Origin of the sequence: Paenibacillus sp. Y5S-9 (genome assembly GCF_036894235.1) — a bacterium.
GTDB lineage: Bacteria > Bacillota > Bacilli > Paenibacillales > Paenibacillaceae > Paenibacillus.
Map to the genome: position 1 here is coordinate 4,094,673 of NZ_CP145887.1, position 115,343 is coordinate 4,210,015.

Annotated in this window: 86 protein-coding genes and 1 pseudogene (2 of these 87 cut by a window edge); 16 read left to right on the forward strand and 71 right to left on the reverse strand. The window is 43.2% G+C overall.

Annotated features, from left to right (window positions below; all coding sequences use genetic code 11):
• The 3 genes from V6669_RS18025 to V6669_RS18035 all read left to right on the forward strand — a co-directional run.
• Positions 1-778, forward strand: partial view of an aspartate aminotransferase family protein gene (locus tag V6669_RS18025; RefSeq protein ID WP_338587335.1) — the 3' portion only. Its footprint begins 461 nt before the window's first position; the window shows 778 of its 1,239 coding nt (coding positions 462-1,239); its start codon lies off the left edge, out of view; its stop codon occupies positions 776-778.
• Between the two features lie 200 nt (positions 779-978).
• Positions 979-2,028 (forward strand): alcohol dehydrogenase catalytic domain-containing protein, encoded by a 1,050-nt coding sequence (locus tag V6669_RS18030; RefSeq protein WP_091020561.1) that lies wholly within the window; start codon positions 979-981, stop codon positions 2,026-2,028.
• Positions 2,029-2,099: 71 nt separating this feature from the next.
• Positions 2,100-2,837, forward strand: coding sequence for an HAD family hydrolase (locus V6669_RS18035; RefSeq protein ID WP_338587337.1), 738 nt, complete (start codon positions 2,100-2,102; stop codon positions 2,835-2,837).
• A 146-nt stretch (positions 2,838-2,983) separates the two neighbouring features.
• On the opposite strand, the gene V6669_RS18040 is transcribed toward V6669_RS18035, so the two are convergent.
• The 8 genes from V6669_RS18040 to V6669_RS18075 all read right to left on the reverse strand — a co-directional run bounded on the left by V6669_RS18040 (position 2,984) and on the right by V6669_RS18075 (position 30,463).
• Complete coding sequence (locus V6669_RS18040) at positions 2,984-3,166, reverse strand: YjfB family protein (protein ID WP_091029218.1); 183 nt, start codon at positions 3,164-3,166, stop codon at positions 2,984-2,986.
• Between the two features lie 473 nt (positions 3,167-3,639).
• Positions 3,640-13,458 carry an amino acid adenylation domain-containing protein gene (locus V6669_RS18045; protein WP_338587338.1) on the reverse strand — a complete coding sequence of 3,273 codons (9,819 nt, stop codon included), beginning with the start codon at positions 13,456-13,458 and terminating at the stop codon, positions 3,640-3,642.
• 35 nt (positions 13,459-13,493) lie between these two features.
• Positions 13,494-25,394 (reverse strand): amino acid adenylation domain-containing protein, encoded by an 11,901-nt coding sequence (locus V6669_RS18050; protein WP_338587339.1) that lies wholly within the window; start codon positions 25,392-25,394, stop codon positions 13,494-13,496.
• Between the two features lie 272 nt (positions 25,395-25,666).
• Positions 25,667-26,872, reverse strand: coding sequence for an ACP S-malonyltransferase (fabD, locus tag V6669_RS18055; RefSeq protein WP_338587340.1), 1,206 nt, complete (start codon positions 26,870-26,872; stop codon positions 25,667-25,669).
• Between the two features lie 324 nt (positions 26,873-27,196).
• Positions 27,197-27,418 (reverse strand): hypothetical protein, encoded by a 222-nt coding sequence (locus V6669_RS18060; RefSeq protein WP_338587341.1) that lies wholly within the window; start codon positions 27,416-27,418, stop codon positions 27,197-27,199.
• A gap of 18 nt (positions 27,419-27,436) precedes the next feature.
• The gene (locus V6669_RS18065; RefSeq protein ID WP_338587344.1) at positions 27,437-28,702 is read right to left on the reverse strand and encodes a YncE family protein; all 1,266 of its coding nucleotides are present in this window, start codon (positions 28,700-28,702) and stop codon (positions 27,437-27,439) included.
• A gap of 175 nt (positions 28,703-28,877) precedes the next feature.
• Positions 28,878-29,738, reverse strand: a complete 861-nt coding sequence (locus V6669_RS18070; RefSeq protein WP_338587345.1) for a Cof-type HAD-IIB family hydrolase — start codon at positions 29,736-29,738, stop codon at positions 28,878-28,880.
• Between the two features lie 194 nt (positions 29,739-29,932).
• On the reverse strand, positions 29,933-30,463 hold the full coding sequence (locus V6669_RS18075) for a GNAT family N-acetyltransferase (protein ID WP_338587346.1): 531 nt from the start codon (positions 30,461-30,463) through the stop codon (positions 29,933-29,935).
• Positions 30,464-30,674: 211 nt separating this feature from the next.
• Between V6669_RS18075 and V6669_RS18080 the strand changes: the two genes are divergently transcribed.
• Positions 30,675-31,835 carry a S8 family peptidase gene (locus V6669_RS18080; protein ID WP_338587348.1) on the forward strand — a complete coding sequence of 387 codons (1,161 nt, stop codon included), beginning with the start codon at positions 30,675-30,677 and terminating at the stop codon, positions 31,833-31,835.
• A 122-nt stretch (positions 31,836-31,957) separates the two neighbouring features.
• On the opposite strand, the gene V6669_RS18085 is transcribed toward V6669_RS18080, so the two are convergent.
• From V6669_RS18085 to V6669_RS18110, 6 genes are all read right to left on the reverse strand, one after another.
• A complete protein-coding gene (locus V6669_RS18085) occupies positions 31,958-32,356 on the reverse strand; it encodes a RidA family protein (protein ID WP_127547577.1) in 399 nt (132 codons plus the stop codon).
• 314 nt (positions 32,357-32,670) lie between these two features.
• Complete coding sequence (locus V6669_RS18090; protein WP_338587350.1) at positions 32,671-34,113, reverse strand: 6-phospho-beta-glucosidase; 1,443 nt, start codon at positions 34,111-34,113, stop codon at positions 32,671-32,673.
• Between the two features lie 34 nt (positions 34,114-34,147).
• Positions 34,148-36,061, reverse strand: coding sequence for a beta-glucoside-specific PTS transporter subunit IIABC (locus V6669_RS18095; RefSeq protein ID WP_338587352.1), 1,914 nt, complete (start codon positions 36,059-36,061; stop codon positions 34,148-34,150).
• Positions 36,062-36,506: 445 nt separating this feature from the next.
• Positions 36,507-38,444, reverse strand: coding sequence for a beta-glucoside-specific PTS transporter subunit IIABC (locus V6669_RS18100; protein WP_091029189.1), 1,938 nt, complete (start codon positions 38,442-38,444; stop codon positions 36,507-36,509).
• Positions 38,445-38,611: 167 nt separating this feature from the next.
• Positions 38,612-39,451, reverse strand: a complete 840-nt coding sequence (locus tag V6669_RS18105; protein ID WP_091034839.1) for a PRD domain-containing protein — start codon at positions 39,449-39,451, stop codon at positions 38,612-38,614.
• 231 nt (positions 39,452-39,682) lie between these two features.
• On the reverse strand, positions 39,683-39,982 hold the full coding sequence (locus V6669_RS18110) for a hypothetical protein (RefSeq protein ID WP_338587357.1): 300 nt from the start codon (positions 39,980-39,982) through the stop codon (positions 39,683-39,685).
• Positions 39,983-40,988: 1,006 nt separating this feature from the next.
• Between V6669_RS18110 and V6669_RS18115 the strand changes: the two genes are divergently transcribed.
• Positions 40,989-42,050 carry a hypothetical protein gene (locus tag V6669_RS18115; protein WP_338587359.1) on the forward strand — a complete coding sequence of 354 codons (1,062 nt, stop codon included), beginning with the start codon at positions 40,989-40,991 and terminating at the stop codon, positions 42,048-42,050.
• Here V6669_RS18115 and V6669_RS18120 read toward each other — a convergent pair.
• The 25 genes from V6669_RS18120 to V6669_RS18240 form a co-directional block, all read right to left on the reverse strand.
• Entirely contained in the window at positions 42,036-43,820 is a 1,785-nt protein-coding gene (locus V6669_RS18120) for an ABC transporter ATP-binding protein (protein WP_338594989.1), read from the reverse strand. The genes V6669_RS18115 and V6669_RS18120 overlap by 15 nt on opposite strands.
• A gap of 8 nt (positions 43,821-43,828) precedes the next feature.
• Positions 43,829-45,517: an ABC transporter ATP-binding protein gene (locus V6669_RS18125; protein WP_249912356.1), complete on the reverse strand. Its 1,689-nt coding sequence runs from the start codon at positions 45,515-45,517 to the stop codon at positions 43,829-43,831.
• A gap of 120 nt (positions 45,518-45,637) precedes the next feature.
• The gene (locus tag V6669_RS18130; protein ID WP_338587360.1) at positions 45,638-46,837 is read right to left on the reverse strand and encodes an acyl-CoA dehydrogenase family protein; all 1,200 of its coding nucleotides are present in this window, start codon (positions 46,835-46,837) and stop codon (positions 45,638-45,640) included.
• Between the two features lie 42 nt (positions 46,838-46,879).
• Positions 46,880-48,034, reverse strand: coding sequence for a nucleotidyltransferase family protein (locus tag V6669_RS18135; protein ID WP_338587362.1), 1,155 nt, complete (start codon positions 48,032-48,034; stop codon positions 46,880-46,882).
• A gap of 31 nt (positions 48,035-48,065) precedes the next feature.
• Positions 48,066-48,899 (reverse strand): methyltransferase domain-containing protein, encoded by an 834-nt coding sequence (locus V6669_RS18140; RefSeq protein WP_338587363.1) that lies wholly within the window; start codon positions 48,897-48,899, stop codon positions 48,066-48,068.
• On the reverse strand, positions 48,896-49,408 hold the full coding sequence (locus tag V6669_RS18145; protein WP_338587365.1) for an NUDIX domain-containing protein: 513 nt from the start codon (positions 49,406-49,408) through the stop codon (positions 48,896-48,898). Before V6669_RS18145 ends, V6669_RS18140 begins: the two co-directional genes overlap by 4 nt.
• Positions 49,398-50,363 carry a hypothetical protein gene (locus tag V6669_RS18150; RefSeq protein WP_338587368.1) on the reverse strand — a complete coding sequence of 322 codons (966 nt, stop codon included), beginning with the start codon at positions 50,361-50,363 and terminating at the stop codon, positions 49,398-49,400. The genes V6669_RS18145 and V6669_RS18150 overlap by 11 nt, the downstream gene beginning before the upstream one ends.
• Entirely contained in the window at positions 50,314-51,780 is a 1,467-nt protein-coding gene (locus tag V6669_RS18155; RefSeq protein ID WP_338587370.1) for a class I adenylate-forming enzyme family protein, read from the reverse strand. Before V6669_RS18155 ends, V6669_RS18150 begins: the two co-directional genes overlap by 50 nt.
• 28 nt (positions 51,781-51,808) lie before the next feature.
• On the reverse strand, positions 51,809-52,540 hold the full coding sequence (locus V6669_RS18160; protein ID WP_338587371.1) for an SDR family NAD(P)-dependent oxidoreductase: 732 nt from the start codon (positions 52,538-52,540) through the stop codon (positions 51,809-51,811).
• 13 nt (positions 52,541-52,553) lie between these two features.
• Entirely contained in the window at positions 52,554-52,802 is a 249-nt protein-coding gene (locus V6669_RS18165) for a phosphopantetheine-binding protein (protein ID WP_338587372.1), read from the reverse strand.
• Between the two features lie 44 nt (positions 52,803-52,846).
• Positions 52,847-54,064 (reverse strand): hypothetical protein, encoded by a 1,218-nt coding sequence (locus tag V6669_RS18170; RefSeq protein ID WP_338587373.1) that lies wholly within the window; start codon positions 54,062-54,064, stop codon positions 52,847-52,849.
• Positions 54,065-54,079: 15 nt separating this feature from the next.
• Complete coding sequence (locus tag V6669_RS18175) at positions 54,080-55,213, reverse strand: amino acid--tRNA ligase-related protein (protein WP_338587375.1); 1,134 nt, start codon at positions 55,211-55,213, stop codon at positions 54,080-54,082.
• Between the two features lie 43 nt (positions 55,214-55,256).
• Positions 55,257-56,102, reverse strand: coding sequence for a phytanoyl-CoA dioxygenase family protein (locus V6669_RS18180; RefSeq protein WP_338587377.1), 846 nt, complete (start codon positions 56,100-56,102; stop codon positions 55,257-55,259).
• A gap of 34 nt (positions 56,103-56,136) precedes the next feature.
• Positions 56,137-57,093, reverse strand: coding sequence for an aldo/keto reductase (locus V6669_RS18185; RefSeq protein ID WP_338587378.1), 957 nt, complete (start codon positions 57,091-57,093; stop codon positions 56,137-56,139).
• Between the two features lie 25 nt (positions 57,094-57,118).
• The gene (locus tag V6669_RS18190; protein WP_338587379.1) at positions 57,119-58,198 is read right to left on the reverse strand and encodes a phosphotransferase; all 1,080 of its coding nucleotides are present in this window, start codon (positions 58,196-58,198) and stop codon (positions 57,119-57,121) included.
• A 32-nt stretch (positions 58,199-58,230) separates the two neighbouring features.
• Positions 58,231-58,992 carry a P-loop NTPase gene (locus V6669_RS18195; protein ID WP_338587382.1) on the reverse strand — a complete coding sequence of 254 codons (762 nt, stop codon included), beginning with the start codon at positions 58,990-58,992 and terminating at the stop codon, positions 58,231-58,233.
• 29 nt (positions 58,993-59,021) lie between these two features.
• The gene (locus V6669_RS18200; protein WP_338587383.1) at positions 59,022-59,264 is read right to left on the reverse strand and encodes a phosphopantetheine-binding protein; all 243 of its coding nucleotides are present in this window, start codon (positions 59,262-59,264) and stop codon (positions 59,022-59,024) included.
• Positions 59,254-60,513 (reverse strand): decarboxylase, encoded by a 1,260-nt coding sequence (locus V6669_RS18205; protein WP_338587385.1) that lies wholly within the window; start codon positions 60,511-60,513, stop codon positions 59,254-59,256. Before V6669_RS18205 ends, V6669_RS18200 begins: the two co-directional genes overlap by 11 nt.
• A 5-nt stretch (positions 60,514-60,518) precedes the next feature.
• On the reverse strand, positions 60,519-62,009 hold the full coding sequence (locus V6669_RS18210; protein ID WP_338587387.1) for an AMP-binding protein: 1,491 nt from the start codon (positions 62,007-62,009) through the stop codon (positions 60,519-60,521).
• Positions 62,010-62,164: 155 nt separating this feature from the next.
• The gene (locus tag V6669_RS18215) at positions 62,165-62,422 is read right to left on the reverse strand and encodes an acyl carrier protein (protein ID WP_249912338.1); all 258 of its coding nucleotides are present in this window, start codon (positions 62,420-62,422) and stop codon (positions 62,165-62,167) included.
• Entirely contained in the window at positions 62,406-62,966 is a 561-nt protein-coding gene (locus tag V6669_RS18220) for an AraC family transcriptional regulator (RefSeq protein ID WP_338587390.1), read from the reverse strand. The genes V6669_RS18215 and V6669_RS18220 overlap by 17 nt, the downstream gene beginning before the upstream one ends.
• A 517-nt stretch (positions 62,967-63,483) precedes the next feature.
• Positions 63,484-64,572, reverse strand: a complete 1,089-nt coding sequence (locus tag V6669_RS18225) for an acyltransferase (RefSeq protein WP_338587393.1) — start codon at positions 64,570-64,572, stop codon at positions 63,484-63,486.
• Positions 64,573-64,712: 140 nt separating this feature from the next.
• Complete coding sequence (locus V6669_RS18230) at positions 64,713-65,246, reverse strand: GNAT family N-acetyltransferase (protein WP_338587394.1); 534 nt, start codon at positions 65,244-65,246, stop codon at positions 64,713-64,715.
• Complete coding sequence (locus tag V6669_RS18235) at positions 65,227-65,703, reverse strand: putative immunity protein (protein WP_338587395.1); 477 nt, start codon at positions 65,701-65,703, stop codon at positions 65,227-65,229. The genes V6669_RS18230 and V6669_RS18235 overlap by 20 nt, the downstream gene beginning before the upstream one ends.
• Before the next feature lie 115 nt (positions 65,704-65,818).
• Complete coding sequence (locus V6669_RS18240) at positions 65,819-68,539, reverse strand: family 78 glycoside hydrolase catalytic domain (RefSeq protein WP_338587397.1); 2,721 nt, start codon at positions 68,537-68,539, stop codon at positions 65,819-65,821.
• Between the two features lie 134 nt (positions 68,540-68,673).
• Here V6669_RS18240 and V6669_RS18245 point away from each other — a divergent pair, with 134 nt between their 5' ends.
• On the forward strand, positions 68,674-69,558 hold the full coding sequence (locus V6669_RS18245) for an AraC family transcriptional regulator (RefSeq protein ID WP_338587399.1): 885 nt from the start codon (positions 68,674-68,676) through the stop codon (positions 69,556-69,558).
• A 12-nt stretch (positions 69,559-69,570) separates the two neighbouring features.
• Here the strand turns inward: V6669_RS18245 and V6669_RS18250 are convergent, their stop codons facing one another.
• The 4 genes from V6669_RS18250 to V6669_RS18265 form a co-directional block, all read right to left on the reverse strand.
• The gene (locus V6669_RS18250) at positions 69,571-70,137 is read right to left on the reverse strand and encodes a hypothetical protein (protein ID WP_133385244.1); all 567 of its coding nucleotides are present in this window, start codon (positions 70,135-70,137) and stop codon (positions 69,571-69,573) included.
• 168 nt (positions 70,138-70,305) lie between these two features.
• Positions 70,306-71,769 (reverse strand): 6-phospho-beta-glucosidase, encoded by a 1,464-nt coding sequence (ascB, locus tag V6669_RS18255; RefSeq protein WP_338587402.1) that lies wholly within the window; start codon positions 71,767-71,769, stop codon positions 70,306-70,308.
• A gap of 49 nt (positions 71,770-71,818) precedes the next feature.
• The gene (locus V6669_RS18260) at positions 71,819-73,738 is read right to left on the reverse strand and encodes a beta-glucoside-specific PTS transporter subunit IIABC (RefSeq protein ID WP_338587403.1); all 1,920 of its coding nucleotides are present in this window, start codon (positions 73,736-73,738) and stop codon (positions 71,819-71,821) included.
• Between the two features lie 132 nt (positions 73,739-73,870).
• Positions 73,871-74,725 carry a PRD domain-containing protein gene (locus V6669_RS18265; protein WP_036613466.1) on the reverse strand — a complete coding sequence of 285 codons (855 nt, stop codon included), beginning with the start codon at positions 74,723-74,725 and terminating at the stop codon, positions 73,871-73,873.
• Between the two features lie 272 nt (positions 74,726-74,997).
• Here V6669_RS18265 and V6669_RS18270 point away from each other — a divergent pair, with 272 nt between their 5' ends.
• The gene (locus V6669_RS18270) at positions 74,998-76,020 is read left to right on the forward strand and encodes a hypothetical protein (RefSeq protein ID WP_338587405.1); all 1,023 of its coding nucleotides are present in this window, start codon (positions 74,998-75,000) and stop codon (positions 76,018-76,020) included.
• 171 nt (positions 76,021-76,191) lie between these two features.
• Here the strand turns inward: V6669_RS18270 and V6669_RS18275 are convergent, their stop codons facing one another.
• The 4 genes from V6669_RS18275 to zwf form a co-directional block, all read right to left on the reverse strand.
• Positions 76,192-77,295 (reverse strand): metallophosphoesterase, encoded by a 1,104-nt coding sequence (locus V6669_RS18275; protein WP_338587406.1) that lies wholly within the window; start codon positions 77,293-77,295, stop codon positions 76,192-76,194.
• 244 nt (positions 77,296-77,539) lie between these two features.
• Positions 77,540-78,958 carry an NADP-dependent phosphogluconate dehydrogenase gene (gndA, locus tag V6669_RS18280; protein ID WP_091029159.1) on the reverse strand — a complete coding sequence of 473 codons (1,419 nt, stop codon included), beginning with the start codon at positions 78,956-78,958 and terminating at the stop codon, positions 77,540-77,542.
• A 68-nt stretch (positions 78,959-79,026) separates the two neighbouring features.
• Complete coding sequence (fsa, locus tag V6669_RS18285) at positions 79,027-79,692, reverse strand: fructose-6-phosphate aldolase (protein ID WP_062835043.1); 666 nt, start codon at positions 79,690-79,692, stop codon at positions 79,027-79,029.
• 37 nt (positions 79,693-79,729) lie between these two features.
• Positions 79,730-81,253, reverse strand: coding sequence for a glucose-6-phosphate dehydrogenase (gene zwf / locus V6669_RS18290; RefSeq protein ID WP_338587408.1), 1,524 nt, complete (start codon positions 81,251-81,253; stop codon positions 79,730-79,732).
• 112 nt (positions 81,254-81,365) lie between these two features.
• On the opposite strand from zwf, the gene V6669_RS18295 reads away from it, so the two are divergent.
• Positions 81,366-82,250, forward strand: a complete 885-nt coding sequence (locus V6669_RS18295; protein ID WP_338587410.1) for a LysR family transcriptional regulator — start codon at positions 81,366-81,368, stop codon at positions 82,248-82,250.
• Positions 82,251-82,347: 97 nt separating this feature from the next.
• Here the strand turns inward: V6669_RS18295 and V6669_RS18300 are convergent, their stop codons facing one another.
• From V6669_RS18300 to V6669_RS18325, 6 genes and pseudogenes are all read right to left on the reverse strand, one after another.
• A complete protein-coding gene (locus V6669_RS18300; RefSeq protein ID WP_338587411.1) occupies positions 82,348-84,363 on the reverse strand; it encodes a chemotaxis protein CheA in 2,016 nt (671 codons plus the stop codon).
• A gap of 14 nt (positions 84,364-84,377) precedes the next feature.
• A complete protein-coding gene (locus V6669_RS18305) occupies positions 84,378-84,803 on the reverse strand; it encodes a chemotaxis protein CheW (protein WP_017687852.1) in 426 nt (141 codons plus the stop codon).
• 24 nt (positions 84,804-84,827) lie between these two features.
• On the reverse strand, positions 84,828-86,417 hold the full coding sequence (locus tag V6669_RS18310) for a methyl-accepting chemotaxis protein (RefSeq protein WP_338587413.1): 1,590 nt from the start codon (positions 86,415-86,417) through the stop codon (positions 84,828-84,830).
• A gap of 548 nt (positions 86,418-86,965) precedes the next feature.
• On the reverse strand, positions 86,966-87,646 hold the full coding sequence (locus V6669_RS18315) for a hypothetical protein (RefSeq protein ID WP_338587414.1): 681 nt from the start codon (positions 87,644-87,646) through the stop codon (positions 86,966-86,968).
• A gap of 177 nt (positions 87,647-87,823) precedes the next feature.
• A complete protein-coding gene (locus V6669_RS18320; RefSeq protein ID WP_338587415.1) occupies positions 87,824-88,420 on the reverse strand; it encodes a cupin domain-containing protein in 597 nt (198 codons plus the stop codon).
• A 144-nt stretch (positions 88,421-88,564) separates the two neighbouring features.
• A pseudogene (locus V6669_RS18325) lies at positions 88,565-88,738 on the reverse strand (XRE family transcriptional regulator); the annotation flags it as partial.
• 162 nt (positions 88,739-88,900) lie between these two features.
• Here V6669_RS18325 and V6669_RS18330 point away from each other — a divergent pair.
• Complete coding sequence (locus V6669_RS18330) at positions 88,901-90,439, forward strand: hypothetical protein (protein ID WP_338587417.1); 1,539 nt, start codon at positions 88,901-88,903, stop codon at positions 90,437-90,439.
• Positions 90,440-90,559: 120 nt separating this feature from the next.
• Here the strand turns inward: V6669_RS18330 and V6669_RS18335 are convergent, their stop codons facing one another.
• On the reverse strand, positions 90,560-92,122 hold the full coding sequence (locus V6669_RS18335) for an FAD-dependent monooxygenase (RefSeq protein WP_338587419.1): 1,563 nt from the start codon (positions 92,120-92,122) through the stop codon (positions 90,560-90,562).
• A gap of 126 nt (positions 92,123-92,248) precedes the next feature.
• On the opposite strand from V6669_RS18335, the gene V6669_RS18340 reads away from it, so the two are divergent.
• The gene (locus V6669_RS18340; RefSeq protein ID WP_338587420.1) at positions 92,249-92,887 is read left to right on the forward strand and encodes a TetR/AcrR family transcriptional regulator; all 639 of its coding nucleotides are present in this window, start codon (positions 92,249-92,251) and stop codon (positions 92,885-92,887) included.
• 183 nt (positions 92,888-93,070) lie between these two features.
• Here the strand turns inward: V6669_RS18340 and V6669_RS18345 are convergent, their stop codons facing one another.
• The 7 genes from V6669_RS18345 to V6669_RS18375 all read right to left on the reverse strand — a co-directional run bounded on the left by V6669_RS18345 (position 93,071) and on the right by V6669_RS18375 (position 98,701).
• A complete protein-coding gene (locus V6669_RS18345; protein ID WP_338587422.1) occupies positions 93,071-94,423 on the reverse strand; it encodes a glucoamylase family protein in 1,353 nt (450 codons plus the stop codon).
• Positions 94,424-94,712: 289 nt separating this feature from the next.
• Positions 94,713-95,204 carry a hypothetical protein gene (locus V6669_RS18350; RefSeq protein ID WP_338587423.1) on the reverse strand — a complete coding sequence of 164 codons (492 nt, stop codon included), beginning with the start codon at positions 95,202-95,204 and terminating at the stop codon, positions 94,713-94,715.
• A 477-nt stretch (positions 95,205-95,681) separates the two neighbouring features.
• Positions 95,682-96,062 (reverse strand): hypothetical protein, encoded by a 381-nt coding sequence (locus V6669_RS18355; protein ID WP_338587425.1) that lies wholly within the window; start codon positions 96,060-96,062, stop codon positions 95,682-95,684.
• A gap of 18 nt (positions 96,063-96,080) precedes the next feature.
• On the reverse strand, positions 96,081-96,824 hold the full coding sequence (locus tag V6669_RS18360; RefSeq protein WP_338587426.1) for a hypothetical protein: 744 nt from the start codon (positions 96,822-96,824) through the stop codon (positions 96,081-96,083).
• Entirely contained in the window at positions 96,824-97,360 is a 537-nt protein-coding gene (locus tag V6669_RS18365) for a zinc ribbon domain-containing protein (RefSeq protein WP_338587427.1), read from the reverse strand. The genes V6669_RS18360 and V6669_RS18365 overlap by 1 nt, the downstream gene beginning before the upstream one ends.
• A gap of 7 nt (positions 97,361-97,367) precedes the next feature.
• A complete protein-coding gene (locus V6669_RS18370; RefSeq protein WP_338587429.1) occupies positions 97,368-98,138 on the reverse strand; it encodes an SPFH domain-containing protein in 771 nt (256 codons plus the stop codon).
• 293 nt (positions 98,139-98,431) lie between these two features.
• A complete protein-coding gene (locus tag V6669_RS18375; protein ID WP_338587430.1) occupies positions 98,432-98,701 on the reverse strand; it encodes a DUF6809 family protein in 270 nt (89 codons plus the stop codon).
• Positions 98,702-98,954: 253 nt separating this feature from the next.
• On the opposite strand from V6669_RS18375, the gene V6669_RS18380 reads away from it, so the two are divergent.
• Positions 98,955-99,935 (forward strand): serine hydrolase, encoded by a 981-nt coding sequence (locus V6669_RS18380; protein WP_338587432.1) that lies wholly within the window; start codon positions 98,955-98,957, stop codon positions 99,933-99,935.
• An 86-nt stretch (positions 99,936-100,021) separates the two neighbouring features.
• Here V6669_RS18380 and V6669_RS18385 read toward each other — a convergent pair whose 3' ends face one another.
• Both V6669_RS18385 and V6669_RS18390 read right to left on the reverse strand, forming a co-directional pair.
• Positions 100,022-101,044, reverse strand: coding sequence for a serine hydrolase (locus V6669_RS18385; RefSeq protein WP_338587433.1), 1,023 nt, complete (start codon positions 101,042-101,044; stop codon positions 100,022-100,024).
• A gap of 143 nt (positions 101,045-101,187) precedes the next feature.
• Positions 101,188-101,781 (reverse strand): TetR/AcrR family transcriptional regulator, encoded by a 594-nt coding sequence (locus V6669_RS18390; protein WP_338587435.1) that lies wholly within the window; start codon positions 101,779-101,781, stop codon positions 101,188-101,190.
• Positions 101,782-101,965: 184 nt separating this feature from the next.
• On the opposite strand from V6669_RS18390, the gene V6669_RS18395 reads away from it, so the two are divergent.
• Positions 101,966-102,904, forward strand: coding sequence for an alpha/beta hydrolase (locus V6669_RS18395; RefSeq protein ID WP_338587437.1), 939 nt, complete (start codon positions 101,966-101,968; stop codon positions 102,902-102,904).
• A gap of 141 nt (positions 102,905-103,045) precedes the next feature.
• Here the strand turns inward: V6669_RS18395 and V6669_RS18400 are convergent, their stop codons facing one another.
• Positions 103,046-103,774, reverse strand: coding sequence for a DUF1361 domain-containing protein (locus V6669_RS18400; RefSeq protein WP_338587439.1), 729 nt, complete (start codon positions 103,772-103,774; stop codon positions 103,046-103,048).
• 29 nt (positions 103,775-103,803) lie between these two features.
• Entirely contained in the window at positions 103,804-104,208 is a 405-nt protein-coding gene (locus tag V6669_RS18405) for a hypothetical protein (RefSeq protein ID WP_338587440.1), read from the reverse strand.
• Between the two features lie 550 nt (positions 104,209-104,758).
• Here V6669_RS18405 and V6669_RS18410 point away from each other — a divergent pair.
• Both V6669_RS18410 and V6669_RS18415 read left to right on the forward strand, forming a co-directional pair.
• Positions 104,759-105,340, forward strand: a complete 582-nt coding sequence (locus V6669_RS18410; protein WP_260986591.1) for a spore coat protein — start codon at positions 104,759-104,761, stop codon at positions 105,338-105,340.
• 239 nt (positions 105,341-105,579) lie between these two features.
• Positions 105,580-106,536 carry a hypothetical protein gene (locus V6669_RS18415; protein WP_338587441.1) on the forward strand — a complete coding sequence of 319 codons (957 nt, stop codon included), beginning with the start codon at positions 105,580-105,582 and terminating at the stop codon, positions 106,534-106,536.
• A 99-nt stretch (positions 106,537-106,635) separates the two neighbouring features.
• Here the strand turns inward: V6669_RS18415 and V6669_RS18420 are convergent, their stop codons facing one another.
• Together V6669_RS18420 and V6669_RS18425 are read right to left on the reverse strand one after the other, a co-directional pair.
• Positions 106,636-107,571 carry a sigma-70 family RNA polymerase sigma factor gene (locus V6669_RS18420; protein ID WP_338587443.1) on the reverse strand — a complete coding sequence of 312 codons (936 nt, stop codon included), beginning with the start codon at positions 107,569-107,571 and terminating at the stop codon, positions 106,636-106,638.
• Between the two features lie 34 nt (positions 107,572-107,605).
• Positions 107,606-108,052, reverse strand: coding sequence for a carboxymuconolactone decarboxylase family protein (locus V6669_RS18425; protein ID WP_338587445.1), 447 nt, complete (start codon positions 108,050-108,052; stop codon positions 107,606-107,608).
• A 407-nt stretch (positions 108,053-108,459) separates the two neighbouring features.
• On the opposite strand from V6669_RS18425, the gene V6669_RS18430 reads away from it, so the two are divergent.
• The gene (locus V6669_RS18430) at positions 108,460-109,506 is read left to right on the forward strand and encodes an aromatic ring-hydroxylating dioxygenase subunit alpha (protein ID WP_047843487.1); all 1,047 of its coding nucleotides are present in this window, start codon (positions 108,460-108,462) and stop codon (positions 109,504-109,506) included.
• Positions 109,507-109,597: 91 nt separating this feature from the next.
• Here V6669_RS18430 and V6669_RS18435 read toward each other — a convergent pair whose 3' ends face one another.
• The 3 genes from V6669_RS18435 to V6669_RS18445 form a co-directional block, all read right to left on the reverse strand.
• A complete protein-coding gene (locus V6669_RS18435) occupies positions 109,598-109,831 on the reverse strand; it encodes a hypothetical protein (RefSeq protein WP_338587447.1) in 234 nt (77 codons plus the stop codon).
• A gap of 25 nt (positions 109,832-109,856) precedes the next feature.
• Positions 109,857-111,833 (reverse strand): beta-L-arabinofuranosidase domain-containing protein, encoded by a 1,977-nt coding sequence (locus V6669_RS18440; protein WP_338587449.1) that lies wholly within the window; start codon positions 111,831-111,833, stop codon positions 109,857-109,859.
• A 65-nt stretch (positions 111,834-111,898) separates the two neighbouring features.
• Positions 111,899-113,275, reverse strand: coding sequence for an MFS transporter (locus V6669_RS18445; protein ID WP_338587450.1), 1,377 nt, complete (start codon positions 113,273-113,275; stop codon positions 111,899-111,901).
• Between the two features lie 269 nt (positions 113,276-113,544).
• Here V6669_RS18445 and V6669_RS18450 point away from each other — a divergent pair, with 269 nt between their 5' ends.
• Complete coding sequence (locus V6669_RS18450; RefSeq protein WP_338587451.1) at positions 113,545-114,498, forward strand: AraC family transcriptional regulator; 954 nt, start codon at positions 113,545-113,547, stop codon at positions 114,496-114,498.
• A 120-nt stretch (positions 114,499-114,618) separates the two neighbouring features.
• Here V6669_RS18450 and V6669_RS18455 read toward each other — a convergent pair whose 3' ends face one another.
• Positions 114,619-115,343, reverse strand: the final stretch of a protein-coding gene (locus tag V6669_RS18455; protein WP_338587452.1) for a CBM35 domain-containing protein. It continues 1,390 nt past the right edge of the window; only the last 725 of its 2,115 coding nucleotides appear in the window; its start codon lies off the right edge, out of view; the stop codon is at positions 114,619-114,621.

A 115,343-nucleotide genomic window follows, 5' to 3' on the forward strand; every position in this document is an offset into this window, starting at 1 on the left:
CTGTTATCGCTGCCCATTCAAATCCTCAAATATAGACTGCGGCTATCAATGCGTTGAAGCTATATCTGATGCGATAGAATATGCAAGTTCCGGCTCAGTCGCATGCATGATTATCGAACCCATTCTTGGAAATGGCGGCAACATCATCCCTCCCGCCGGATATTTCAAACGTCTGCGTAAACTGTGTGATGAGTACAATATTATTCTTATTGCTGACGAAGTGCAGACAGGCATCGGTCGTACCGGAACCATGTTCGCCAGCGAACTGTTTGATATCCAGCCTGATATGATTACCCTTGCAAAAGGTCTTGGCGGGATCGGTGTACCTGTTGCTGCGGTATTAATGCAATCCCGGCTGAATGTGCTCGAAAAGCACGAACACTCCTTCACCTCTGGAAGCAATCTGATCTCCGTAACCGCTGCCAAATCCACCTTGGAAGTGGTATCCGAACCCGGGTTTCTGGATGCCGTAAAACGCAAAGGTGAAATTCTGGGTGAATTGCTGCATGAATTGGCTACGAAATACCCAAGTATCGGGGAAGCTCGTGGTGTCGGGTTAATGTGGGGGTTAGAGATCGTAGGTGACGGTAATGAACCCGATACGCTCAAAACCAATGCCATCGTTGACCGTGCTTTTACAGATGAGCATCTAATCTTGAGAAGTTCAAGATATGGCTTCGGTAACGTTGTTAAGGTCCGGCCTTCCCTTACGACAACCGAAGACGAGCTGGTTGAGATTGTAGAGCGGCTGGATTCGGTGCTTGCCAGCGTTCATTAGTGAGTAATTCATATTACACTCGAACACTACGCAAACAGAACAACCTTTCGATCGCTGTTATCCCCGGATTTTTTGATTCCCCTTTTCCCAAGGGAAAAATCCGTTGATAAAGGCGAACGCTCACGCTTCTACATGTTTGTTCTGTTCTCTTCGTTATCGTGTAATCTGAATTATAATTTTTATTATTAGGAGGTTATATCATGCTTGCATTGGTATACAAATCGGCTTGGGATGTGGCGCTTGAGGAACGGCCTGTCCCGGAAATTACAAGAGATAATCAGGTGTTGGTTCGTATTCGAGCAACCGGCGTATGTGGTACCGATCTAGGCATCGTCAGCGGTAAATATCATGCGGTTCCTTCTGTCATTCTCGGTCATGAGTCTGCCGGGGAAGTCATTGATGTTGGCTCTGCGGTAACGACATTACAACCGGGCGACCGTGTTGTGATCGATCCTACCTACTATTGCGGACAATGTGACATGTGCAGAACAGGCAGACAAAATCATTGCACACATAAGTCTGTTACCGAGACAGGTGTGAGTGCTGACGGAACATTTACAGATTATTATGTGACCGAAGATCGCTTTTTGTACAAATTGAAGGATCATGTGAGCTATGAAGAAGCAACTTTGACGGAACCGCTCAGCTGTATGCTGACGGGGATTAATCAGATTCATCTACTGCCGAATTTCAGAACAATCATCCTCGGTGCAGGCCCGATTGGCATTCTGTACAGCTACGCGCTCGCTTCCAAAGGGGTTACCGGCTGTCTGGTCGACATCTCCGAAGAACGCTTAGCCATTGCTGGTTCTATTGCACCAGATCGTTGGGAAGTTCATTCATCCTTCGAAAATGCAATAGAATCACTGTCACCCGCAACCCATCAGGTCGATATGATTGTTGATACAACGGGCGTTGTGGGCACACAAGTGCTCTCCCAGCTCGCCAGCGGCGGTTATCTGATGCTGGTAGGTCTAAGAGATGGAAATACGTCCTTTAATCCAAAAGAAGTCGTGGACCGCAGTCTGAAAATTATTGGTTCCATTGATTCTCTGGGCACATTTGCAACCGCACATTATATGATTGAACAAGGGATTATTCCGGCAAAAAAAATCATCACCCACTCCTTCCCATTGGAGGATTACGAAGAGGCATTCCGCACACTTGGCTGCGATATTCAGGGACGCACACTTCAAGCCTCTTCACATGCCATTAAAGTTGTGCTGCAATCCAGCGGTTCCAGTTTCTAAAGTGGAACGTTAACCATGAATGGGTTAGATTAGAGATATATGTTTACACAATCCTGGAGGAGGAATACAGCATGGCAGCAAACAAAGAGTCTGACGGACTGGGAACGCCCAATGATGACATCATCCAAGCAGTCATTTTTGACATGGATGGTGTACTGATTGACAGCGAACCGATTTATTTCGAGATTGAGCGCAGCTCTTTTACCCATTTTGGAGCAAGGGTGACTGATGAAGAACATCATACCTATGTTGGAGTTACGCTGGAATCCATGTGGCAGCAAGTATTGGACAAACATCAACTGACAGCTACGCTGGAAGAAATATTTGCTTATCATCAGCATAATGTGATGCAAACGATGCTTGCCCATCCGAATCTCACAGCAATGCCTTCCGTGGAACGCTGGTTAAGCTGGCTGCATGAGCAACACGTACCCATAGCGGTTGCTTCTTCCTCTCCACGTGCACTGATTGATCTGATCATGGACAAAACCGGACTTGGACAATACTTTGAGGTGCGAATGACAGGTGAGGAAGTTACAAACGGCAAGCCAGCACCAGATATTTTCCTGACCACCGCTGAGATGATTGGTGCATCCCCTTCGAATTGTCTGGTGATCGAGGACTCGCGCAATGGTGTTCAGGCCGCCAAAAGTGCAGGCATGCGCTGTATCGGATATCGTAATCCGGGATCAGGCAATCAGGACTTGTCCAAAGCCGATCTTCAGATTTCCAGTTACGATGAGTTATGGACATTGAAGGACACACTGCCCTTTGAAGGCAGATTGCCAAGTTTGTCAAAGTTTCGCTGAGAAGATCGTAATAAAAGGATCGTAATTTCGGGAATGAGTATTTAGAAAAAAAACAACCCAAACGGCTTCAATTCATTCGAATTGGAGCTGTTTGGGTTTTGCTTGCTGCAATGGGTGTTACATGAGGACACATGCTGTAATTTCAACTAAACCGAAAGATCGAGACTTCCACCCAGATTGGGATGAGGAGCAGGCACTGACTTCAACATTTCCGCCATCTGCTGGCCTTGCTGCTGTGCGATGTCTTTTGTAATCGACATCACTTGCAAGCTTGCCGACTGCACTACTGAAGCTTGGCTCATCGCCATTGATAATGCTGCAATATCCATGTTCTGCACTCCTTTCACTTTCTGATTACATAGATGTACTTATTATATATCGGTCAGTAGAGAGGAATTGTTAAAAGGTCGATCAAAATGTATACGGAAATCCATTCCATTCAATCATAACCATCCTCAGCTTCGGGTAGTTCCTTGCATCATTAACGGAGCATAAAAAGGGGATGCCATAAGTCATGAGCATGACTGAGGACATCCCTTATAAAAGTTATTTTATTCTAATGAACCTGGCACACGCTATTCGCTCTGATTTGCACAAGTCTATGGTGTAACGAATCACAGAGACGTTATTTCGTCGATTGGGTCGTTTTTTAGGTTCTGACACCCTGATATGATGAAATAACGTTACTGAGGTTCGTTTAAGTTTGCCGTTCACATCGAATCTACCTCTTAAGACGCGTCAGATTCGTTAGCGCTTTGAGTGAGGAGGAAACTCACTTTTGGAGAGGCCCATTATTTTTCCATTAATAAATGTTCGACGTACTCAACGCAAGTTCGTTTATTTTAACTTCCGGGTTACTTACCACCTGTTGAATCATGGAAATAAAGTGTTTTTGAATCTGTTCAACGGTAGATAGGTCATACACATTGGCATTATACATCAATATGATCTTCATGTTCTCATGGGGCTTGACGATCAAAGTAAAATCAAAACTATTGTGTTCTGTACCCCCAACATTCATAATTTCAAGCGGTATTTCGCCTTTTTGACCCAAACTCTCCATTCGATGCTCTACCGGGAAGTTCTGATATACAACAACATGGTTAATCAGAGATTGTTTTTGCTTGGTCAGATTTTGAATATCATATAACGAATACGTGTCATATGCATGTGACTCCACAGCTTGTGCCTGATTCCTTTTCATTAAAGATATAAATGACTCATCGGCCTGAGCCTGGATACGAACAGGAATCGCATTAATAAATAATCCAATCATACTTTCGATCCCAGGAATAACAGGCGGTCTGCCCGATACAACACTTCCGAATACAACATCATTGCTTTCATTGTATTGCTGCAACAATACACCCCAAGCAGTCTGAACTAACGTATGGAGCGTTACATGCTGCTGTTCCGCAATCTGTTTCATTTGCTCAATTAGTACATCATCCAAATAACAGTTTAGCGTTCTGGAATCCTGTCTTTCATGTTTCAGTTTGATTTTTTCTCCAGGCAATTTCGTTTGCCCTTCATAACCTTCCAGGTAATGACTCCAATAGTTTATTGCACCTTGATGATCTTGCTGTTCCAGCCATTCAATGAATTGACTATACGGTGTTAATAGAGTCACTTGAGGCTTTCTATTTTCCCGAATCGCAAAATAATTTTCAAATATCTCTTTGCTTACAAGAGACATACACCAGCCGTCCATCAAAATATGGTGAAAACTCCATATGACGCGGTATTCCTCAGGCTTTATTCGTAAAACAGACATGCGTATTAGCGAATCTCGTTGTAAGTCAAATCCTCTTGCCTTGTCCTGCTCAATATACTCGTCAACATACGTTTTACCTTGCAGCTCACTTTTGCCAGCTACATCTTCATAGTTAAATTCAAATTTCTTCTCTTGATACACGATTTGAAGAGGGATGTCCACGAAATCACTGTAAAAATTAGTTCTTAATATCGCATGCCTTTGCATTAGTTGATCCAAACTTTGCGCAAAAGAGGCAACATCCAAATCTCCACGCATATCAAACATGATTTGTACAAAGTAAGCGCCCGAAATTGGATTCCGTTCACTTTCGTACAACATTTCCTTCTGTAATGGTGTAAGTGGGTACACATTTTCGATTCGACCGATGTGCCCAGTTTGTTCCACGATTTGATCCAATTGATCAATGGTTAATGACTTGCATGAAATATCACTTGGCGTAAGCTCGGTTTGTTCCTTCGTTACACAATGTTCAACGACTCTATTAAGATCTTCCTTATAGATACAAGCCAATTGCTCCATCGTTTCCCGGCGATATTGTTTTTGACTATAGTTAATGGACAGCGACAACCGACCCTCTGTAACAATGCCATTGATATTCAGCACAAAAGGTCTCTTGTTGTTTTCACTTACGGATGGCCCGCTGGAATAATGCGAGAATTTAATGCCATCTTGGCCCGAATCCTGATTCACCTGTCCCATATAGTTGAAACTAATTTCGGGATTTTTCTCTAACTTGAATCCTTCATTTCCATGTGACAAATACCTTGAAATCCCGTAACCAATGCCTTTAGTTGGGATCTGACGCAGTCTTTCCTTGACGGTCTTAATCCTCCTTGATAAGTCAGCCCCGGACTCCATCGTAATCATAACGGGGTACATGCTCGTAAACCATCCCACTGTACGCGTAATGTCCAGCTCTGGCAGGATGTCTTCTCTACCGTGCCCTTCCAGATTTACAAGAATTTCTCCCATGCCTGTCCAATCATGAACTGCCATTCCCAATGCCGTTAGCAATATATCATTAATTTCCGTATGGTACGCATGATGTGTCTGTTTTAATAATTGCTCCGTTTCCGCTGCTGTCCAATGAATGGTGATCGTTTCACTATCTTTGCCAATCGTCTCATCACAATCCATATCTTTAGGCAGCGGGCTTAGCTGGGCCTGCTCCACACGACTCCAGTATGGATTCTCTTGCTTCATCGCCGCACTGTCTGCAAACGTAGACAATTGTTCTGCCCATTGTTTAAACGAGGTCGTTTTTTGAGGAAGCTGGATTTCTTGGCCTCTCAAGAACTGATCATGTCCTGTCTGAATATCTTCATATAAAATACGCCATGAAACCCCGTCTACCAACAAATGATGGATGGCAATAAGCAGGTGATCCCCTTCAGCACATTGGAACAACCCAAGTTTGATCAAAGGCCCGTGAGACAGATCCATACCACTCTGAATTTCTTTTGCTTTATTTTCAATGAACGATGCAGGATCTGCTTCTGTTTTGAGGTCAACGATTTCAAGGCTGTATAATCCATCTTCGTCTGCCCCTCGATTCCACGCTTCATATCCACCTTCAGTCGCTTGACGATAAAGGATGCGGAGAGCATCATGCTGTTTAACGATCTTATCCATGATGCTGTGAATAAAGCGGACATCAAACCCTTTTTCACGAAAGAACATCATTTCCTGATTGTAATGATGTGCGTCCACCATATTTTGATCAAAGAACCAGCGCTGAACAGGTGTCAGCATCACTTGTCCCGTAACTTCCCCTTGGTCAGAAATAGTACTCACAGATGTAACGTGTTCACTCAACTCTGCTACTGTCGGATAGGTGAAGAAATGCTTCATTTCCAATTTATACCCTGCTTGAAGCAGTCGTGAGGAAACTTGAATACATTTAATCGAATCGCCCCCGAGTTCAAAGAAATGATCTGATGTGCTAACCTTTTGAACACCAAGCACAGCTTCCCAGGCAGAGACGATCGCTTGTTCTACAGCGTTTTGTGGCGCCATATACTCGGTGCCTTTTTGCATATGCTCTTGTGGAGTTGGTAATGCCTTTCGGTCAACCTTTCCATTGGAAGTTATCGGTATATGCTCTAATTGAACAAAATAAGACGGGATCATATAATCCGGAATTTCATGAGATAATGCCATTCTGATTTTCTTCGCTGTCAGTGAGCCGTCGCCTTTCCAGTACGCACACAACTGCTTCGAACCATCCTCATGCTCACGGGCAATAACGACCGCTTCCTGAATGGAGTCTATTTGCAAAAGCGCAGTTTCCACTTCGCCAAGCTCAATTCGGTAACCGCGAATTTTCACTTGATGATCGATTCGTCCCAGATATTCAATATTTCCATCCGGCAGCCATCTTGCGGCATCTCCTGTGCGATACATTTTCCCTTCTGTAATCCAGGGGTGATCAACAAATTTCTCCGCGGTTAAATCAGGCCGGTTCAGATAACCTCTGGCAAGGCCCTCACCTGCTACAACTAATTCTCCCTGAACACCGATCGGTTGAATGCGTTGATGTTTATCCAGAATATAGGTCTGCAACGTCGGGATTGGTTTTCCAATATTGCTCTTTCCAGCATGTATTTCAATGTCGGTTATTTCCTTATAAGTTACATGAACCGTTGTTTCGGTTATCCCATACATATTAATTAACTGGATAAATGGATATTTCAGCTTCCATTCCTTCAATAACACGGGATTGAGGGCTTCTCCTCCAAAAATCACTTTTCTTAATTTCAGATCTGCTGCATGACCTGCCAGTTCTTCCTGAAGAAGATGATAGAAATACGTTGGCGTTTGATTCAATATCGTCACTTGCTCGTCTTTTAACAATTGTAGAAATTGTTCCGGACTTTTTGCCGTCATTTGAGGTACGATAACCAGTTTTCCGCCATAGAGCAATGCCCCATACATTTCCCATACCGAAAAATCAAAACAAAAAGAATGGAATAATGTCCATGTATCTGATGCATTAAAATCAAACAAATTTTTACTATTGAACAACAATCGCACCACATTTTTATGTTCAATACATGTCCCTTTTGGTTTACCTGTTGTTCCTGAGGTATAAATTACATATGCCAGGCCTGTTGGTGCAGCAGTCACTCCCAAGTTGGAATGATCTTCATGATAGGACTCAGATAGATCCAGGCAAACGACCTTTCCTGCAAAAGAGATGCGTTCTTGCAAATGACTTTGCAGCAATAATACATGTACACCCGAATCCTCAAGCATGTAGTTTACACGATCCTCTGGATATTCGGGATCAATCGGCACGTATGCACCACCCGCTTTCAAAATCGCAAGGATTCCTACAACCATGTCTAGCGAACGATCAGCGATGATCCCGACTAACTGATCATTTTGAATGCCTTTAGCCTTCAGCGTTCTTGCCAATTGGTTGGCTTTCTCGTTCAGCCCTTGATAGTTCAAATGTTGATCCTCAAATACAACCGCAACGTGTGCAGGAGTCCTTGCCGCCTGTTCCTCAAACAGTCCATGAATTGTCTTGTCCATTGGATATTCAGCCATTGAATCATTAAACTGTTCCAAAATTTGTGTTTTCTCCTGTGTTGTCGTCAAGTCAATGTCATGGATCGGAATATTCGGATTGTTGACCACTTGCTTCAACATCTGAATCAAATGACCTTGAATGCGTTCTACGCTTGCCCGATCATAGACGTTAGCATTGTAATAGAACATACATTTCATGGATTGGCCTGGTTTAATAATCAGGTTAAAGTCATAATTCGTTTGTTCATCTGCTTCTACATTCGTAATCCGAAGAGTTGTCTCCTCCTGATCCCCAAACTGTTCCATAATGCCCTGTACAGGATAATTCTCGAATATCAGGATATGATCAATCAAATTTTGCTTTTGCGATGTTTCCGCTTGAATCTCGTATAACGGATACGTGTCATGTGGATGCGAAGCCACAGCTTGTTCCTGATTCCGTTTCATAACCGCTGCAAATGTCTCGTTACCTTTAGTCTGAACGCGTACAGGAATGGTATTGATGAATAAACCAATGATTCGCTCAACTCCGACAATCGCCGCAGGTCTGCCCGACACCACGCTTCCGAATACAACATCCTCACTGCCGTTATATATCTGTAGCAACATTCCCCAGGCTGTCTGCATGAACGTATTCAGCGTCACCTGATTCTGACTGGCGACTTGTGCGATTTGTCCGGTTAATTCCCGACTAAGTGTACAAATCATATGCTCTGAATGATATTCATCACTCTTCGTAATTGCATGTTCTTTTGGCAAAGTCGTCTGCTCATCATAACCTTGCAAATAGTCACTCCAGTATTTCAGGGATTCTTCATGATCTTGGTTGTCCAGCCATTCAATATAGTGTTTGTATGGAATCGTACTCTTTGCCTCCAGTTTTCGTTGTTCCTGGACAAAGTATCCATCAAACAACTCCTGGATTACAAGAGACAGGCACCAGCCATCCATCAAAATATGATGATAATTCCAAATGAAACGATAGGTTTGGTCATCCGTTCGCAAGATCGAAATACGCATTAACACATCCTGAGACAGGTCGAAACCTTTCATTTTATCTGCTCTTGTATATTCTGCCACGTATGCTTCACGATCTTCTTCATTCATCTCACGCAAATCTTCGTATATTAGCCCATTCCGTTTATGACGGTATACCACTTGCAGAGGTCCATTCTTCCATTTGCTATGAAAATTTGTTCTGAGAATCGAATTACGCTGCATCAACTGATCCAGACTCTTCGTAAAAGCTTCCACGTCTAACGAACCATGAAGATCCAGCGTGGTTTGAAGGAAATACGCTTCAGACTTTGAATGAAGCAAATGATGAAAGAACATCCCATTTTGCATCGGTGACAAAGCATATATATCTTCGATTTCACCAATGTGTTCCGATTCTTGAACAAATCCTTCTAATTCTTCAATCGTAATTCCTTTTAACGTTAGATCACTTGGTGTACATTCCGGCTTCTCTTTTGTCACACAATGCATCACTATTTCTTGCAGATGATCTCTAAAATATGTTACCACTCGCTCCATCGTTTCTTTTTGATATTGGGTGCGACTATACCGAAGTGACAACGTCAATTTGCCTTCCACAATTAAGGCATTCATATTGATAAGAACATTTCTTCTGTGATTGTCGCTTGCTGTTGCTCCGCCTGGATAGGGAGAGATCTGCATCCCACTATTCTGAAGATCCTGATCAAATTGTCCTAAATAGTTAAAACTAATTTCAGGATTCAAGGTAAAGGGCATTTCTTGCTGATGTGCACTTAAATATCGTAAAATACCATAACCAATCCCTTTTTTAGGGATTTGACGAATCATTTCTTTGTTTGTTTTGATGAAAAGAGACATATTTGAACTTGCTTCCATATCAAGTACAACCGGATACTGGCTTGTAAACCATCCGATCGTTCGTGTAATATCGAGATCCGGTATAATTTGTTCTCTTCCATGTCCCTCCAGATTGACCAACACTTTATCCATGCCTGTCCATTGGTGAATAGACATGCCTAGTGCATTGAGCAGCAAATCGCTAATCTCCGTTTTATAAGCACGATTCGCTTGTTTTAATAATTGCTCCGTTTCTGCCGATGACCATTCCATCGTGATTTCTTCACTGTCTTTTTCCAGTGCATGATCCGCTTTAAAATCTGTAGGTAAGGGCTTATATTTTGCTTGTTCAATTTCATTCCAATATGCAATCTCTTGCGTTATCGCATCACTGTTCGCATACAACTGGAGCTGTTCTGCCCATAATTGAAAGGAAGCCGTTTTTTGCGGTAGTTGAATGGGTTCTCCCTCACTTAATTGTTCATAACCCCTCGATAGGTCTTCGATCAAAATTCGCCACGAAACCCCGTCGATGACTAGATGATGAATAACGATTAGTAAATGATCTCCATCTCCACATTGAAACACGCCCAGCTTCATCAAAGGTCCACGTTCCAAGGTAAACGTGCTTTGCATTTCATTTGCCTTCTTCTCGATTTCTTGAGACGGATCTGCTAATGACTTAAAGTCCATCACTTCAAGTGTATATAAGGGTTCCCTTGCCAACCCTTCATTCCACGCTTCATACCCCCGCTCCGTATGGCGATATACCATACGAAGTGCATCATGATGCTCACTCAGTTTATCGAATACATGGCGAAGTGTGGCTTCATGAAAACCTTCTTTCCGATACAACATCACGGACTGATTATAATGATGGGCGTCCACCTTGTATTGCTCAAAAAACCAATGCTGGATTGGAGTCAGCATCACTTTTCCAGTGATGATTCCCTGTTCTGACATGGTACTTATGGGTTGGACATAGGGAATTAAGCTTGCTATGGTTGGATTTTTAAACAGATGATCCATCTGCACCTGGTAACCTGCTTGATATAACCTCGAAGAAACTTGAATGGATTTAATCGAATCTCCTCCAAGCTCGAAGAAATTATCCAAAATCCCGATGTTCTCTACCCCAAGTACCTCTTCCCAGATCGATACAAGTTGTTGTTCCACCATCGTTCGGGGTGCTTCGTACTCCATGCCCTTCAACATATGTTCTTTGGGAGCAGGCAAAGCTTTGCGATCGATTTTCCCGTTAGACGTGAGCGGCATCTGATCCAGCTGTACAAAATAGGACGGAATCATGTAGTTTGGCAGCTGCTGGGACAGCGCCTCCCGCAGTTCCCCGATCGTGATTGCATTCTCTCCTACCAGGTACGCACATAATTGTTTCGTTCCCGTTTCATCTTCTCTGGCTATGACGATGGCCTCTTTTATCTGGGTACTATTTAGAAGAGCCGTCTCCACTTCACCAAGTTCAATCCGGTGTCCACGAATTTTCTCTTGATGATCTACCCTTCCTATATACTCTATGTTCCCATCGGGCAGCCATCTTGCGAAGTCACCTGTCTTGTACATTTTCGCTCCCGAAACAAATGGATCATCTACGAATTTCTCCGCAGTCAGATCTGGACGGTTCAAATAACCTTTGGAGAGCCCTGCTCCTGCTATACATAATTCTCCCTGAACTCCAATAGGCTGCAATTCATTCCGTTCTCCTAAAATATAGACTCTATTGTTCGCAATAGGCTTCCCGATTGAGATATTTTGATCTGCCGACTTGATCGACAGAACTGTGGATACAACACTATTTTCGGTTGGACCGTATTCATTACACACTTCAATCAGTGGATTGATGCGCTGTAATTTGTGTATTAAGGCAGGAACAATCTTCTCTCCCGCAGCCACCACATTTTTCATGGATCTCCAATCTTCCGCGCTTACTTGTTCCAACAGTGTCATCAAGAAACTGGGTGGACTTTGAATGTGCGTGATCTCCTGTTTTTTGATCATCGTATTGATGGCTACAGCATCTTTACACTGTTGCTGGTTTAACAAGTACACTGTCGAGCCAGATATCATCGGACCAAAGAAATGAGTAATAAATGAATCAAAAACGAAAGGATTCAGCATTAATACCCGATCATCTCCGGTAAAATGATAAAAATCCGATTTCCATTGCAGGGAATTCACAATGCTGGCATGTTCAATCATTACGCCTTTGGGATGACCTGTTGTTCCAGACGTGTAGATCATGTATGCCAAATCACTGGAGATCGCTCCATCTTCCAAACTTAAATGATGATCATGGTGATTTATTTCAGAATCCAGAATGACAAATGTCCCTGCATAATGTTCAGGTTTCTGTATATGACTTTGATGCAGCAACCAAGCCACTTTTGAATCCTCAAGGATATAATGAATACGATCTGGCGGATATTCCGGATCGATTGGGACATATGCCCCGCCAGCTTTTAGAATACCGAATAAACCTATGATCATCTCAAGTGAGCGCTCTGCCATAATGCCAACGAACTGACCCGCCTGCACCCCCTTAGCTTGAAGCAATCGGGCCAATTGGTTGGATTTTTGATTTAACTCTCTGTACGTTAACTGTCTATTCTCAAATACGACTGCCGGATGGTCCGGTGTTCGTTCCACCTGTTCTTCAAATAATTGATGCATCGTCTTGTTCTGTGGATACCCCACCCTTGTATCGTTAAAGTCAAATAACAGCTTGTTTCGATGAAACTCCGATAACATATCGACATGACTTAACTCCAGATCAGGTTGGTTCAGCACAACGGATAACAATTGGTCAAGATGTTCTACAACTTGGACCATATACTCTCGATCATAACGATCATCATCATAAACTAATCTTAACTGAATGGAGTCGTTCTCTAGATCAAAGTGGAACATTGTCGCCGCTTTTACGTTATTTTCATCAAGGGCAGGATGAATTTCATTCAACGAAACCAAGGTATGAATTAGAGGTACATGGTTCGAATCATACTGAACATTTAAACGTTCAACCATTTTTCTGAAAGGGATTCGTTGATGCTGAATGGCTTCGGTTAAACTGGTCTTCACTTGATTAAATAAGGATTTGAATGACATCACATGATTGATATTATTTTTTAAGACAAGAACCTTATTCGAAAGCGATAGATCATTGTTCTTTTCTTCCATCGTTGGTATGCCAATAATCATCTTGGTTTCATTCGAGTATTTATATAACAGACACTGAACTCCCGTTAATAAGATCGTATATATCGCCATAGGAGCATTGCGCGACATGGACTTGATTTTATATGAGACATCGGCTGATAAAGACTTATATATATCATTCTGGTGCTGCGTATCGTCTGGGTGTTTGGAGGTTGTCTTGCAATAAGGCAAATGAACAAGATGATCATCATCTTCAAATCGGCTTGCCCAATACGATTCCTGTTTCTTAAAAATAGACATACGGCACCCCGATCACATTTATATTTTTAGTTATTTTAGAAATCTACTTCAATTAGATCAGCCAGCGTATCCCCATCTAATAATTCTTCAACCAATTGAATCTTGTTGATTTCAATATGAGGGTCGTTGGCAATGGTTGTTAATATGACCAACAGATTTTGTGACATCGCTTCAATCGTTGTTTTCTCAAATAAAATCGTACTGTATTCAAAGGCCACTTCTAACTTGTGTTGCAATTCGGTAACATACAGCGTTAAATCGAATTTGGATACTCTCGTATTTGGAGCATAAGGCTTACAGGTTACTCCATCCATCTGAATCTCTGAAGCATCTGTATTCTGCAATACAAACATGGTGTCAAACAACGGATTCCTCCGAGCATCTTTGGTTACATTTACTTTCTCAATCAATTCTTCAAACGGATAATCCTGATTCTCATATGCGTTCAACATATTTTCTTTGACTTCCAGCAGATACTCCGTAAAAGTTTTATCCCCTGCAGGATAATTTCGAATAGCCAGTGTGTTCACGAACATCCCCATGACCGGCTCCAGCTCAGCATGTGTCCTGCCTGCAATCGGCGTGCCCACGATGATATCTTCTTGTCCGCTGTATTTAGACAACAGAATGGTATAGGCGGCTAATAGAATCATGTATAGCGTTGTTCCTGTCAAAGCTTCCATTTTTCTCAAGCCTGGAAGGAGGTCTTCCTCCAAAACAATGTCCAATACATCTCCCGCATAGCTTAGGGTTTCAGGTCTTTCATAGTCTGTTGGCAGATCCAATAGTGGGATACTTTCACCAAACACAGTAAGCCAATACTTCTCCTGCTTTTTCATCCACTCACTATGAAGCTGTATTTGCTGCCATTCAGCATAGTCCTTATATTGAATTCGAAGAGGAGATAGCTCCTCTCCCTTATAGAACTGGCTAAGTTCAGTCATTAGAAGCTGTACAGATAGTCCGTCTGCAATGATATGGTGGAGATCTACCAGCAATACATGACGCTCCTGCTGAAGTTCAATCAGCCTCACTCTCATAAGAGGTGCTTGCCCGAGATCAAATGATCGAACAAATTGTTCAATCTGGTCTTCGATCTCTTCTTCCGTTGACTTGATCGATTCAATCCCAAAATTCACTTCAGAATATACGATCTGTTTCGGTTCTCCGTGTATGACTTTGAATGCGGTCCGAAGCGATTCATGACGATGAATCAATTGTTGGAATGCTTCTTCCAATCTGATCCGATCAAGCGATCCTTCCAACATAAACATACCTGACATGTTGTACATGAGTTCCTTGCCGGCTTTGATGCTCATAATGTACATTCTCATTTGCGCCGAAGAAATAGGATAATATTCTTTTTCCTCTACCTGAGGAATGGACACTAATACATCCTGTTCCATTTGTTCAATAGATTGAGCCATCTGTTCGATGGTCTGCCATTCAAAGACGTTTCTTACCGATATGCGGATATTCAGCTTTTGATTGATTTTGGCGGCCAGCTTGGTCGCACGTAAAGAGTTGCCTCCTACATCAAAAAAAAGATCTTTTACACTGATTTTTTTCACCGCAAGCACATCCTGCCAAATAGGCAGCAACTGTTTTTCCACCCCCGTTTGGGGTTCTATATATTCACTTCCCGTTTGTATGTTTTCTTCTGGACTCGGAAGCGATTTGCGATCGATTTTCCCGTTCGATGTCAAAGGCATGTGATACAATTGTATAAAGTAGGCTGGAACCATGTAATTCGGCAACACCTTAGAGAGGCTTTGTTTTAACTCTCCCACCGTCAGCGTGGAATCCGCTGTAAAGTATGCACATAACGATTTGTCCCCGTGATCATCCTCATGTGCCATAACGATAACTTCTTTCACACACTCTATTTTTAACAGTGCTGCTTCGACTTCCCCTACTTCGATCCGGTATCCGCGAATTTTAATCTGGTGATCCATTCTTCCCAAATACTCGATATGGCCATCGGGAAGCCATTTCACCAAATCTCCCGTTTTGTACATTGTCGCTCCCTGGACATACGGATCACGTACAAATTTTTCTGCTGTCAGCTCAGGTAAATTCAAGTATCCTCTACCAACCCCATCGCCAGAGATACATAATTCCCCTACGACGCCTACAGGCTGAACTTTGCCATGTTTGTTCAATACATACAGACGATTATTTCCTAATGTTCGACCAATCGGTAGGTGAGCTCGTTGATTCGCTGTATCCAGGTATTCTGGAAGTACACGGTATGTCGCAACATCCACACAACATTCTGTTGGACCGTACACATTAATTATGGTTGGAGGCGTTATATGATTGAGAGCAAATAATGATGTGATTTGATTTACACTTTGCAGAGAAAGAGCTTCACCGCCAATGAGCATATATTTTAGCGATATGCCTTGAACGTTTTTTGCCTTCGAAAGCAATTTCAGGTGTGCAGGTGTTCCGTCCGTCAAATCAATTTGGTGGTGCTGATAATAATTCATCAAATCTTGTCCATCCAGTACCGTGTCCTTGTCTACAATAAACAAGGCATGTCCTGACAGTAGTGCACCAAAAATCTGCTTCACAGATGCATCGAAATAGTAAGGCGCAAGTAAAGCGACATGCAACCCGCTATGCTGATCATCTATAACTTGACTGTACAACGCTTTAACCAAATGATGAACCTGACGATGTTCGATCATCACACCTTTTGGCATGCCTGTTGTGCCTGAAGTATAGATCACATAAGCCAACTGCTCGGAATTCCCTGCCGGTTCCAGATTCGACAGATTAGCTGCATAGGTTTCTTCATCGTCCAAATCAATCATTTTTCCATTAAACGATACCAACTGCTTCAAATGCTTTTGCGTAACTAACAACGTTGCCCCGGAATCATGCAGGATATAGCGGATACGCTCTTCAGGAGAATCCGGATCAATCGGTACATACGCCCCGCCTGCTTTTAGAATGCCAAAGATGCCAACGATCATATCAATCGAACGATCTGTCAGAATACCTACAAATTGATCCTGCTGCACTCCCTCAGCTCTAAGCGTATATGCCAACTGATTCGCCCGTTCATTCAATTGATGATACGTCCATTGCTCATCTCCAAAAGCGACGGCTAATTGATCGGGTGTCCGTTCCACCTGTGCTTCGAATAATTCCTGGATGGCCTGATCCCGGGAATATTCTATGTTGGCATCATTAAAGTCATATAAAAGAACGTTCTGCTCATGTTCAGACAGCATTTGAATATCGGATAAGGCAATATCAGGTTCGATCACAATGTCTCTGAGGATGTTAAACAGATGTGTTTTCATTCTGTCGATGGTATCCCTTTCAAACAGCTCCGTCTTGTAATTAAAGTGCATTTCCAGACACTCGTTATCATCCTCAACGATGAACATCAGATCATACAACGATACACCGACATTTAATTCTCTAACTTTAAAGCTGCAATCCTGTTCTTGCCGTTGATTCAACGCGGTATTTAAGAAGATATACATCGTATTAAAAAGTGCTGTCCCAGTGGTATCACGATGTGTGTTTAATTTCTCTACAAGATTGTCAAAAAGATAGTCCTGGTTATCCAATGCATCCAGGGATTGTTTTTTTATTTCCTCGAGATAGGATCGAAATGACTTATTCCCCACTGGCTGTGATCGAATCGCTACCGTCTGGATAAAGACACCTATCATATTCTCGACATCCCGATGGTTTCTTCCTGATGTTGGTGTACCTACAATCAAGTCTTCTTGATCCGTATATTGATGAAGCAGCACATTATACGCTGCCAATAACACCATAAACATCGTAGTTCCCGTTTGTTTCGCAAGCTTCTCCAGCGACTGCTTCAAGTGTGCGTCCAACACAAATGACAATCTTGAACCTGCCGAAGTCAAAAGAGGTGTCCGAACAAAATCAGTAGGCAGATTAAGGTTCGGGAGTTCTCCTTTGAATTGATCCAGCCAATATTTTTCTTGCTGCTTATAAGACTCCCCCGCCAGAAATTCTTTCTGCCAAGCTGCAAAGTCTTTGTATTCAATCTCAATTTCCGGCATGTTTCTTCCGTCATACACATCGATCAGTTCATTCGCAAGAATGCCAACGGAATATCCGTCCGATATAATATGATGCATCTCGATGAGAATCTCTGCATGATCATCGTTTATACGAATAAATTCGGCACGTATTAATGGCGCTTTGGAGCAATCAAATGGTTTTGCAAACGCCTTAACATGTTGTTCGAATGAAGCAGAGCTTTCCTGAGATTGTTTTACTTCAAAATCAATCGTTGGAGCAATACGCTGGTAAAGCTCTCCATCCATCAGATGGAAACTGGTGCGAAAAGCTTCGTGACGGTGCACGATTTGTTCCAATGACGAAATTAGTTTAGCTTCATCGATATTTCCTGTGACCGTGATATGGCCGCACATGTTCTGAAACACACTATTAGGCTCAAATTGATCCAGAAAGTAGATTCGCTGTTGTGCAGCTGACGTCTCATAGAACTCCTTCACGTCCAATGCCTTGATTGGAATGAATGTTTCCTCGTTCTCGCCTGTAATCAGACTGGCAAGCTCTTTCAGACGTTGGTTTTGGAAGAATTGAACGATTGAAATTTTATGTTGAAACTGCTCATGTACCTTGGATAGCATTACAGTCGCCTTGAGCGAGTTTCCTCCGAGATCAAAAAAGTGATCATGTCTCCCCACTTGATCGAGGGATAATACGTCTACCCAGATCAAAGCCAGCTTTTTCTCCACTACATTGACTGGAGGCTCGAATATGGCTGCATGATTAACGTGAGGAAGACGCTCCGTAACAAATCGATTGTACATCTCTTGTAATTGATCCTGTTGCTCGGATGAGAACAACGTCAAAGACGAAATTTCAGCCTCTGGATGACTCACCATATTTTGCAGTAAACCCTTAAATCCTTCGGACCACAATTTCATCATCTCAGGTCCAATGAGATCGGTATTGTAATCAAAATCCAGATACAATTCATGGCTAACATCCGTAATATTAAGAAATAAATCGTAAGAAATATGTTTGATCGGATACGACATGAATTCAGTCTTGATATTTTCAAATTGAAGATGATGAATCGTTCTGTCCATATTGAATAAAATCCGGGTATCCGGTGCAGTCATATGAGCAAGCTGTTCGGATACGAGAGTCAGTGGGACATGCTGATGCTTCATGACAAGAGCCAGCGTTTCCTTGAGCTGAAGAACATGCTCTACGACGGACTGCTTCGTTAACAAGGCATGATGAACAGGTACAATGTTGACACAGTTGCCAATCAGCGCATTTTTTCCCATATGAGACTGACCCGCTGTAGGGACGCCGATGACAAGGTGAGACTGCCCTGTTAGTTGATGCAAATATAAATGAAACGCTGCAAACATCGTTACAAACAAACTGCTCTTATTATTTATACTTAACGTTCGCAAAGACTCTGTTAATTGATGATCCAGCTGGATGGAATACCTTTCACCAGAATATCCCCTGGGCACATCATCGGACTGTACCGTTGGAAGTGAAATGTTGGGATAGGATAAGGAAAATTGTTCTTTCCAGAACTGGACTCCTTCGGTAAATGAGCCTTTTTCATGTTCAAGGCGTTGCCATCTTAAATACTCATTGAATGGAGTGGCTTCAGGTAATTGAATCGGAACTCCTCGGACCAGAGCAGAATAGGTATGTTCCAACTCTTGAATGAATACAGCAATCGACCAGCCATCTACAATAATATGATGAAATGTCAGCACCATAAGGTATTGATCGGCTGCCTTTTTAAGCAAGGTGATTCTAAATAGAGGTTCCCCAGACTGTAAATCGAAGGCTTCATTTGCATCGGCAGATAACCAATTGGAAATTTCCCGTTCTTGATCCTCACCTGCATATGCCGAGAAATCCAACCATGTACATTGAAATTCCATTACGGATCTGATTTGTTGTGTTTCACGATCGGCATGAATGACTGTTCTCAGGGCTTCATGACGCTGTGCGATCTGATTCACGGCCTCATCCAGTGTGGAAGGCTTTATTCCACCTGTCATTTTTAAAATAACACTCTGATTTAATGCAGCATTCGCATCTTCCCCATGTAATGAAGTTAACAATAATTGTTTTTGCTCTAAAGAGAGCGGATATTCCGAAACAGGCGATTCACCAGGGATAAACCCCCACTCGCGTAGTTCATGGATCGTCTCTTTCACGATTCTGATTATCGTATCCATGTCACCCATGGAATGAACAGTCGATATAAAACAGTTACGGCCTTCCCAAATATATAAACCTTTATAAATTAAATGGTAGAAGAATAATTCCATATCTCCAAATGATATAAATCGAAATAAAGATCCATAGTTCACCATTTGCATCGGTACATTCGCTGTTTTGAAAAACGCATTTAATTCTTTAACAAGATAATCTGTTTTTTCATTTAATTCCTTATATAAAGTTCCTGCTTCGGATTGAAGATACTGCAGTACCGTTAACGTCACTCTCATCGTAAGAGGGTGTGTACAGAAGGTTCCACCGACAAACGTTTTCTTATCTGCATCGGAAGGGTAAGAATCATCACCAAAGTTCCAGGTTCCACCATCTACCGGATTCATAAATTCAGCTTTACCCGCGACTATGCCAATAGGCAGCCCGCCACCGACCACTTTCCCATACGTAACCAAATCGGCTTGAACCCCAAACCAATCCTGTGCTCCACCCAGACCGATTCTGAATCCAGTGATGACCTCATCGAAAATAAGTGCAATACCAAACTGTTTCGTGATCTCTCTAAGTTCCCGCAAGAATTGTGTTGGCTGCAGATCAGGTCTTCGACTTTGCACCGGCTCTACAAGCACAGCAGCCAATTCATCACCCAGGTTCTGAATCATTTCCAGGGATTGTGGATGGTTATAATTAAGAATAATCAAATCTTCCATAGCGCTTTGTACAATACCAGGAGCCATAGGCAGCGCAGACGATAAAGCATCCCCAGGATTCGCTATACCCAACACGCCGTCATGTGTACCGTGATAAGATCCTGAAAATAATACAACTTTGGAACGCCCCGTTGCTGCCCTCGCTAAACGAAGTGCAACCATGACAGCTTCTGTTCCTGAATTATAAAATGCGACACGCTCTACACCCGTTAGCTCGGAAATTTTAGCTGCGACATCTCCTGCCAAGTCTGACATAGGGCCCAATGGAGGCAACTGTTCCTGGAGGCTGTCTGCTATTACATTTTGAATAAATGCTGGATTATGGCCAAATAGATTCACACCAAATCCCATCGTCAGATCCAAATACTCGTTCCCGTCCATATCCCATATCTTAGATCCCTCTGCACGAGTTGAAATGATAGGATACACCATTTCCTTCCAATACGAACGGAATCCGGACACATTGCGATTATTCGCATGGGCATAACGAGTTTGGCTCGTTTTATATTTGGAGCTTTTTGTCTTTGCGGTATACTTGGCTATAAATTGTTCAACATACTGGTTCTGAAGCGCTGAGAATCCACTCTCTTCATGAATTTTCAACGATTGATACGGTATAAAAGGTTTGGCTTCCTTCGATTCCGAATTGGGTTGGATCTCTTTGGTTGGTTTGGTTTCATGATGTTTGGTTTCATGCTGTTTCATCTCCAAAAGAGGCGATTGAACAGCAGTCATTTGCTCGCCTAACAGCACATTCAAACTTTTTAATTGGGATTCCATGAGCTGAATGGCAGACATCACAATTTGTTCCGACACATTCCCTGATGATTTTGCCGTGTTTATATTGTTCACAGATGCCAGATTTTGTTGTTCAGTATGCTCCTGAACTGTTTGATTGTTTATATTTTCAGATACATCATTATGCTTTATATTCTCTGACACATATTTAACTAAGGAATTAATATTTGTAAGGGTTTCAAAAAACATTTCCATCGGGATATTCAAACGGAACAGCTCTGAGATCTCCTTTTGAATTTGCACAAGAATGATGGAATCCAATCCCATTTGGAGAAAATGAGCTTGATGATCCAGCTCTTCCAACTTCAAACCAGATGCACGACTGATGCTTGTTTTAATCTTTAATTCAATATCGTTTGTATTCATCTCCATTTGAACCTCATTCCTCTCTGACCTATGTCCCGCTGGTATCGTATGTTTGACTTCAATCCAACACCGCTTCTGCTCAAATGGATATAGAGGCAATGGAATTTTCCGAATGACTTCATGATTATAAAACCTTTCCCAATCAATCACTGCCCCCAGTGTAAATAGCTGACCGAGTTCATTTAAAGATTCTGCCTTTCCCCCAGCATAGAGATGATCGCTAACAAGCGTTTTGTCTTTTTTGGCATAACCAAAATAAACATTTGGCAGTTTACCCTCTCCGCTTGCAATTCGTTGCAATTTTTCATGTAATTCTTGTGTACTCGTGACTACGATGGCAAGCCGATAATCCAGATTAGCCCTTCCCGTACTGGCTGTATAACAGATTTGTTGTATGGAAACATCCGTGTGATCAGTTAGATATTCATGATACGTTCTGACCAATTCATCCAGCGCCCGTTCCGTGGCAGCAGACAGAACAAATAAATTAGGCTCTTGGGACATTCTTTTATCTACGGTTGGGGAAGGAACATATTCTTCGAGAACCACATGCGCATTGGTACCACTGAAACCAAAAGAACTAACCCCGCATCGTAATGGACCCTCTACTTCACCAAAAGCCATTAATTCCTGATTCACATAAAAAGGTGAAGCTTCAAACTTAAGCAGGGGATTAGGCTTGTCAAAGTGAACCAATGGTGGAATCTTTCTATGTTGAAACATAAGAATAGATTTAATTAATCCAGCGATCCCCGCCGCTTCAAAGCCATGTCCAATGTTAGCTTTGGCAGATCCGATTGCACAAAATTGTTTCCGATCCGTATATTTCTCAAAAGCTTTACGCAAAGCATTGAATTCAACCGGATCACCTAATTTTGTCCCTGTTCCATGTGCTTCAATAAAGTTAAGCGTATCAGGAGAAATACCGGCTTCCTTCCAAGCCTGTTCGATCACATTGGTTTGTGACTCCGGGTTAGGTGCTGTGATTCCTACCGTCTTGCCATCCTGATTAATCGCACTTCCCTTAATCACACCATAGATATGATCCCCGTCCTTAATCGCTTGCTGCATTGGCTTCAACATGACCGACCCAACACCTTCGCCAAATCCCGTGCCGTTGGCATCTTCGCTAAACGTTCTCGTCAATGCATCTGGAGATTCCATATCCAGTCCGATACTTATCGGTAATAATGCCGTTCGAATGCCTCCTGCGATTGCCATTTCACAGTCTCCAGCGACCAATCCTTTACATGCCATGTGAACAGCAACAAGTGAGGAGGAACAAGCGGTATCAATCGTTAAGGCCGGGCCTTTTAAATTCAAGAAATATGCAATTCTGCTCGCCAGTACAGATGGTAAATTTCCAATGATATAATTTTTGAGTTCTGCAGGGTAACTCGCCGTCACGAGCCGTTCGTAATCATACCCAACTTTGGAATATCCCACGTACACGCCCACATTTCTTCCATTGATTCCTTCCCCTGCATACCCGGCATCTTCAATCGTATGCCATGCCGTTTGCAAGAACATCCTTTGATTCGGGTCCATAAATTGTGCAGTTTTTGGGGTTATGCCAAAGAAAGAATAGTCGAATTGATCAATTTGATCCAAGTAACCACCCTTGATCCATTGAATTTCGCTCATTTCGGTTCGCATGGATTGTATATAATCCGCTGCGTCTTTTATCCGACTTTCCGGGTAGTCCCAAATGTTATGCGTTCCATTTTCCAAAACACGCCAAAAATCGCTTGCATTTGATGCACCAGGGAGATTCAAAGACATACCGATAATAGCAATATCTTTGGATGGCGTATGATCCTCTTGAGTTTTGTTGACTTGCATGGTCTCACTGTATCCTCTAGCCAGATATGCTGCCAATTCAGTTATCGAGGGATAGGTAAAGAGGTCCGTAACAGCAAGCTCTTCTCCGTATTTTTGTTCTATACGTTCAGCGATTTGGGCCAGCTGTAATGAAGTTGCACCCATATCAAAATAGCTATCCTCAAGTTCTACCTTCTTCCCAACCAGCACTTCAGAAAATAGTGAAGTTAATTCACGTTCTATGACTCGAACCGAAACAGCAGCCTTTTCTTTTGCCTTGTCATTGTCATTCTTGATCCAGTCATGGATGAATGCAGATTCTGTTGAGAATTTGCCTGCTTCATACTGCTTGGCTAACTGATACCGCTGGATTTTCCCACTTGTTGTTTTGGGTAATTTTTTGATGGGCAGTACCTCTTTGACACTCCATCCCCCATGTTTGTATAGATGTCTTTTGATTTCTTTAACATGCGGCAAGAAGTGTTCAATCTTTTTTTTGTACACGACAAACACAATAATTTCTTCACTTTGACTATTCGAATCATACACACCACAAGCAGCAACTCTTCCGAGTTCAATATCATCTAATTGTATGGCGACACGTTCAATGTCATGGGGATAAACATTTTTACCATTGATAAAGATAATGTCTTTTTCCCGCCCTGTTACAACCAGTTTTCCGTTCATGATAAAACCCAGATCTCCTGTATTCACCCACCCGTCGTGCGTTAATAACTTCTCCGTTGCAAGTGAATTATTATAATAACCTTGGGTGACGTTATCCCCCTTGATTTGAATTTTTCCAATAACCAAATCGGGAACACTGTTCATTTCCTCATCGCAAATTCTAACATGGCAATAATCAATTGCTTCGCCAACGGCAACAAATGATGCTACATGTTCAGCATGTTTCTCGACTTCGATGACACGCTCCCCCAAGTTCAGATGATCCCGGTGAACGTACACCGCAGTAAATTCTTCATCTACCTTGGGAAAGGAGACAGCAACAGAGGCCTCTGCTAATCCATATACGGTAAACATGGCTGTTTTCTTTAAGTGATATGCTGACAATACATTTAGGAATTCATCACACACTTCGGGTAATATAGGTTCCGCCCCATTATAAATGACTCTGACAGATGACAGATCCCATCCCTCCGCTTTGTCTTCGCGAAAGAAATTCAGGAAGTATTTATAACCAAAGTTAGGAGAAGACAGTATGGTTGCTTTGTGTTCATTTACTTTTTTCATCCATAGAATCGGTTTGCGAATAAATAATTCCGTTGGGAGCAAGTACTGATGAATTCCTGCCACGAGGGGTACGAGATGAAATCCAATCAAACCCATATCATGGGTAAGGGGCATCCAGGAGAGAAAACTATCGTTTGAGCTAATTTGTGTGCCATTAATAGCAGCACAAGTATTATAAATCAGGTTTCGATGGGTGAGCATTACGCCTTTGGGATCACCGGTTGATCCAGAAGAGAATTGAATAAATGCCAAGTCATCAGACTGAGGTTCAACTATATTATTAATAGATTCATAATGATATATGGTGTCTTGGATCATATCCGTTCTGACTTCTAATTGATGATGGAAATCAAGCATGTCATGTTCCAAAACAAATCTCTTCATTTTATCCAGCACATTCTCAGATGCAATCATGAAAGGGTTATTTAGCAAATTCCAAATACGGCATACTTTCAAGTTTTGTTCTTCATCTTCACCAATACTTACAGGGATAGGGATCATTCCACCGAGTATACAAGCCCAGAATGCGACTAAAAACCGTTTGTTTTCTTGAATCTGAAAAATAATCTCTTGTTTAGGTTTAATTCCGATGGCTTGTAGATAACCTAAATACCCTTGTGCCTCAGTAAATAATTGATGATAAGATATAAAAGTTTCACGTTTGTCCGCATCGATAAAACGAATACCGCGGTCCGTTATTTTACCTCTGTCGCGGATAACATCCACTAGTGTTTGAAACTGATTAGTATACATATCTCTCCTCCAAATGAATCATCTCTAACATGCTTATCTAATTATTTACACATATTTTCAAGAAAATTTTACCATAGAAATATATGTAAAATCAATCAATTTATTGTTACTATATGGTAAAATATAGAGATTGAATAGCTCATTTTTTTACATATTGATGACAAAACGTCTGAATATTCAACAACTTCAGAGCGTATCCAACGACAAACAGACCACCTCATAATGAGACAGCCTGGAATGTTCTAGAGGTCTTGTGAGCAAACAAAATCGTACTAAATTGCATTAATTAACGCAGTTTCATCTATTGAAATTTGTTTCGCTGTAAGAATCGAATGACATACCTGTAGAGCATCATTTATCTCTTCTTCGCTGAGTTCGTATCCATTCTTGTGTATTTGTTCCTTTACCCGTTGTAATTGATGAAATAACGGCTCAACCGTTTGGGTATATGCTATCGAATCTTGGTTATAATTCCGTGAAATGAGTGCGGTTACCATTAGTTCTGATAACAACTTTTTACGAATCGTTAACCGCTTATTTTTCCTTTCTTGTGTATTTGTAAGCATTAGTAAATCGGAAGGCTGACCAAGGGAATAAGGTACAGTACGCTTCGTTATTTTACTCATAAGACTAACTAACACATGTTTAGAACCCAACTCTATAACTTCAGTAACCCCATTTTCAACCAGATAAAGCATGGACTCTGACCATCTTACAGGCATCGTCATCTGCATGTTTAAGTAATCCACGACAGATCGATCACACTCATAGGGTGCTGCTGTAACATTTGAAATAATCGGGTATTTTGCATGGGCATATTGATATCGATCCAATTCAACTTTGAATTGTTCTGCTGCGGTTTGCATCATGGGAGAATGATAGGGACCACTTACATTGATATAAGAATGTTTCGTTCCCAGGGATTCTGTCCTTTTAATAATTTCTTGTATAGAGTGCCGATGTCCCGAAATGACAAACTGTTGGTCAGCGTTCATACAAGCCACACAGGCAGGGTGTTTTTTTGTTGAAACTTCTTCGCATATGTTTTGAAGTGTGTCTAATTGAATGTGTGAAATGGCCACCATGGTCCCTTGCTGATGCGGGTCTGCATTGTGCATAATGATCCCTCGTTGTCTCACAAGTTTAATAGCGTCATGAAAAGATAGAACACCAGCGCATACCAAAGCCGAATATTCTCCCAAACTATGCCCAGCCAAATAAGTGGGTCCCATCCCTATTTCTTGCATATAAACTTGATAAGCAATGACACTTACAGTCAAAAGTGCAGGCTGCGCGTTCATCGTCATTGTCAAATCATTTAGACTGCCTTCAAAACAAAGTTTTCTTAAATCGAAAGAAATAGCATCACTGGCTTCTTCAAATAGCTTTTTAGCTACATCGAAGTTATTCCAAAAGTCTCTACCCATCCCAACCACCTGAGAACCTTGTCCAGGAAACAACAGAGCTACATTACTCATCCAGCATCCTCCAGTATCAACTTTATATTTCATGCACTCCGACAACTTAAAACCAATAAATTCCTTGTTTGCAAAATTTATAGTAAACTTTCATTGGGAGTTATGCAATAATAAAGTCAAAAGGAGGGTCATCTAAATCTATGAACGGAAAAAAATTCGTGATTCTTTTTGGGCTCCTCGTTGGCCTCTGTGTTGGAACATTTAGTGTTGTTCTTTACTGGATCTTGTCTGTAGCCTGAGTACTAATGCAAATAGACACCTCCATTGAGGAGATGCCTGTTCCATTCTGATCTGATCATTCAAGACTCACGATTTGCCTTTTCCTCAGAGAAACGGATTCCTCTTTATTTCAGATCCGATTTTCCCGCTCACTTCGTTCTCTGTACCACTCAACATTTGATCTAAAGATAGTACGGTTGAATAGTCGTCCTGTAATACAATTACATACAGCCCCTTACCTGGAATCCTAACTTGACATACAGAATTTTCTTTGTTCATGTTGATCAGCTGCTCCATTAAGTCTGAAGCCGTTATAACTTCTTTCATCCGAATCCCCTCACCTTTCTACGGATTTATACCTACTGCGAACGGACGTGCCCCCACCGGAATGGTAGCAATCACCGTATTCGTTTCGCCATCGATCACAGAAATGGTATTGTCATCTTGATTGCTTATATAAACTCGATTGGTTAACGGATTGGCGCCCGCTCCGTTTGGATTAATCCCGACCGGAACAGTAGCAATCACGGTATAGGTCAATCCGCTAATTACTGATACATTATCTGTATCTCGATTTGGTACGTAAATGGCGTTTGTTGATGTATTAACTGCTACTTCAGCTGGCGAAACGCCGACCGGAATTGTATCAATCACCGTATTGGTTAAACCATCAATAACGGAAACCGTATTACTGGTTAAATTCGATACATAAATACGGTTTGTGGCTGGATTAACACCTACACGAAATGGATTGACCTGAACAGGTACCGTAGCAATCACCGTATTCGTTACTCCATCAATCACAGACACAGCATCAGAATTAAAATTTACTGCATAGATCCGATTGGTTAAGGAATTGACGCCTATACCCGTTAAAAAATTGAGTCCCGGAATAGTGATAGTATCAATCACCGTGTTGGTCAATCCATCTATAACGGTTACATCTTCAGTTGTATCCAATGAATTAAAATTTGCCGTATAAATAGCATTGGTCGATGTATTGACCCCTACGTCACTTGGCTCACTCCCAACCGGAACAGAAGCAATCACTGCGTTGGTTACACTATTAATGACGGAAATGGTATTGCTGCCTCTGTTTGAGACATAAATACGACTCGTTAATGGATTAACATCAATCCCTGCAGGATTCGTTCCCACAGGAATCGTAGCAATCACCGTATTGGTTTCGCCATTAATGACGGAGACATCGTTACTATTAAAATTCGCAACATAAATGCGGTTGACTGGTGTGTTATCTCCCTCCATTTCAAGTTCAGAAGAGACTAATCGATGTGCGGCAACTAGCTGACCAGTTTCATTTTTGCCCCACACGGAAATCTCCGTCTGCTCCATAGCTACACCTTCAACTGTAAAGACAAATTCAAACGCATCAAGATTGGCAAAATAAGTTCTTGTCACTACCTGATCCGGAGCAAGTGAAATCTGCTCGCTGACATATAAAGTCCTCGTAGCGGTCAAATTATACCCTTGTATCAAAACAATGGATTCATCCAGAGAATTCCTGTTATCAATTTTAACGGTAACTTGTTGTGTTGGCCGTACATCACTGACGGCATTATTCTCAATAGGTCCGGTTGATAGAATGGCCATTTCGATTCTCTCCTTCACTTAGATGTTATGGTTTGATTAGAACCCTTTTGTAAAAATATAAATTGATCTGTTTAAACCAAAATAAAGACCCTGCAATAATATATGCAGGGTCTTAAATAAGGTTTGGGACAAAGGATATACGTATTACCCGTTTTTATCTCTCACCTTGTTTTCTTTAACAAGTGATCAATCCATACTTCACAAAACTATGATACAATCCATCTTCCTCTACTGTTCCAGTAATATCATCTGCAATGGCTTTCAGTCCAGGCTTTGCATTACCCATGGCAATTCCGACGTTACAAAATTCCAACATTTCGGCATCATTCATGCCATCACCAATGGCGAATGTATCTTCTTGGGACATGCCCAGATGCTCCAACAAATCGGCGATCGCAATCGCTTTGTGAATGCCAGGGATCATCAGTTCACCACTTCCTTCACCAAAGATCGGCACAGTGCACTGAATGACTTCGAATTTCCCTTCAAACTCTTGCTTGATCCGCTCAAACGGGATGGCCGAGCTCTCCAAGAAACATACTTTGTTCACATCATCCTTATACAGGTCGGCCTCTCCATACGTTAATCCGGCAATAAACGGGTGCGGTTTCAGCTCCTTCTTCTCTCTGGCTACAGGGTCATTCTCCACATCACCATAGATGCGGCGTTCCAGGTGAGGTTGAAGATTGCTACTCGCATACAATGCCGAATTGGATTCAAGGTAGAAGTCAATGCCGTTTTCATTGAAAAAATCGACCATATGTCGAACATCTTCCGCTGTTACCCTTTTGTGATATAACACGTCCTTGCCAAACTCCACATAACCCCCACCTGCACCAATCAGACCATCGAATCCGACATCCCAGATGGAATCATAAATTTCTGCTTTGGATCGGCCTGTACATAAATAGAGCAGATGCCCATTCTCACCAGCCTGTTTGCAAGCCTTCTGTGCTGACAACGGAATACTTCCATCATCGTCAACCAATGTGCCATCAATATCAATAAAAACAATTTTCCGCTTCGTTTCGTTCATCTGCTTAGCCCCCATCATGTATGTTGTCTATGTCTAACCGAGCGAGTGCCGACAGGCATTTTCCTTATACAAAATTACCTATTCCGTGGTGTTCGCTGATCGATCAACTTCTCCAAAAATCCGGCAAAAGAATCCGCGTATACTTCTCCCCCATTACCATCACAATGTCATTTTCCTTCAATAAATTCCAATGGTCACTTACGTGCGAACTTGTCCATATGTACGGTTTGCCAGTCATCATCCTGCTCAGCAATAACCGTAAACCCTTGGCGTTTCCAGAAATCTACAGCTCCTGGCAAGAAGCGATGTGTATGCAAATACAGCGTCGTATAGTGCATATCCTTCACCACATTCTCCAGTTCCTTTAACATCATCGAACCAATGCCGTATCTGCGATACGCAGGATCTACATAACATTTCACAATTTCGGCTGCAGACTGAGCTTCATATCGTCCTTCCACGGCTTCAATTCGCCCATCATATGGCAAAATCCCAATAGAACCAACGATGCCCGCATCCCCCATCATTGCAACAAGAAAGATCGCATCGTTGGAGTCCAGATAATGTTCTCTGAACTGCTCGAAGTCCACAGGTAATCTCGTATGATCCAGCATCGGAAACACTTCTCTGCGTACACGCATGGCAAAATCAATGGCATCATGAATCTGGTGTGCCTGAACTGGTGTGACTGTCGGTATACTCTGAAGTTGTGTCAATAAATCCACATTCCTTATCCTCTGTATTAGGAGCTACTTCTTGGCCCTTCCTTGAATCTTGTTCATGCCAGATCGGCTCTCTTCATCTCATCTTACCGAATTTATCCCTTCCTATCAATCTATCTACACTACTAACCAAATTGAAAGAGTGCCCACGCAGTCTGATAGAGTTCGCATACGATAAGGCGTGTCACAATCCATATTGGAGGGAGAAACGCTCATGTGGTTATGGTTAGGTGTTTTTGGTTTCATTTTGCTAGCAATAATCGTGTTCGTGTATCGTTATCTGGACCGACGTGCCGAGAGCAAGTTTCACCCTCATGCTCCCAAGCAGCTCTTAGTCAAATTCAAGGAAGGTACAACGGAGGATGAGATGCACACCCTTCACAAAAAAGGGAGATGTAAGGTCGCTGAGACCTATGAAGATTTAGGATGGTACCGTGTGGAATCCCGCAAAAAAATGCACCGGATGCTTAAACATTACAAAGATCATGAGTTTATTGAACATGCAGAGCCGAATTACCTCGTTGAGGCTTCCTTCACTCCTAATGACCCTTTCTTTCCTTATCAGTATAACCTGTCCAAAATCAATGCACCCGCTGCATGGGACATTACTCAGAGTAACAGCTCTGTCAAAATCGCCATTATTGATACCGGTGTACAGCTGAATCATCCAGAATTGGCCTCCAAGCTCCTTCCCGGTTATGATTATGTTGATTATGATAACATCCCTGAGGACGGGAACGGTCACGGCACCCATGTAGCTGGGATCGCTGCCTCCGTTACCAACAATGGTGTGGGTATTGCAGGCGCTGCACCACTCGCATCCATCGTTCCGCTCCGAGTACTGGATAACAACGGGCAAGGAACGATAGGTAATGTCGGTAACGGGCTTGTCTATGCTGCCAATAACGGTGTACAGGTTGTTAACCTGAGCCTTGGTGGTCCGATGGGAGACGCTTTCCTTCAAGCTGCCGTACAATATGCTTGGGATCGAGGAGCTGTGATTATTGCTGCAGCCGGTAACGACAACACTTCATTCCCAATCGTACCCGCCTCGTATCCCAACGTGATTGCCGTTGCTTCAACCAACCCCTCCGATCTCAAATCCAATTTCTCCAACTATGGTTCCTGGGTGGATATGGCTGCCCCGGGTGATACCATACTATCCACATACCTGGGTGGTTCCTATGCCTACCTGAGCGGGACATCCATGGCTGCTCCTCATGTGGCTGGAGTAGCTGCACTTCTTGCTGCACAAGGAAAAACAAATGCTCAGATTCGGGATGCGCTGTGTTTCGCTTCTGATCCGGTATCAGGCTCCGGGATCTACTGGACATATGGTCGACTGAATGCTTATCAGAGCTTGCAGGTGCCATAATACACCTACTATCGCTCATGATTGCACACATGGCATATCCTTTCCATTTTTACACAAATAAAAAAAACGAAGGGGCATCTGTAAGTGAGATGCTCCTTCGTTTGGTTAGAAAGTATTGGATGTTATACTTTTGCTGCCCAAAGCTCTATTTCAATTTTAATCTCTGGTAGACCTAATGCCGTAATATATCCAATCGTCATTGCAGGATAATCCGTACTAAATAATTGTCCCCACTCGGCATATAAGAAATCCCAATCGATTTCCTCGGTTGCCCATACGTTCACTTTGATAATATGTTCAGCATCTAAGCGCTCAGATTCGAGCACTGTTTTAATATTATTAAATGTATTAGTGACTTGCTCATTCAGACTCTCTGGAAAGAGTCCATTATGATCTGCTCCAATTTGACCCGAAGTCACAAATAATTCTGCATTCCTCGGGATTCTTGTAATATGCGTGTACTGACCTACAGGAGCTGGCATATTTTCTGGATTTGTTCTAGTAATTTTGTCAATATTCATTTGGATTACCTCATCATTCTTAAGATTTTTCTGCGTTATTTCCTAGTTTTCTTCCGATTTTGGGCAGACTTCACCCTTGGAATAGATTCTAGAAAAAGACAGCAGTGGAGTATCCATATCCCGAAGATATAAACGCAAGTGATTTTTTCTTCATGAGCGGATGCTCCTCCCTTCTTAAGTGACAAGATTCTCTTCATTTCTTTATTATATCTGAAAGCCGCATCAAGGGTCAAATTCATCCCCTCATAAACAAAGAGCAATCCCATAATAACGAGACTGCTCTTTGTTTATTCTATAGCGTCGGACATCTTGTATCAGAAATATTGTGCGCCATTACTCGCAATGACATCTTTGTACCAGTGAAAACTCTTCTTTTTCACTCTGCGAAGTGTGCCCGTACCATCATTATTTCGGTCTACATAGATATAGCCATAACGTTTCTTCATCTCTCCGGTACCCGCACTGACCAGGTCAATCGGTCCCCAGCTTGTGTAACCTATGAGCTCTACACCGTCTTGAATCGCTTCAGCCATCTCGGCAAAATGACTATTCAAATATTCGATGCGATAGTCATCTTCAACGGAGTCATTGTCTAACAACACATCGGTTGCCCCAAGTCCATTTTCTACGATAAACAACGGTTTGCCATAGCGGTCATGCAGTTGATTAAGCGTAATTCGAAGCCCCTTAGGATCAATGGTCCATCCCCACTCAGATGCTTGAAGATATGGATTCTTCACCGAACCAAATACATTGCCTTCTGTCGAATCTTTCAAAATCTCAGGGTCCGTACTTGTACACCGGCTTGCATAGTAGCTAAAACCGATATAGTCGACCGTGTTCTGCATCAATATATCTGCATCTTCCGGTTGCATGTCAATCTGAATGTCATTTTCTCTGAAAAATCTTTTTGTATAACCCGGATATGCTCCCTTCGACTGCACGTCGATGAAGAAGAACGATTCACGATCTTTCTCCATGGCTTTCCATACATCATCCGGATTAGAGCTGTATGGATACACCATTCCAGCGGCCAACATACAACCAATCTGTGCACCAGGAATGATATCATGACAAGCCTTAACAGCAAGTGCACTCGCTACCAATTCATGATGTGCTGCCTGATATAGGACCTGATCTTTGTTTTCACCTTCCTGCAGAACAATACCCGCTCCAATGTACGGGAGATGCAGCAACATATTGATTTCATTAAACGTCATCCAGTATTTCACTTTATTCTTGTATCGATTGAACAATGTCGTCGCATATTTCTCAAAAAAATCGACCATTTTGCGATTCTTCCAACCGCCGTAAGTCTTGACCAGATGTACAGGTACATCGAAATGGCAGATCGTCACGACAGGTTCAATATTGTATTTCAATAACTCATCAAAGACATCATCATAAAATTGCAAGCCTGCTTCGTTTGGCTCCGCTTCATCGCCATTAGGGAAAATCCGTGCCCAGGCTATGGAAAGCCTGAGGCACTTAAATCCCATTTCTGCAAATAACGCAATATCTTCCTTATATCGATGATAGAAGTCGATGGCTTCATGTGAAGGATAAAATTCCCCTGCTTTTGGCTCATACGAATCCAGGTTACCCAGAGCAATATTCCATCGATTGGCACCAATCGGAATCAGATCTACTGTTGTTAAACCTTTGCCACCTTCCAGATAAGCACCTTCCAATTGATTCGCTGCGGTTGCTCCTCCCCAGAGAAAATTCTCCGGGAAGGCTGTAAATTTTTCATTCATTGAGACGTTCCTCCTATACCATCTGTGATTCCAATTAGCTTAATACCGTGATCAATTTATCTTTCTCATGAACGGATGCCTCTTTTGTTCCTACAACGTCCAGATAACTTGAAGTATTAGTGACAATGATCGGTGTAACTGTCTCATATCCTGCATCCTTAATCGCTTGTAGATCAAACTCAACAATCAGGTCACCAGCGTTAACACGGTCTCCATCTTTCACATGAGTTGTAAAATGTTGACCTTTCAGCTTTACCGTATCCTGTCCAATATGGATCAGCATCTCTACACCATCATCGCTTACAAGACCAATAGCGTGTTTGGTACGATATACGGTTTGAACAACACCTGTAATTGGAGATACCACTCTGCCACTGGTTGGACGGATTGCAATCCCTTTACCCATGTGCTCTCCTGCAAACGTTATGTCATTAATTTCGTTCAATGCAACAACTTCACCAGCCATTGGGCTTACAATTTCGTATCTGCTGTTCGGATTTGGATCAAGTACAGGTGCTGGAGCTGGTGCAGCTTCCACTTTGTCTTTGAACCCAACCACGTACGTCAGAATAAAACCAAGGACAAATGCGATACCACATGCAACCAGAGCCATATAGAAACCAGAATCAACACCTGTTGCTTTATTAATGAAACTTGGGAATCCGAATACTCCCAGTCCACCAAAGATGTATAATTTCGAACCGGCCAGTCCCAAGATACCACCACCGATACCACCAGCAATACAGCTCATGATAAATGGTTTTTTCAGTGGAAGTGTCAGACCGTAGATAGCTGGCTCGGTTACACCGAAGATCCCAGAGATGAAGGCCGGAATACCTAAAGATTTCAATTTGGTATTTTTGGTTTTCAGTATAACGGCAAGTACAGCACCGATTTGAGCAAAGGAGGCAGCAAAAGACATGGCAATTACCGGATCAGCCCCAGAAGTACTCAAGTTAAGAAGCATGACTGGCACGAGTCCCCAGTGGAGTCCAAACAGTACAAACACTTGCCACAATCCACCGATAAGCAAACCTGTAACCACTGGACTTAAATCGTAGATGCCGGTTGCTCCTGCACCAATCAACTGGCCTGCCCAAGTGGATACTGGACCAATCAGTATGAACGTTGCCGGAACGATAACGAGCAATGTAAAGAATGGAACAAGGAACGTGCTAACAACTTTAGGAATAATATTTTTAAAGAATCTTTCAATTTTAACAGCGAAGAATGTAGCAATAATGATTGGAATAACCGATGTTGAATAACTCATAAGAATAACTGGAATACCCAGGAACGTGATGTGAATCGGTGATTCAATTAACGTACCTGCAAACAGGGTGTACAATGGATCTCCAGCAGTCAAACCAGACAGCGAAGGATAAACTAACGAAGCACCTATCGCCATTCCCAGGAACGGTGAACCGCCAAATTTCTTAATTGCCGTATAACCAAGGAAGATTGGGAAGAAGTAGAACAGACAGTCACCCGTTGCATTTAACAGTTGGTACGTTCCAGAAGTTTCCGTAATCCATCCAAAGGATAAAAACATGGCTGTAAAACCTTTGATCATACCTGTTGCAGCCAGCAAACCGAGTAACGGTGTGAACACACCGGAGATCATGTCGATAAATCGACTGAACAATCCAACTTTCTTGCCTGAGTTGTCTGCTTCCTCTTCAAATTGACCTTCGCTTGGGAAATTCCCCGCTTTAACCACTGCTTTATATACATCCGGCACTTCATTGCCGATAACGACCTGATATTGTCCACCACTTTGCATGACGGTAATAACACCTGGCAGATTTTTAAGTTCTTCCGTTTTGGCTACGCTTTCATTTTTTAGTTTAAACCGCAGTCTTGTTACGCAATGGAATACACTGTTTACGTTCTCGCGACCACCTACACGTGACAGAATGTCCTTAGCTAATTGATCGTAGTTGCTCATTGTAATTCTCCCTCTCTAAGTAGACTCCCCATGACTTTTGAAACAAATAAAACCTGAACCACTGAACATACACAACATACCGGATCGTCCGGAAATCAGTCGTGTTATTCAGCAATTCAGGTTTTGCCCTTAACGGTTGCAACCCTGTAAGGCTGTACACATTGGTATTTAATTATTTGGATAACGAAAGTAAGTTACATTCCATACCCTCTGAACTGAGGATGGTCGGCATTGCCTGATTGAACAGTTACAACCCGATTGATGTATGCGCTTACTTCTTGAACTCATCATAGTACATCTGAACTACGTTTGCAACACTTATTTTTATTAAATTCATAAATGCATTTAAGTGATCTAAAATACTAAAAAGAGACGCTTTCGAAAGCATCGAAAGCGTCCCTTTTTAGCATAATATCCACATTTATAAATACGCACTGAAGCAGAATTAACCAATAACAGTAACCAATTTATCCTTTTCTTGCACTTCCCGATTCGTTGTAGCAACCACGTCCAAATAATCTGCCGTATTGGTCACAATAATCGGTGTTACGGTCTCATATCCCGCCTCAATAATAGCTTGAATATCAAATTCAACGATCAGATCACCAACACTCACACGATCTCCGTCTTTCACATGTGCAGTGAAATGTTGACCTTTGAGCTGTACCGTATCCTGACCGATATGGATCAAAATCTCTACACCTTGATCATCTACAAGTCCGATTGCATGTTTGGTACGGTAAATCGTCTGTACCACACCATTAATCGGAGATACAACTCTCCCACTGGTTGGACGAATAGCAATCCCTTTACCCATATGTTCACCAGCAAATGTAGCATCGTTAATTTCTTGCAAAGGAACCACCTCACCCGTCATTGGGCTGGCAATTTCGTAACGATTGTTTGGATTAGGCTCAAGTGCAGCCTTCTCTTCTTTTACTGGCTCTGGAGCCTGTTTGGCAGCCTCCGGATTAGCAGGATCTTTGAATCCTACAAAATAAACGAGAACAAAGCTTAGTACAAAAGCAATAACTGTGGCAATCATAGCCATCCAGAATTCATAGTTAATCCCTGCTGTCGGACTAATAAGCGCTGGAACACCAAAGATGCCTGATGCAAATACAAACATTTTGGAACCTGCGAATCCAATAATACCACCAGCTACTGCAGAAGAAATACAACTCATAATAAATGGTTTTTTCAGTGGCAAAGTAAGACCATAGATAGCAGGCTCAGTTACACCAAAAATCCCGGACACAAAGGCAGGAACCCCTAGTGATTTGAGTTTGGTATTTTTCGTTTTAAGCATAACGCCAAGAACGGCACCAATCTGAGCAAAAGAAGCAGCAAACATCATCGCCAGAATCGGATCTGCTTTCAGAGTGGACAGATTCAGCAACATGATGGGTACGATACCCCAGTGTAACCCGAAGATCACCAATACTTGCCACAATCCACCAACAACAATACCGGTTACTAACGGACTCAAGTCATAAATGCCCGATACCCCGGCACCAATCAGCTGACTTGCCCATGTTGCGATTGGACCAATCAAGAGGAATGTTACAGGTACAACAATCAGAATTGTAAAGAATGGCGTGAGGAACGTTCTCACAACAGAAGGAATGATCTTTTTGAAGAACGCTTCTACCTTTGCTCCAAAATAAGCAGCAATAATAATCGGAATGACGGATGAGGAATAACTCATCAAGATAACGGGAATACCCAGGAACGTGATATGAATCGGTGATTCAAACAATGTGCCTGCAAACAGCGTATAAAGCGGTTCCCCACCACTAAGACCGGATAAGGTCGGATATACAAGTGATGCTCCGATGGCCATCCCGAGGAATGGTGATCCTCCGAATTTTTTCATTGCTGTGTAACCCAGGAAGATTGGGAAGAAGTAGAACAGACAGTCACCAGCAGCATTCAACAATTGATATGTGCCTGAAGCCGGGTCCAACCATTCGAGAGAAGTAAACATGGACAGGAAACCTTTGATCATCCCTGTTGCAGCTAGCAAGCCGAGAATTGGTGTAAATACACCCGAGATCAAGTCGATAAACTGACCCAAGAGACTCTCTTTTTTACCGGAAGATTCTGACTCATCACTTGAGACCGGTTCATCCGCATTCATATTACCCACCTGTAACAAAGCTTTATACACATCAGACACTTCGTTACCCACAACGACCTGGTATTGTCCACCACTTTGCATTACCGTTATGACTCCAGGCAAATTTTTGAGTTCGTCTGTTTTGGCATTATTGTCATTTTTTAATTTGAAACGAAGTCTGGTCGCGCAGTGCACCACGCTGTTAATGTTCTGTTTACCGCCAACGCCAGACAGAATGTCTTTGGCTAATTGCTCGTGTTTCATGAAGTCTTTTCTTCCTTTCTGGCTAGACACGGATTCGAAGCATATTGGAGAGAATAAAAAAACCTGAACATCTGAATGTACGGAACATCCGGTTAACGGTATGTTCTGTCATTCAAGCGTTCAGGTTTTGCCCTAGTGGTTGCAACCCTGCAAGCTGATCTATGGGATTATTCAGAAGTTGCATTCACAACTCTCTCAATATGAATCGTTAAGTACATCATTTCTTCGTCAGTTAGTTGATACGTGTAGTTGCTTTCAATGAATTTCTTGATTTTCTCCGAGCACTTGTGCGCTGCTGGATACTTTTTCTGAATCATCAGAAACAGTTCGTCATCGTTGTTGCTCTTGTAATGTTTTCCCTTCACCAAACGTTGGGCGAAAAACTTCAAATGCGTCACAAAGCGATAAAATGTCAGTGAGTTCTCATCAAAATCAATCTTGAAATGATACTTGATGATTGTCAAAATTTCCTGCATGACCTGGGTCATACTCTTGATGTTGGGCATTTCCTCATTCAAAGCTGCATTGACAAAGTGAAGTGCCATAAAACCGGCTTCGTCCTCGGGCAAGATCACACCAAACTGATCACAGATCATATTGAGCGCTTCCATTCCGACTTCATATTCCTCTTTGTATAACTGCTTTGTCTCCCAGATTAAGCCGTTGCGTATGGGCAGATTCTTGCGATACCGCTCAATGGCAAAGTGAATATGGTCTGTGAGATGTAAGTAAATGCTCTCATTTAATTTCTTTCCAAGTTTTAGCTTGGCGTAAGCGATGATTTCCTCGGATACTTTCATGTATTCCAGAGGAATGCTTGAGATTAATGCCTTGAAGTTTTCCTGAATATCTTCATTCTGTAAAGTAAATATCTTGTCGATATGCTGCTCGGAAACCATATCACCCGCCCGCTTCTGATAAGCAATCCCCCGGCCAATGATAATAACTTCCTGTTCGTCATTCATCGCAACTACAGCATTATTGTTCAGCACCTTCTCGATTTTCACTTTATCACTCCAATATACAGAAAAAGACAAACCAATCCCTTTTCTCAAGGTATACGGCTTTGCCTGATTCAACAGTTACAACCCGATATGTTGTACGCGCTTCCCTCATAATATTACAAATTTCTACACAGTGCAACAAAAAGTTAATATCGAATTAGCATGACTCCCGATCTAGGTAAATATACTCACAGGAGTGTGCAAAACATGAATTATTTTACAAGGATTTATGGTTTATTGTTTTTTGCTTTCTTTCTCCAGTTCCGCTTCAATTCTCCGATTAATCATGTCCATTTCTTCTGGATCCAAACGATCGACTTGAGTGTATTCTTTATCCATCTCGTACTCTTTCGCCTCGCCTTTGTTCATTAGCCCCAGATGATTCTTGATGTCTCGGATATCTTCACGCATATGCATCGTCTGACGGTATTGGTCTATCACAAGTGCGAAAACAATGCCCCCAGCCAAAATCGGACCGAATGGGATCAGATAACATAAAACAAGTCCTATGAGCAAAAATATAAAAAAATACATATATAGTGCCCCTCTCATATAAAAAGTCTACTCTGCTAAGATAGATGTTTCTCAGATGGGTGACTCTAATCTAGCTTTAAAAAATTGGAGTTTTTCACTTGGATATTAGCTTTATCATTTCATTCAAAACAAGCTTTTCTTCATTCAAGCCATCTGATATCTGATTTCTGAGCCTAGATAAAGAATTCTGGTCTTTTGTTATATTATATTTTAAAGTCATGTTTTGAATAATTTCAAATCTTCTTACTATGTTTTTATAACTCTCTGAGACATGTTCATACTTTAGTCTATTTTCATGGATTAAGTAATTAATTCGGCTCAACATTAGTTTCTTGTGTTCCAAAAATAAGTGAAAAGCTCTTTTGTCCAATAGTTTGGTTTCGTCCTCTATCATTATGTATCCCAATCATGCACATATCGAATTTGAATAAAATTATTGTAAAACCAGGGTAAGCACTTTTTATTGTTAGATAAAATAGATGAAATACTACCATATACATTAAATGTGTTGATAATAGTATCTTGAATTGGTAATTCAATTTTCACCATAATAACGTCTCTCCCTAGACATTGTTGTTAAACTTTCAGCATTATTTTATCCGAGATTATCTATCCTAAAATAAATACCTGAATTTCTTTCAGTCTGAAAGTCAGAAATTCCATAAATTACGAAATTCTATTTTTAATGAGAGATTCTATTCTACTCCATATTTGACAAAAGGAGAAATAGGCAGTTGCACGAACAAGTTTATTCATCCTCCATTTAATAATCCTCTAATTTCAAAATAATGTACATATGCAATAATTTAAAGGCTGAACTCATTTGTTTATGTTAAAAAGTAGAAATATATTGGAAAAGTGCTATTTTAACAAGGATGGATCACCTGTGATTCATTTAAATATTTGAATTTTTAGCAAATATATACTAAAATACAAATAACGAGCATTATCCTCCCATAATTAAGGTAGATGAGTAAAAAATTTATTAGTGAAGGGAGCACCACTGATGAAAACATTGCCTCTTTGTGATCCTCTCATTGCAAACTATCCTCAGCATGCCTTTTATCTTTCCATTATTTCTGACCATCAGGAGTGTCAACCTTGGATTTACTCGAATTATACGAATCTATTTCTATCCGATTGGAAAAATGATGAGATTTTCCTGGACTTCTACGTACAGACACCGGAACATCACTTTAATCCCTGGTTCAAAGACTCACAGCGACTGCACCGTGAACTTATCCTGGGGTCTATTCCCGATTTTATCTCGTTTATTAAGGATCAGATCGACTCCGGGCATTACGTATGGACCCACGTGGATGAATATTATATTCCTGATACGCCTTCGTATCGCAATTATCGTTTCGCACATGCGGTTATGATCTATGGATATGATGACACCGCACGGGAGTTTAAGCTTGCTGGATTCTTCAAGTACCGGATTTATTCTCGAACAACCGTCTCTTATGATGATCTGAAGACGGCGTTCGAGCATTGTCATATCTATGATGATTATCTTAATTTCACACATCTGTTAAAGATTAACCCGGAGTACCACAACGGCAAAATTTATGAATTTTCCCTCTCCTACTTTGCCGAATGTATGGAAAACTACTATACCTCTCGTAATGAAACGGAAAACTTCCAGAGCTTTTATACGCCAACGCTTTATTCGGATCGCACCTTCGGCCTGGATATCTATAATAAACTAATCATGTTTTTTGAGATGATGCTTTCCAAGCAGCGAACCATTGATACACGTTTGTTGTATACGCTGAAAGAACACAAAAAATTTATGAATCTCAAAATTAAATATATAGAGCAGGAAGGCCACTATGTTTTTCCCGCAAAGTTCAAAGATAACTATATTCAAGTTGAACAAGAAACAACAATTATCCTCAATCAGTTTTTGAAATACAGCATAACCCAACGTGAGGATAATATCATCAGCTTGATGGGCAGATTAGGTGCTCTGTATCACCTGGAGAAAGAATCACTTGAGTTGTTATTAGAAGATTTCAACAGACAGGGTGTTCGTAGCAGCAAACCGATATTAAGCCAGAGCTGACGGTCCGCTTTGGTTCAAACTCTGGAGAAGGTCCGATTGCTGTCCTTCTCCATTTAAGTCCTGAAGACTGACCATTTCCCGGTATAACCCCTCTCGATTCAACAGTTGATCATGCGTTCCTGATTCAACCATCTCGCCTTTGTGCATGACAAAAATCAGATCAGCATTTTGAATCGTTGATAGACGATGAGCAATAACGATGGTTGTTTTTCCTTCACGGTAACGGTCAATGGCTTGCTGTAAACGTCTTTCTGTTGTCAAGTCCAGCGCCGAGGTCGCTTCATCCAATATCAGGATGTCTCTGTTCTGAATCAAGGCTCTGGCGATGGCGAGACGCTGGCGCTGGCCTCCAGACAATGTGATCCCCCGATCACCAATAAAAGTATCGTATCCCTCCGGCAGACTTCGGATATATTCATCGATTTGTGCCGCCTCGCATGCTGATCTCATCAAGTTCGCAGACTGCTCCTCTTCTGTTCCCATTAACAGATTGTTTTGAATGGTATCCGGAAAAAGATAAGGTTCCTGAAATACAATGCCTATACGCTCGGTCCAGTCTGAACGGTACAATTGGTTGAGTGGCATACCATTCACCAGTATACGACCTGCATCCGGATCGAAATAACGGATGAGGAGATGGGCAATGGTTGACTTTCCGGAACCGCTGGTTCCAACAATGGCAATTTTAAGTCCCATAGGAATGTCGAAGGTTAAATTATTTAATATAACATTCCGCCCTGGCTCGTAGCTGAAGTCAACATGGTTAAAAGATAAAATTTGCAACGGCAAAGGTACAGGGGTGTTGCCTTCATCCATTTGCTCACCCTCCATCACGTCGAGCAGTCTTTCCACGCTGGCACCCCCTGCGGACCAGTCCATAAATGAATTGAACAGATCCTGTAAGTATTGGATAAACTGGAATCCTAGCTGGAACAGGACCACAAACATGCCGATGGATAATTCACCTTGTAGGACCAGCCAACCTCCATATCCAAGAATGAGCACTCTTACCCCCCAATTCAGGGGTTCGCTGGTGATCATTTTGAGATTCACTTGTTTACCCTCATGCATCACTTTCTCGTAATACGTATTGTACAGCTTGTCATATCTCTCTTTCTCCCAGGCCAGTCTGTGATAAGCCAGCACTTCTCGGGTGGACGAGATCCCTTGCTCAATATGAACGAGCACACCGGATTTCGCCTTCTGAACATGGCCGGCTGCCTTCTTCAGTTTAACTCCGAAGACTCTGCCGAGACTCACGTATGCCGTACCCAGAATAAAGCAGGCAATCAGCATGACTGGACTAACCATTCCAATCATGACGGCTACAAACAGAACAACAAATAGCTGCTGAATACCGCGAGGAATCTGATTTCCGATCATATCGGCAACCCTGTCCAGGTCCTGGGTAATGTAATGCACATATGTAGCTATGCGTTCTTTTTGCAATTGACGTATCGAGATTCTGTATACATAGGACATAAAGTCATCAGCCATATGGGATTGAATAACGGACTGATTTCGATGCATCATATGCGGAGCATAGGTGAACAGCACGGCATAAAGAAGGAAAGCCAGCACAAAAAGACTGACTATCTCTGGCACAAGCTCATATTGTCCTTGTAATAAAATATCGTCAATGAGACGCTGCTGGAGGCCAATGATACTCAGGAAAGACAAAGACTCCAGGCACATCAGAATGACAGAGATGAGCAGTAATGAGGGACGCGACATAATATATTTTTTCAGAAAATGAATATGCTGTTTCATTGACAAGCTCACCCCTCCTCTCCCAAATTCAGCTGATAATAAGCTCCCTGTCTTCTCATCAATTCCTCATGACTTCCCATTTCCCTGATTTGTCCATGTTGAAGCACGACAATCACATCATAATCCTTAATGGTAGATAACCGATGAGCAACGGCAATGGTTGTCCTTCCTAACAGGAGACGTTCCAGTGCTTGCTGTACTTCTTGTTCACTCGCTGTATCAAGCGCGGACGTTGCCTCATCAAGCAATAAAATCGAAGGTTTCTTGATAAACATACGTGCAATGGATATACGCTGCTTCTGACCTCCGGACAAGTTAACGCCTCTTTCCCCGAGCAGCGTGTCATATCCATCCGGCTGAGCCAAGATGAAATCATGTGCATATGCGGCCTTGGCAGCCTGGATCATGTCTTCCTCTGTCGCGTCCGGATGACCAAAAAGAATGTTATTGCGAATGGTATCGCCAAAAAGATACGTTTCCTGGGATACATATCCTATACTTTCTCGCAATTGTGCAAATGAAAGCTTTCGTATTGGTACACTGTCCAATAGAATTTCGCCCTGCTGCGGATCGTAAAAACGAACCAGAAGCTGAAGCAGGGTAGATTTTCCGTGGCCACTTGGACCTACAATGGCCACTCGTTGACCGGACTTAATCATCAAATTAAAATCCGAGAGCACTTCCGGACCATTTTTGTATCGATATGTGACGTGTTTGAACCGAATCTCTCCGCTAATTTCCTTTAACGAGATAGGTGTGGCCACTTCAACAACTTGGGGTTCTGTTTGCATGAAGCGATGGATTTTGGAAGCTTGATGCATCAGAACTTTTTGTTCCGTAATAACCGTAATGACCAGGGTTACCGTTTGCATGACCTGAAAATAGTAAAGCAAATACGCAGACATCTCTCCTACGCTCAACGCCTGTTCCTTGACCAAGTGAATGCCGTACAGGATGACTGCAACTCCACCGACGTAATAGGATAATCGGCGTATCGTGCCCCTCCAGAAAGCCATCCATAACATACGAACCCGTCCATCCAGAAAAGGCTGCAAGTGTCCCTTGAACCGTTTCCAATCCCAGTCCTCGGCTCCGTGGGCACGCATTTCGGTCAGAGCTGACACGCTTTCGTATACCTTTTGATTATAGGCTATGCGCTGTTCAGTATTCTGCTTGGCCAAGATGGTAGCCTTTCTTTCGATGGATGGTCCAACCAGATAATAGAGAAGCAGGCACGGCACCATGATCAGTGTTAAAGGAATGCTAATGGCACACATCACTGTGATGGATACAATAGAGACTACAATGTTTTGAATCGTATGCGGAAGAAGAAACCGGTAGAAGTCCTGCAGGATACTCACTTCCGTATTCATGAACGACAAGCTTTCACCAACAGGACGTTGCTGGAAATAAGAATACCCCAGCTTTCTCATATGACTAAAAATGTCGTATTGCAAATCTCGTGCTGCTTTCTCCTGAATGGACCTCTGCAACAGATTTTGCCATGCCATCAGACCAAACATCAGAAACATGCCGGCAACCAACAGAATAATGAGCCACCGGAATCGGATCACATCAGCGGATGGAACGATGATATCGATGAAATACTGAACGCCCTTGGGAATGGAAACCTGAATGCACGTGACTCCAATACCACAACACACCAGCAGCCAAAACATGCCATAGTATTTTTGCACATATGACAAAACCCATCGATATGTTTGAAATAGTGAGTCTTGCGGAGGTACCGATTGTTTAGCGTGTATTGATGCTGAGACATTATCCTTCATATGTCACCCTCAAACTTTGCTCCCTTATCAAGGCAGCAACCTGTGATCTATTAAATTCAGCTTTCCATTCGCCAGTAACAGCCGATCATTGTGATACATCAGACTTGCAGAACGCAAATCCCGAAAAGCCCTTTCCAGGGGAAGCCGATCATTAGCGGTATAACCGTAGGATAGTCCTGCAATGTCTATCATTTGATCCGTTGCCTGAAAAAGAGTCTCTGACGCCAAAATTTTAAGATTATTGATGTGAATATTGAACCGTGGGGCTTCAAGCAGTTTCATATTCCCCTGGAAGGAATGATCTTCGTACTGTTTGATCATCTCGTTCAGGTATATGTTGACCGTGTCTAACTGCAATCGAACCCTGGCAAGCCTTGCATAGAGCAAATCAGACTGCAAATTGAAGCGGGAACGATTTTGCGGATTACGGATGAGTTGTATTAACCCTTCGTATACTCCCTTAGCCGCTCCAAGCCAACAGGCAGACCATAAAATATGTCCCATGGGAATCATCGTCTGTACAGCCAACTGCTTGAAGTCTGTCGCTGCACCGATCATCTGCTCTTCCCCAATTGAGCCACGAATGTGCATGCCCACACTGCCGGTACCTCTCATCCCCATGGCATGCCAATCGGAGACACTTTCCAGCTCCAGTTGATGTCGTTCGGCAAAAACCAGTTGGACATCACTGTCGGGACTTTGATCAAAAGGTTTCATTGTGATGAGAAACCAGTCGGCATGCTCACCGCCGGTTACGACTGGAGCATCTCGGTCAATATAGAGCGAGTTTCCATTGGTTTCCATCGGACTTTGAGACGAGAGCAAGTGCCCCCCTTTTCCCTTTTCAGTTGTGACCGAAGCGATTAAAGGCTGTTCCTTCTGCAGCCTGGACAGAAGATGATCTGAAAAATCATTCTGATCTTGACGGATCAATACCTCCACCTGCTGTATGTGCATGGCCCATATCATTCCTGTGGATAAGCACCCGCTTGCCAAAAGTTCTGCCATAGAGGACAAGGAACGGAGCGAAGGCCGTTCACCGCCTGACAGGCTAGGGATTGATGCTGACATCAGGCTTGCAGACTTCAAGTCAGCTATATTTTCTTTTGGAAAGGACCCCTCACGGTCATGGTCTCCGGCTCTTTCAGCAAAGCGTTTTGCCGCCATTCTTACCTGGGACAATGTGTCGGTGTCGGTGACTTCGGATACTTCATACGAATAACGCATATCAAAATCCCTTTCACTTAAATGGATTTGGTCAGAAATGCTTCATCTTTTCCCTGGAACGATTGGATTGCTCTTCTGAAGTTTGGATGGTCGATTCGTATCAAATAATCGTTCCTCAAAGGAATTCTGCCAACGGATAGCAATATCTTCACTGTTGTACGGATACACCTGATAGAGGAATTCCCGATCTTCAATCTTCAGCTTGTCCAGTAATCCTTCCTGTCCTGCCTCGCCATACAGGGTCTGCGTGTAATGTAAGGCATAGAATACTTCCTTTTGGAAATTCAAATCCTGAGCCCGCTGCAGAACCTTATCCCAATCCACAATCACTTGAGGGCTGCCCAAGAATCGGTGAATGTCCATAAATTTATAGAGCAGGATATCCTTGTACGCCATAACATCCAGTTCACTTGTTGCTTCGCGGGTAAGATGGATAAGCATAAATAACAGCAGATCTTCCCATTCCAGGGTACGAACAGGATGTCCTGCAACATCAATAAGCTGACTTCTCTCCAACATTTGCTGCACTGCCGTATCTGTTCGGCGGCTGGTCATGAGATCAAGCGAAAATTGCAAGTCCAGAGCATGATACTCGAGAAACGGACTATTTTCTATATATTTAATCAAAGGGATGACTTCATGGGACACCATCGATCGGATCATAATTTCCCTGCGAGGCAAAGGGATAACCGAATTCGTTTTATAGTTGATCATCCCCTGAACGTATCCCATTTCCTTCATAACCGCTATCGCTTCATCGATCTGACTTGAATGTATAAGCATATCATTATCTTTGAAATCCCGGCTTCCCAGATCCCCATAGGCGACTTGGGAAAGTACGATGCCTTTCAGCAAACTGTATTGAATACCTCGTTTGTCCAGTTCACGGCAAATATCAAGGGTAAATCTGCACTGTTGTTCGCCTCGCATTTTTTGCATATGATACATTTGCTTGACCGAACTAACGAATTTGCCGTAGATCGCCTTCTCCGTGCCTTTCACCAAAAAGTAACGCTCGATATTCTGCCATGCGGTTCCCATCACACCATGGGTGTGCAGCATGCCGAATACCCGGCTCCAATCCATGTGAGCAGTCATTAACTGACGAAAATCTTCAACCTCCACATTCTGAAGATCAGGTTTTGAACACAATAAAACCAATCTTTCTTCATCGGTTAGGGTAGAATCTAATGACATGGCAAACAGCTCCTTTCGTCTTGGAAGAAAATCACTTCTGCCCGACAATAAAAATATTGTTTCCACGCGATACTAGTTCTTCTACGTCAAGATACTGGGATTCAATCTCTAAAATACTCTCGAACACAGCTGGATCAGACAAAATCTCGCTCAGGGTTTGGGTGTTACCCTCAATCTGCGTCTCCAGAAATCCCGGATAAATGAAGGCAGGAAAGCCTTTAAGATTTAATACCTTCAGCCCGCATTCAAGGTAATATTCTTGAAGCTGCTTGGGAGTAAACATATAAATATCGGGCATTTCGAGCGTGAAGCGCCCCTTGCCGCCCGTTAACTTTCGTGCCTCTTCAATTCTGCCCAGGGAAATATTAAAGTACAGGGCATGGTACAGATTAGGTGTAAACGATACCAAGTAACCCTTGGGCTTAAGCAACTTTACGACTTCATGCAGCATTTTAAGTGGCTCTTCCACAAATCCCAATACGTTATGAAAGTTAAAGCAGACATCCACGGATGCAGGCTGTACGCCTTCAATAGCATGAAGGTCACCTTGCCTGATCGTCCATCTGTCCTGAAGATCATTCGCTTCGCGTTTGGCCATCGCTTGTCTCAACATGTCTTCCGACAGATCATACGTATATCCGGTGCTCTCCGGATATTCTTGAAGGACTTTAAGCGACCAGCGGCCAGTCCCTCCACCCGCATCAAAAAACGTGAACTCGGCGGGTAATCGATCCAAGACCTCTTTTTTGAAAACTTTCCATAACAGCTGGTCGGAGAGCTGCCAATATGCCTGTTCCTCTACCAAGTCGTACTTGTCCGCTTTATTTTTGAAATACGCAATGGTGTCGTGTGTTGTTTTGCTCATCTTAAATCCCCCTTCTCCAATTGTTGAACAGGTTTAACATCTTCCGATTGCAGATACAACTGAATACCCACGGAATCAATCCAGCTGAACGATTCCAAATCCTGCTCTGCCATTTGCTTCAATTCTTTGACAGGTACCCAACGTCCGTCACGAGCCTGATCGCCGGACTGCAAGGCTGTGCCTTTAGCTTCGCAGCGAAAATATACGCCCATCGAATCGACGGGTCCCTCCAGTGTCTGGTAGACAGCAAAAGGTTGAATGCCCTCCAGTAAACCTGTGTTTGTTCTTACCTGCAGATACGTATCATTACCTGCAATGCGAGTCAGTTCAAGGCCTGTTTCTTCTCTAACCTCCCGTTTCAGTCCATCAATCATGGACTCGTACTCTTCGAGTTGCCCTCCGGGTAGTTCCCATGCTTTGGGTTGATTGGGCTTGTCCCGAATCTGTAAATACAGTTGAAGATCACCGTTCACCACTCTTTCGATCATAGCGCGCACGTTAACGTACATGTTGCCCCTCCCCAGACAGGAATTCACCCATCACGTCATCCAGCTTCAACTGAAGATTGAATTGGAGATGATACGCCTTGAACTGCCTCGTAATTTTACGTGTGTATCCCAGCAATCGTTTGGCGATGTCGCCGCCCAGTCCGCCACTGGAAAATGAAAAGATATGAGTGAGATACTGTGTCTCAAAAATTCGTTCCTGCAGGGACTGTACAAACGGTTGTCTGCTAGCCGGCATGACAGTATTAACAGTATCCTTACCCAGCAGAACAAACGCGCCGACCGTCCAGCATCCATGCCGTCCAATAAGACCGGATCGGGAGATATACGGAGTCGCATGTACCATCAATTCATCTTCGACAAACATCAATAACGCCGTGTCATCGGTAATGACGGAGTACCCTGCATCCATCGCTTTTTGGGCAATCGTCGATTTACCGGCTCCGCTTGCTCCCAGAAAAATAATTGCTTTTCCGTCTTCGCCTACAACGCACACCGAATGCAAGAGAAATGCGTTCATGTCCATCAATTTGGGAAAAAGAGAAATCCGTTGAGAAAATTCCCATGACCGATCTTCATATTCGTCATACCCCGTCCGCTGAACGAAATGCAATCTGCTGTTCCAACCGGTATCCCAGTCGATGTTATAATTGAATTGAAGGCTGGAACGGATATTCACCCGGTCTAGGGCCCAGATTACTTCGTCTAGTTCCGTGTTGTTAATCCAAGGACTTGTGTCCCAAGCTTCAATCCTGCAGTGATGATCAATCTTTTCCGGCTGATCATCTATCAAGACGTGTGAGTACCATTGTCTGGTACGTTCCTCAAGCGCATGAAGACGAGATGCAAAATCCACCTGTACATGAAAGGGACCGTAACGATAAATATACAGAAGAGTTCCTCCTTCCTTAATCTCTTCGGATCTTGCCGGTAGCGGTTCTCGGAAGGGTTTGCACAATTTCCACCCTTTTAGGCACCTTGTAAGCGGATAACTTGGAGCGGCACAAACGCAAAATGTCTGTAGCTTCAACAGGTGTATCCGATTTGCGAGGAATGATGTAAGCCACCAGTGCTTCGCCGAGCCAGGGGTCGGTCTCTCCTTTGACAACGGCTTGCTCCAGCGGAAAGTGCTCCATGATCAGTCGCTCGATCTCCTCCGGATGCACTTGTTTACCTCCTGTTTTGATCAACAGTTTAGTTCTTCCCAGTATCCACAGATTATTTCGTTCGTCCAAGTAACCGCGATCTCCTGTACGAAGCCATCCGTTTTGCAGAACTTTATCCGTCTCTGTTGGATTAAGGTAATATCCCTTCATGATACTGGGACTGTGAACCCATACATCACCTGGTTCATGAAAACCTAAGCGATTCCCTTCTTCATCCCTTATAGAGATTTCAACCCCGCGTATGGCTTGTCCTACATTAGATGGTTCGTATACTTCAGGTATAATCCTGGTTGTAATCCGCGGACCGGCCTCCGTTTGGCCGTACGTTTGAACCATTTTGACATGGGCGGGCATTTTCTTGCGGACGGATTCTAGTATGTTAGGTGTGACTTGTCCTCCACCAAAGCAGATATAACGCAGATGGGGCAGCGATTTATAGTCGGATTTCAGCAGGCTCAACGCTTGCAACATTGTTGGTACTGCAGTAACTACGGTTATGTCCTGCTCTCGCATCGTTTTCATGAATGAAGAGGGTAGAAAAAGACCTGTCATAATGACTAATTCTCCACCCAGATACAGGTGGCTCAAGAATTGAGAGGTATTGCAATAGCCGAAAGGCATAGGCAGCGTAATCAGCACTTTATCTTTCTCCGTCAGTGACAGAGATTCGCAATGAGCCTTCACATTGGTAATCAGGTTATGGTGAGTGTGCTGCACAATTTTGGGATTTCCGGTCGTTCCCGACGTTTGCAGCATTAAGGCAACTTCGTTTGCAAGACAAGGCCTGTATATGGGCTTTGTCTCCTCATCCGTTGCCTGCCAATCTTCCAGGCTCAGGACTGACAAGTTCTGATTACTTAGCTTGGATTTCATCTCGTGAGTAGTGATACAGAGAGCAGCGTCTACCGTACGGTACGCCAGACTGATTTCTGCCTCGGAACTGCCGGAATAAAGTGGCATGATTACCGCTCCCAGTAAGGTAACAGCAAAGTAAGCATGGATATAGGCAGGAGAGTTGGGCAGGCAGATCACCACCACTTCCCCTTCCCTAACACGTTCCTCAATCTTTAACTGCAAGGCCGCGGTTGTGGACAAAAGCTGCTTATACGTCCAGTTCTCCTCGCCGAATGTTACGGCAATCCGATCCGGACTCCGCTCTGCCTGATGTAACAGTATTTCACCGATACACTGGGGCTCCATATCCTTCATTCACTCGCCTCCTTCGCGTACATCTCGTCTAGCCTCTGCTGTCCATTTGAAAGATTTGCCCGCTGACGTTGGCAACGTGTTCGGACAACAGGTAGAGAATAAAATTTGCTGTCTCCTCCGGTGTGGAAATGCGGGACAAAAGACTCTCATCGAGAGCCTTTTGATATTTTCCAGCATGATGCCGGTTCAGATTGGTTCGCATAAATCCCGGACAGATTGCATTAACAGCAATGCCGAATGAACCCAACTCACGTGCCATTGATTTGGTCAAAGCATTAAGTCCGGCCTTGGAAGCTGCATAATTGCTTTGCTGTGAGCTTCCTACAATCCCCCGGTAAGAGGACACGTGAATGATTTTCCCCCTGCCTCGAGCCTTCATCAGCTGGCTGACCTTCTGAGAGACGAGAAATGCGCCGTCCAGGTTAACCTGCATAACATCGCGCCATTGAGCATAACTCATCTCGTCAAAAGACGCATCGTTGATAATTCCGGCATTATATATCAGCCCATCCACCCATTCCAGTCGATCCATCAGTACTTGTAAGGATTCATCCAGAAGTTCTGTATTCGTGACATCCAGATGACCGACATGCAGACGATCCTGTATACCCGTATGATTTTCGGTAATATGAATAGGGGTTTGGTTATAGGTGGCAGCGACAATCGCCCCTTCTTGCAGCATTTTTTCAAGAAGACACCCTCCAAGCGTTCCCGAACCCCCAACAAGAAGCAATCGAAGTCCTTGAAGAGAAATGTGCACGAATATTCATCCTTTACGCTGTCTTGGTATCAACGAAGGCCGTCAACACTTCAACATTCTCAAATAGTTGCGGTGTAAGTTCATCATCCTCAATCGTAATTTGAAACTCATCCTCGATCTTGATGATCAACTGAAGAATCATAATGGAGTCCAACTGCAGATCAGAAACCAGATTCTCTTTTCCCGAAAAAACATAGTTTTTCTCAATTCGATCCTCAAGCTCTTCTTTCACTAGCCTGCACACCGTTTCATAATGTGACATACGCTCACCCTCAGATATAGAATGATTTGGAAATATTGCTGATATCATGTATTCGCCTGGCGATAAGGAATGAAATAATCGAACTTGGGACCATCCATATTCAGTCTGTCCTGATGAACAATCGTCAGGTTAACATCGTCAGGCAGTTTGTGCAGAAGTTCTTGCTGTAATAGGAACTCGGCTGCATCCTGAAATCCCTTGCCAGGTACAAGGTAAAACATAAATTGCTTTTCCTGCACCTGCATTACACGGAATTGTCGAACGGCATCCGGGAAATTCCGGTTGACCTTAGTTACCGCATAATGAAACAGAATCGGATTGGCGATCCAATCATCTGATCGAATATATTGGGTCGCCCGCCCACCGGTCACTTCGATGACGGGATAAGGTGATCCGCAGTCACATTTCTGTTCAGACAGCCTGCCAATATCTCCCGTGTCATAACGGATCAACGGCCAGATTCGATTGGTCAAGTCGGTAATCACTACGTTTCCATAACCATCTTTGTCCGAATTCGCAATTTCCACATACAATTGATCGCTAGACAAGTGCAGATTACCGCTTTTGCAGCTCATGCCAATACACCAAAATTCGCGGGAACCATAATGGTTATAAACAATGGAACCGAAGGCCTCTTCAATAGTCTTGCGCTGATAGTCAAATAACATCTCCCCGTTAATTTCGATATATTTAAACGGAAGTTTGCTCCGATCCAGCTTTCGCTCCAGCAGATGATTCGCGAATAGATAGAGTGCGGTAGATACGGACAGCATCCATTGCGGACGATACTTCAGCAAAGCTTCATAATAGTCGTCCAGTCGTTCCGGGGACAGATCAAGCATGGACAGATACATGACCTCATGGTAAATGGATATGGGATCGGTTGACAGATCATCTTCATTGAATGCATAAAACATGGCATAAGGATCTTTAGGTCCAATACCTCCATTGGTGTTTCGAAGGCCCCATAAGAGGCGTGCTTTTTTCCATTTTTCTTCAACTGATTTATAACATCTGAGCGGTTGTCCCGTGGAACCACTGGTATATTCGACATAGAGTTTGGCCTCAGCGTCCGTAAGCAGCGATTCTTCTCTGCCGGTCAATTCAGATTTCTCCAATATGGGTATCTGCTCAAACCTGGCTTGACTCCAACCGGCATTGGTAACGCCATGTAACCTTTGTTTGTAGAATGAAGATTTTGCTGTTGCGTGTTCGATTAAACCTAATAGCTTGTCCTGAAAATGGTCCCACTTGGTTATCATAAATGGTTTCCCACCTTATGGTTTCAAAGTCACATTGGTTCTCGGGAACTGAACGGCACTCCATATATATGGCATCTCCAGCAAACCATGGATCAAACGCTCCCATCCGACGCCAAAGCCCGATGTTTCTCTGTAGTTGTCAAGCGTTCTGGACTGGAGATAACATGCGTAATCTTCTTCAGGCAGGTTAAACACTTCTGCTTTTTCTTTCAATTGGTCAAGGGTACCCACACGCTGACCGCTACCGATCGTTTCCCGATATCCCGGCCAGATATAATCCGTGTTGTTTGCAACGCGTCTATCCCGCCCCTTCATTTCGGCGTGGTAGAAAGGTACTTCAAGCAAAGGAAACTCGCTAATTGCCAAGAATCCGCCATAAATCTCGGTGAGTCGGACTTCTTCCCATGAACCGAAGTGTTCAAGTGTGAATTTGTTGTAGATTTCATCTTTTGTATCTTCGTAGAGTGCGGCTAAAGCTTCATCAAAGGTTAATTCTGTAATTTTTTGACTGCGACTGACTTCGTCAAGCTGATTCAGACGATCCTGGGAAAGGAAAACACTCAGATCCGCTTCATTATGTTTGAGCAAATCCTGAATGACTCTAAACAACAATTGACGGATTATCTCCTTATTGGCTGCTTGATCAACCGCGCCTTCATATTCGATATGGTGAAACTCGGACAGATGGGATGCATCCACATTTTCCTTGCGGAATGAGTTATACACGGAATATACATGATCTACCTGGTGCTGGAGCACCGACAATTCCAGATAAATTTGTGAGGACTCTGATAAAAATGCCTTGTTCGGCAGGTCAAACCACTCCAAAGAAATAGGGCATACATCGGTTGTATAACTGATGGCCTCGCGACCATATACGGCACCTGGGGAAGAAATCATTCGAGTAGTCAAAGGCAGCAGTGTAAACAGTGCATTCATTTCTCCAAAAAACAGATTGCTTGACATATTGATTTGATGATTAATTCTGGCGATAGCGCCCCAATACTTCTGTTCGCTGAAGCTCGTGACCCGATTCTCAGCTTCTGCCAGCGTATACTGCCCTGCAAGTACGTTGTCCAGTGCATCATATATGTTGTTCCCGCGATATCCCAACTTTTTGTCTTTCTTTGTGTAATAAGGTCCTAACATAAGCTCATCTCTCCTCATATGGATATTATTTTGGGTTAATCAATCAAACCTGGCCGGCGATATAATTTTGTCGTTCGTTCCTGCTTCTTACCTTGCGTAACAACTCCACTGAAGACAGGGGGTGAGATTCATCCCATAGGACAGAATTAATCATCAGTTGCTGAACCGTGGGGTGCATCTGATCCAGATATCCCTTTTCCTTCATCTCCGGATAGGAGGTATGTCCTCCATACGCTTCCTCTTTACCTTGCACGCTGTAATGCAGCGTTCTCCTGTAGTCTTGAGACGTACATGCTCCGCGATGAAGTGTATGCGCATTCATAAATAGAACGTCTCCAGGTTGACATGTGATTTGAACTTCGCTAGGTAATGGATTAGCCTCGTTATTGTTCACTTTCCATCTCTCCTGATCGGAAAGTGCACGCCTGTGCGAACCGGGAATCGCGATAAAACAAGAGTCTGGGTATAAGGGAATATTGAACTGCACATGATTTGGAATGCCTTCCGGATGATATAACTCGTTATCCCCGTAATCCCGGTGCCAACGCAATCTATAATTGATCTTCTCCGGTGACCACAGCGCATGGGCTCCCCAAAATCGCAATTCTTCTCCCAATATCTCGTGGAGTATATCCATTAGACGCTCATTCCCAAAAACGTCTCCGAAGGCGGGCTCGTACAAGTCCAATTTGAAAATATTATTTACACCCCAAGTGTCGTAATCAGACTCTTGCTTTAAGGTGTAACGAGTCGTATACCGGAGTGGTTCCTGCTTCACCTTGGTGATCAATTTTTCCATCGCAATTTTTAGCTGATTCACCTCATCTGATGGAAAGATTCCTGTAACGACTGCATAACCATCGTTTAGAAAACGCGATTTCAGACTCATGATCAAGTAAGTAACTCCTTTCTTTCTATTGATGTTAAGGAACCGCGAACCATTCCTTGTCCATCCGTTCCTTCCAGCGCTCTCGAATGGCCTTATATTGTTCGGAAGCAAGATTACCTTTGCTTGCCAAGGCATAATTTTCAAGCCAACGATCTGGCTTCGTCGTGCCTACCATGACTGTGTGCACACCGGGAATCGACAGTGCAAACCTCAGTGCCAGTTCTGTCGTAAGCAAAGGATCCTCTTGAAAGGAGTACCCCAGCTTGAGCAAGCGCTCCTCATAGGTTACTTTTGCTGGCTTGACCATAGATTCCGGCGTTTTGCCCATTCTTTTCCACATAGCGAGCTGGCGTTCATAACGTTTCTTATGATCCCCTAGATTAACCCAGGCAGCATTGGCGATCGGACGCTTAACAATGACGCCAAGTTGATGCTGCTGAGCTAAGGGAATGACTTCCTCTAAGGAGGTTTGATCGGCAATATTAAGGGTCACCTGCAGCGTATCAAAACATTGCATATTGATCGCATATTTAGCTTGTTCCCCGTCCCCACTGTAACCCAAATATCTCGCTTTTCCCGCAGCCTGAATCTTTTTTAGCGTCTGAATGACTTCACCACGTTGTAAAATCTCTTCAGTGCAGCCATGCAGCTGCAAAACATCGATATAATCTGTGCCCAGTCGCCTCAGGCTCCGGTCTACACTCAGCTCCAGCCAGTCAGGGTCCCAATCGTGAAACTTGTCCTCGTCCGAATGACCGCATTTGGTGAATACATAGAATTCTGCACGCCTTCCCGAAACGGCCTGACCAATCAGTTCCTCGCTGTTCGGGTAACATTCAGCTGTATCGATAGCATTAAGTCCATGATCCAGAGCAAGATTCAACAGGTGGTTCACTGTTTCCTGGCTGGTTTGTTCATAACCGATCTGGGAGCTGCCAAACCCCATGACGCCTACATGCATATCTGTCTTTCCGAGCATTCTCTTCTCCATGCCAAACCTCCCTTCCCTTGTGCGTTCAGTAATTTTCACTCAAATACGCTTGTGAGGTCTTCATGACATTACGAATATTATCGATGTGAATACTCGCCGAGGAAACAGGCCAATCCCCTCGAATGAGACCGAGACTTGCCAGCCTGATGCACGTTGTGCCCATTAACAGAGGTAGTACCGTGATTTCTTCGGCCAGCAGGGAATGATGTTCTTGATAGCCTTCAAGAAATTGCTGGAACGGCTGAGGTTCCAATTCATGGACGGCTTCAAAACGCGAGCTGCCGGTTCGATAGGTTATGCCGGAAAAAGTGAGCAATCCTTCAGCCAGATCCACAAGGGAATTGTTGAAGCATGCATTGTCAAAATCAATCAGTGCCGATACCGAACCATCGGATGAGAAAATGAAATTCATCGGATTCAAGTCTCCGTGCGCAATCGATGTCACCGCTTCTGCTCTGTCAACGTGCTGAACAGACCACTCGTCTACAAGTTTCTTGCAAACCTGGACAAAACGCTGCACATCCTTCTGCTCCTCTTTACTCATTTCATTGCGTTTCTGCATGTACTTTTTAAGCAAAAGTACAAGTACATCCTTTGTAGAAGCATACGGAGATTGCTCAGGCAACTTCAGGCCCTGAAGTGCATATACCGACGCAGCTTTTGTCCGAAATTCACCCAATACCGCCCCGGCAGCACGTATCTGTTGAGGCTGGGCATTATACATCGAACCGTTTGGTATATACGATTGAAGGTACAATGTACTTTGATTACCTGCATGTACAATTAGCTCCCTGGATCTAGTTAACTGAACGGCAGGGACCCGAACCGCTTTCAGAGCCAGTTCATGCTGGAGCTGAATTATGCTTACGGCGTGCTCAATGGATCGGATATACCAAGGGATTTCTTTCAAAAAGTAGAGGTTTCCCTCCCGATCTTCAACGAGGGCTTTTCTGGATGTCTCTGAAACCCGGTTTATCGGAACGACAGTACCATTCATATTGAGATAAGGGTACGTTGTGTATTCCATGATGCCGTACTGCTCTAACGCTTGCGATAGCATATCCTCCGGGATAAGTCCTCTGCTGAGTTCTAACGGTTTTAGCAACGGCATCCTCCCCTTTGATTAAAGTAAGACTCTTAATGAACACTCCATGTGTTGAACTTTTGTGTGAGCAAAATAACTAATTGTTGTCCAAGTCCGGCCATTCGTGTACTAACAGGATGTTCTGGATTTGCAAGTACAAATGGAATGCCTTCGTTCCCCTTCGCGCTAATTTCAGGTATTATAGGAAACGTGTCGAGCACTTGCAGACCGTTCGGAACAGCCAGCATGCCATGGGTATCCCCCGAAAAGATCGCAGTGGAATGCCCGCAGCATTCGCACTGGAACTGAGACATATTTTCCACGATACCAAGCAGCGGAACCTCCATCCGTCGTATCAAGTCGATTCCTTTCTGAGTATCTGCAAAGCTTACCGTCTGAGGCGTTGTAATCAGAAGACAGCGTCCTTGCAACAGACGAAGCAGTTGATGGTGAATCTCAGAAGTCCCTGGAGGCATATCGACAATTAATAGATCTACATCCCAACGGGCTTTTATCAATAACTGATCCAGCGCGCCTTCCAGGTATTTGCCTGAAAGAGATCTGCTGAGGCCGTTGTTTTCAATCAGTCCGGAGGAAGAGATGCGGATCCCTGCGTAGGTTCCCGGGTGGATTCCCAGTCCTTCTGCTACCATAGTCTTTTCTTCAACTCCGGACACCATGGTAGGTATACTTGGCCCTTCAAAATCTGCATCAAACAGTCCTACTCTTAACCCTGGTAATGAATATGCTAAATTTACGGCGAAAGTGGATTTTCCGACTCCGCCCTTTCCGCTATAAATGAAAAGTACGTCCATGGCATCCTCCCTCGCCCCTAGTAGAAAAGCTACGCATTTTGCTGCAAAGTATGGATCATGTTCACAATGTTAGCCATGGAAGAAAACGTATCATTAATCATGTACTCGTCGGGAATAGTCATTTCAAACTTCTCTTCCAGTTCCAGCAGCAAATCAATCGCTTTCATAGAATCGAGACCTGCACTTTTCAGATCGTCCGTCATCTCCAGATCACGATGAATTTTCTGCTTTACTAGCGCAGCGACTTCATATTCAATTTGTTCAATGCTCATGAATAGTTCTCCCTTCATGCATTTCATTCAGATGCGTTCTTCGTGTCAGAGCAAGCTGTGATACATGCTTCACGTTACCCTCATCCACCACTATTTCAACGGGGATTTCCCTGCTCAGAAATCCCAATAAACTGGCCGTGATCCCATAAGCCCCAACATTCGGAATGTAGACCTGCTCTTCCAATTGTAAGGAAGGCATGATTGCTTTTTTGTTAAAAAAATCAAGGGGCGTGCACAGCGGTCCTACAATGTGGGTCGACTCCGGATGAGGGTCGGTCTTCTCTGTGACGGGCATGATGTCATACTGGACACGTGGAATGCGTCCAAGTCCCGCCATTCCGCCTAGATGGTGAATGCCGCTGTCCAGAACGATAAAACAGCTTCCCTTGCTTTCCTTGATATCCACAACGGAGCTAACCAGAACACCGCATGCGGCCGAAAGATATCGTCCGGACTCATAGGCTATAACAGGCTCTCCGGTTCTCCATCCCGGCATATGCTCGTCGAGAGCAGTCTCCAGTTGGACCTTGATTTCACTGAAATCAGGGGAGGTGCCTGACACCGCATAGGGATGTCCAAATCCGCCTCCTAAATCCACGAATTGGAGTGGTATTCCGGTCTCCTTGGATATTCTCGCAATCACCTGGATGGACGAGATAAAGGATTCCTCAAGTCTCTCTGCATTCGCAGTATTAGTGCCATTAAAAATATGAAAACCGGCAATACGAATTTCGTCGCATTCCTGGACTTCCCTCAGTTCTCGCAAAAGCTTCTGCTCATCCGTTCCAAATTGAGAGGGTGTGCCCGTCATGGCCAGTCCAGCATCAGCCAAGCCCTGATCGGGATTGATTCGCATAATGACTTGAATTGGAGGTGTACCAGAAGGCACTACCGACCTTAATCTTTCCAGCTCTTTCATTGATTCTACCGAGAACCATTGTACTCCCTGTGCAACAGCCATCTTCAATTCCAATTCGCTCTTCCCGGGACCAGTGTACAACACATCTCGGGGAAATCCTCCGGCTTCTAACACGGAATTCAGCTCACCCAGCGATGAAACTTCAGCCCTACACCCCATATCTAACAACTGCTTAACGATTGCAGGGTGAGGATTCGCCTTTAGAGAGTAATACAACATCGAAGGCTCGGGTAATGCGTCTCTCAACCTGTTACAGGATTGGCGAAGAATATCCAAGTCGTATATATATAGCGGACTGCCGTATTTCGATCGCAAATCTCCATAGTTCAAACGCTTCACTCCTTTCCCAAGTCTGTTTTCAGCTTGTTTTTATCAATTTTACCGTTGGAAGTTAGAGGTAACTGGTCTGTGACATAGATTTGAGTGGGCATCTTATAATCTTCCAGCCGCATTCGTAATTCGTCGAGGATGCTTTCCGCAGTCCGTGTAGAACTTACTGCAAGAATAGGCACAGCAGCGTCTCCGGTCAGTACCAGCGCGGCTTGTTCGACGCCATCGATGTCGACTGCTGCCAGTTCGATCTCCGTAGGACTTATACGAAAGCCGTTCTGTTTGTACATATCATCCTTACGAGCGTAGAAATACAAGAAACCTTCATCGTCCATCCAGAAGTAATCTCCCGTATGCAAGCTCCGCTCAGGCGAAGCCATATTTCGAAAAACGTGCTGTGTTCGCTGCGGATCATTCCAGTAACCCATCATGACATGTGGACCATGCACAACCAGTTCACCCACCTTATATGGTGGCAGTTGCAAGCCTCTCGCATCGATCACGGTGCAACTTGTACCCGGAAGAGATGTTCCGACAGAACCCGGTTTATCAGCGAGAAATTCCGGCTGGAGGATGGACACCCGTTTACACTCCGTTAGTCCGTACATCAGATGTAGCCGGGCATTCGGGAAAAATGTATTGAATTCGTTCACATAAGTTTGGGGCAGTGCAGCCCCTGTATTGGTAATGAAACGAATCTCCGGTAATTGTGTCATCTGTCTGCGCATAAGCTTGATCAGCGCTTCTCCCATGCTTGGTACAATCGGTAACCCGGTAATACCCCATTCCCTAATTTTTTGGATGAGTGCCGGACCCACATCAGATCGCTGACCCAAGGCTATCGTTGCATTTTGATTAAAAGCTAGAAAAACCTGATACATCCCGTAATCAAAAGACAACGGAAGAAAATTGCCGATTACGTCATCTGTTTCTATATTCAGGCAAGACTGAATGCTCTCCAGCACAAAAAGCATGCTGGAATGGTGTGATACCACGGCCTTGGGCCGCCCTGTACTTCCCGATGTATACAACAAACAGGCAACTTCATTACCAGAGTTATCTTCGTACCCCGGGTTATCTAATCTGCTTTCCTCCATTGCATGTGCGGTCACTTCATTTTCTGATATGACCTTAATCCCTATATACGAGGACATCGCCAACTTTTCAACAAAAGCATCGGTCGTTAGAAGATAGGAAGCTTGCGAATCTTTAACAATGTAGTCCAATTGATATCTCGTTGTACTCTCATGCAGGAGAATATATGTTGCTCCAAGCCTGGAGGCGGCAAAAATGGATGAGACGATAAATTTGCCATGAGGCAAAAGCAGTATGATTCGGTCTCCTGTTTTTACACCGCAGGATTGCAGATAAACGGATATACGATCCCTCTCCTGACTTAATTGACTATAAGTAAAATGGCCTTCGTCTGTGATCAAAGCTGCTTTATGCGGATATCGTTGTTCTGATTGATCTAACAACTCACATAATCGTTTCAATTCAGACCCTCATTCCATGAATTCGCAGTGTTTATTTTGCACGATTTCTGTGATACAGTTACTTGCACAATGTGTCGTTAATATGTTGTTTGGTGAATATTAGTTAATTATACAGCCTTGAACATAAGTCGCTGTTCATATTTTTCCTGTTATTTCTATAAAGAAGATACCATACCCGATATTCTCCACTCGATCTGTTCCACTGTAGCAAAACACTCATACAACAGGTCCTCGTCGCGGAATATAATATCAAACTCTTCTTCTAAAGCAACAATTAGTGAAATATACTTTATTGAGTTAAATCCGAGATTTTCTAATCGCTCATCCAGAGGAATGTCCAAGTGATATCCAAGTATATTGTGAATAATCTGAATGATCTTTGCTTCAATCATTGAGTTAGATACTTGTTCCATCACTGATTTCCTCCCCGCTCTTATTGCACAGATGTTTGCGATGTTCACTTGGAGAGCGCCCGTAATATTTTTTATAGTAACCGGAGAACTGTGAACTAGAGATATAACCGACAGACTTCGTAATTTCATTGATCGTCAGATCGGTATGCTTAAGCAGTTCGCGTCCTTTTTGTACCCTAATTTTCTGAAGAGATTTAATGGGTGAACATCCGAACACTTTCTTGTATGTGTTACTTAAATATACCGGATTACAGCCAATTCGTGCTGCCATGTCTTCAAGAGTAAGCGGCTCTGAATATTGACTTCGTATCATGCGATGAATGATAATTAATCGGTTGTCAATTTTACCTTTTAAATTATCGGTGCTCTGGTTCATCATCCGGTACATATTAAAAAATTCTGTGAATTTAAGGGACAGTTGTTTGCTGCACTCAGGTTTGTAAGTGCTCTGTTCGAACATCTCGATTACGAATTTCACAAACAACTTGACTCCGTCGTCTTGTCTGGACAATACCATTGGAAAACCAAAGCGCATTTTAGCCATGTTCTCCAAGGTCAGAACGCTGATTACGACAGGTACTGATAATCGGTTTAAAAGGATTATATCGTTGCCCACGAACAAGTCCCTGGAGGAAATATAGTACAAGGTATCACGATACCTCGTTTCAAAGGAATGTTCGGTAAACGCTACCATTATTCTATTTGGCTCCATACATACTGTTTCCGAATAGCCGGGGGCCATTATCATTTTGGGCATCATACTGTACAAATTCCATGTCATCAAAAGTCGCCCTCCCATTTGAAGAAATTGGAATGTTTTATTAAATGTTAGTTGATTTTCAGACTGAAATCAACAATATTATACATAAATGTGAAATTGATCATAATCTGTAGAAGTAAACAATACGATGTCGAGGTATTGCTTGTCACCAAAATTCGCAAAAATAAAGGTACCCATATACTACACACTTCTATTTAAACGTGTGTAGTGTATGGGTACCAGATTATAACGCGTGAGGGCTTGAAATCTCTTATCTTAAATGAAATATGTTTATTTTAACTTAACGTCCAATCAGTACCCATCCCCACTTCATCCGGCGCAATCCCATCGCGCAGATCCATGAGATCAGGAGCGCGACAATATAAGATAGAATGATACCCAGGCTGAAATGCCGAGCCAGTTCATCTGTGAATTCACGTCTCCAGAAGAGCAGCACAAGTGGGTGCATTAAAAACACACCGAACGCAACTGTACCCAAAGAGTCCAGAACATGCGTAGCTTTACGAACTTCAGTATGTTTTCCTGTGCCGATTCGTTCACTAATGATCAGTAGGAGCAAGCAGGCTGACAATGTAAATAGATTTCGGAACAGGAACAGCACGGTATAGGTTACCACCGGGTATGCAGCAAAAGCGGTTTTGATATAAGCATTACCATATATAAAAATGGCACCTCCGCTCAACAACGCAGCTATAAGCACGTAACGGTGAGTATACAGTTTATTCAATGCCCACTCAAAGTTCAGCCCAACCCATGCGCCAAATCCAATCACGATCAGATAACTGGGTAACAAACTTCCTGTCCGTTCGAAGTGAAACTGCAAATGTAGTGCATAGAAGATCGCTTGACCCGCAATAAAGAATAATGGCAAATAACGATTAAAAAAACGATAGCGAGTCAGAGACAGAAGCCATGGAAAAACGATATAGAATTGAAGAATAATCAGAAAAAAGTACAAGTGTGTATGAGCGGTTCCCATCACTAATTGTTTGGCAAATTGAACACCATGAGTCAAAGGTTCTTTGCCCGCAAGCAGCTGTTTAATGGCAAAATAGATAAGGGACCACACTACATAGGGTACAAATACATTAAATAAACGCTTCTTATAAAAAGCGAGCATCCAACCCTTCTCATTCACCTTGGAGCTGTAGTTGTAGAATAAGACCAGGGATGACAGGAACAGAAACGCTGGAACGGCAAATTGCAGGAACGTGTTCCAGAAGTAATACACATCATGATCTAACGTGTGTTTGGGGTAATGCGCAACTGCTGTTGAAGTCGCATGGATGGCTACCACTGCCATGATGGCAAAAGCACGATAGAGATCCAGATACTCAATACGCCGGGGCCGATTAACCGGTTGATTCATAAAGATAACCTCACTTGTGCCTGATATGGGATGATAGTTTCCGGCCGCAATCCAGATTCTATGCTTCATTTTAATCAGCACACGAGGGTAATACAATCATAATCCATATTATTTTCGTTATATTACATCATTATTCTTCATTATTCGACATTTTCTATCCAGAATCGTTCAACAACGTTGCCATCGGACTCCACATAGTCTTCATCCCGAATGCCACCATTTCGAAGGATAACCCTTCTGGAAGGCTCATTAATCGCATCACATACGACCAATACTTTGGTGATTCCAAGCTCTCTCGTTTTCTCTAAAGAAAGCCTGAGAATTTCTGAACCATAGCCATTGTGCCGTTCTCCTGGACAAATACCATATCCAATATGTCCTCCACTGTTGAACAATTTGTCGTTAAGCTCATGCCTTATATTCACGGCACCCACAATTTGTTGACTCTCCGTGACCAGCCAGTATGTACTGTCTTTGACCCAGCCTTCCGGGATGTCAATCCCTTGTTCATTGCGCTGCAAAAACGCCAACATCTCATCGAACGCATAAGGATCTTTGGAAATGACCCAAGGTACCATCAATTCTCCACTTTTGACCCAGTCTTCATAAAATGCCAAATACGCATCCTTGTATGCTCGTGATGGTTTAATTAATCTAACGTGTTCTTTCCCCATGATCACTACATCCCCCCAACAGATATCGATATTGCCACGTTCTTTCTTCCAGGACACGACGTTCTTGTTCTTCCATTAAACTGTCATAAAAGATAGCTTTCACTGCATACGTTGCGGCATGCACCGCATGGCCTTTCACATGGGCCGTTGCAGCTGCGTGCCCCGCCGCACGAGATGCAGCAGAGACAGCAACATTATCCGATTCTCGTGCAGCAGCATGAGCTGCAAAAGCCGCCTTTCGAGCATCAACCATGCTAATCTCTCCACGGATCCAACCTCTTCCTGCATCAATGGCATCACGAGCGCGGAGGTCCTCCGTCTTCTTCTCCTCAAATATATGCAAGACACGTGCCGCACACTCCGCAGCCCAACAGGCCAATGTATGGTGATCCTGTTGCTTAGCCAGATTCTCTATTTCGCGGCGCAAAGGCGCATCTTTGAATGCAGGTTTTGCCACGGTCATGCTCCTTTCATTGTTCAAAAACTACAAAATTACTCTCAGACAAGTTCGAAAAAGGACCTGCGTATGTGCAGATCCTCTTCAAGTGTACATCTTACCGCTTATTCTATTATTATACGGACTCTGTCAATGTAGCCCCCTGAACATCTTGTTCCCTCTTCGCATCCGTGTCTTTGTACGTAAATTGGTAACTTCCCGATCCCAGTGTGACTTCAACATCGTCTCCAATGTTTTGAATATCCTGAACTCCACTTATCTGATCCAACGGTTTCCCTTGCTCCAGAACGATCTGTGCACCTGCTCCAGGAAGACGTACCATACCTCTCGTGTTGGCGGGAATATGCACCCGAATCTCCATTTCACCCTCCGCCAGCCGGTGCCAGCTTGAAGCAACTTGACCATACATCGTCTCCAGACTCGCTTCTACCCAATCCAGTCCAGGTCCGGGTTGCGGCTCGATATGTACCACCCGGAATCCTGGCTGATGTTCATCGGACCGAATGCCGGCAACATAACGATACAACCATTCCCCAATCGCACCGTAAGCATAGTGGTTAAATGAGTTCATGTCAGCACTCCAGAGACTTCCATCCTCTTTGATCCCATCCCAATGTTCCCAGACAGTCGTTGCGCCTTGAGTCACCTGATATAACCAGGACGGATAATCTTCTTGAAAAAGTAATGTATAAGCCAGGTCGTGAAGTCCCGCATCACTCAGTACCGGATTCAGATAAGGTGTGCCCACGAAGCCTGTAGTAAGATGATTCCCTGCCTCTCTCACAAGTTTCTCCAATTGTTCAACTGCACGAGTTCGGGCAGTGGCGTCCAGCAGGTCAAACTGGAGTGCAAGAACATGCGCTGTTTGCGTTGGAACAGCGATTTTCCCAGCTGGAGTCACGAATTCATTTCGAAACGCATGAACAATGTTGGTATGCAACTGCTTGTAATATTCAGCATCGTCTGTCTTTCCAAGTACCTCAGCCGCTTTTTGAGTTAACGCAACCGAATAGGCATAGAATGCAGTCGCCACATAGTCCGTGTCCGTTGCGCCGACATAACTATCGGGCTTGGAGTCCAGTCCCAGCCAATCGCCAAAGTGAAATCCCGTGTTCCACAGATACGGATTGTCACCCTGCACGTGAATGTATTCGACCCACCGCTTCATACTCTCATATTGCTCGGCCAGTAATCTGGCATCCCCATACATCTCATAGATGGTCCATGGACAGATGACGGCTGCATCACCCCAAGCGGCGGAGGAATGACTGGTGTCTCCCCATCCTTCTGACGTGGAACTTCTCAGATCCGGAACGAAGAAAGGAATACCGCCATCTTCTCCCTGATCCGCTTCCATATCCCGTAGCCATTTGGTGAAGAAGGGAACCGTATTCATCAGGTAGGAAGATGTGCGGACAAACATCTGTGCATCACCCGTCCATCCGAGCCGTTCATCCCTCTGTGGACAGTCTGTCGGCACATCCAGGAAATTCCCCTTTTGCCCCCACAATATATTGTGATGCAGTTGGTTCACCAGTGGACTGGAGCATGAGAACTGACCTGTTTGCTCCATATTTGAGTGCAGCACTATTCCGGTGAATTCATCCAGACGAACGTGTTCCGGGAAGCCAACCAGCTTCACATAGCGAAAGCCTTGGAATGTAAAATGCGGTTCAAATGTTTCCACGCCATCCCCCTTGCAGGTGTAGCGAATACACTGCTTGGCGGCGCGAAGATTATCGGTGTAAAAGTTGCCTTCATGATCCAATATCTCAGCATGGTGCAGCTCAACCGTCTGACCCGCCTTACCTTGAATGCTGAATCTCACCCATCCCACCATATTCTGCCCCATGTCTATTACACGATCTCCCTGTGGAGTTGTCAGCAAAGCAATTGGCTGTAACTGTTCGACTTGGGTGACGGGTACGTTCTCCTGCGCAACGATGATACCTTTCGGGTGCTCCAATACGTTTACGGGTAACCAATTCACTTCAGATGAATCCGACCAATCGGACTCCATTCGTGCATCATACGTCTCCCCCATATAGATGTCCGACATACGAATGGCACTTGGAGCCGCCGTCCAATCCCCGTTAGATAAAATAGATTCCTCCGAACCATCTGCGTATTTTATGTGCAATTCCAGCAGCAATGCGGATGTTGAACCGAATATCTCCCTTTCTTTATTCCAGCCAAGATACCCTCGGTACCAGCCATCTCCCAGATTAGCACCTAATGTATTCTGTCCATCCTGAAGCAGGTGGGTAACATCATAAGTTTGATATTGTAATCGCTTACGATAAGAGGTCCAGCCAGGTGTAAAATAATCTTCTCCTACTCTTGTGTTGTTCATATGCAACTCGTATAATCCAAGTGCTGTTACATATATTCTGGCAGACGTAACAGGTTGTTTCACATTAAACTGCTTGCGCATACGCGGGCATGACGTATCTCCATCATCTGATGGTTGAGCTGTGATCCATTCTGCTTGCCACTTGTTATGACTATCCATAAGTCCCATCTCGAAAAAGGTCGTTTCGGACCAACCGGAATCACTTCCTGCATCATCCCATGCCCGAATCCGGTAGTAGTATCGCGTTCGCGGAGAAGGCTGAAAATGTTTTAATTCCACATGTATGGATTGATCCGTGCTAATCTTGCCTGAATCCCATACAATCCCATCAAAACCTTCCTTCAATGACAGCTGAATCTGGTATGCGGATTGCATGCAGTTCCGACGATCAGACTGCAACTGCCAGCTTAATCTCGGTGATTTTACATCAAGGCCTATCGGATTGATTCTATACTCACAGCGAAGGTGCCTCACGTTGAACATTAGCAGATCGTCCTTTCCATCTTGGCTTCCCATTCGGGGTTACGATATAATTATATCGATCCTGTTACCCTAAATACCCGGTAATCAGGACTATTTCATCCGGTGATTCAGCCATTTGTGTGAGGAGGTTGCTTGTGAATTCATCTGTACAACTCATGAAAAGTGAATACTTTCTGCATAATCATCTGCAACTTTTTGTCAATCGTTGCTCTGAAGATTTTGTACTCCCTTTTCACGCACATGATTTTATTGAGTATAGTTATGTTGCCGAAGGAAAGGGCTTTCATCATATCGGTGAAGATGTCCTTCCGGTGACAAAGGGGATGCTGTTTGTTATTCCTGTCGGCGTTCCTCATGTCTTTCGTCCTGTGAGTACAAACGTAACCGAGCATCCGTTAATTCTATATAATTGCTTATTTAATGCTGAATTGATCAACACCCTGACATCCGTCATTCAGGAAAAAGAAATCATTCAACATCTGATGGATCTGGCACAAAATCAGGTTCCTTATATATCTGTTGTGGATCACAACGACCGGATTGAAGAACTAATGGTGAAGCTGTACCGTGAATCCTCTGTTCCGGGAATCGGTTCGTCTACCATGTTATACACCCTGGTGAGCCAGTTGGTATTGATGACCTACAGGCAACTTTGTCAAAAGGATCATGATGAAGAGAATCATTCCACCGGTTTTGATTACATTCTTCACTATATCAAGGAACACGTAAGCAATCGTATTCGGATGTCTGATCTGGTCCGTATATCAGGCTGGAGCGAAAAACAGATTGGGCGAATGTTTCTGCGGCATACCGGACAGACCTTTAGCAGCCACCTGCAACACCTGCGTATACAAAAAAGCTGCGAACTTCTAAAGAGTTCACAGCACAAAGTCAGCCTGATTGCAGAGCTGGTCGGATATCGGGATATGGATTCATTCTATGGTGCATTCAAAAAAATAACAGGCGAAACACCTCTCGCCTATCGCAAAAAATCCAGAGCACAGCACTCTGGACAATAAGATTGGTAACTTTCAGACACCAACAACCTGTAACACTTCATCTATGTATGCCTTGGCCTCTTTCCATGAAGACATCAACGGAAAGTTGTATCGCTCACGCTCCTGTATATTCCACGGATGCGGGATACAGATGACCTTTTTGCCGTCCTCATGCGCGGGAATCAGATTATGTGCTCCATCATCAATGAGCAGATCGAATCCGAGCAAGTTTTTTCTTTTACATGTAATAAACTGTTCAGCCGTTATAAAAGGCATGTGCTGCTGAAGCCAGTTCCACTTCTCAACAACTGTTTTTGGTTCTGCTGCCGTCACAACAATGACATCATAAGCATCGTTCAGCTTTCGCATCTCATCTACAACATACTCATCATATAACTCCAGTTCCTCGAACAGACCCGGCCGACCATAAAATACATCGTGCGTGCTCTCTGGATGACGCAAATGGGATGTATCCCAATGAATCATATCCTCATAACGCAACGGATGGGTCGGGAAGTTGAGATTGTTGTGATATATAGCCCGCTTGACCAAATGACATATCGTGTCATCCATATCTACAGCAATAATAGGCTTCTTCATGGTTATCCCTCCCCCAATACGATCACAGTATACCATCCAGAATGTTATGTAGTCATCTTTTTTACCTTAAAATTCCAATAGCGTTGATGAGAATTCCACCTGATTATATTAAAAAGGCGCCCCGGCGCCGTAATACCAGCTACGCCCGGGGTGCCTGTATAGGTTGATCTATTCCAAGTTCTCACCATTCGAGGCAATGACTTTTTGGTACCAGCCAAAGCTCTTTTTCTTATACCGATTCAATGTGCCTTGTCCGTTGTCATCCTGATCCACGTAGATTACGCCATAACGCTTGGACATTTCCGAAGTCGATGCACTGATGATATCAATCGCTCCCCAGTTGGTATATCCCATCAGGTCCACACCATCCATAACGGCTTCTTTCATTTGTGTAATATGTTTTCTCAGATAATCAATACGGTAATCATCGTTGATGGAACCATCTGCCTCAACCGTGTCTTTCGCGCCAAGGCCGTTCTCTACCACAAACAATGGCAGTTGATAACGGTCATACAGCTCTTTCAATGCAACGCGCAGACCGATCGGATCAAGCTGCCAACCCCATTCCGTACGCTCCAGATTCGGGTTCTTAATCGTACTGTACAGGTTACCTCCAGTTACTCCATATTCCTCTGGGTTCACTGCGGACACCAAGGATGTGTAATAACTGAATGAGATGAAATCAACCGTGTGCTCACGAAGGATCTGCTCATCTCCTGGTTCCATGGCAATGGTAATCCCGTTCTCTGCCCAGTACCGAGCCATAAACGTTGGATAACTACCACGAACTTGTACATCCGTATGCAGCAGGTTCAGCTGATTATCGATCTGAGCTTGCAACACATCCTCTGGCTTCGATGTCGCCGGGTAGTGAATCATACGCGCAAGCATACATCCGATCTGGAAGTTCGGGTTAATCTGACGTGCCTTTTCTGTTACCAGGCTGCTGGCTACAAATTGATGATGAAGTGCCTGATAAGAAGCCTGCATCGTGTTTTCAACCCGATCTTCAATAATACCGCCACCTGTGAACGGTTCAATAATGGTTGTGTTAATCTCATTAAACGTCAACCAGTATTTGACTTTGTCCTTGTATCGGGTCATCACGGTTTCCGCATATCTTACAAAATGTCCAATCACTTCGCGGCCAGCCCAGCCATTATATTTCAAAACAAGTGCCATAGGCATCTCGTAATGCGAGAGGGTTACCAGTGGTTCGATATCGTATTTCCGGAGTTCATCGAACACTTCGTCATAGAAACGCAGTCCCTCTTCATTTGGCTCGGCATCATAACCATTTGGGAAAATACGCGGCCAGTTGATGGACAGACGGAATGTCTTGAAGCCCAGCTCGGCGAAGAGTGCAATATCTTCTTTGAAACGATGGTAAAAATCAATCCCGTAACGCTTCGGATAACCTTCTGCACTATGATGTGACATTGCTTTCTCAACCGTTGCACTGGTAACATGCATCAGTTCTCTAAGGTTGGTGTAGTCCTTTTTCTCAAAATAAGGAACCATGTCGGCTGTCGACCATCCTTTGCCACCAGCGTCAAATCCACCTTCAGCCTGGTTAGCGGCAATAGCGCCGCCCCATAGAAAACCTTCCGGGAACCCTTGTCGATTAATCATTCGAATCTCTCCTTCTTTTGTTGATATTGTTAGCCCTAAGACGGACCGTTTAGATCTCAGCTTTCAATACGTTTTCACCCATCGTGATTTCGCCCAATTTCACAGGTACAACTTCTTTATAATCAGCCGTATTGGTAACAACCATAGCGGTTGTGATGTCGTATTCTTTTGCAATCTCGGCCAGTTCAAATGTGAGTAACTTGTCTCCAGCCTGTACACGTGCTCCTGTAGCAACATGTGCATCAAAATACTGTCCACGCAGCTTCACCGTGTTAATTCCAACATGAATCAACAATTCCATTCCGTTATCACTGCGGACAACGATCGCATGTTTCGTTTTGAAGACATTCATGATGGTACCTGTCACTGGAGAAACCAATTCGCCCACCGTTGGAACAAATGCCACACCTTTACCCATCAATTCATCACCAAATGTTGGATCGTTGACTTCTTTGAGCGGGATGGATTTACCTGTCATCGGTGCAACAGCTACTGCATCACTCGTTGGTGTTGGATCGCCCATGTCGTCCACATTTACGGTTGCAGCTTCGTTGGAAACAACTTTCGCTGGTGCTGTAGAAGCACCCGGTGAGAATTGAGCTAACGCCTCAGCGTCTCCTTCTTCTTCTTTGATACCAAATATCGTAGACATGATTGCACCCACGATAAAGGCCAAAATCATGCCCCCAAAGGAGTACCAGAAGGTCTGTCCGATTAGGGAAGGAAGTCCTGGGAGACCACCGTTACCCGCAAGTACATATGCTTTCGCGCCAAAAGCAAGGGCGAATCCGCCACCCACTGCACTACCAATCATCGCTGCGGCAAATGGTTTTTTATACTTCATGTTAACCCCGTACATAGCCGGCTCCGTTACACCCATGAGTGCGGTGAAGCTCGTTGACAATGCCACGGTTTTAAGTTTTTTATCTTTTGCCCGGAAGAATACGCCGAGTGTTGCACCAGCCTGACCCATATTGGAGATAAAGGTCAATGGCAAGAATTTATCAAAGCCCAGTGTAGCGATATTACTCAGAATGATCGGCACAAGTGCATAGTGCATTCCTGTCATAATAATGAGCGCCATCGCGCCGCCAAGAACAATACCTGCAATCAATCCGCCTTCATTCAGCAGCCAGTTGATGCCACCAGACAATCCGCTACCTACAAATGTACCCAATGGACCAATTGCAATCAGCGTCACTGGAACCATAACAAGCAAAGTAATCAGCGGCACAAGCAATAGCTTGAGTGCAGCAGGGATAACACGGTCAACCCATTTCTCAACATAAGACATCAACCATACTGCAAGAAGAATCGGGATAACCGATGAAGCATAACTTACTGCTGTAACCGGGATTCCCAAAAATCCAACCGATTCACCGCTAGATAACAATGCTGTCATGTCTGGATACATGAGTGCCGTACCTAGTGCAATCGCAACAAACGGGTTACTGCCGAATTTACGAGCAGCGCTGACTGCAATCAGTAAAGGCAGGTAGTGGAATACGCCGTCACCGATGGCTGAAAGAATACGATACGTATCCGTTCCGGCAGACATCCAACCTACGGACACGAATAGTGCAAGTAATCCTTTGAGCATACCTGCCGCAGTAATCGCTGGAAGCATTGGAGCAAAGACACCTGCGATTGTTTCAAAAATTTTCAGCACGACATTTTGTTTTTTATCCGACTTTGGCTCTTTGTTTTCTGTAGTTTGCTGGATTGCCGGATTTTCCTTCACCATAGCGTCGAATACTTTCGACACGTCATTACCGATAATGACCTGGAATTGATCACCGGAAACATTCGTTCCCATGACCTTATCCAATTTCTTGAGTGAGCCGTTATCAACTTTCTCGTTGTCTTTCAGATCAAAGCGCAAACGTGTGACGCAGTGATAAACTGAGTTAATATTGTTTGTTCCCCCAACGGCTTTAATGATTTCCTGCGCCGTTTCCTGATGTTTCATGATGTTTTCCTCCTCATTTTTCCAATAAAAAATACCCGAATGAATCTAGCGCATATTGATGGCGCCATCTCATTCGGGTATTGCCTGATTGAACAGTAACAAGCCCATAGGATATCCAGTTGTGATTTGATTCTATTGCGTGGACTTTTCGTCCCGCTTGGTTTTCATCAAACGTTCCAGATGGAGCGTTAGATATAACTGCTCAGAGTGAGTCATGTCATACTGATAGTTCTTATGGATAAAAGTCTCGATCTTGCCAATACATTTGAATGTCTCCGGATAGTTTTTCCGAACCACTTCATATAAATACTCCTCAGCATCATCATGTGAAGAATGGGTAATGACACGCTGACAGAAATATTTCAAATGGGTGATGAAGCGGAAATAGTTGACGCTATCTTCATCCAATTCGACGTTGAAGTGATATTTGATGATATTCATGATCTCCTGCAACAGCTGCATCAGATGAGTGACATCGTTCATGGAATCATTCACTTCCGCATTGATGAAATGTAAGGCAATATTACAGATTTCATCTTTGGGAAACTCAATATCCAGTCTTTCCTTCAGCAAGGTCAGTGCTTCTCTGGCCACATCATACTCCGCCTTATAGAAGTGCTGAACTTCCCAAGAAAGTGGATTACGAGTAATCATTCCTTTTTCCAAGCGTTGAACAGCAAAGTGAATGTGATCAGACAGCGAGACATAGATCCCGTCACTGATGGTTTTGTTCAATTGCGTTCGTGCCAGTGTCACAATATCATCTGTTGCCTGCAGAATCTCAATCGGCACTTCAGCTACGATGGATTTGAATTTCTCATAAATTGATGCATCCTGAAGACGAAATACCTTCTCAATCCGCTCTTCATCAATCTCATCGCCTGCTTTGAACTTAAATCCGATACCCCGGCCGAGGATCAGTAGTTCCTGATTTTTGTCATCCACGGTACTGACAATATTGTTATTAAATATCTGTTTAATAATCATTATGGACCCACCTGGTTTTTTTTGAGGAATAAAAAAGGGCAAAACCAAAACAGAAATAATAAAATCATTTCCATAGTGGTTTTGCCCGCATTACCGGTAACAAGCCTCGGATCTAATTTATCATAACCTGAAAACGGTGTCAACCCAAAAATACTACCGCTCTATTCCACTTTTTTAGGTCATATGAAACATTTACCTTTTATGTTATTTTGAAATGAGATATAACCTTTGATATTTAATAATATGACCCAAACTAATCAGGAGGATTCACTTTGAAAAAAATCACTTCGTTTACCGCCGTCATTGCTGCCATCTCGCTATTGTTATCAGCGCCGCCCACCTTGGCCGCAAAATCCAATGAACTCTCGTTAATAGAGAATTACATGTCCGCTGACCAGCTGGATCGGAAGACACAACAACTTTTGAATGATGAAATAGTTAAACTCGTGGGGAAACAGAACATTCAATTCATCAAAATAGACACATCATTTGATCCGTGGGTCATTAACGGAACTATAGATGGAACTGGATTCGCAGATTTCACACAAAGATACGATCCTGATACAAATCATGTCGCGTCCACCCTTATCATGTATGATACCGCTGATCTCAATAAAGTCATGGATAATGCGCTGCGCCTGAAGCTTGATGCCTTCTTAAAAACATTTGAGGATGAAGATATCTTCATTAAAAGTGGTTTTTTGCGTTTCAAAGCCAATGATCAGGACCATGGACATTTACTCCAAAACTACTGGGTCATCTTTGGACCAAGTCAACAACTTTACATCGATGTGGACAAAGATAATCAAATGTCGGCAATTCTGCAATATAAAATCGATGATTCCTATGCCTGGATGACAAACATAGCACGAAATTCACTCAAAACACTTGGAATCCCCTCAGTAAAAGCTTTTGATTACACCTTATTTACCGTAGAAGGAAAAGATATGTTATGGCAGTATCGGGATGATGACAATCTAAATTACGTGCATATCGGCAGCAAGACCGGAAAGGTATGGAAAGTCACGAACGAACTAGGTGTTAACTGGAAAAATGATGCTGATTTCAAAAAGTCTTTTGCCAAGCCCAAGCTCAGCAAAAACAAAGCACTATCCATCGCTATACCTACAGTCAGATCTATATTTGGTATTGAGCTAAAAGGTTATTCCGTTCGTATCCAAGAAAACGAATACACCTTTACGAAAAAAGGAGCCACGACGCTTATCGGTAAAATCAATACAAAAGGCGCATTTTATTCGTTTGAAGCCATTCCTTCAAAAGGGGTAAGAAACTAACTTACATAATAAAAAAACAGGCGGCTTGAAGCGCCGATTTAAAATTGCATAAGAAATACTCCGCTTTATGACGACAGTAGATTTAATCTTGTCATCATAAAAGCGGAGCCGGTATCATCAATCTACGCTTGACGTGCTTATTAGGCAGCCCTTCTTTCGAAGGGCCTTTCATCATTGCTGGAACGTCACATTAATCTGCACAATCTCCGAACGACTGCTTGTGCGAATCGGAGGTCCCCAGAATCCAAATCCTGACGTTACGATGGAGTGCATGGAGCCTTTTTGCAGATAACCCCAATCATTCTCGTAGATCGCTTTTGTGATGAACTGAGCAGGCGCAATCTGACCACGATGAGTGTGACCGGATACGACCAGATCTACATTGTTTTGTTCCGCAATATCCAGATCATACGGCTGGTGATCCATCATAAGTACCGGTTGGCTCAAGTCTGTATCTTGCATTAATGTGGCTACCTCTGAACGATCCTTCTCTGTCCGGTCTTTCCGTCCTATGAGAGTGATCTTGTCATCCAGAACAATCTTGTCATCATACAGAACTTGCATGTTGCTCTTCTCCAGCGCAGCAATCAGATCTTCAATCGGACCATCGAACTTATCGTGATTCCCGAGTGAAGCATAGACGCCGTATGGAGCCTGAATGTCACTGATAATATCAGCAATTCCGCTATTGAGGTACATATCCAGATTGTCATCAATAATATCTCCGGGGTACAGCACCAGATCCGGCTTCAGAGCATTAATCTCTTCCACCATGCGTTTGGCATGTGCAGGGCCAGACAGAAGTCCGAAGTGCATATCGGCAGCCATGACAATGTTGAGCTTGTCTACACCTTCTACTTTTTTATCAATCTGGATATTATATGTTTTCACTACCGGGCTGTAAGCGTTGAAAATTCCATAACTCATTGTAGACACTAACAATACCAGTGTAACAACACCTGCCCATTTCTGAGTGTGATGTCTCGGAATACGGGTTAATCTCAGCAACCACATCGTCAGGTGAACGACTGGCAGGATTAGCAATAACAACGAGAAGATCGCCAGCCAGTAAGAACCGATGATACTGAGAAACGAGATACTTCCAAACATACGTGCCAAAATGAAGGAAACAGCAAGGAATACAAGCGCTATAATATAAAACCATCGAAATCTGGCGGACACGACTGGTTTCATCCAACTCCAACCACTCCAGCCTATGTAGAACACTAATAAACCGTATACGACCAAAAACAATATACCTGCTAATACAAACATGCCCGGTCTAACCTCCACGTCAATAAGTTGTATTCCGAATTTTCATCACGGATGTAGTTCCATCTGAACAAGTATAACGTAGTTGAAGAGTCAGATCATCTGTTTGCCCAACCCAGATTCGTACATTTTATTACAATTTGATGATATTCAAATTCGAACCGTTAACGAGAAAAAGCACCCTTGCAGGTACCATGAAGTTGAATTCATGAATAACTGCAAGAATGCTATATATTCGGAACTGATATTACTCGTTAGTGTCCATCCACTGGAAGTGGAATGAACCTTCTTTGTCCACACGTTTGAATGTGTGAGCACCGAAGTAGTCACGTTGTGCTTGCAGCAAGTTTGCTGGCAAACGCTCTGTACGGTAGCTGTCGTAGTAAGAAAGAGCGCTGGAGAAGCCAGGTACCGGAATACCTTGTTTTACAGCAGCCGCTATAACTTCACGCCATGCACCTTGATAAGACTCAACGATGTTTTGGAAGTAAGGATCCAAGAGCAAGTTTTTCAGAGCTGCATCCTTATCATAAGCTTCTTTGATGTTTTGCAGGAATTGCGAACGGATGATACATCCGCCACGGAAGATCATGGCAATGTTGCCGTATTTCAGATCCCAGCCATACTCGTCGGAAGCTGCACGCATTTGGGCAAATCCTTGTGCATAGGATACGATTTTACTTGCAAACAATGCTTTACGCACGTTCTCGATGAACGCTTTTTTGTCGCCAGAGAATGCTTCAGTTGCTGGTCCACTCAGGATTTTGCTAGCTGCTACACGCTCGTCCTTCATGGCAGACAGGAAACGGGAGAATACGGATTCCGTAATCATGGACAATGGTACGCCGAGATCCAGCGCGCTTTGGCTTGTCCATTTACCTGTTCCTTTTTGTCCAGCCGCGTCCAGAATCACGTCAACCATTGGTTTGCCTGTTTCTGGATCGTATTTGGAGAAGATATCTGCCGTGATTTCGATCAGGTAGCTGTCCAGCTCCCCTTGATTCCACTCGGTGAAGATCTCATGCAACTCTTCAACGGAAACGTTCAATACGGATTTGAGCAAGTGATAAGCCTCACCAATCAACTGCATATCTCCGTACTCGATACCGTTATGCACCATTTTCACATAGTGTCCGGCACCGTCTGGTCCGATATATGTGCTGCAAGCGTCATCGCCAACTTTGGCGGAGATCGCTGTCAGGATAGGTTCTACCAACTGATAAGCACTTTCCTGACCGCCTGGCATGATTGCCGGGCCTTTCAGGGCGCCTTCTTCACCACCGGATACACCTGCTCCGATGAAGCGGAAACCTTTTTCTTCCAGTTCTTTACTGCGACGTTGTGTGTCAGGGAAGTAAGCATTACCTCCATCGATAATAATGTCGCCTTGATCCAGATGAGGAAGCAGTTGCTCAATCGTTGCATCTGTTGCTTTACCTGCTTGCACCATGATCAGAATTTTACGCGGAGATTCCAGGGATTCCACGAATTCTTCAATAGTGAACGCACCTGTCAGGTTTTTACCTTCTGCTTCTTTCAGAAGATCGTTCGTTTTCTCAGGGGAACGGTTAAATACCGATACCGAGAAACCTTTGCTTTCAATATTCAAAGCCAGGTTTTTACCCATTACTGCCAATCCAATAACACCAATCTGTTGTTTACTCATTATGTCCTCCCAATGCTCCATGATTTATATAGTTTTATTTTAATCTGAAACGAATATATGTTCAGTGATTATTGTACTGTTTTTTTCCAGTCCGCTGCAAATTTGTCCATACCTTGATCTGTCAGCGGGTGTTTGGAGATCTGTTCAATGACGGAGAATGGAACAGTAGCAATATGTGCTCCAGCCATCGCTACACGTGTAACGTGATCCGGATGTCTTACAGAAGCCGCAATAATCTGTGCATCCAGGTTATGTGTACGGAACAATTCAGCAATTTTGGTAACCAATTGTACGCCATCTTCGGAGATATCATCAAGACGTCCCAGGAATGGAGATACATATGTTGCACCAGCACGAGCAGCCAGAAGCGCCTGGTTCACAGTGAAGATCAACGTTACGTTGGTTTTCACGCCTTTTTTGGTCAAGTAACGGCAAGCTTCAAGTCCTGCAAGTGTCATTGGCAATTTGATCGTAATGTTTTTGTCACTGTTGTTAATTTTGATCAATTCTTCTGCTTGCGCGATCATTTCTTCAGCAGTAAGGGCATCTGGTGTCACTTCCGCAGAAACGGACTCCACTTCAGGTACCAAACGCAAGATTTCTTCAATACGATCTTCGAATTTCACGCCTTCTTTGGCTACCAAAGATGGGTTAGTTGTTACGCCAGACAATACGCCGATTTTGTATGCTTTTTGGATATCTTCCACGTTAGCTGTATCGATAAAAAATTTCATGATTAAATTACCTCCAGATATATTTTTTTATTTTGGTTTAGAGATTTGCATTAACCGCCAAGGGTATGCTATTTGTAACTACAGACTCCTGATCCGCCGGCTCATCAAACCACCAGTGGTGACCATCTTCTTCAAGCATAACATCTGATTCAGCCGGTCCATAACTACCCGCAGGATACAGGTGAAGTGGCAAGAGATTTTCCTGGAATGCATCCAGAATTGGCTGCACCCATGCCCAGGACAATTCTACTTCATCCCAGTGGGCAAAGAATGTTGGATCACCCAGCAAAGCATCACGAATCAGATTCTCGTAAGCTTCCGCGAGGTCACCTTTATCCGGAGAAAGATCTATATGAACCGGTTTGAATTCACCTTTATTCTCAGGATCACTTGCATTCAGTTGCAAAGTCATGCTCTGATCCGGACTCATCTCAATGACGAGAAGGTTTGGTTTGGAACCCTTGTTTTTCAGCACATTTGTCTGTCCAGAAGGTTCTTTGAATTCAATCACGATACGTGTTGATTTCTCCTTCATTCTTTTACCCGTGCGAATGTAAAACGGAACACCACGCCAGAAGAAATCATCAATTTGCAATTTGGCAGCAATGAATGTGTCATTCATCGTATTCTCGGCTACACCCGGTTCAGCCGTATAAGCATTTACCGGTTTACCTTGAATGTTACCTGCTGCATACTGTCCACGGATGATGTTTGCGCCCACAGTTTGTTTTTGTAACGGCTGGATCGATTCCATAATGTGCTTTTTCTTCAATCCAACTTTTTCGGAAGTACTGTTATACGGAAGCTGGATCGCCATCATCATGAGCAATTGCAACATATGATTCTGGAACATGTCTCGCACTGCACCAACATGATCATAATAGGATGCACGTTCTTCGACACCTACAGTCTCATTCGCCGTAATTTGCACATTGGAGATGTAACGGTTGTTCCATAACGCCTTCATGATTGGGTTACTCTGATGCAACGTCTCCAGGCGCTGTACCATCGGTTTGCCCAAATAATGGTCAATCCGATAAATCTCTTCCTCCGTGAACGATTCGCTTAATTTGCGATTAAGGTCTCGGGCGGATTGTAGATCGTGACCAAATGGCTTCTCGATGACGAGGCGTTTCCAGCCCTCTGTGGAACCCAGCCCACTTTCTTGAATATTCTCGGCAATCGGTTCGAAAAATTCCGGACCAACCGAGAGATAAAACAAGCGATTGGACGGAATGCCAAGCTCAGCTTCTCTTTGTTCAACTAATCCCAACAGCTTTATATAATCTTCCTTATGGCTTATATTCAATACACTGTAGCGAAAAGCTTTCACAAATGACTTCACAACTTCAGGATCAGCCTGGCGTCTGGAAAATTCATTTAATGATTTTTCCACTTGAGCCTGAAAGAATTCATCAGACCACTCTCTACGCCCCAGACCAATCAATGAGAAGGTTTCAGGAAGCTTCTGCTCAAGATATAAGTTATATAAGGCAGGATATATTTTTCTTTTGGCTAAATCGCCAGTAGCACCAAATAAAACAATGGTAGTTGGTTCCATCTCACCGTTCTCCTTCCAAGTAACTCTGGTTTCTTTGTTGTAGTTACACTATAATACGTTTTATAGCTATACAAGTAATTAATATATTTCACAGGAGCTATAGACCACATCTATGACAACAAATTACGAACTATATAAAGTCTTTTATTGGGCCGCCAAAACGGGAAGTTTGACACAGGCTGCGAAAGCACTGTATATCACTCAACCGAGCGTCAGTCATGCCATTAAGCAATTAGAAGAGAGCTTTGGTCTTACCTTGTTTTATCGAAATTCCAAGGGTGTAGCGCTGACACAGGAAGGTGCCAGTCTGTACTCCTATATTGAACAATCCCAAATTCTGATCTCACTTGCGGAAGAAAAAATGGCCGCACTGAAGAATCTCGACAATGGTGAACTCCGGATTGGTGGCAGTGACTCCCTGTTCAAGCATTACATGCTGGCGTACCTAGAGGAATTCCACACCTTGTACCCTAACATCAAGCTACATCTGAGTCATGGAACCACGCCGGAAGTCATTACCTTTCTGAAAGAAGGCAAGATCGATCTTGGTGTTGTTCGGATGCCCATTGTTGATCCACAGCTCGAAGTCAGAGAAAGCATTCAGTTGAAGGACTGTTTTGTAGCTGGGGAACGTTATGCTCAGTTGAAGGGTAAAGTCATGACACTTGAGATGCTTCTGGAGCATCAACTGATCCTCTTCTCCCGGAACAGCCGGGTTCGGATGGCTATAACCGAGTTGTTTAACAGCTATAATTACACGTTGAAACCTGAGATTGAGGTTGGTAGCGTTGATCTGTTGATTGAGTTTGCGCGTCGAGGACTGGGGATTTCCTATGTCACACGTGAGTTCATCTCCAAAGAGCTGGAGGAAGGTTCTCTCTTCGAAATTCAGCTTGATGTCCCACTCCCCCCTTCCCATGTGGGGATTATGACCAAACGCAATATGCCGATTTCTCTGGCTGCCAACCGATTTATGGAGCTCATTTTCAAATCCTGAGTGGTCACAATATCAAAAGGTACAACAAAGAGCCCCACCATCCAGTTATGGATGATGAGGCTCTTTGGCCTGCATAATGTATGTGTTTATCTAACAATTAAAGACTCACCAGATAGGACGCGTCCAATATAAGGGCAACCTTACCATTACCAAGGATCGTTGCTCCAGATAGATGGTTCATCGCTCCAAGATACGTACCTAGCGTCTTAATAACGACTTCCTGATTTCCTATAATCTCATCTACTGCGTATGCTGCAATTTTGTCAACGGAACGCACGATCACCATTGGAATGGTCTTGGATTTACGTTCCGTTCGTGGATAGTTAAGCCTGTCGCACAGTCGGTGAAAAGGTACAATTCGTCCATGATTCAGGATCGCTTGTTGCCCCTGAATCATCTGAATATCTTCAGGTGAAATCCGAACAATCTCAGCAACATTATACATCGGCAAGATCAGCACACGGCCCGATACTTTAACTAACAGACCTTTAATAATCGCCAATGTGAGTGGTAGACGAATCGTAAACGTGGTGCCAACACCAACCTCCGTATCAATATCAATGATACCGTTGAGCCGCCCGATCTGGCTACGCACGATGTCCATTCCAACGCCCCGCCCCGATACTTCACTGACAGAAGAAGCTGTGGAGAAACCAGGCTCAAATATGAGATGTACAGCTTCCTGTGTTGTTAGTCGTGCAGCCTGTTCCTCACTAATTATACCTTTGCCCAAGGCGGAAGCTTTGATCTTCTCACCATCGATACCTTTACCATCATCTGAATAACGAATGACAACATGATTTTCTTCATGAAACGAAGTTAATGTAATACGTCCTTTGGACGGCTTACCGTGCTCCGCCCGAACCTCTGCACTTTCAATGCCATGATCTGCACTGTTGCGGATGAGATGGATCAGCGGGTCACTCAATTCTTCAATAATCATCCGGTCAAGCTCAGTCTCTCCACCTTGAATAACCAGTTCCAGATCCTTACCCAGCTTCTGCGATAGGTCACGAACCAATCTCGGGAAGCGACTAAATAGTTGATCAATGGGTAACATCCGTGTCTTCATGACACCTTCTTGAAGCTCTTTGATCACCCTGCCCATATGATCAGATACACCACTTATACTCTGGATGAGTGAGGAAGGTTCCTTACGTGCACCCGATCCACTAAGATCTGCGAGGGATGTCTGATCGATTAAAAGCTCTCCAACCAAATTCATCAAATGATCCAGACGTTCAACACTCACGCGAACCGTAGGTTGAGCCGTTTTCACTTTCTCTTCCGGACCCGTTGTAGCTGGGGTAGTCACGCTTGGTTTCGTTTGCTCTGTTTCAGAGATTAATTCAAGTGGTGCAGAAGTCGCTGCAACCTCATTGGATTCCAGCAGATATGGTTCAATCTCCAGCATATGAATATCCGAGTCTGAAGACAGCTCTGTCTTAAGCTGCTGTGGGTCCTTCGACGTTGCTACGATGATGATGAACTGACCATAATGATCATCTTCATTCTGCGCGCCCGGTTGGCTCTCCATGAGAGAAGTTGCAACAACCGTACCACATATGTCCTCAATGCGTTGTCGTAAAATATGATATCTGGCCGCTTTCATCATACACTTCTGCTCTAGCACAATATGAATGGACAATAGTTGCTTGCCTGACACAATAGCTACCTGTGCCACAATCGATTCCGCTGGTTGCAATTGAGGTGTTACAAGTTTTCCGACGATTGCCGGGGTTTGAATTAGATCTTTTATTTCTCGAACTACCGCTCGAAAGTCTCCATAGGCTTCCCCACGGATGTACTGATCACGAAGCACCTTCATGGCGTCCAAAGAGCGGAATAACGTATCAATTAGCTCCGAAGTCATCTCTGGTTTCTTCTCCCGGACCCATTCAAGAGCATACTCCACTTCATGCGTGAGGTCGCTTAATTCACGAAAATCCATTGTGGATGCCGATCCCTTGATGGTATGGGCTGCCCGAAACAGCGTCTGAACCAGTTCTACAGAAGGCGAAAGCTCCAATGCCAATAAAGACTGATCCATACGTTCCAATTGATCATTCAGTTCTTCGATAAAGATGTCACGGTAGGCAGACAAATCCATCATTCGTATATACCTCCCTAACCGCCCAATATTTCGTCCAGTTTCAAAATGCCCACAAGCTTGTCTTCCTGTTGACCGACACCATGGAATAAACCTTCACGGTTACGACCATATCCGCCGGTTGGCGGATGTATTTCCGAATATGTGGTTACCTTGTTTACTCGATCCACGATCAAGCCAATATATTCTTCCTGATGTCGAACTACGATAATACGCGTCGCTCTGGTGTCCGGTTCATCCGGCATACCCAGCAGGTTCCGCAGACTCATCACACATACAACCTTGCCACGCAGATTAACTACCCCTTTGATCTCTGGGCGGCTGAATGGGATATCTGTGATGCTGAGCATTTTAATGATTTCGTGAATTTCTTCGATTCGAATGGCGCAGGTCTCTGCACCTACAGACAGTTCAATATATTGTTCCTTCTGAAGTGAAGACATCGATTCACCCTCAATTCAATTGGTTTATTGGGTTTTGAAGGCAGACGCTGAATTCGCCAGCTCTTCAGCAAGATGTGCCAGAGACTGGCAGGTTGCCGCCGTCTCTTCCGATGCAGCCGCGGATTCCTCACTGGAAGCCGAGATGGATTCAACAGAGCTCATCACCTCTGCGGCTTGGGCTGCTTCTTCTTCACATGCAGCAGCAATTTCGTTTACTTTCTGTGAAGAGTTATTGACCATATCAATAATCTGATCAAACGCCTGTCCAGTCATGGAAGACTGCTCAACACTTGCTGCTACGGCTTGCACACTTTGTCTCGTATTTTCCTGCATTGCTTTGATGATGGCTGTAATTTCTTTGGTTGCCTCACCACTTCGTTCTGCAAGTTTCCGGACTTCATCAGCTACTACGGCGAATCCTCGTCCTTGTTCTCCCGCACGTGCCGCTTCAATCGCGGCATTCAGCGCCAACAGATTGGTCTGCTCAGCGATATCGTCAATCACTTCAATGATGTCACCGATTTTACGAGAATCATCTTCAAGCTTGGTCATTTTTGTATTAACGGCTTGCATACCTTCCAATGAAGTCTGTACAACAAGTCCACCTTCACGGGCAGTCTTCACCGTATCGTTGGACAGTTCAGCCGCTTCTTCCGCACTTGCAGCGACGGAGTTAATGGCAAGTGAAAGCTCCTTGAACAATTCGGAGATGTTTCCTGCCTCGCTGGATTGGCTCGTGCTGGTACTTGCAATTTCCTGTGTGCTGGCTGAGATCTGTTCCGAAGAAGCGGCAACACTTTGGGAGTTCAACACGATATTGTTGATTAACTCTTTCAGATTATCAACCATCTGATTCAGTGCCACAGCCAGTTGACCCACTTCGTCTTTGCTAGAGATGTCTGATTTAAGGGTCAAATTTCCGTTGGCAACTTCCGTAGCTAGACCCAGCATGGCCATGAGTGGCTTCGAAATGGAGCGAGAGATGATATATCCAATGAGGATACTGAAGAGTACGGAAAGAACTACAAGAATTATCGTTACTTTGAATGCTTGTGAATAGGCAGCCTGAGATTGTATATTCGCCTGTTCAGCCAAACTTTCATTAAGGTCGATCAAATTGGTAAGCAGCTCAACAATCTTGTCCCCTTGTGGTTTAAGCTCAGATTTAAGGTAGGTATTAAAGGCACTTTGATCATCTGCGACAGCCAGATTCGTTGCTCGTTCAAACATTGTTAAATATCCTGGATATTCTGCATCAAAATTCCGGAGTAATTCTATTTCTTCAGGGGTTGTTGCAAGCGGACGATAGATGGTCAGGCGATCATTCACACTCTGACGGATCGAAGCAATGTTTTCCGTGATCCGAGTTTTTTCAGTTTCAACGGTTTCGAAGCTCAAATCACGCACGTTCACACGCATTCTTTGATAATCAATCTGAGCTGAGGATAATTCTTTTACAGAGATTAGATTGTTGTTATACATCTCTTGCATTCGTTCATTTGTACTTCTCAATGTTACTACAGAGTAGACGCCAAGCCCCGCTAGGATTATCGACACAATTAAAAACGCTGAGATAATCTTTGTTGCTGTTTTCAAATTTCCAAACCACTTCATGTAATCTCCTCCTAGGCATCGTAGTGTCCAGTTATGTATATAACGCTTGGTAAACCCTTCTCTAGGTCGCGCTCCAGACAACTTACGATCTATTTCGACATAAATATATTAAAACTGAATAGGAGATTTTTATTTCTATAAATTTGCACTATTATGAATTTTTATTTCAGATATAAAGAATCTTCTTTTTAATATAATTTATACTTTTTACCTATTAAATTGTTTTTCCCACTTACATATATACGTATAATCTACATTCTGCATTGACTTACACATACATTCTCCATACCAATTTACATGTGACATGGTCTTCTTATATTTACATAAGAAGTTGTATAGTTCTTACGTCTAACACATATCATTTTCATGCAAAAAAATTTATGTATTTTGCTATACACACTCCACATTTCAAGACTTAAGTCTAATAAATGTTTAACCATACTGAGTCCATTATCCCATAAAAAAAACCAAACCCGAATCAACAAAGTTTGGTTTTGAAGCGAAAAAAACACTTTAAATTAACATAAAACCCGTTAAAGCCTAATTACTTATGTGTTAAATAGCTGCTCCAGTTCTATTAAGCGGTCCTTAATCCTATGCGGAATAATATCAAACAGGTTATCCCACGTCATGAACATCTCCGGTTTTAGTAAATATTCTTCGAACTCCATGGTAGGTACAAACGCTTTGGTCTGCAGATAACGCTCCACCTGAGCATCGATCTGTTCATTCGTTTCAAAATAACCTTGAAACAACTCATTCACAAGTAGCCCATCACATCCAGCTTCGGCACCTGCTGCACTATACAGGTTTGGCAATAACTCAAATACAACTGGAAGTGGTGAGAAAGCATGTTTGCCTGGCTGCGAGTACAGACATACATGATGTCCAACCACATTGACCCGTTCCTTCAACAATCCGCGTAGCACCTTCCCATGAAAGCTGGCTTCACAGTCTACTACCTCTCCATCATGACCCACATAAACCCATACATGCTCCATTTCATACAAATGTCCAATCTCATAATCCCACCAGATTGCATATTCAATTACATATTGTACTGCCTCGGTCGGAAACTTAATGTCCCTTCTGAACGATGGTGAAGGTCCAGATTGATGCAACACAGAAATGCCAACAAAATCAGGATAAAAGGGTTCGGCTCTGTCAAACATCAAAATAGGTGCATAACTCATTGCAATTTCAAGCGTTTTCAGTTCTGACATGTTCATTCATGAGTCCTCCGTTTTTGTTGGATGTTCATACTATACTAACAGAGAACGGAACACACTGACTCAGGCATTTTGAATTTTTATCGTAAGATTATTGCATCGACACATCAAAAAACCTGCAACTGTTATTCTCCAGTTACAGGCTCTGTACTTTGATAATGAATAAGGAATTTTGAATTAAGACTTCAGCTTACTGGATGGTGACACGGACGTCTTGGAAGGAGAAGTCGATTGATCAGAGACCTGCGTATCACATCCTATTGGAGGGCCCAGAATCGCATCATTTTTAATGGACGCAACGGCTCTGGCATACGCCTCTTCATCCAAACAGTACGCGCGGTGAGCCACCTCCGGCGGTGTAGCTGCCAAGAAATCCGCTCCAAACACAATATCAGGCGTTGGTTGATCAAAGATAGTTAATACATATACATCATCTGTCTCAGCGACAAACCAGTGAAACCAGCCTTTCGGAAATACCACGACCTGCCCTGGTTTCAGACGATATGTCAATCGTTCACGCGTAAACGGATTGAAGACTGACGCTGTAATTTCACCGGTGATGACCACAACCATCTCCGTGACATTGGTGTGCCAGTGCGGCTGCACAATAATTCCTTTGCTTAAGTACACGTTGAAGAAACCATTCGCAATGGTCGGCAGCTGTTCTCCAAACAACTGGGTTACATAGTTGCGTGAATCCCTCTGATAATTGACAACCGCATTGGAATCGGCTGCCAGCGGAACATTCGGGGCTTGTAAAATCGGATTCATCATACGATCATTTCTCCTCCTTGGGCATACACTTCATTGTTGTACTGTATGCCGGAGAATAGAAAGATAATACCGTTGACACACGTTATATATTGTTTTAATCCTGAACTTTAGGTTTCTTAGAATCATGTATAAACGAATTAGACACGTGTAGTAAGTTGCACTTACACCAGCCAATACCGCTACTTCTTCCCGCCGTAGACCAGGTGTTCTTCGCTGTCCATAAGATCCTGACAATCCAACCTGTTCCGGTTGAATGCGGCTTCTCCGTGATTTCAAGAACTCACCCAGTTTTTTGTTACGGCTCATACTTGTATCCATAAACATCGTTCCTTTTTATAAAAGTATTCAAGCCTGTTCGCCCCTATCCCGAAATGGTAGTCTCTGAATGACTTTGATATAATTCATCTATTATTAGTTCTGCAGAATACTTGGTTTACAAGTAGCTTAGCATCGATTGGTGCAGAACGAAAGGAGCGTAACATGATCCCCAATGTTGGAGATGTGTACTGCGTGTACGTCGAAAAATTACAACAATATACAGCCTGCCAGGTGATTGGACTGAAAGAAACGGAGGGTAAAACTTCCGACACGCTTGCCTCCGTCCTTCAGTTGGATTGGACCGGTGATCAACTGCCTAATGAGATGCAGCTTCATCAGATGAAACCGTTGATCTGTAATTTCTATTTCTGGAATGAACGACTTGTCCATAGTTTCGTGAGTGCTAATGTTCCTTCACAGTATGTGCTTGCAGGCAATATCCCTCCTCTCTACACCGAGGAAACAAATACGTATGGTGGAGGCTGGCCGATCGGAGAAAGTCTCTATCTCCAGCGTGAATGGGAAGGTATCGATGCGATCCGAAGAGCGCAGTTCAAACAAGCTGCGGATGATGACAAAGAAGTCATGGTTGGCAATCGTGTAATGCGGCGCAGTACGAGCACACTCCGCGATTTCAGGCCTACATCTGCGGAAGATGTAGCCGAACTCGCAAAGCTACCTTGCCTGACACATATTGAAATGGATGGATATACGGAATCGATCTTTCCATTTATAGAGGACAACCCGTTCATTAATGAACTTCATATCATACATCATGGTCAAACGATACTCGATATCAGCAGCAGTCACCTGACCAAACTTATTGTGGATGTCAGCGGGTTGAAGGAGTTAATTTTGAACACAAAGATGAAAAGTCTGAATTTCACAGGAGAGTTATCTCCTGATCTGCGTATCGTGGCTTATGAAGACGGTAAATGCATCACTCTCAATGTTCCATCGGGCCTGCCACAGGTTACGGGCATCTCACGGCTTGAAGGTCTGTATATCAGAGATATCACGGAGCTCAATCTGGAGCCACTTGTGCAGTATTATCCTGAGCTTTCAGAGTTGCGATTGTGGGGTAAACCCGGCAATGTATCCCATATAGAATCGATTCAGCATTTGGCAAATTTGCAAACCTTCACTACATACGACCTGTTCGGCTTCAAAGGTGAACAATTCCCTGATCCAGAGCAACTTCCAAAATTGGCTACGCTGTGGCTAACCAGCCTGCCTGCCGATGCAGCCAAATCGATTAAAACAAGATATAAAAAATCTGCTGCTGCCGGACATGATATAGAGATCACCAAAGCACGCAAACCGGAATGGCTTGCGGAGAACCTGAACAATCCATTTCGGGATTGGGATGGACGGGACCACATCAAGGCAGCTCACGCCAAAAAAGCAGCTCAATTGTACAAGCAGTGCTCGAAGGAAATCCGTCACTTAAGTCAAGATTTTAATAATCAGGAAGCTATGCACAAACAACTCGTCTCCATGGTTGAGAACTATACACAGACCTTCAACAAGATGGATGCCAAGACCGGCTTTATTGAAACTGTTGAGCGGGAAGAGATTTATGTTGTTCTAACGGAGTTACTGAATCAGCTACAACAGAATTTGGAACTGCGTCAAGATGATTTGATTAAGGTCAATCACGAGGAATTATATGAGGTATTTGATCGTTTGAGGGATTTCTAGGCTACACAAAAAGGGTCCTGTTATGAAAATGGCAGGACCCTTTTTTGCATGAATAGAATTTCTTACACTCTATTTTCAATAAGATGACGTGACTCGCGCAGAACCTTGGGTCGCTCGATCCTATGATAAGCCACACAATTTCAAGTAATTCAGGATCGATGCGGTATCATCAATGGAGGTGCGCAGGGCAATGTAACCGTCAGGACGAATCAATACAAGTTCTTTACTTGCGACATCGTAAACTCGATAGGCATTCCCTGCAGTGTCTATTATACCTTCCGCCCCCTCCACCTTAGATGGAAGGATATAATGCAAATGGAGTGCATCGTTGGTGAAGTTCTTCAGAGAAGGATCAATGTTGTTTGCAAAAGCCAAAAGCGTCCAGTGTGGGCCGCGCAAGAGGTCAAAGACACTTCCTGCAAACCCGGTGCCTTGTAGTCCAGTAGCATTAGGAGCACGATCTCCAGGAAGTAAACGGGTAGCATTTGTTCGAGCAGACGGATGGGTAAGCGAACTTGAACGATAGGAAATGAGAAGCCCACTCGTCAGATCGTCGGATATGGTGCTCAAGGATTGGGACAACCCTCCGCCTTCAGTCGCCGTTCTTATAACGCCTCCCATCTTCTTAGTGCTGTCTTTGAGCACGGCCTGAGCCACTGGGCGGCGCTCCTCATCGTAGGTGTCGAGTAAGGCGGTGTCTGCTCCGTGTATGACAGCCGCCAGCTTCCAGCCGAGGTTGTATGCGTCCTGTATTCCCGTATTCATGCCTTGACCACCGGCCGGCGAATGAACATGAGCGGCATCACCGGCAAGAAAGACCCGGTTGTTTCGGTAACATTCAACCATACGAACGTTGACCCGGTAGATGGACAACCAAAAAGCATCCGTAAGCCGAACACGTCCGGCCCCGGCGCGCTGGTCAAACATGGCTTGATACACCTCTAGCGACGGTTGCTCTGGTTCATCAATGTCTGCCGGAATTGTAGCCTGCAGTTGCCAAATATCGGATTTTGGTAGCGGCGTCACCCCGATCATCCCCTCCGAAGAAGTCCAGATATGGATATGGTCACGATCTAACCCTTCCAATCGTACATCGCCAAGATACCATCGCTCATGATCATGTGTTTCCCCAACCAACGGTAAGTGTATAAATTTGCGGATATTGCTTTTGCCCCCGTCAGCGCCGACTACATAACGAGCACGAATTTGCTCTTCTCCTTGTGCTGTATTCAACGTTACCGATACACCATCCACATCCTGAACAAGCCCTACAGCTTCCATGCCCAACTCAACTTGACCGCCAAGCACTGCATATCGGTCGCGCAACGCTTTTTCCACATCATATTGAGCAATCCAGACCGGATCACGATAGGGTGTCTCAAGTTCGGCGCTGGCTGCAACGGTAATAGTCGGCTTGTCCACACTTCTGCCATCTGCGGTATAATAACGAACAGGCAAGTCCACAACACCTGTATCAACAATGTAGTGAACGGCTTCCAAATCATCGATGACTTCAAGCGAGCGAGGCTGGATTCCTTTGGCGCGAGATGCAACGTTATACACGGTGCTTCGTTCAATAATACGATGGTTGACGTTTCGACGGGCAAGGTCGCAGGCAAGTGTAAGCCCTGTGGGTCCGGCCCCGACAATGAGAACATCAACAACAGACGGTATGGTATTCATGAATAAAAACCTCCTTGATCATTGATTTGATACGCTACATTTGTTACACTACACCGTACAGTGTAGTTTGTAAAGCAGGACTCTAATCCATTTCTGAAATACACATATAAGGGGGAAAACGTAAGAATGGATCATACGCAAAACAAGAAAATCCGCAAAGGCTCTTCAGACAAACGAGCTAAAATTATTGCGGCGGCACGAGATCTGTTTCTTTCGGAAGGGTTTGATCGTTCCAGTGTCGATGCGGTCGCAACTAAAGCGGGAGTTTCCAAACGGACAGTTTATGATTATTATGGGGACAAACAGAACCTACTGCTTGCCGTTGTGGAAGAATCCAGTTCGGCGGTTCTCGTCATGATTGAGCAAGGGATTTCAGACCACCTCTTGAAATTCGAAGATCTTGAGCAGGCACTCATCTTATTTTGTGAACAAATCGTAGCTTCTGCAAACGGTTCGTCCGATTACAAGGCTTTGATCCGTCTGGTTATGGTGGAAGCTGCCAACCTGCCAGACTCGTTTTTTGAAAGGCTGGATAACGCAACTGAAGAGGGGATTATCAGGAGGTTTACAGAATTTGGACAAAACGGACTGCTCGATGTGATTGATCCTAAAATGGCTACAAAGCACTTCGCTGCATTAACGTTTTTATTGGTATTTAATCAACCGGGAAAAATCGGGACATTAGAGGAGGAGCAAACTAAACGTATCATCACTGAAGGCGTACGCGTCTTTCTTTGCGCTTATGCCCCACAACGTAAGTCTTAAAATCGCCATTGTAAATGCCTTTTCTTTTTCCGGATAAATTCCATAATCTAATCGATCTGCGACTTTATTATCAATGGTAAACGCAAAAACGGAACGAAGCATGCTGATATCCTGCTTCGTTCCGCCCATCTTTTTATCTTGGTCCCATTCGTTAGTGAACTTGCTCTAATCTAAAGCAACCCTTTATTGAATGGAAAAAACTTCTTTTTTCAATAATTCTTCTGGTGTCTGCCCTATCACATCACTGTGAAAATAATCGCGGATAACGCCATCTTGAAGATAGTTAGCGATCGATACCATAATCATTCCTTGATCCAGTGCCAGATAAGCTTTTGTAAGTTCTCCCGTTTCAACATTGACTGAGTCATAGAACCCATATTTGCCAAACATTTTGAAGTTCTTTAAAGCTTTAATGTTCTTTCGAACAGCTTCAGGGGCATAATCCAGGGCCAGGAATGATGCATGTGCTGTTACCGTTGCTCCATCTTTGTAACCCGAGGTACCTAACGGCGTTGCTGCAAACTCACTGTAACCTGTCGGAGTTGCAGAAGGTGAAAAGCCCCATGCGGCATACCCTTTTTCTTTGGCATATTCGATTTGCAATTCGACATGACGCTGGTTGTTCAATCCCAAAGCTTGAGTACCCAGCCCTTTTTCCTTTATGACCATACCGGGCATAAGAGCTTCAAACATACTGCCTCCCCAGCTTGGCACGAACTTTTTGTCCTTGTATACATAACTTCCTTCAAACACATCCACTCCATCGTACTTAACGGATTTGCCTTGAGGAATCTGAGCTTGCCAATCCCATTCTTGAGGTAATGTGCGATACATCTTCCACCAATGATCTTGAGGAACGTCACCTTTCCCAATAGCAATATAGCTGCCTACACGTGGTTCCGTATAAAACATCCCATAATGGTGGTCCGTCAGCGCGCCTTTAGCCACATCATACCCTCCGCGGAATTGGCCGACTTCAGGATCATATAGCGGAGTATAATTCATATTTTCAACCAACTTGCTTGTTTCCCCATGAAGTTCTTCATAGGCTTGCCCAACGACAATTAAACCAGCGGATAACCAGCCATTATCGACTTGGGAAATAAATTGTCCCCAATCTTTCTTCACTGATCCGTCATCTGTGTTATACCAGTTATAAAATAGACCGTTCCACTTTTCTAACTTTTCGAGGGAATTTATAGTTGTTTGCAGGCGATGTACAGCTTCTTTCTTTGAAATAATGCCCAATTGTTGCGCTGAAACGGTACTCATCATATACATTGCGATGTTTGTGGGCGAGGTACGTTTAGCTTCTTCTGTCCCGTTTTCAGTGAGTCGTACTTCATCGTAAGTCAAACCAGTGTTCTGATCCGTATAGTCCTCAAAAAACGTATAGGTTTTATATGCAATCGCTCTCAATTCTGCTCGAAATCCAATTAAATTGCTTGAGTCACCTGCTGAAGCCATAGGAGTTAAAGCTAGATTAGCTAACAGACAAAAAGTTAAGATGAAGCTGAATTGTTTTACTTTTTTCATGATTTTCTCCCTTCAAATGGATTCGAAACGTTTCGTGTATATGTTATCATAAATTTCCCATTTCCGTAAACAGGAAAATAGAACGCTTACAAATACGGAATATAATAAAGGTCATTTATAAATATAAATTCGAAACGTTTCATTATAGGGACCACATTAAGGCAACTCACGTGGAATTATATGACATATTTAATCGTTTGAGGGGCTTTTAGATTCTAATTTGAATAGATAAAAAGCCTGACTCCATAGGAATCAGGCTTAATCCCTTTCGTATCCATTCTAAACCGTTCTAAGTTGCTACAACTGTTGTTCCACAATACTCGCAGTCCGTTGATTGCTTGGGAAGCACTTTTGCCTTCGCCCCACATCCCGGGCAACTCACTGAAATAGGCCTTTGTGGCTCTTCTACTTTTTCTTCGACCTTCTCTTCAGCGTCTTGCTTGTCTGAAAAATTAATCTCTGTATAGTTAATGGTATTATGACTGCTGTAACTCACGGTGTTGCTATTGTAGCTTGAATAAGTATGCGGATTCGCATTCTCGCGATCAAGATGACCGCCATAATCTCCCCCATAAAACTTTCGTTCAGGGACATGCTTTTTCTTAACACGTTTTTTCCTAAGCAATTTAATACCAAAAAACAAAAATAAAAATTCAACGATAATAATTTCAACTACAAGAACTATATTCAATTGATCTACGATATTCTCTTCCATAAGTAATCGTATGGGTATAGCAATGGCATAAAACATGAAAAAGAGTCCAAATAACTTCCTTAACAACACGATTCCTCCTATGCAGTTTACGAGATCCTCATCGTTGTTCCGCAATACTCACAATCCGCAGACAAAGTAGGATATACCTTTACCTTGGCTCCACACCCTGAACAATTCACGGCTACAGATTCTTGAGGTGTCTCGTCATATCTCTCATGATGCTGATCTTCGTAATTTTGCTTATTAATAGAATCGTAGTGATGATATTGATCAGTCCTAGAATGAGATTTAGGTCGACCACACATTTTAATGCCCGTAACGAGAACGATAACTCCAGGGATAAAAAGAATTATTGTACTTATAATGGCCGTTTCTGTTCCTTCGGATATTAATATTAAAGATAACAGGATCGTCACGGACGAAAGGATAATGAATAAAATGCCAAAAAATTTCTTCACCGCTTTTCCTCCTTAAAACATCACACTCTACCTAGCAGTGTATATTACAAGTATCCGTAAAAGAAGTCATTTAGTCCGCTACGGTTTACGAGATTCTCATCGTTGTTCCGCAATATTCACAATCCGCAGACGAAGTAGGATATACCTTTACTCTAGCTCCACACCCTGAACATATTAAGGATAAAGGTTCTTGAGATTCCTCTAATTCTTCATACTCCTCGTGATAGTTACCTCCGTCATATTGCACATTACTACTAGAATCGTCATCATAATGTTGATCGGCTTTAAGTTGAAATTTAGGTGGACCACACATTTTAATTCCTATTACAAGCAAAACAATTCCACTAACAAAAAGTACAAATGCATTAATAATTGCCACATCAGTTCCCTCAGATAGTTCAAATAAAGAGAACATAATTGTTATACATGAAATTATAATAAATATAATCCCAATTTTCTTTTTCAAAGTTTCTCCTCCTGCAATTTATGATTTTCTTGTCATGATCTGTTGATTGCGCTCTTTCAAACGGAACCTTAACTGGGATAGTTGCGAAGCAAAACGTTCACTATTTACCAATTCCCCTGATTCGTACTGATTTGCAAGTTCACTGTTCATCAATTCAATGTCCAACAAGATCTGGCGGTCATTTTTCTCAAGGGAATCCGGAGTGATTGGGTCACTATACTTTACAAGTTCAATTAATGATTGAACGGTTTTTCGCTCCTCTTCCACAGTTAGGACGGGTTGTTGCACCATGGTATGAAGCAATTGTTGTAAAGCTTTTTCCATTAATTGTAAGTTTGCGATTTTTGTATGTTCATCTGCTTCATGACGGCGTACACTCTGAATATAGATCATAATGATTCCGCACAAAATAATTGCGATCGCAATCGTTACCGTGTGTAACAATACGAACCAACGAAGCCCATGATCTGCTGAACCTGTTAACAACGTGTAGATCATCACACAAATCAGATAAATAACCAATACTACACCTAACGCTGTGTAACCTGGAACAAGCCTTTTAAACCGATCCATATTTTGCATGATGAACCGTGCGTAGATCCAAATTGCCGTAATCGCTACATAAGAAGCAACGAGATTCATCCAAAAAGAAAACGATAAAAGCGCATGATTAAACACCGTAAAAGAAACGATTGAGGATACTAACATGCATATTAAATAGACGACATCCAAAATCAAGAGATTGCTCCGTTTTACCATCACTATGCCTGTCCTCCTTCTTGCAGATTGTTTCCACAATCGAGACAGAACTTCTGGCCGGGTTTTACTTCATGTTGGCACCGACTACATTTCAAGCTTAAACTTGTGCCACAGTTGCCACAGAATTTTGTATGACCGGAATTCATATGGTTACAATTTGGGCATGGGCTAGGCATCGGTTGATGACATTGAATACACTCCAATGCGCTCTCCGCATTATCCGCTCCACATGATGGACATGCATGGTATTTGTCACCACAATTAGGACAGAATTTGGTTCCCTTTGGCAAGCCATGTCCACAATTGTTACAGTCTATTGTTGCTGCGGCTGCGGATTGTTCAGCTAATGAATTGCCACATTTGCTGCAAAATGAGCTGTTCTCCTGGTTCGGATGATGACAATGCTTACATATGTGTACCGCAGGCGTTTCCTTAGTAGACATCACTTTAGACATCTGGGACATCTCACTACTGAAAGAACCACCAAGACCAACCCCCATGCCCATACCAAGCCCTGCGCCCATGATGTCTGACTGCATGCTTCCTTCAATTTTTGGCTGCACCTTCAAGCGTGTCAAACGAACGTTCTTGCTGGTATGTGTACCCAATGATATCCATCTCAGCTTTGCGTGCCAACGCTTCTCTTAATCGAATGACGGAAGGGTCTTCTTCGGGCAGATTGACATTGTGAATATACAGGTTGATTAACTCAATACCAAATTCTTCAAAAGTAGAAGCTACCGTATCTGCAAAATGACGTGATATCTCGGCGATATAGGCATTGATCTCCAAAACACTTACTTTTCTATGTATTAGATATGATGACAACATGGAGTTAATATTCATGATAATCAACCCGCGGAAGTAATTAATCATATTAACTTGGTTAAACTCTGGCAGTGTTCCCACAAGCTTGACCAAAAATTTTCGTGAATCCGTAATTTTAATTCCCATTTGTCCAAATGTTCTTACGGGAACAATAATATTATACTTGGGATCCTGGATCTGAATCGGATTCGCTGTTCCCCATTTAACGTCTAATGCGCTAACCTGATTGACATACCAGACTTCTGCTGCAAAAGGTGACTTTCCTCCAAACGGAAGGTTAACGAGTCGGTTCAAGATTGGGATATTCGCAGTACTCAGCGTATGCCTTCCTGGTCCAAACATGTCAAGCGCTCTTCCATCCTTAAAAAGAATTGCTTGTTGAGATTGATTCACAATCAACTGGGTCCATGTTCCCAACTCAGTCTCGGGATGTTTCCAAGCAAACACATCAGGTGAGCCATCATACTTAATTACGTCAATAATCGCCATGTTCAATTCCTCAATTCAATATTAGATTACTATAATTTGATAGAAGCACTCTTGCTAAAACACTGATTCTACACTATTTCCTATATTAAAAAGCTATAATGATCTTTCATTAACTTGTTTTCATGTTTAGGCATAGATATTTTACCATTTCTAACCTTATTACGCACTAACATAGTTCATTTTTCATACGAAAATTTTCCTATATTCGCATATTCATAATAGTAAAAACCTCTTCCACATGTTAATAGGAAAGAGGTTAACTATAAAACCACAGGTTGTGAAAAATCAAAATATTAGCTTGAGTATCCACTCTCGATCATAATCAACGTCCCAATTTTGAAACCACTCGCAAAAGCCTCTTTTGAATGTATAGAGTGAACTTGATCCATCTTATCAAACAATACCTCGAGTTGTTTAAAGTCTTCCTCCGAAAGCCTTTTCTGGAATTTATCGATATAAGCGGTAATCTCCTTATTAATCGATCGATACTCTGCGTCTTTAGGAACAATGTTCTCCTCTGGTCTCAGGTTACCGTAATATAATTGTTCTAATATACTTCCCACATCACAGCCCCCCTTTCTCTTATACATGTCTGGTACTCTTCTCCTGACAATTATATAAGATTGACAGACAATGCTGGGGATTTATGCGATATTCGCATGGGTTTCTTATCGCTTACATCGAAAATCGTATTTTACATGCTTGCTGTAACATAATAATGTAGCGCTTGTTGAGCCCTACCTCGGGAGTATGCTACGATATGGACACCTATTTCCACAACATCGTATAACAAATCAACCGCACAGAAAGGACACTATGAATCCTTCATCACTGTCATCCAAATTAGAACAGATCATTCCACCGCTGGATCTGCGAAGCTGCCTCGTCAGCGTAGGCGGTGAGATTATGTACGAACACTACCGCAACCAAGTGGCTGCGACAGATATTGCAAAAATCAATTCATGTACCAAGAGTGTGCTATCCGCACTCATCTGTATAGCGATGGATAAAGGTTTGTTGCCAGAGGCATCAACCCCAATCTCCACCTTTTTCCCACAGTTGACATCCGATCCTGACCCTCGTAAACCAGCGATCACACTGGAACAACTGCTTACCATGACAGCCGGATTCAACTGGGATGAGTTCGGGGGGCAGAATTCATTTCCTCGCATGACCCGCACCGATCATTGGGTGGATTTTGCGTTGGAACAGCGCTTAAGTCATGAACCGGGTACATACATGGAATACAATTCAGGAGTATCACAGATTCTATCCGCCATCCTGATGCAAAATGCAGGAATGAACGTAGCCGAGTTCGCAGAACATTATCTTTTTGCTCCGCTGGGAATTAAGGATTATGAATGGGAAAGTGACCCTCAAGGTGTACATACTGGCGGATTCGGTCTTAAGATGTTACCCGTAGATCTGCTGAAATTCGGTCAGCTGTTTCTACAGCAAGGTATGTGGGAGGGTAAGTCTCTCATTTCAAGTGATCTCGTATCCCGTTCGACGCAGCCTTTCATTACAGTCACTCCACCGAATCACGGCAGTTATGCCTGGCATTGGTGGGTGGATGTCTATCCGAATGAAAGATCTGCCGCCGAAGATATTGCTTCTGAAGACGACCAACCCAATCTCCATTATTACTACGCAAGAGGGTTTGGTGGGCAGTATGTATACATTGTCCCAGAGCTGGAACTTGTTACGGTGTTAACCAATGACAAACGAAAGAAAGAGAAACCTCCGCTGGATGTTTTCCCGCGATTAATCGCCCCTGAGCTATGGAAAATGTTATAAACACGGGCAGTCCTGCTATCCTGTTCGACCAATGAACCCCCAACCTTATGTAGGCATTAACCAGCCTATAGGCTGGGGTTTATTCGTCATGCCAAAGCTTCTTCGATGGCAATCGTTAATGGATACGGACCAGACTCCTGATTAGAGACTACAACCAGTTGCAGATCATAGTCCGGATAAACGGAAGACATGAACGACACCCCTGGATCAAACCCCATGACATGAAATTTGAAAATGTCTTCCTCTTTGCAGTCAATCCAGATACCCTGCCCATAGTACTCTTCATTCTCTTGATGAGCATGTGGAGTTAATAACTGCTGTGTCGTCTCTTCTTTCAACAATTGGTGACCCAGCAAAGCATCCCAGAATCGAATCATATCAGGTGCCGTAACATAGGCCCCGCCATCTGATCCACCTTTGACAGGAATGGAGAACATATTGGTGTTCCAAGAGCCGTCTTCATGATCGATATAGCCTAAAGCTGTGTTGCGCGGAAGCTGATCTGTTACGAAATAACCGGAGTCCTTCATGCCACACCGTTTGAAAATGTGCTCTTCCACATAATCTGTAAACGACTGTCCTGAATGTTGTTCCACGATAAGCCCCAGCACAATGAAACCCGCATTGTTGTAGTGAAAACGTTCACCCGGAGCAGACTTCATCGGCAGATACTGAAACATGGGCAGAAAGTCACTTAATCGCCTCATTGCGTAAACCGGTCTGTCTTTCCACAATTCTGAAAAGTCTTCCATCACTTCTTCATCAAAATAATCTGGGATACCTGACGTGTGTGTTAACAACTGATGGATGGTGATTTCTTCGTCCCATAGTGGAAAATCCACATCCAACACATCGTTCAGCTTGGAATCAGCAGATAACTTGCCCGCTTCTATGAGTTGGCATATACTCACTGCCGTGAAGATTTTACATCCTGATGCAATTCCGAAGCGTGTATCCACCTGATTGGCAAGCTCTTCACTGCGATTCGCATAACCACGTTTCATATTCAAAAGGGTTTTCCCGGCTTGCTGGAGTAATACAACACCCGAAAAATTCACACGCTCCATGACTTCTTCTACTTTTGTTGTCAGCTCTAGTACATTCAACATTTTGTTGTTCACCTACTTGTCTAAGTATTCTTAATACTCTCATTTTTAATTCTTCGTCATATCCTGCATACCTGCCACATTTTCGTAAAAAGAAGGGTTACTCCCTCATAAAAGGAAATAACCCTTCTTCATACAACGTAAGATTAAGTTGGACAAAGTATGCTCAAATGCTGTTCAATCACTTGTTCCACTCGTTTTGCTGTAAGTCTATCTGGCTGCATTAACATATGAATGGCGAGTCCATCCACAAGAGCATATAACTTCTCGATCTCCATCTCGGCATCCAGATCAGGATGTGTCATACCTTGCTTCTGCAACTCCTGTATTACCCACTGAACAGACCGATACATCCCTTGATGCATCTGATCACTTAACTTTTTTAATTCGGGGTACACCAATAATTTGGCTGTAAACGAAAACCAGACCTCCATTTCCATGATTCTGTCTTCGTCCAACGGGAGAAATTGCAAGAGCAGATTCTTCATATCCAGCAGTACAGATCCATTCATCTGTAATGCCTCCACCCTTTTCTGTACCCGTTCTGCAAAAAGATTCATGCAAAAGGTGAACAATTCGGCCTGTGTGGCAAAATAATGACGCATGGAACCTACAGATAGTCCCGCTTCCTTTGCTATATTCCGAACTGTAGCATGCTCCAGTCCGTGCTCTTGTATGACCCGGATTGCTGCATCAGCAACGATTTTCCTTTGAGCTTCATGATCTACGATTTTTGGCATGACAACATTATACACCAAACTTCTCTTTTAGTAATACACTGTGCTATAATACTTTTTAATACATTGTACTAAATAAAAAAACAGCTGTAGGAGAGGAATTCATAAGATCATGCATACAACTATCCCCGCCTCAAAACGTAAGAAATTCAGCGTTCTCACCTTCATAGTAAGGCTATTCTGCACAATGCTACTCCTGTTCGTTGCAGCATTTCTTTACGAGTGGTTTGCTTCGGCTCAGGCCAAAAAGGACTTTCCACCTCCGGGTACGTTAGTTCAAGTCGACGGTTACCAACTACACATTCATAAACAAGGCAATGGTTCACCGACCATACTTATGGAGGCTGGAAGTGGTGAGACCAGTTTGTCGTGGAGGGACATTCCTGCGGAACTAGCCCAACATGCAACGGTGGTCACGTATGATCGCGCTGGATATGCCTGGAGTGAATCTGCACCTACAGAACGTACAGGTGCAAATATCGTCAAAGATTTACATGCAGCTCTGGAGAAGGAGAATATCCGCGGCCCTTACATTATGGTAGGTCATTCCCTTGGGGGTATGTATGCCAGACTCTTCGCACAGACGTATACAAGTGAGGTTCAGAGCCTTGTGCTCATTGATGCGAGACCTGAGGATGATGAACGGAATACAAAGGCTTTGTTGGAACAGGCTCAGTTTCAGGGAAACCCGCCTGCCTCCTTATTATCTTTACTGAAGGTATCTGGCACTTTCAGATTATTTCCAGACTTTATGCTTGATGGTCTGGTTGCCAAGCAAGATCGGGATACTTTTGTTAATGTGATTGCTACCCCCTCCTATTTTCACGCCAAAGAAGAAGAAGCCCTCCACGCTCATTCAACAGAAGATGCCATTCGTGGCCAACGTCTTGACTCCATCCCTGTACGTATCATTGCACGCGGACGTCCTCAAGACTATGCTAGTGCAGGGATTCAGGTTGAAATTGGGCAGAAGCTCGAATCCATATGGCAATCGGGACAGCGTAACATGTTGAATATATCGAAGGATAGTCAGCTCATTGTGGCCACCCGCAGTGGTCATATGATTATTCACGATGAACCTGAACTGGTTGTAAAAACAATCCTTGAGTTAATCTCTGATAAGTAGAGATATTTTTCTTCAGAAGCTCCTGCGCTCGATCCAATGTTAAAGGGCTGTTCCAATAGCCATGGGTATGACTTGGAACAGCCCTTTAAGCAATATACATTAAGATTAGATCTAATGAGTTCGGCCTTAAGAAAACATGAGTTAGCGTAACGCTTGCAGGTCCGACTCGGGACTTCCTGCGCTCTTCTTCATTTCACGGGGAGCCCTCGTATTGATCAGATAATACAAAGTGGCGTAGATTGTAGTAATAAACGTGCCAAAAAACAGGCAAAACGCCAGAGACGGGCGACTAACACTTTCGTGCATCAGCTCAATCAGCGTCTCGCGATTCGTCAGTGCATCCCAACTATTCAGTCGATATACACGTCCAAGCAATACCCCATAACTCCCCAAAGCACAGCCAGCCAGTACAAAGATCCAGGATGCCCAGCAGCCAATTCGGTGATAGATCACTTCCTGAAGCTGATACATCGACAGGAATCCAAGCAGGAGTCCAGTCCAGACAAACATCAATACAACACTCAAGTCGTACCAATACGTGTAGTCGACCCCATTACCACCATAATACCGGGAACTTCTTGCTGTCAGATGAACCAAATCCGTAACAATATAAGAAGAGTTCGGGAAAAATAACAACCACAGCAGCCCACTTGCGACTGCAAGCCATGCGGCACCTTTCCATTTCACATCACTTAGAAGATAGGCTGCATAAGAGAACACAAAAGGAATCCAGCCCAAGAACAGATTCCAGATCAGGAAGCGGAAATAACGCTGATCCAGCCAATCTGCGGCTACATAGTACAACCCAAGCGTTACTATTGTGACCACACTAAGGAAAATAAATATGCGAATATAATTCAGTTTTCTCAATGATTCTGACCTCACTTGATAAAATTCAATTAATCTTGAAAATATCGGATGATTTCTTCCTTATTCTTTTCCACGCGCAAATTCAATCCACGTTTATCCTTTAATCCATACTGCTGTAATTCATGACCTGGATCAAGCACCAACGGTTTCGTCGCCACATCAACCAGCAAGTCCATCGTCAATTGATATGTTTCCCGTAACTTGTCCATTGGCAGAGAGGACTCATAGCGTTTAATCAGCTCAATCAGACGTTCAGCATACACGAGTCGAACCATACTGTCCGCACTCTTCAATTGTCTCGATGCAAATGCTGTAATTGCCGTAATTATACTTGGTTCTGTCCGATGTTTGGCAATCAACGCAAGTTCATCCACCGCATCCCAATTCATGATAGACAGCTCGGAACTTAATTGTTGAATCCGCTCCCTATCCATTGTTCCTCTAACTCTTGGGGTACGTCCCATCGCTTATAGTCCGCATACAAGCCTTCTCGATGCATCTGTATAGCGCTCCCATAATGTTTAACGAACAAATCCTTTGCTACACCCCAATCGGCCTCTTCCATCTTAACCACCACCATACCTGTTCCTATTTGTGCGTATACTGCTAACATTACATAAATTTACTACTCTCCAAGCATACTATAGAAGTTGAACTATACATTTGCACGAGAACGCAGAGGACAGAAACAAACTACAGAAGCGAAGCGTTCGCTAAAAGCTTTCTACAAGAAAGCTACTTCGGAAGCATAACCTTATAACCGGATTTTCACCTTTGTAAAATCGAATTAAAAATCTGGGGATAACAGCGATCGGAAGGTTGTTCTGTCATCGGAGTGGCAAGTGTAAATATTCTTTCGTTCAACTTATATAGAATCATACCATTTACCAAAGGAGAATCAAATTTACAATGAATCCAAATTCCATGAACCCTCAGAATGCAGTACAACCCACATTGAACACCAATCCAAATATCAGTCCTAACATGAATCATGGTGGTCATGAGATGTTCGATGTGCATGAGATTCTGTCCTCCACCATTAACGTGCTAGATCAATATATGATCTTTCGTACATTTGTGCAGAGCCAGGAACTGATTGGCATTCTGGATCGGCAGTATAACTTCATTTTATCCCAATACAATCTGACAGCAGAGTGTTTTGCATCCGGACAAAAGCCTCATCAAGAGACAGCAACCTACATGATCCCCAACATCGTACCACCGGTATATGGTCTTAAGCCATCAGCACCGAAAAAGCCAAACCAGAGCTTGGCTGATGTAAAGGATGCCGGGATTAGCGGTCATATGCTGGGACTGATCAAGTCACATGCGAGTCTGCTCGGCATGTCCTGCAGCGAGATCACCAATGGAACGGTTCGCCGAGTCATCGCTTCACAGATCCAGCATTTTATCGAGATGGCCTATGAAATTTTCATGTTCCAGAATAAAAACGCCTATTATCAAGTACCTCAACTCACTCCAAGTGATACACAACAGATGCTTCAGGCATACATTCCAGCAACCGGAGCACCTCAGATGCCTATCAGCAATAAACCACTTCATTAACTTAGAAAATATAGAGTCCGATTCCCCAGAGAACAGTCTCTTCAACCCACCAGGGGTACAAGGGGCTGTTTTTTTTGATTATTTTCCTGCTTAAGACTCTTGATTCGCTTACCAGAAACTGGTTTAATCAAAGACAAACCCGTACATATTCAACATACGGATCATACATATAAAACACGGTAAAATGCGGTTATAAGAAAATTCAAATGGCTTTTTCTTCATTATGGGGAGGTATACAAATGAGATGGAAGCAACCTGCTAAACTTGGTTTACTGGCTATGGCTCTCGGCTGTACTGCCATTGGCGCAACAATCACACCTTCAACAACACTGGCTGCACCTGTTCCCGCTTCCAAAGCGGTGTATCATCAATTCCAAACCTATCGAACAGAAGCAGTGAAGTCCACAGAAAGTCTGATTAAAGCACGTAAATACCTGATGAATCATATCGACAAAGTCGGTCCTTGGCAGGCAACATTAATGACGCTGCAATTAGAAAATATGCAGAACGTGAAGCTGGCTGATATGGATCACCAAATGTATACGGAACCGTTTCAACAGGCCATATCTCAAGCCCATGAACAACTTGGTTACGAACAGAAGCTTACATATAGTCGTCTGCTCAAAGAAATTAAAGATCCGGCAGTGAAGAAACTTCTACAGGAAGCTTCTGATCTCGGGTTCAAACTGGAAACCAGTGAAGGCTTGTATTATCCCATCATCAATTATGAGATATATCAAAAGTTCAAACCTTTTGTTAAGGCTGATATTGCTGCGTACATTGATATTATGGCTACCGAGTCCAATCAGATGACAACTTCAGATGGTGGCATTATCATCTCCTGGAATGATTTAATTCAGCGTATATTGGAGAAAGAAGCCTTTTTGAACAACTTCCCGAATTCCAATCGTACATCAGCAGTGAAGCAGTGGATATCGGTGGATTACCTGTTTTACGGAAGTGACAACACGCCTGCATATGATTGGTACACGAACGACGAAGAAATCCGCACCATAGACCCTGAGGTAAAAAAGGCTTACGAGAAAGCTTTGGCTAAGCGGGAGCCCAATACGGAGAGTGTTATTCTGGACACTATGGAAAAGATTTTGCTGGTCCTCAATCAGAACAATGATGAGCTTACACCTGAAATCAGAGCAATCATTGAAACTGTTCAACAACAATTTGCCCCGGAGTAATTGGATGCTGAATAACAAAATGTGAATGCAAAAAAAGCGGCAATCCTCGTGACAGAGGGTGCCGCTTTGAAGTTAACATATCAAGTCCTTACGTTTGGATCAAAGAATTGAAGTGTCTATTGATGTAAGTTTGTTCGGATTTACGACGAGATACACGCCCTCAATCCGCTCTCCAGAAGCGTCCAACTCCAAACAGAGTACTTCGGACAATTGCCCTTCTTTCATCAACGCAAGTTGAAGCTCACCATTGATCCACATGGGCACCCATTCTCTTTCACGCAATCGCGTAAGGACTCGCCGTGAGGTCAGGAGTGCAAGCACACCTTTGTGAACGTTCATTGTTCTCATAACCGTATGCACAACACCACCGCCATCTGCTGTAAATACAGGCTGATCCGCCAGTAACTCCAGCATGGCAGCGACATCATAACGAAGGAAAGCCGCTGTAAAACGGCTCAGCAATTCACCTTTGGCTATCATATCCGCATCACTCTGCTCGATCGGTGGTAGTTTTTCGGGCAGATTTCGTCTAGCGCGGCTAAAGATTTGACGGCAGTTACTCTCCGTTTTGCCCAGCCAATCCGCTATTTCGGAATAATCATATTGAAATGCTTCACGAAGTACAAAAACAGCCCGTTCCATGGGCGATAGACGCTCCAACATGACCAGATAGGCGTAGGAGATCATCTCTTTCTTCTGCATCGTTTCCTCTGGCATATTCCCCACTTCTCTGTCACCCATCGGCTCTGGCAGCCACTCACCAACATAACTTTCCCGCTGGTTACGGGCAGAATTTAGCAGGTTCAAGCTTCGGTTCACAATCAGTCTGGCGATGTAGGACTTCGGATTACGAATATCCTGAGCAGACATGCTCTGAATCCCCGCAAAACAATCCTGCACAATATCTTCAGCTTCTACCACACTGCCCAGCATGCGGTAACCTATTGAAAATGCATATTTTTTATAACGAATATACAACTCACCAACATCCAGAGAAGACACTTCTGGCTCATTGGCGTGGAGATTGGAATTCATGAGAATGGCCCCCTCTGGCATGGTGCATGTATTTTTAGTTAAAGCAACCCGGATACATTCCTGTTGTAATCGCAATCCGGTTCCAGTTGTTAATCGTGTTAATGGCCAGGATCAGATCCACCAGTTCGGATTCACTGAAATGTTCACGAACCTTATCGTACAACGCAAGGGGTACACCGTGTTCCGAGATTCGGGTCACCACTTCAGCCAGCTCCAGCATAACACGTTCCTGATCTGTGAAGAAAGGCACTTCACGCCATACACTCAGCAATAAAATATGATCCGCATAATCTCCCAGTTTCATCAGATCTTTGGCATGCATATCGAGACAAAAGGCGCAGCCATTGATCTGGGACACGCGGATTTTTAACAACTCATACAATACTTTATTTTCAAATTGCCCGGATATATATTGCTCCATCGCCATCATCGCTTTAAATGCGCCTGGACTCGCTACTCTGTAGTTCGTTCTTAAATTCATTTCTCATTCTCCTCCGTCATTTGGTCTACATACTGAAGACAAATGACAGTCGGAATCTGTGACATTCTTTACGAAAATCTTTTTATGCCTACAAGGATGGCAGCTCAACTAACGAATATTCACACTGAGATTCTGATGGCAGGACAATATCCATGGAGTTAATAATCAATAATGGAAAAACATACTGAAAGGTTGTTCTCTTTTTACAATTAACATCTAACGTAAGAAAAATAAGCGTTTTTCCGTATTCATGTACGGTTTTTGCTGTAGCGTTTGTGTTTTCAACCAAAAGTAGGTTGGATATATTGATACTTTGACCAAAATAGTAGTAACATACGGCTAATCAAGTTAACTTTTCTGACATTAAAAAGAGAATCGTTTATCCATATCAGCAAGGAGTGTTTCCTATGATAACTTCCAACGCAAACCGTAATGTGACGTCTGAATTGCCTAGAGGCTGCACGTTCACCGCTGAAGACTGGCATGTATTATCCCAATATTGGTATCCGGTAGCCCAAGCAACCGAAGTAACAGACAAACCCCTGGCTGCTCAATTACTCGATGTGAAGCTGGTTCTCTATCGCAGTAATGATCAGGTTGTGGTAGCCAAGGATCTTTGCTTTCACCGCGGGGCTCCACTAAGCAAAGGCTGGGTAGAAAATGGCGAGATTGTCTGCCCTTATCACGGTTTCCGTTATAATTGTGAAGGAAAATGTACCGCCGTACCTGCACATCCAAGCTCCAAGATCTCGCCTAAGCTCAAACTTATCGTGTACCCGGCAGTTGAACGTTATGGCCTGATCTGGACCACTTTAGCGGGAACGGAAGAACAGATCCCCTCCTTCCCTGGATGGGATGATCCCGATTATATCAATATTTTGCCACCCAACTTTGACATTGCTGGTTCCTCTGGACGACAAATGGAGGGATTCCTGGATGTATCCCATTTTGCCTATGTGCATACCGAAACGTTTGGTGACCGAAACAACACAGAAGTCCCCCAATACAAAGTGAAACGCGAAGGTAATGAGTTACTGGCGGAGTATTGGAGTACTGTAAGTAACTATGGCAAAGGGCAAGATCTTGTTGCACCTGAAGGTTTCCAATGGCTGCGCGAGTTTCGAGTGTTCCCACCTTTTGCGGCTTCTCTTACGGTACATTTCCCAGGAGACGACAAGCTGAATATTCTGAATTGTGCTTCGCCGATCTCTGCCCGTTATACACGTTTATTCTGTCCAATCACACGCAACTTTGACAAAGACGCTCCGATTGAAGACACTATCAAGTTCAACTTGCAGGTATTTGAAGAAGACCGCGAGATGGTCGAGTCACAGAAACCGGAGGATCTCCCCCTTGATCTGCATGCCGAGGCCCATATTCCCGCAGACCGTACTTCCATTGCTTATCGTCAATTATTAACGGAGCTTGGCTTGGGACGAAATTACACATCGTAAATTAAACCACCAACAAAAAGAAGATGTCCCCTGCCATGTTAAAGGCGGATGAGGCATCTTCTTTTTCCGTTTACACGCATTGTGGTACCAGCTAGAACAGTTTTGCTTCCATAAGTTTGGCTAACAACGCTTTGAAGTCTTTCAGTTCAGCCTTTTCGACCAGCTGCGATTCTAATTCATTAAATTTTTCTACGACAATATACGCATTTAGAAATAAACCCAAATGATCTTTAGCAATAGCTTCTGCATTGTCTTGATTCGACGAATAATCTGAAATCACAGCATAAGCAAACTTTTCCGGATCAATTTTCATTTTGGATTTCATTGTGCATTCTCCCTTACAGGTTTAATTATGCTTTGGTAAGCCATACACGCATTTCACCAGAATGTCGATTTGCCCAGCAATAATAAGGAATAAAACGCAGTTGTGTAGGTGTATAGGTTTCAGGTGCCCGAGACGCATACAGTACGTTTTCCCATTCCGGCTCAATATTTCTTTTTTCAACTTCTGCATGGATTGAACCTATTCCACCTAATAATTCAGGATTGAAGGTGTACTCATAATCTTGCTTAACATTTAAACGAACTAAGTGAAGATGATTTCCGTTGTCTGCTTCTTCTACACAATAGATCAAAGGTCCACGACCTATCGCTACTTTGCCAATATCAGCTCGTACAAGCGGATGGGCTGCATATTCTTTGATCTCCATCGGTAGAACAAATTCAATGGTGTCATCATTTTCCCACATACGATTAATATGAATATATCCGTTGTTCATTTCCGCCTGAATCGGATGACCATTCAACAATAAGGTGTACCGTTCTGCCCAGTATGGCACTCTGATAGCCAAATTAAAAGTTGTTGGCTGTTCCGTCCGAGTCACCATTGAGATATGACCTTCCCAAGGTAAGTCCGATGTTTGCTCAATCTGTACCTTATGTTCATCCATCTCCAGTTTTGCGGTACTTGTAATGAACAAGTGGGTATATATCGTATTTTGCTCCGGCCCAGCCGTGTATACATATTTATGAAGTGAGGTTAATAATCGGGCCAGATTAGGTGGGCAACAAGCACAGCCAAACCAATCTGGTCGTGTTACTTTCACATGACTTTTGCCAGGATCATTCCGGCTGCTACCCGGATCTACCTCTAGCGGATTCACATAAAAGAAGTGCTTGCCATCGAGCGCCATTCCAGCAATCGCGGTGTTGTACAAGGCTCGTTCCAATACATCGGCATATTCAGCCCGTGCTTCATTTTTCAGCATATTAAAGGCAAAAAAGATAAGTCCAATCGAAGCACATGTTTCGCAATACATCGTATCGTTAGGAAGATCGTAATCCTGGGTAAAGGCTTCTCCATCTACTGTTGAGCCAATACCTCCGGTAATATACATGCGTTTATTGACTATATTGGCCCAAAGACGACGGCACGCTTCTAACATGGGAGTATCTTCCGCAAGCCTTGCTGCATCAGCCATCGCTGCACACAAGTAAACAAGTCTTACCGCATGCCCTTCGGCGGTCTCTTGCTCCAAGACGGGCTGGTGTGCCTGATAATATGGGAGCTGGCGGTGGCTCATGCCTTCAACCACAGGTTTGGTTCCTGCATCTTCTGTTTTTTGTCTGGCAAAAAAGGTCAGATCCGTTCCACGCTCATATAGAAAATACCGGCTTAGTTTCAGATAACGTTGCTCCCCGGTTGAGCTGTATAACTTCGTTAATGCAAGTTCAATCTCTTCATGACCATCGTACCCCTGAATTTGGTGCTCTCCTTTACCAAAATGGTTATCGATACAATCCGCCAATCGACAAGCAATGGTTAGTGCTTTTTCACTTTGAGTCGATTCATAATAAGCCACGGCAGCTTCAATAAAGTGACCTGCACAATACAATTCATGACTTTCAGCAAGCTGTTTGAATCTGCGCTCGGGTTCTTCAATTGTGAAATACGTATTTAGATAACCATCCTCCTCCTGTGCCAAAGCAATAAGATCGATCACGCCATCGGCTAACTCTTTTAGATCGGGGTCGTATTGAATCGATAACGAATAAGCAACCGCTTCAAGCCATTTGTATACATCACTATCCTGAAACACCCAGCCATAATGATTCCCCTGCTTCAAACCGGCAGCGATTTTGAAATTTTCGATGGCATGACTCTTTTCAGAAGGAATGGTATCGTCATTTCTTTCTTTTTCGATCGTTATATTGGCAGTATCATTCAATACATTCCACTGATAAGGAATCATTTCCGTACGCACCAGTTCACGATAATTAGACCAGAATGGATCTGTAATATTTAATGATTTTAATTGTAGTGACATCGTATATCTCCTCTCATCGTGTACAACTTGTTACGCAGCATGAAAATAGGGTTTTAATCTGTAGCTTAATTTTCTTTGATTAACAATTGTTTGCGAATATAACTCTCGTTACGTTCAAAGCGTCGATAAAATAACATCGGGATAATGCCTAGTGCAAATACGATTGCGGGCAGCCAGATAAATACAAACTGGATACCTGCTAACGACTGGGCACTCTGTGCTACATTAGGCACGTAACCAAAAGCCGACATAAATTGTGTAGGGATGAATCCACCTAATCCTGATCCAGCTTTGATACAAAAAGCACTACCAATCGCTGTCAACATACCACTTGCACGTAGACCTGATTTCCATTCTCCGTAATCTACCGTATCTGACAACATCGCAAAAGGCATAGAACAAGCAATACCTGATCCAATACAGGCGATAATCCAGCCTACAATTAAAATTCCAATATGCTCTCCTGCAAAAAAGAGAACAACTTGTCCACACGCCGCCAGCACAAAACCCAATATCATTGTGGAATATTTATTGGAGACCTTCACAATAAACGGAATAAGGATCATGCCTAAAACTTGAATAACAGAAATGCCATTGATTAGTGGTACTAGATTTTTGTGTCCTATATTATATTCAAAATAATAAACTAGCGTTGATGTACGTATCGTTAATGCGATCCAGAATATTAGATTAGCTATAACTAGAATAACCCAGGGCCAATTTCCTTTGATCGCTTTGAAGCTTGATTTGAAAGGGATGGTTTTGATTTTCTCCGTATTGATTTCTTTTAAATCAGCAAAAGCAATCAAAAACATAATGATAGAAACAACACCGAATAAACAAACGGTCCAAAAGAATCCTTTTTGATCATTGCCTGCCCCTAAAAAGGCAACCAACGGTAAAGTAAATGTTACTGCTGCAAAGTTACCTATATTTCCACCGACCATACGAAATGAATTAAGCACAACTCGTTCATCCGGATTTCTACTCAGATTCGGTAAAATAGAAGTGATGGGTGTAGAAATCCCCGTATAAGCAATCCCTGCCAGAATATACGTTACACTGGCATATACGATTTTCCATGTCCCGTCCAGATCGGGCGTTGTAAACGTCAAGACGGTAAACACAGCAAATGGGAAACATAACCATAAAAAGTAAGGTCGACTTTGCCCATATTTAGTTCGAGTATGATCTACAATGATTCCCCAAAGTGGAGCATCGACCGCATCGACTAATCTGGTGATCAATAATAATGCCCCTGCTACCCCAACAGATAAACCAAACACATCTGTATAAAAATAAAGCAGGTAAGCACCTATGATGCTGTATAACAAATTTCCTCCTGTATCTGTGAGCGCATAACTTATTCTGCGATGAAAAGGTACTTTCTCCGACAGAAGAGTTGAAGGCTGCTCTGGCAAAGATTGGGGCGTTGTTTGCATAATATAACCTCCAGGTTCAAATCAAAATGTAAATGCAACTGCGTTTTCTTATCTAATAGTAAGCGCTTACGATCTCAAGATAAACTTAAGATTTCGTAGGAAAGGTATCCATTTCCGACTAAATAATAGATTTACAAAATCAGTTGTAGACGTTTAAAATTGAGCTATAATACCATTCGAGTAATCTATGAATATATTTTAACTTCTTATTGTGTACAAATCCGACTTTTGATATCCAAAACTGACATTTCGATAAGGAGTGATTAGATATGCTAATGAAACCGATATCAAAAATAAGTATTGAGCGACCTCTTGCTTATTTTAAATGCGGACAATTTGTAAGTGATGCAGACTGGAAACACAAAAAAAGGAAGCTTGAGAAAGATTATGAACTCATTATTGGCTTGAAGGAATCGGTATTTCTTCAGGTTGGTGATACGCAGTATGAAATTAAGCACGGGGATGTGCTATTAATTAAGCCTGGTGTGGAATACTTTGGATATGCTGCTTCTAAAGCTGGAGCCAGCTTTTTTTGGTTACATTTCTTCCCCCGACATACTACCATAACCGAATCTGGGGACGAGTTTTTGAATAGTTTGTTTGGTAACGTTATCACAGAGCAGAAGAATGAAATTAATCAATATGTATGTTTGCCAGATTTCTTTTCGCTGCCTTATCTGGATAAACCGATTATATTGATGAAGCAGATTCTTGATACTTCTAACACTTCGTATTACAGTACCTATGCAGTAGATTATCTCGTCACGGAGTTGATGATTGAACTTACGGATAAATATCTGCAGCCCCTTATTCATAATGAACTTTTTCATAAAGAATATAATCAGAAATTTATGCAAATCTTGGAATGGATCCGAGTCAATATTTACCATGATCTTACCGTGCAAAAAGTAGCAGATACTTTTTGTTTTAACGCCGATCATCTCACTCGTTTATTCAAAAAAAATCTTGGGATAAGTACGATCCGTTACATCAATACACTGAAGTTAAACTTAGTTAAAGAGCTGTTGTGTACTACAAATTCTTCGATCAAAGAAATCGCCTATCAGTTACATTTTCGAGATGAGAAATATTTGATGAAACTATTTAAAAATTATGTAGGTATGACACCTACTCAGTTCCGTGATACGTATACCAATACCTATATTAATACGGTCACTGTAGACCCTGATATCCCTATCCCGAAGCATCTGTTAGAAGAATGATCACAATAAAGATAACAACCTTAATTACATATAAACCTTATTCATTATGATAGATAAAAACCTTGTTAGCATTTATTCTTCATCGAATATCGCTAACAAGGTTTTTTCTGTTATATCAGACTATTTAATTTCAATATAATCCAGCTCTGCATACCCCGTGTTACCCTTGCTGATCACAATTGTATTATCTCCCTGCTGCAACGTTACAGGAACCGTTACTATTTTACGTGTACCTGTATTCGGTAAATCAGATATCCAGCCTCCCGTTTTTGAATACGTAACTACAGTTGGCGCTTGATTATTTATCGACACATTTTGAGTAGAATCACCTGCGGTGCCATTACCATAGCCTATCTCCATGTTATATGAACCTGCTTCTGGAGCATATACGGAGAACGTAACCGAACTATCTGGGTGGTCTATATTTCCAACAAAAAGACGATTAGAAGCAAATGAACTACCTCTTACTTTAGCCTTGTTTATTTTAGCCTCTTCTGCTTCAATTCTAACTTTAAAGTCACCTGCGGGTTTTAATTGTATATAATCCAACTCAGCGTAACCGGTTGTTCCCTTAGTAAATTTCAGAATATTCCTACCCGATTTTAAAGAAACATCGGTCTGAATCGTATCGTTATTCCCTTCTGACAACCAACCATTAGTCGTTGGATATTGAAGTGTTGCAGGATCTTGCTCATTTACAGTGAGTTGCTGAGTAGATGAAGTTGCACCTCCATTTGCATATCCAATAGTTACATGATAATCCCCTGTAACAGGAGCATCGACTGTAAATTGAACATAACTATCATTGTAATCTATTTGGCCTACATATGTTCCATTAGAAGCGC

Excerpts from the sequence above, each read along its gene's own strand:
- V6669_RS18030 (WP_091020561.1), top strand. The coding sequence starts at position 979 with ATGCTTGCATTGGTATACAAATCGGCTTGGGATGTGGCGCTTGAGGAA.
- V6669_RS18035 (WP_338587337.1), top strand. The coding sequence starts at position 2,100 with ATGGCAGCAAACAAAGAGTCTGACGGACTGGGAACGCCCAATGATGAC.
- V6669_RS18040 (WP_091029218.1), bottom strand. The coding sequence starts at position 3,166 with ATGGATATTGCAGCATTATCAATGGCGATGAGCCAAGCTTCAGTAGTG.
- V6669_RS18045 (WP_338587338.1), bottom strand. The coding sequence starts at position 13,458 with ATGTCTATTTTTAAGAAACAGGAATCGTATTGGGCAAGCCGATTTGAA.
- V6669_RS18050 (WP_338587339.1), bottom strand. The coding sequence starts at position 25,394 with ATGTATACTAATCAGTTTCAAACACTAGTGGATGTTATCCGCGACAGA.
- fabD (WP_338587340.1), bottom strand. The coding sequence starts at position 26,872 with ATGAGTAATGTAGCTCTGTTGTTTCCTGGACAAGGTTCTCAGGTGGTT.
- V6669_RS18060 (WP_338587341.1), bottom strand. The coding sequence starts at position 27,418 with ATGAAAGAAGTTATAACGGCTTCAGACTTAATGGAGCAGCTGATCAAC.
- V6669_RS18065 (WP_338587344.1), bottom strand. The coding sequence starts at position 28,702 with ATGGCCATTCTATCAACCGGACCTATTGAGAATAATGCCGTCAGTGAT.
- V6669_RS18070 (WP_338587345.1), bottom strand. The coding sequence starts at position 29,738 with ATGAACGAAACGAAGCGGAAAATTGTTTTTATTGATATTGATGGCACA.
- V6669_RS18080 (WP_338587348.1), top strand. The coding sequence starts at position 30,675 with ATGTGGTTATGGTTAGGTGTTTTTGGTTTCATTTTGCTAGCAATAATC.
- V6669_RS18085 (WP_127547577.1), bottom strand. The coding sequence starts at position 32,356 with ATGAATATTGACAAAATTACTAGAACAAATCCAGAAAATATGCCAGCT.
- V6669_RS18090 (WP_338587350.1), bottom strand. The coding sequence starts at position 34,113 with ATGAATGAAAAATTTACAGCCTTCCCGGAGAATTTTCTCTGGGGAGGA.
- V6669_RS18095 (WP_338587352.1), bottom strand. The coding sequence starts at position 36,061 with ATGAGCAACTACGATCAATTAGCTAAGGACATTCTGTCACGTGTAGGT.
- V6669_RS18100 (WP_091029189.1), bottom strand. The coding sequence starts at position 38,444 with ATGAAACACGAGCAATTAGCCAAAGACATTCTGTCTGGCGTTGGCGGT.
- V6669_RS18110 (WP_338587357.1), bottom strand. The coding sequence starts at position 39,982 with ATGTATTTTTTTATATTTTTGCTCATAGGACTTGTTTTATGTTATCTG.
- V6669_RS18115 (WP_338587359.1), top strand. The coding sequence starts at position 40,989 with ATGAAAACATTGCCTCTTTGTGATCCTCTCATTGCAAACTATCCTCAG.
- V6669_RS18120 (WP_338594989.1), bottom strand. The coding sequence starts at position 43,820 with ATGAAACAGCATATTCATTTTCTGAAAAAATATATTATGTCGCGTCCC.
- V6669_RS18130 (WP_338587360.1), bottom strand. The coding sequence starts at position 46,837 with ATGCGTTATTCGTATGAAGTATCCGAAGTCACCGACACCGACACATTG.
- V6669_RS18135 (WP_338587362.1), bottom strand. The coding sequence starts at position 48,034 with ATGTCATTAGATTCTACCCTAACCGATGAAGAAAGATTGGTTTTATTG.
- V6669_RS18140 (WP_338587363.1), bottom strand. The coding sequence starts at position 48,899 with ATGAGCAAAACAACACACGACACCATTGCGTATTTCAAAAATAAAGCG.
- V6669_RS18145 (WP_338587365.1), bottom strand. The coding sequence starts at position 49,408 with ATGTACGTTAACGTGCGCGCTATGATCGAAAGAGTGGTGAACGGTGAT.
- V6669_RS18155 (WP_338587370.1), bottom strand. The coding sequence starts at position 51,780 with ATGAAGGATATGGAGCCCCAGTGTATCGGTGAAATACTGTTACATCAG.
- V6669_RS18165 (WP_338587372.1), bottom strand. The coding sequence starts at position 52,802 with ATGTCACATTATGAAACGGTGTGCAGGCTAGTGAAAGAAGAGCTTGAG.
- V6669_RS18170 (WP_338587373.1), bottom strand. The coding sequence starts at position 54,064 with ATGATAACCAAGTGGGACCATTTTCAGGACAAGCTATTAGGTTTAATC.
- V6669_RS18175 (WP_338587375.1), bottom strand. The coding sequence starts at position 55,213 with ATGTTAGGACCTTATTACACAAAGAAAGACAAAAAGTTGGGATATCGC.
- V6669_RS18180 (WP_338587377.1), bottom strand. The coding sequence starts at position 56,102 with ATGAGTCTGAAATCGCGTTTTCTAAACGATGGTTATGCAGTCGTTACA.
- V6669_RS18185 (WP_338587378.1), bottom strand. The coding sequence starts at position 57,093 with ATGGAGAAGAGAATGCTCGGAAAGACAGATATGCATGTAGGCGTCATG.
- V6669_RS18195 (WP_338587382.1), bottom strand. The coding sequence starts at position 58,992 with ATGGACGTACTTTTCATTTATAGCGGAAAGGGCGGAGTCGGAAAATCC.
- V6669_RS18200 (WP_338587383.1), bottom strand. The coding sequence starts at position 59,264 with ATGAGCATTGAACAAATTGAATATGAAGTCGCTGCGCTAGTAAAGCAG.
- V6669_RS18215 (WP_249912338.1), bottom strand. The coding sequence starts at position 62,422 with ATGGAACAAGTATCTAACTCAATGATTGAAGCAAAGATCATTCAGATT.
- V6669_RS18220 (WP_338587390.1), bottom strand. The coding sequence starts at position 62,966 with ATGGCTAAAATGCGCTTTGGTTTTCCAATGGTATTGTCCAGACAAGAC.
- V6669_RS18225 (WP_338587393.1), bottom strand. The coding sequence starts at position 64,572 with ATGAATCAACCGGTTAATCGGCCCCGGCGTATTGAGTATCTGGATCTC.
- V6669_RS18230 (WP_338587394.1), bottom strand. The coding sequence starts at position 65,246 with ATGGGGAAAGAACACGTTAGATTAATTAAACCATCACGAGCATACAAG.
- V6669_RS18240 (WP_338587397.1), bottom strand. The coding sequence starts at position 68,539 with ATGTTCAACGTGAGGCACCTTCGCTGTGAGTATAGAATCAATCCGATA.
- V6669_RS18250 (WP_133385244.1), bottom strand. The coding sequence starts at position 70,137 with ATGAAGAAGCCTATTATTGCTGTAGATATGGATGACACGATATGTCAT.
- ascB (WP_338587402.1), bottom strand. The coding sequence starts at position 71,769 with ATGATTAATCGACAAGGGTTCCCGGAAGGTTTTCTATGGGGCGGCGCT.
- V6669_RS18260 (WP_338587403.1), bottom strand. The coding sequence starts at position 73,738 with ATGAAACATCAGGAAACGGCGCAGGAAATCATTAAAGCCGTTGGGGGA.
- V6669_RS18265 (WP_036613466.1), bottom strand. The coding sequence starts at position 74,725 with ATGATTATTAAACAGATATTTAATAACAATATTGTCAGTACCGTGGAT.
- V6669_RS18275 (WP_338587406.1), bottom strand. The coding sequence starts at position 77,295 with ATGTTTGTATTAGCAGGTATATTGTTTTTGGTCGTATACGGTTTATTA.
- gndA (WP_091029159.1), bottom strand. The coding sequence starts at position 78,958 with ATGAGTAAACAACAGATTGGTGTTATTGGATTGGCAGTAATGGGTAAA.
- fsa (WP_062835043.1), bottom strand. The coding sequence starts at position 79,692 with ATGAAATTTTTTATCGATACAGCTAACGTGGAAGATATCCAAAAAGCA.
- zwf (WP_338587408.1), bottom strand. The coding sequence starts at position 81,253 with ATGGAACCAACTACCATTGTTTTATTTGGTGCTACTGGCGATTTAGCC.
- V6669_RS18295 (WP_338587410.1), top strand. The coding sequence starts at position 81,366 with ATGACAACAAATTACGAACTATATAAAGTCTTTTATTGGGCCGCCAAA.
- V6669_RS18300 (WP_338587411.1), bottom strand. The coding sequence starts at position 84,363 with ATGATGGATTTGTCTGCCTACCGTGACATCTTTATCGAAGAACTGAAT.
- V6669_RS18305 (WP_017687852.1), bottom strand. The coding sequence starts at position 84,803 with ATGTCTTCACTTCAGAAGGAACAATATATTGAACTGTCTGTAGGTGCA.
- V6669_RS18310 (WP_338587413.1), bottom strand. The coding sequence starts at position 86,417 with ATGAAGTGGTTTGGAAATTTGAAAACAGCAACAAAGATTATCTCAGCG.
- V6669_RS18315 (WP_338587414.1), bottom strand. The coding sequence starts at position 87,646 with ATGAACATGTCAGAACTGAAAACGCTTGAAATTGCAATGAGTTATGCA.
- V6669_RS18320 (WP_338587415.1), bottom strand. The coding sequence starts at position 88,420 with ATGATGAATCCGATTTTACAAGCCCCGAATGTTCCGCTGGCAGCCGAT.
- V6669_RS18330 (WP_338587417.1), top strand. The coding sequence starts at position 88,901 with ATGATCCCCAATGTTGGAGATGTGTACTGCGTGTACGTCGAAAAATTA.
- V6669_RS18335 (WP_338587419.1), bottom strand. The coding sequence starts at position 92,122 with ATGAATACCATACCGTCTGTTGTTGATGTTCTCATTGTCGGGGCCGGA.
- V6669_RS18340 (WP_338587420.1), top strand. The coding sequence starts at position 92,249 with ATGGATCATACGCAAAACAAGAAAATCCGCAAAGGCTCTTCAGACAAA.
- V6669_RS18345 (WP_338587422.1), bottom strand. The coding sequence starts at position 94,423 with ATGAAAAAAGTAAAACAATTCAGCTTCATCTTAACTTTTTGTCTGTTA.
- V6669_RS18365 (WP_338587427.1), bottom strand. The coding sequence starts at position 97,360 with ATGCAGTCAGACATCATGGGCGCAGGGCTTGGTATGGGCATGGGGGTT.
- V6669_RS18370 (WP_338587429.1), bottom strand. The coding sequence starts at position 98,138 with ATGGCGATTATTGACGTAATTAAGTATGATGGCTCACCTGATGTGTTT.
- V6669_RS18380 (WP_338587432.1), top strand. The coding sequence starts at position 98,955 with ATGAATCCTTCATCACTGTCATCCAAATTAGAACAGATCATTCCACCG.
- V6669_RS18385 (WP_338587433.1), bottom strand. The coding sequence starts at position 101,044 with ATGTTGAATGTACTAGAGCTGACAACAAAAGTAGAAGAAGTCATGGAG.
- V6669_RS18390 (WP_338587435.1), bottom strand. The coding sequence starts at position 101,781 with ATGCCAAAAATCGTAGATCATGAAGCTCAAAGGAAAATCGTTGCTGAT.
- V6669_RS18395 (WP_338587437.1), top strand. The coding sequence starts at position 101,966 with ATGCTACTCCTGTTCGTTGCAGCATTTCTTTACGAGTGGTTTGCTTCG.
- V6669_RS18405 (WP_338587440.1), bottom strand. The coding sequence starts at position 104,208 with ATGGATAGGGAGCGGATTCAACAATTAAGTTCCGAGCTGTCTATCATG.
- V6669_RS18410 (WP_260986591.1), top strand. The coding sequence starts at position 104,759 with ATGAATCATGGTGGTCATGAGATGTTCGATGTGCATGAGATTCTGTCC.
- V6669_RS18415 (WP_338587441.1), top strand. The coding sequence starts at position 105,580 with ATGAGATGGAAGCAACCTGCTAAACTTGGTTTACTGGCTATGGCTCTC.
- V6669_RS18420 (WP_338587443.1), bottom strand. The coding sequence starts at position 107,571 with ATGAATTCCAATCTCCACGCCAATGAGCCAGAAGTGTCTTCTCTGGAT.
- V6669_RS18425 (WP_338587445.1), bottom strand. The coding sequence starts at position 108,052 with ATGAATTTAAGAACGAACTACAGAGTAGCGAGTCCAGGCGCATTTAAA.
- V6669_RS18430 (WP_047843487.1), top strand. The coding sequence starts at position 108,460 with ATGATAACTTCCAACGCAAACCGTAATGTGACGTCTGAATTGCCTAGA.
- V6669_RS18435 (WP_338587447.1), bottom strand. The coding sequence starts at position 109,831 with ATGAAATCCAAAATGAAAATTGATCCGGAAAAGTTTGCTTATGCTGTG.
- V6669_RS18440 (WP_338587449.1), bottom strand. The coding sequence starts at position 111,833 with ATGTCACTACAATTAAAATCATTAAATATTACAGATCCATTCTGGTCT.
- V6669_RS18445 (WP_338587450.1), bottom strand. The coding sequence starts at position 113,275 with ATGCAAACAACGCCCCAATCTTTGCCAGAGCAGCCTTCAACTCTTCTG.
- V6669_RS18450 (WP_338587451.1), top strand. The coding sequence starts at position 113,545 with ATGCTAATGAAACCGATATCAAAAATAAGTATTGAGCGACCTCTTGCT.